The sequence below is a fragment of the Tychonema sp. LEGE 07196 genome, from assembly GCF_963890365.1.
Taxonomy (GTDB): domain Bacteria; phylum Cyanobacteriota; class Cyanobacteriia; order Cyanobacteriales; family Microcoleaceae; genus Microcoleus.
The window spans coordinates 1-95,492 of the sequence record NZ_CAWPRX010000078.1 but is presented as its reverse complement, the minus strand read 5'-3'; the positions used below and the strand labels follow the sequence as shown (position 1 = coordinate 95,492).

The following is a 95,492-nucleotide window of genomic DNA, read 5'->3' as shown; positions in this document are numbered from 1 at the left end:
ACAACTAACAACTAACAACTAACAACTAACAACTAACAACTAACAACTAACAACTAACAACTAACAACTAACAACTAACAACTAACAACTAACAACTAACAACTAACAACTAACAACTAACAACTAACAACTAAGAGGGCCCGCACGCACCATCCACCGCCCTACCAACTAACAACTAAATCCGATCTTCCTCAGAAAAAAGTCCCAATAAAGGGCCGAGAATAGCTCCGAAAACAAAGCCGCCGGCGTGGGCCCAGTAGGCAACTCCCCCGGATTCCATGCCGACACTTGCCGGGGCATTTAAGGAAGCCAAACCGCTGAGTGCTTGCTGTGCAAACCAAAATCCGAGAAAAAAGAAAGCGGGGACTCTGACGGTGGTGATAAAGATTCCTAACGGCAGCAGTGTTAGAACTTTGGCTTGGGGATATTTGAGAATGTAAGCTCCCATCACGCCTGCGATCGCGCCGCTAGCACCCAGGGACGGAATGGCTGATGCTGAGGAAAAAAACCACTGAGTTAGTGATGCTAAAACGCCACAAGTAAGGTAAAATATTATAAATTTGACGTGTCCTAAGCGCTCTTCTACGTTGTTGCCAAAAATCCACAAAAATAACATATTTCCGGCAATGTGGAGAAAGCCTGCGTGCAGGAATTGGGAGCTAATTAGCGTAGTCCATTCGGGAAATGGCGAAACTGGCAGCGCTACCCGACACATATTGCTTAGCTGGCAAGGAACTACCGCCCAAGAGTAGAAAAATTGCGTTAATTGGCGATCGCCCAAGGAGAGTTCGTACAAAAATACTAATACGTTTGCAGCAATCAGCCCGTAGGTAACGTAGGGAGTAATGCTGATGGGGTTTTCGTCGCGTAAGGGAACCACAGCCGTTTTTTCCTCAAGATCAAAAATATTGGCAATACAATAGCGTATTTATCCCTAAGCTGTCTCCTGTCTAGAGGAAGATAGTTGATTTTTTTACCTTGGTGGGTGCGGCGGTATCCCAGCACTACTACAAACGATTAACGTAATTCGCCCATTTCTAATTTTCCCAGTACAATTAAACTTTCTAAGTCTTCCACTGCATCGGGAAGGTAAGTTTTTACTGTCTTTCTTACTAATTCTAAGGCAGTTTCGTCTGCCCCTCCCAACATCCGCGTCAAGTCGCCCATATCTATACCCCGACTCGCTTGCAATTTCATTACTATTAAATAAGGCAATCGGATAATTGGCAAATTATCGGGGGCGATGTTGGGGTTTGCAATCGCTTCTGTAACCCAAGGTTGTTGTGATTCAAGAACATCCAAAATACTACCGTCTGGTAGTTGCCAACTACTGCCACCAATGCTGAGTTCTCCAACTTTTATACTGCCAGTTGCCGCTAATTCTTGATATAGATTTTCGGCATCATCAGTTAATACTAAAATATCTAGATCGTCAGTCATGCGTTCTGGCATATAAAGCCTGGTAGCAATTCCTCCTACAACAACAAATTGAGTTTGTGTGATAATAGCTTTAATGTTAGTCACGGGAGTGTTCCAAGTTCTTTTTTTGAGAAATTCTAAGCTGCTGCCGCTACCGGGACGGCATCGGCGAAGGGCGATTTCAAGGTAAATTTTTCGTCTTTGTTCGGCAAGTTGCATATATTGCATATTCATTTTTACATTTATATTTTATCCTCATATTTCTATGAAAACTCCTACACTTTCTACAGCCATGATACTCACCGCACACAAAGCATAAATTCCCGTTCCTACGGCTACTTGTACTGTGTCTGCATTGAGGATTTTGATCAGCTTCCAGCTATCTCCATTTTTTTGATAAAGCGTCCAGGAACGAATGTTTTTATCGGCGGGATTTTTCCACTGCAAAATATTGCTGTTGCCAACTTTTTGGACTACGGCTGATGCGGGAGGGGCTGGTCGCGTTCCATTTTGCCAAGGCATCACGGGAACGAGTGCGGGTTGCGTGTATGTAGTGGATTTGAAATTATCGTATATTTTTTGGCGATTGTCGCTAAATGCTTTCATGCTGAAGAAAACATTGCCTAAAGCTAAGTTTTGTTTGGAGTTGCGCGTCATCTCAATTTGATTGTTGATTTCGTCTACATTCCACTTCTGACCGTCAAGCTTTCCTAAGTTATTTCCCACATAAATATGTCTGTTTTGCGGGTTATTTTCTAGCCACCATTGCAGCAAAACTGGATAGCTTTGAGCTGTTTGGTCGATGCGCCAATAAAGTTGCGGATTGAGATAATCTACCCAACCTGATACTAACCATTTTTTGGCATCGGCGTAAAGTGTTTCGTAGGCATCTAAACCGCGACTTTGGGGCGGCTGGCCGGGGCGATATATGCCGAAGGGACTGATGCCGAATTTAACATTGGGTTTGGCTGCTCGAATTCCTTCTCCTAGTCTTTTAACTAGCTTGTTAACATTTTCCCGACGCCAATCTCCTAAATTCATTTTTCCGCCTCGGGAAACATAACTATTGTAAATCTTGCTGTCGGGAAATTCTTGGCCGGCAATCGGGTAAGGATAGAAATAATCGTCGAAGTGAACGCCGTCTATATCGTAGCGCTTTACTACGTCTAAAATGACGTTGTAAGTTTTTTCTAGCACTAAATCAATTCCCGGATCCATCCACCAGTCGTCGCCCCACTGATAAACGCATTCGGGATTGGTAACAGAGATGTGGGGGCTGACGTTGGGAGGGGTTTGGGTATAAGAAACTTTGGCGCGGTAGGGATTGAACCAAGCGTGAACTTCTATGTTGCGTTTGTGGCTTTCTGCAACGGCAAATATTAAAGGGTCATAATAAGGTTCTGGTGGTTTTCCTTGAGTTCCTGTCAGCCATGAACTCCAAGGTTCTAATTGTGAGGCGTAAAGGGCGTCGCCTGCGGCTCTAACTTGGAGAATAATTGCATTGAAATTCATTTCTTGTACCCTGTCAAGAATTTTTAACAGTTCGGCTTTTTGCTGTTCTGTTGAGAGTTTGTTGCTGAACGGCCAGTCAATATTCCACACTGATGTTATCCAAACTCCGCGAAATTCTCGCTGGTGGTTGACGTAAACTTGGGGTCGGGGAACTTTGCTGAGAACTATAATATATTGATTGTATATTGCTGGCGCTTTTTTGAGATACACTAATGCTTGATAAACCCAGGCTGAAATGTCGGCTCTGGTGGCGCTTCCGGCGGGATTTAATAAGTTTAAATTTGGATAGTTTACGACTATTTCGGATTGGGTGGCTATGACGATCGCATTTTTGGCATAGTTGGGAATTTCTGTGCTGTCTAGGTAGATGTTTGATAGGATAAGATTGCTTGTTGGTACACTATTTGAGCCAAATACTCCGCTAACTAAGGCAACTAATGCCTCGGCTCTGGTAATCCTGTTTTCGGGTTGGAACAGGTTGTCGGGGTAGCCGGAAATAAACCCTCTTTTATATGCTGTTTGAATGGCGGCGGCGGCCCAGTGAGTGGCGGGAACGTCGATAAAGGGAATGTAGGGCCGTTTGTCGGGTATGGGAAAGGCTTTGCTGACAATGGCGGCAAATTGGGCGCGGGTTAGGTTGCTGTTGGGGCGAAAAGTGCGATCGGGAAATCCGCTAATTACTGACCGTTCTACTAAGCCGTCAATAAATATTTTTGCCCAATTATTTTGAATGTCGGAAAATTGGATGTTGCTAGAAACCATAGTTATTTAATAATCGGGAATTGGGCCCAGCGAAGCGGAGGGATTGGGCATTGTTGACTGTTGACTGTTAACTGTTAACTGTTAACTGTTGACTGTTGACGGCGTTGAGTGATGACAACTGACAACTATCAACTGTCAACTGTCAACTGTCAACTGACTACAATAAACCTGCATTTTCGTAGAAAAGCCGGATGATATTGATGATTTTTTCTCCGTATAATGGGTCAGAATTCCAGCGACCGGCAAGTTCGTTGACGGTGGGGGCGACACCGCGCTTGACAAAGCGAAAACGCACGTTTTCTTTAACTAAAGGTTGGTCGATAGGTTCGATGCTACCGTAAGCTTTTAGGTGCTGAATTTGCGCTCTAATTCCTGTCCTGACATCGGGAAATGAGAGGCCGGAATTTGTGGGGCTAATGACTCCCATGTCGGCAAAGTTAAATTGTTCTGCTTTTACTGCAATGCCAAATTTGAGATAGTTTGTTTCTAAACACATTTGGCCAAAAGCTACGTCGTGGTTAACTCCTTCTGCGGCTGCTTCTTGCACGTAAATTTGAGGTAAATTCGGAAAGTTTGCTGAGGCTTGGCTGTTATTTTTGGCGAGAAATGCTGTCATTTGTTGGGCGGTAGTTAGACCCCGACCCATGATTTTTGCTACGCCTGAGAGGATATCACGGCGCGATCGCAGTAATACTGATGTTGTAGACTGATCCCATGCTACGGAAATATCCCGATCGCGCAAATCGATCGCCCGCACGAAAACTACTCCATTGTACGTTACCCGGCGATCGACTGCCTCTGGTTCGACGTTGAGAAGGTCTAGAACTTCGGAAGGGACAAAGGAATTTCCGTTCACCAAAATGCCTTTATCTTCGTGCGGCCCACCGTTAATTTGGATATTAATTAAGGGATAAACTATAGGTGTCGGCGCGGGCGTTGGTGCGGGTGTCGGCGCGGGCGTTGGTGCTGGTGTCGGTGCGGGCGTTGGTGTTGGCAAGGGTTTCAAATTCGTATTTTTTAACCAAGCTTCGAGCCCGTCAGCGAGTCCGAGGGCGACATCGCGGCGACGAGTTTGAATAATTCGCAAGTCATCGGGGCTGGTCAAAAAACCGAGTTCAATCAGTAGTGAAGGAATGTTGACGCGCCGACAAAATCCGAGGCTACCAACACCAGCTTCAGTATCTGCTTTTGCGCCGCGGCTTGGTATTTCTCGGCACCTGCGTAAATAGCCGTTTAAAATTAAATCCGCATCTGCTTTTCGCTTGGGGTTGCTGCCAATATAAAACGCAGTGGCACCGCGAACTTGGGGATTAGAAAAAGAGTCGCCGTGAATTTCTACCGCTACATCTCCCGCGAGGCTGCGGTTGTTTATCCAAGCGATAGTTTCTAGCAAACTCAGAGTATCGGGCACCGAGAAAGTTTCTATGCCTCGCTGCCGCAATTCGGCTACTAATAAGTCGCGAGTTAGGATCATTTCCTGGGCTTCGGTGGTGCCAAGTGCGATCGCCCCCATATCCCGCAAGCTGCCTTCAAACCCGCCGTGTCCTGCTGAAACAAAGATAGAACCCATTTTATAAAATTCTCCACCTTGCAGTTAATTTAGCGTCTGCTTTTTAGTCTTGGGATTTATTTTACCGCAAAGGCGTATATTTTATTATTGCATAGCAAATTTGTAGTTGCGCTCTAGGTGGGGGTTTTAACCCCTTGGCACAACTACAAATTTATTGATCCGGCGGCTAGTTACATCGTAACAGCGGGGCTAGTCGAAGGTTTTGGCGGCTTAATGTCCTGGGAAACTGCACGGGCGCGGAAGAGTTTAGCAAACGCTTGCTCGCACTTAGACAAATCAGCTTCTATCTCTGTAAAAATGTCAGTTGATACCGGATCTGTAAACTGGGCCCGCAGGTTGTGGATATCGACAACACCAGTTTGCAAATCGCCCAGAATGGTTCGCAACAAAAACGTTTCATCAGTTCCTTGGAGCGAAGTTTTTAATTTAGCGTATTTATCAGCAATTTGGGCGGGAATTGAGGGTTTTTCGCCGAAATCGTTCAGGCGCTTTTCCAGAGCGAGGATGTGGTGCTGTTTGTTTTGAACCATTTCTGCAAGGAACGATCGCAAATCGCTATCTCCGGTTTTTTCCGCATAATTTTGAAACGCTTCGCAAGCATAACGTTCCCCTGCGAGGGCGGTATTCAAACCTTTAGCAATATCGCCTTGTGTGGAGCCTCCCCAAGCATTAGCTAGTTTCCACCATTCTGCACTGCTGTCAGTTTCTTCTGGTAAACCTACTGCTTTTCCGCCGTAACCGAGGCGAGCCAGAATTGCCGTGGCAAATATTGCTAAATCGCCCGGTTGGCGGGAAGTAATCAAGTTGCCATCAACTACTAAAGGTTCGTTGATATAGTTAGCTCCGGCATTAATCATGTCGGTTTTTATTGCTAAAAAACCAGTCGCATTTTTGCCTTTTAGCAAGTCGGCTTCAATCAAAACTTGCGGCCCGTGACAAACAGCAGCAACTATTTTTCCTTGCTCGAAAGCTTCTTTGACAAACCCCACTGTATTGGGATTAGTCCGCATCGTATCGGGAGCCATACCGCCGGGAATTATCACTGCATCGAATTCTTCTGCTACTGATTCAGTGGTAGTTCCGTCAGCTTGCTGCGAAACTTTACCATTTTTACCGGCATACTTTTCGTTAGTACGGGAACCGAGAACAACTACTTCAAATCCTGCTTGTTTTAAGGCGTTGTAAGGCACTAGAAATTCGGAATCTTCTACTCCATTTTCGATAAGGATAGCAACTCGTTTGGTGTTTGTGCCGTTATCTGTTGTCATAATCAACTTTCCTCAGACTATCTTTTCATCTAACAATAAGTCATGTATGATATTGTTAGCGTCTTGCTAAAGTGATAAATTAGTGAGTGTTAAAAAATGTCAGCGTGAGCCTTGAGAGGTATTTTCCAGTAATTGTCTCAATGCACGTAAGAGGCGCCGTTAATGTCGATCGTTGTCCCGGTAGCGTGGGGGGCTAAACCAGAGGCTAAAAAGGCGATAACATTGGCGACATCTTGAGGAGGAGCGATTTTGCCGATCGGGATATCGCGCACAATCTCTGCTTCGCCAAACTCCCGAATAAACTTATCTGCCATTTCCGTACTGACAAATCCCGGTGCAACAGTAAAAGCCAAAATATTCTCAGCCGCAAATCCTCTAGCAATGCTGCGAGTTAAAGCAACAATCGCACCTTTTGAGGCGGCATAGTGGAGGTAATTCGGGTCATCGCCGCGAAAAGCAGCGCGACTTGCTATATTAATAATTGTACCGCCACTGCGAGTTTTGAAATGTAGAATTGCTTCCCGGCACAAATCAGCAACAGCAACTAAATTAACTTGTAAAGTTTGCTGCCAAGCTGACGACCAAATATCGAATTCGTCCTCAATACCCGCCGACTGCATAATCCCAGCATTGTTAACTATAATATCAATATGACCGCGCCATTTTACCGCATCTCGCCACAAACTCGCAGCCGCATTTTCTAGCATCAAATCTGCAGGTAATAAATAACAGCGATCGCCCGCCACACTTGCTGCTACCGATTCCGCCGCTTGGTGACTGCGACAGTAATGCAAAATCACCTCGGCCCCAGCATTAACCAGAGTCCGAACAGTTGCTGCACCAATGCCTTTCGATCCGCCCGTTACTAAAATTACCTTTCCAGTTAAATCAATCATTTCTGCATCTCTATCTTTTCTCTTTCTCTGCGCTCTTAGCGCCCTCTGCGGTTCAAAAAAAATGTTCGCAAACGAAATAAAATTGCTATGATAATTGTACAGGATTGAGTGTTCTATTGAAAATAGATTAAAAAATTTGCCATGAAAGCAGTTGCGTTAGATCGCTACGGTTCCGCCGAGGAATTGCAGTACCGAGAGTTGGAAAAGCCGATCGCCAAATCCAACGAATTGTTAATCAAAGTTCGCGCTAGCAGCGTCAATCCCGTAGACTGGAAAATTAGGCAAGGACACTTGCAACTATTAACAGGATTTAAATTTCCTCGAATTGTCGGTTCAGACATTTCGGGAGTAGTCGTAGAAGTCGGCAGGGAAGTCACCAAATTTCAACCAGGAGATGAAGTTTATACATTTTTAAATCCCCTGAATGGCGGTGCTTGTGCCGAATACGCTGTCCTGCCAGAATCGATAGCAGCAATTAAACCTAAAAACATCACCCATGCAGAAGCTGCCGCAGTACCGATCGCCGGTTTAACTGCTTTGCAAGCGCTGAGAGATTTGGGTGAAATCAAAGCCGGCAAAAAAGTATTAATTAACGGCGCTTCTGGCGGAGTCGGCATTTTTGCAGTGCAAGTTGCCAAAGCACTTAACGCGGAAGTAACGGGAGTTTGCAGCGCTCAAAATACAGAGTTTGTCAAGAATTTGGGAGCAGATTTTGTTCTGGATTATGCAGAAATAGACTTTACTAAACAACCCAAAAAATATGATATAATCTTGGATGCTGTCGGTAAACAAACATTTGCCAACTGCGAAAAACTGCTGCAATCGGATGGAGTTTATATCTCGACTTTACCGAGTTTTGAGAACTTCTTCCCAATGTTGACTAGCTGGTTTCTATCGACTAAAAAAGCTCAATTAATTGTTGCCAAGCCCAAGCCGGACGACTTGGGATTTTTGCGGGAATTAATCGAATCTGAGCAAACCCGGCCAATTGTCGATCGCACTTACAGCTTAGCAGAAGTAGCCGCAGCCCACACTTACAGCCAAACCGGCCGCGCTGTCGGCAAAATTGCGATCGTCATTGACAGTTAAAAAACTATGTTTGACCGACACGACTCAGACATTATATGTATTACGTGGGAATAGTTCAGCAAAAAATGCGCGGTTGGCGTTAAAGTTAAAAGGGAACTCCGGCTTAACTCAATACACTTGGGTTAAGCCGGAATTCCCTGGCCCCCATAAAAAGGGGGGACAAGAGTGCTCTCAAAGTCCCCTTCTTAAGGGAGATTTAGGGAGATATCCGGGAAATAAACAGTGTCAACCCAACCTTATTGGAACTTAAGCTGTAAACTCAATTTTTGCACTCACCTACCTCCAAGACTAATAAACGTAAAGCTTAAATAAAATCACAAATACCTATGACTGTGCCCTCAGACTTGGAGAAATCCGAACAAGATTCCGACAACAACCTCGAACAAGTTATCCCGGAAAATAGCATTGCACCAATCGCCGATGATTCTGTAGATGTTAGTAAATTAGAAGGCGAAAAAGTTATCCCGGAAAATAGCATTGCACCAATCGCCGATGATTCTGTAGATGTTAGTAAATTAGAAGGCGAAGAAATTGGCCCGGAAAATAGTATTGCACGAATCGCCGATGATTCGGTAGATGTTAGTAAATTAGAAGGCGAAGAAATTGGCCCGGAAAATAGCATTGCACCAATCGCCGATGATTCTGTAGATGTTAGTAAATTAGAAGGTGAAGAAATTGGCCCGGAAAATAGCATTGCACCAATCGCCGATGATTCGGTAGATGTTAGTAAATTAGAAGGTGAAGAAATTGGCCCGGAAAATAGCATTGCACCAATCGCCGATGATTCGGTAGATGTTAGTAAATTAGAAGGCGAAGAAGTTAGACCGGAAAATAGCATTGCACCAATCGCCGATGATTCGGTAGATGTTAGTAAATTAGAAGGCGAACAAGTTAGCCCGGAAAATAGCATTGCACCAATCGCCGACAGTTTTATGGGTTCCCGCAACCTAGAAAACGAATATCTCGACGAACTTCCCGACGAAGTTGAGATGTCTTTGTTCGATCATTTAGAAGAATTGCGGCAGCGAATTTTTTACTCGCTAATTGCAGTAGTAATCGCGGTTATTGGTTGCTTTTTAACAGTTAAACCGATCGTACAATTGCTAGAAGTACCCGCCGGGCCGGTCAAGTTTTTGCAACTAGCTCCCGGCGAGTATTTCTTTGTTTCTATCGAAGTAGCGGGATATAGCGGTTTGCTAATTGCAAGTCCGTTTATTTTTTACCAGATAGCGCTGTTTGTACTCCCCGGCTTGACTCGGAAAGAACGTCGGTTGCTAGGGCCCGTGTTTTTGGGTTCGAGTTTCTTATTTTTGGGCGGGTTAGTATTTGCTTATATCGCTCTGATTCCGGCGGCGCTCAACTTTTTTGTTAGCTACGGGGCGGATGTTGTAGAGCAGTTGTGGTCGATCGACAAATACTTTAAATTTGTGCTCTTGTTAATGTTCAGCACCGGCTTAGCTTTTCAAATCCCGATCGTTTTAGTATTGCTGGGCGTTTTGAATATTGTTTCGTCCAAGCAAATGCTATCGGGCTGGCGCTATGTAGTGTTGGGAGCGGCTATTTTGGGAGCGGTGTTAACGCCTTCTACGGATCCTTTAACGCAAAGTCTTTTGGGAGGTGCGGTGCTGGCTTTGTATTTTGGCGGTGTTGGTTTTGTGAAGCTTTTGGGGCGGTGAGGGCTGGAAAGTTTCTGGTTTTTGAGCTGGGGGCGGGTTGTATGGAAAATATTTCTCGCTCATAAATGCGATCGACTCGCCATTAAAAAAATATAGAGATGCGATCGCCCGCGCCTCTATAATTACTAAAAGTTAAAACTCCACACCAAAGTTTTGTCAAAACTTTGTCTACATTCGGAACTGTTCGACTTCAGGTGTGTAGCCGATCGGCAAAATATAATCGAGATTCTCGTGGGGACGAGCAATGATGTGATACGATAGCAACTTTCCGCCATCGACCTTTTTAACTGATTCAATTCCAGCAGCAACGGCTGCTTGCACTTCAGAAATATCTCCTCGAACTATAATTGTCCAGTAGGCGCGGGTTATCTTTTCATAGCGAACTAAAGTAACTCGGGCTGCTTTCACCATTGAGTCTGCAACTTCTACGGCGGCGGGAAATCCTAAGACTTCAACCATTCCAACTGCAACACCCATTACAACTTTCTCCTAAATTTCACAAGATATCTGAGGTTCATTGTATGTGAAAGTGTTGACAGAAAATGGTTCGGATGATTTTGGTCGGCTAGAAACCCCGATCGCGAAAAGGGCCGAGGCTGGCGAGCTCTAGAAGCGATCGCGCTGAAAGATGGTTCGGATTTAACTCGCAGCATCTGTGTTTTGCTTTAACGCCGTGGGATCCGCGAGGGAACTGTACAATATTTCAGAGCGGAGACAGCACTACCCAAAAAATGCTTTGCGACAAAAATAAAAATGAAATGCTCCCTGTAGCTGGATTTGATATGACTGACAACAGTCAACTGACAACAGTCAACTGACAACAGTCAACTGACAACGGACTCAAAACTCGTCAAGCAACCACTCCGAGGCTCTTTCGCCCAAATCGAGGGGAATGCTGACAGCTTTGCCCAAGCGCGGGCGATCGCGAGTAGTCACAATGTATTCTCTCACCTGTGCCGTGCTGCCCCAGCCGTTGAGGTAATTCGCCACCGCGTCCAAATGCTCGAAATAATCAGCCTCCGTCATCGGAAAAGACGCTTGTTCCAAATATTTCCACATCACCTGCACAAAAATCTTGCCCCGCGTCCGCCGCAATCTGATATCGTAAGACTTTCCCCATTTTTCTAGGAGTAGCTGGTGTAAATCCTTGCCCGTCATGGTTGCTCCTGAGTGAATCTCTTAAACAATAAAAGACAAAGTTCAAAAAATGTAATAATACTCTAATAAAGGCTGGAAGGCGCATTATTCAAAGGAATTTTCGCTGCCTGAAGTTGGTGCGAGCAGATGGGCTGCGACTACGCCAGTTGTCTGCACGTACAAATTCCCTAACAAACAAACGTAACTTAAAACCGTAAAGGCAGGTCATGGCTCAATCTTCTGCTGGAAATCCCGATGTCCCCGATATGGGGCGTCGCCAATTTATGAATTTGTTGACGTTCGGTACAGTCACAGGTGTGGCACTGGGCGCACTCTATCCCGTTGTCCAATATTTTGTTCCTCCGTCGAGTGGGGCTGCCGGTGGCGGTGTCACGGCTAAAGACGCCTTGGGTAACGACATCATCGTTAGCGAATATTTGGCTTCCCACCCAGCGGGCGATCGTACCTTGGCCCAAGGTCTCAAAGGCGACCCCACTTATCTGGTGGTGGAAAAAGACGCATCTCTCGCCGATTACGGCATCAATGCAGTCTGCACCCACTTGGGTTGCGTCGTGCCTTGGAATGCTAGTGAAAACAAGTTTATCTGTCCTTGCCACGGTTCTCAATACAACAGTGAGGGCAAAGTGGTGCGCGGCCCCGCGCCTTTGTCTCTGGCCCTAGCCCACGCCACTGTCGCAGATGACAAGATTGCTTTTACCACTTGGAAAGAAACAGATTTCCGCACCGGCGAAGAACCTTGGTGGTCTTAGTTGTTAGTCATTAGTCAGCAGTCAGCAGTTAGTAGTTAGTAGTTAGTGGTTAGTAGTTAGTAGTTAGTAGTTAGTAGTTAGTGCTTAGTTCCAATAGCCAATAACAAGTAACCAATAACCAATAACCGATAACCAATAACAAGTAACCAATAACGAATGACCAATGACTAATGACCGAGGACTAATGACCGAGGACTAATGACCAATCACTAAATTGTCTGAACCTTTGAGATTGAATACTCTAATGCCACAAACTAATTTATCTGCGATATTTCGCCGCAGTGTCGAGACGATCGCCAAAACTGCTTTAATTGCGATCGTCGCCGCCGGATTTTTTCTCACCAGCGACATCGCACTTCCCCAAGCAGCATTTGCTTATCCTTTCTGGGCCCAGGAAACAGCACCCGCTACTCCCCGTGAAGCCACCGGTCGCATTGTTTGCGCTAACTGTCACCTAGGTGCAAAACCGACAGAAGTTGAAGTACCGCAATCTGTTTTGCCTGACACAGTTTTTGAAGCTATTGTCAAAGTTCCCTACGATACTAACGTGCAGCAAGTTGTCGGCGACGGCAGCAAAGGCGGCTTGAACGTAGGCGCAGTTGTGATGTTGCCCGAAGGTTTCAAGATTGCTCCCGCGGACAGAATTCCCGAAGAAATGAAGGAAAAAGTCGGCGATCTTTACTTCCAACCTTACAGCGAAACCCAAGAAAATATTATTTTAGTGGGCCCGCTGCCTGGTGAACAATACAAAGAATTGGTATTCCCAGTTTTGTCGCCAAATCCCGCAACTGACAAGTCCGTTCACTACGGCAAATACCTAATTTATGTCGGCGGCAACCGGGGTCGCGGTCAGGTTTATCCTACTGGCGCTAAGAGCAACAATGCTGTTTATAATGCTTCGGTAGCTGGCAGCATTTCTAAAATCACCACACCTGAAGATGGTGGTTATGAAGTGACAATCCAACCAGCGGGCGGTGCAGCGGTTGTTGAGACAATTCCTGCTGGCCCAGAACTGATTGTTACCGAAGGACAAACAGTGGCAGCCGGCGAACTTTTGACGAACAATCCTAATGTGGGCGGCTTCGGTCAAAAAGATGTGGAAATTGTGCTGCAAAGTGCAGGTCGAGTTAAAGGATTGATGGCTTTTGTGGCTATAACCATGCTGGCTCAAATCATGCTGGTTCTCAAGAAGAAACAGGTCGAAAAAGTTCAAGCTGCTGAAATGAATTTCTAAGCGGGACTTTAATTATTTGGGTAAGGTACTCTAGAGCGCGTCTAAATCATTTGTACAAATATGTAGGGGTACTGTCCCCGTGCCTACCTCCAACGCCAGGAGGGCAACCACGGGGCAAAGACTCCCTACAAGAATTACACAATTGATTTAGATGTGCTTTGTACAAACCCAACTATTAGGTAAGTAGGGCGGGGAATACCCGCCTTATTCTTTGATAAATAATCAGTAAAATAATGTCAATAGATGAGAAAACAGTTGAAGTAGGCCCGCTAAAATGGTTTTATCGGGAAACAAATCCGGTTAACGAAAGTGATAAGCCGCCGGTGCTGCTGCTGCACGGTTTGCCGTCCCAAAGCTTTACCTGGACTGCAATTATGCCGGATTTAGCTGCTGGGGGATTTCGAGCGCTAGCGCCGGATTGGGTGGGCTACGGGCGATCGACCAAACCGGACAAACGCGACTTTGCCTACACTCCAGATGCTTTTGTAACCGCCCTCGCTGGCTTTATTCAAACTCTAGAAATAGACCGATTTTCCCTCGTAGTCCAAGGATTTTTAGCTTCGGCGGGCATTCAATACGCTTTGCAAAATCCCGATAAAATAGAACGTTTAGCGATCGTAAATACACCAGTTTCCGCCGGTATCAAATTGCCTTGGAAAATGCAGCAGTTGGGACTGCCTTTTATTGGCGACATGATGACGCAAGACCCGCTTTTGGTAGACAGAACCCTCGAAGGCGGTTGTCGCAAAATCATATCAGACAGCGATTTAGATGTTTACCGCCGCCCGTTTTTGAAGAGTTCGGATGCGGGGCGATCGCTAATGAATACAGTCCGCAACATTCAATTACCGCAGTCAATGGCAGAAATTGAATCCGGCTTGCAAGGATGGACGCGCCCAACTTTATTTGTGTGGGGTTTGACCGATCCTTGGCTGAGTGTTGAACCCGCTCAAAAATTAGTCAGTTCCATGAAAAATGCCGAGTTAGTCACACTAGAACAAGCGGGGCATTATCCCCAAGAACATTGGTCGGAAAAAGTTGGCGAAGCTCTGATAACTTTTCTGCGACGTCAGGAGGTAAAATAATATTTTGTACCTAACTCTCGGTGCCTAGGGTCGGTGTCCCCGTGTCCGCCGGCAACGAGAAATCACAAATCAAAAATCAAAAATCGATATGACTCGTCCCCGTTCATTTTTTGCCTTGATGATGGCGTTTATGATGGCATTTCTGGTTAGTTGCAGCAGTGTCGAAGCCAAAGTTCCGACGACTTACACAGCAGCCCAGATCCAGCAAATTCAGCGCTATGCTCCTACCCTGACAGAATTCCGATCGCGCATGGATAAACTAGGAAACCTAATTCAAAACAGAAATTGGATTGATACCGTAACTTACATTCACGGGCCTCTAGGCGACTTGCGTAACACCATGAGAGCCGTGTCAGGCACTTTGTTACCCAAATCTCAACAACAAGCTGTTGATTTGACAAAGAGTTTGTTTGCTGATTTGGTAAACATTGACAGCGCTGCTAAAGCGAATGACTATGCGAAAGTTATGGCTAGTTATCAAACAGCGGTGAATCATTTCGAGAATTTCTTGCAGCTAATTCCTCAAGACTAATTACTTTAGTTTTTAGGTGCGCGCTGCACACCGAGATGGTGCGTGCAGTTATGGTAGGGTGTGCGGTGCGCGCCCTACGAAAAAATTATATAAAGTCTCAAATCTAAAGTCTCAAATCTAAAATCTAAAATCTAAAATTGAATGGTTCGCGTTGCAATTATTGGTTGCGGTATTATCGGGGCATCGATCGCCTTTGAACTAAGTAAATTCCCCGAAGTCAAAGTTACCGTGTTCGACAAACAACCGCCGGCACTGGGTTCTACAGGTGCGGCCCTCGGCGTTTTGATGGGAGTTATCAGTCACAAAACTAAGGGCAGAAATTGGCAGTTGAGGGAAAGCAGCCTTCAGCGCTACGAAACTTTAATTCCTGAATTAGAAGCAGTTACGGGGCGAAAAATTCCGTTTAACAAACAGGGAATTTTGATGCTTGGTGGGGAGGGAGAGGATTTAAGTAAATGGGAAAAACTAGCAGCAATTCGCGAATCTCAAGGTTGGAAATTGGAACTTTGGGATGTGCAACAAGTGCGCGATCGCAATCCTCACTTATCTGTCAACAATAACATAATTGCTGGGATTTATTCGCCGCAAGACCGGCAAGTCGATCCGACGGCGCTAACTTTGGCTTTGGTGGATGCTGCTGAACGCAATGGCGTAATTTTTGAGTTTGGAGTGGAAGTTGAAGGGGCCGCGATTGCTGCTAGTGGCGAGTTCGATCGACTAATTATATCCGCTGGCTTAGGTTCTGCGACAGTCACTGCATCCTTAAATCAATTAATTGACATTCGCCCGGTGTTGGGACAAGCGCTGCATTTGCGGTTAAAAAATCCGTTAGGAAACCCAGACTTTCGGCCCGTAATTACTTGCGACGACGTTCACATTGTACCTTTGGCAAATCAAGAATTTTGGATAGGCGCGACGGTGGAATTTCCCGAAAACGGCGGGGAAATTCAGGCGAATGCTGATATGTTGGAAGAAGTGATGGCGAGGGCGATATCACTTTTTCCCGCCTTAGCCGAAGCTGAAATCCTCAGAAAATGGTCGGGATTGCGCCCGCGCCCGGAAAAACGACCGGCCCCAATTATCGAGACGCTTCCGGGTAACAGCCACGTTCTGATCGCCAGCGGCCACTACCGCAACGGTGTTCTGCTGGCCCCTGCAACCGCGCGATCGATCCGAGAAGCAATTTTGCAATAATTAACAAATGTTAATACAATCAATAAAGCCATTCATATTTTACCTCAAAAAATGTCCGACAAACCTTTAGGAAAACCCCGCTCCTTGTGGCGAGTAATTTTGCTTTCTGCAGTCAGTTTGCTGCTATATTACGGCTGGTATAAATGGATTATCCAAGAAGAATTGCGGCGCCATAACGGCACTGGTTGGTCGGGGAATCTTTGCTTGCTGCCCTTTGTTTTAGGAGTAGCGGTTCCCCAAGCTTTGCGAATTTTTGACCCCGACGTTCCCGGATGGTTTGGTTGGTTTTCCTTCGTGGGAATTGCTTGGATTTACATCGTCCAATTCAAACTTTACAACACAGTTAACGAACTTTACCGCCAAGAAGGAATCAAAGAACCCTTAACAGTTTGGTGGATTTTTGTCCCTGGTTTAAATTTAATTGTTGGCTTGCGGCAAATTCACTTTTTGAGCCAGTTTTGGGCGAGAAAACAGGGAATTGAAGTTAAGGATAACTTAGCAGAAAGCATTCCTTTTCTATCAGCTAATGCTTGAGCTAGCAATCCTTGCAGGATGTGTGTATGTGCAGGGGTAGTGCCAAGATTGCACCCCCAGCATCAAGAGGACGATTTCCAAGGGGATAGCTACCCTTGGAGAACGCGATCGCGATCGCCGCGCATGGGGGTTTCCCTTACAAGAATTACACAACTGATGAACGAACTGCTATAGTTCTTTTGCCCTGATTGTGGAATGTTGGGTTTTACCTTTTTTTTGAATTCGCCAACAGTCTTTTGAAATCATCTCCGAGTTTTCTTAATAACTAACCATTATGAATTATGACGAATCCGACTCACCGGCCGGTGTAGCTGACGGCGAGTCTTTAACAGTAGAACAGGCGATCGCAAATTTGCACTCCCAAGACTACAGTCTCCGGTATTACGCTGCTTGGTGGGTTGGCAGATTTCGAGTCAAGGAACCGGCGGCGATTTCAGCTTTGATTGAGGCTTTGCAAGAAGAATCAGAACAAACAAAAATTGGCGACTACTCCCTATTGCGAAATGCGGCGCGGGCGCTGGGTAAATTGGGCGACAAACAAGCCTTACCGGCGCTGATTCGGTGTTTGGAATGCGCGGATTATTACGTGCGGGAAGCGGCGGCTCAAGCTTTAGAAATGCTGGGCGATATCGATTCCATTCCGTCGCTGATGAAACTCTTAGATGGGGGCGTGGCCAGGGCCGTGCGCGTGACTGGTAAATCGCACTTGGTGCAGCCTTACGACTCGGTAATTGAAGCTTTGGGCACGCTGCGAGCGACAGAAGCTATACCGCTAATTGCACCTTTTTTAGAGCATTCTGTGGAGCGGGTGCAGTACGCTGCGGCGCGGGCGATGTATCAGTTGACTGGCGATCGCATTTACGGAGATCGGTTGGTAAGGGCTTTGAATGGGGATAATTTGCAGTTGCGGCGATCGGCTTTGATGGACTTGGGGGCGATCGGCTATTTGCCCTCAGCGCCAGCTATTGCTGAAACTTTAGCAGAAAATAGCATGAAATTGATTGCCCTCAAAGGAGTTTTGGAGCATCACCTAAATCAACAAACCTCTCTATCTTTGTCCGATGAAGCTATCCAAGTTATGAACTTAATGGATAGTCTTTTGTAAATAACGCCGGTAACTATTAACTTAATTGTTAATACCCAATCCGAGCGCTGTTTTCTCAGTAACTTCTAGAGATGCCTCGATTAGCTGCTTGCCAAATTGTTTGACTTGCTCAACTAAAATATCTCCAGCACTTTCGGGGGAACCAGCATTAAAAGGCGGTGCGGGATTGTATTCTAAAAGTAACTGAATCATTTTGGCAGTTTCCTCGCCGCAGAGCTTGCCGGCAAGCACCCCAAAATCGATGCCAGCAGTTACGCCGCCTCCTGTAATCCGATCGCGCTCGACAACAACTCTTTCGGTTCCAACTTCAACAGCATTGCTAGCTGGTCGCGAAATGCCCAATGGCAAGCAGCGCGGTATCCTTGAAGCAGTCCAGCAGCAGCGTTGGCTCTCGCACCGAGATGATAGCGCGACTTTAAGAGGTTTTGAGTGTATCTGCAATATTCCAGGACTTACACATCAAGACCAAAGAAACCGGGTTTTTTACATAATCTGAGGATTACAGCGAAGAATTTTCGCAAAAAACCCGGTTTCTGGCCATCCGTGGATCAGCCCTATATTCTTAAAATCAAAAATCTCCACTCTAAAATTTTGTGTAAACCTGTTGTAAATTATACAAATCAATGGCATTAGAACTAATTCGCGCAGTCGAACAAGCAGATTCTTCCGAAGGCTTGTTAAACGCAGTCAAAGCACTGGCGGCGACTCCTTCCAAAGAAGCAATTCCTACCTTAATTACAGTCCTCGGCTACAACAACCCCGGTGCCGCTGTTGCCGCCGTTGACGGGCTGATTCAACTCGGAGAACCCGCCGTACTCCCGCTTCTAGAACAGCTTGACGGCTACAATTACGGAGCGAGGGCTTGGGCTGTTCGAGCAATGGCTGGAATTGGCGACCCCAGAGGTTTAGAGATTTTGCTCGATGCTGCGGCGAATGACTTTGCTTTGAGCGTGCGGCGGGCGGCGGCTAGGGGTTTGGGTACGATTTGCTGGGAACTTATGCCCGCAGAACAAGTTTTAGATGCTCAAATTCGCGCCGTGAAAACCCTGCTGCAAGCGTCCCGAGACCCGGAATGGGTGGTTCGCTACGCAGCAGCGGGGGCTTTGCAAGCTTTGGCGGTTGCTGCAACTGTTCAACCGGATTGGTTAACGGAAGTTTTGGCCCAACTTGAGGAAATTGCCCAAAGCGATGAAACTTTAGCAGTTAGAGCTCGCGCAGTGCTTGCTAAGGAAAAATTGTCACCGGGCTAGGGTTTGGGCGATCGTCTCTTCCAAGTCCCCTTGACTGAGAGTGGTTAATATAAAGACTTCTTGTACGGTTTTGCCCTGTCTGGCAATGATTTTAAATCCCCCCCGGATGGGTACTGACACTCTTAATGTCATGCGGGGGATGTGTCCTTTAACTTTGTTGATGACACCTGGAGTGACAGTTTGAATGCCTATTTTTAGGGTGAGGCGCTCTAAAATTGGTATCAAACCGGGAAGGTGGGTAGAGTGATTCCAAACTAGGCGGCCTTTAGATTGTGGGTTCATGACTTTTGTACCAAATTCAACATACCCAGTCTAAGTCACCTCTGGCTGGAACCAATTTGAAATTCCCTCAACTTATGTATCAAGAACGTTACAGTGCCTGTCATTGAGAGCAAAGCGACGCCATCTCCAGCCGATATTTTTGATTCCGGGCGCCCAAGCTGAGATTTTCTTGACCGGAATTGTCCTGTACTTTTTGATGTTTTGGGTTGGTAATTTTCGGTTGTTCTAGTTGAGTTGCGATCGCCCGGAACATTTCTGTGGCGCTGCAAGGTTTCTTGAGATAGCCGTCGGCTTTGAGTTCGATCGCTTTTTCTATTTCTGAACCCGTCATAAAAATAAACGGAATACTGGCGGTTGCAGGGTACGATCGCAAAATCGCGAAAACTTCCAAACCGTTGAGTTCCGGCATCATCACATCAGACAAGATTAAATCGGGAATTTGGGCGATCGCTAACTGGATACCGACTTGTCCGTTTTCTGCGCCTACAGCTTCAAAACCGTGCAATTGCAAGAGTTCTATAACGGTTGCTCGGATAAAGTTATTGTCTTCAATTACTAATATTTTTGGCATTTATTTTAGTTGCCTCTCTACTTTATTTGTCTTGATACCTTATAATCTTTGCAGGTAAATTTTGTAAATTCAATAGGGTTATTGCAAAAAACCGCTTTTTTCGGGTAAAGCGCGATCGCAGCTAGGTGCAGTATCTCATCAATTCGCCGCTGGGCTGAGCGCGACAATCCAAAACTTACTCAGCTTTTGCGGTATTTAGATTTAATTTTTCTGGCACCGCTCAAAGCAACGCCCCACTCCTTGTTTCCAGAAACATATTTGTTAAAATTAGACGCGCACCAGCTTATTCACAAATTTCGGGCGATCGGGTAAAATATAACCTGGTGTATAGCGATTTATTCAGGAACAGGATATGTCAGAATTTTTAGACTTTCTCCGACATCAGTTTGCCTACGTTGCCCTTGGCGAATTTAAACCAGGAAAATTCAAAGAAGCCGAAGAACTTTTTGAAAAAGCCGTTGCAACTTATGCCACAGGTTTTAAGGGAGCGTACCTGCTGCAATTGCCCAATACAGACAAAGGTATTGCCATCATTTTTTGGGAAAGTGTAGAAGAGATGGCCGCCAATCAAAGCGAAGCATATCAGGAAATATTGAAGCAGATGACTCCTTTGTTCGCCAAAATTCCCGACACAGATATTTACGAAATAGTTAGTGAAATTAAGCCAAAAAGTGCATGATTAAAAATTAGGCAACCGGCGCGTCATTCCCATTTTCATCGGCATTTTTCGCCCTACTCCGCTGTCAAGTCCAAAATCTGCTAAACTATTAATTTGCTTGATAGTAACCGGATCAATATAGCGGTTATCAAGCATTGTGAGGTATGCCCTATGCCCTAGGCCCTAGGCCGCATAGTACCTCCTATGAAAGCTTGAAAGGCTATATATAGAAATTAGAGTCGATATTATGTAGGAAAACGGGCCGACTGCATCCGGCGGGGAGCTAGGCAAATAAAAAATTATTTGTCTAATACCATTTTTGTACATAAAGATGTGCTATTGATGAAGTCTTAGCCCTCCCGAACTCGCGGGGGCTAATATCTAGCGCTACTTTATGAAATTTGTCTAACATTAATCATTGTAAGTAGTAAGACACAATTAATTACACAAAACTCTGGGCTACAAGCCTTGTCTAGTAAAGAATCAGCAAAAAATCAGTGTGTAATTAATTCTGTCCAATTACTTAGCAAGATTTATTCACATTTGCATTACATTTTTGGAACTGCAATTACTTAAAATCTAAATCGGCCACACCTTCCCATCCTTCCGGCACTTCATATTGTTGATATTGCTGACAGCGTTTTACGTAAAGTAGAGCAGCCCTATCCTCACAATTGATAACTAATATCTCTTCAAATCTTGATTGAGCTAGGGCAAAATCTTGACAACTGTAAGCCCTGATTCCTTCCTCAAAAATTGCCTGAGTCTGAGTCTTTAACTGGTTAGACAATCCGAGTTCTTCATCATAAACTTCATAAACAGCAACCGATTCAGTTTTCCCTTTTACCCTCACTCTATCGAGAAAACGGAACTTAAAATTTTGTAAACCTTCCAGCCGAGATAGAGTATGTTCGCTAATCAAAATTCCCACTCCGTACAGCTTCGTTAAGCCTTCCAAACGAGAGGCCAAATTAACAGCATCAGCAATCACAGTCGTATCCATGCGTTCGGATTCGCCAACGGTTCCCAGCATTAAATTGCCCGTATGCAAGCCAATACCTATAAAAATCGGAACCTCACCTCCAAGTTGCCGCTGTTCGTTGTACAGTGCTACTTGTTTCTGCATCGCAATTGCAGCTTGCACAGCATCATTAGCTGACTCAGGAAACAGCGCCATAATCGCATCGCCAATATATTTATCAATAAAGCCTCGGTACTGCCGAATAACTGGGCTGACTTGAGTGAGATAAGAATTAATAAATTGAAAATTTTCTTGAGGTGTCATCGCTTCTGACAGAGTTGTAAATGAGCGAATGTCAGAAAACATTACCGTCATTTCTTGCTGTACTTGGTCGCCAATTTGAACATCAATAATACTTTCCTTTCCTAAAAATTTGAGAAAATTGCGCGGCACAAAACGCCCATAAGCTGAAGTTATTTTTGCCAGAGAAATATGCGTTCTGATGCGCGAAAGCATTTCTTGTTTTTGAATCGGCTTCGATAAATAATCATTAGCTCCCGATTCAAATCCCTCCACAATATCTGCCACTTGATTTTTCGCAGTCAGCATCACAATCGGAAGTTCATAAGCTGGAAACTGCTCGCGGATTTTTTGACAAACTTCATAACCGTTCATGTGCGGCATCATCAAGTCTAGCAAAATCAAGTCAGGGATCAAACCGCCTTCCATTACGGCCAATGCCTCTTGTCCGTTACTAGCTTCTGTAATGGCGTAATTGTACAGGGAAAGATTATTGATGAGTACCTGACGGTTAATGGGTTCGTCATCAACAATCAAAACTTTGAACTGTTTTTCATGATTTATTGTCAGCGGTAAATCTTCGGCAACTATTGGGATGGCTAACTCGTAAATCTGAGTTTTTTGAAGCTCTGCTGAGGGCTTTGGTTCAGTTTTGACAGTGGAAATAGGCAAAGTAAATGTAAATTGCGAACCTTCCCCTAGTTGAGACTCAACCAGAATTTTACCGCCATGCAATTCAACCAATTTTTTGGTGACAGCTAAACCCAATCCTGTACCGCCATATTCTCTGGTGCTAGCTCCTTCTGCTTGTTCAAAAGATTCAAAAATTCTCTCAAATTGATTTTCTGCAATGCCAATTCCGGTATCAGAAATTGTCACAGCCAACAGAGAGTTTGTAGTTGGTGCTTTTGGGAAATTTACTGCCGGTAGCTGAGGCTCGACAACCACTTTTGCTGACACTGTTACCGTTCCTGACAAAGTGAATTTAATCGCATTACCCACAAGGTTGTGCAAAATCTGTTGCAGGCGCTCTTCATCGGCTAAGGCGGAGGGAAATTCCGCAGGAATCGAGTTGATTAATTGCAATTTTTTAGGCGCAGCTAGGGGTTTACTCATGGTCAAAATTACATTGGTAACTGCTCGTAAGTCTACGGGTTTGAGTTGCAGTTCCAAATTTTTGTGCCTCAATTTAGAAAAGTCAAGAATATCGTTGACTAAATTAGACAAACGCCTACCGCTGGAGACAATTAAAGTGAGGTTAGCTTGAGTTCTTTGGGGAAGTTTTCCGGTTGCTCCGTCAATCAGGGATTCAGCGATGCCAATGATGCCGTTGAGGGGTGTGCGGAGTTCGTGAGATGTGTTGGCAAGGAATTCATTTTTGAGTTGATCGAGGTCTTTTAAGTCTTCATTTTGCTTTGCTAGGGCGGCAAAAGATTCTTGCAGTTGTCTTGCCATGCTGTTGAATGAATTTGCTAGTTGTCCGATTTCAACTATCCTGCTGAGCGGGACGTGCTGCTCTAAGTTTCCCGTGGCAATTTCTGCGGATGCTTGAGAAAGTTTAAGCAGTGGTTTCGCAATCCAGGCAGCGGTGAAAATACCGATAATAATTGCCACAATTAAAGTTACAATACATAGCAGGATCGTAGTTTGGTTATTGGCATCAATTTCTGCTGTAAAGTCTGATTCGGGGACAACTACGATAACTAACCAATCTAAAATACCTAATTCATCTCGAAAAGGGGCAGCTTGCAGAAAATGTTTCTCGCCGTCGAGAATAAATTCCATCTGCTGAGGGGTATTTATTTTATTTAAATTTCCAAATTGCTCGAATAAATATTGAGTAGTTTTTCGCGTTAAATGGTCGCTAATTTTTTCGGCGTGAAGACGCTCGGTTTTACCGCTGGCAGCAACTGTAAAAGGTTTGTTGATTGTGGAGCTAGCAACTAAAAGTCCGCTGCGTTCGACGATGAAAATTTTCCCTGATTTGCCAACAGGGAAACTGTGCAGGAAGTCGCTAATTTGTCCGAGGGAAATATCGGTCAGAAAAACGCCCTGAAGTGTTCCTGTACTGTTGTAGAAGGGGTAGACTGCTGAAAGGTCTAGCCTGTCACCTAAAGCGGAAGTATCTATGGCGCTCCAAGTTGGGCCGCCGACCCGGACAGCAGCTTTATACCAATCGCGAGTTCGAGCATCATAATTGGGTTTTTCTCGAATTAATTTGATGCGATTGCCTTGATTGTCAACTGCATATCTGCGGATGGCGTTACCAGTTGTTTCGTTCGCTATTACTGTGTAGCCTTCTGGTTTATTAGCGCCTACAAATTCTCCTTTTGAATTGGCAAAGGCGATGGTTCCAATATTAGGATTTAGCGATTGGCTTTGCTGCCAAAAATAGCCTTCCATTTGCTTAAAATTGGTGGGATCTAGTAACTTTTGGCGAATTGTATTGATGTGAATTTGCTCAATTAAATGAGGCAGAGCTAAGTAGCTTGTCAGGTGAAGTTGGACGCGGGCTACCACTTCACGCCGCAACTGGCTGGCAACATTGTTGACCGCTTTTTGTCCGTTGCGGAAGGATAGATAGCCCACTAGCCCAACCGCCACAAAAATTTGTATTACGAAGGGAACGACGAGGGTGGCACGGAGGCCGAATTTGCCGGGATTATTACTCATAAGGGGGCGCGATCGACAAATGTGAGGCTAAAGGGGGTATAATCCATTATTATAAAGATTCATTTTTGAAGAGATACAGTTAAGGTTATAGGATTTTGGTGTGAAGAATTGAGAATTAATGATTAAGCTTGTGGTTGAGACTTGACCTAGAGTTGCATTGTTTTTTAGATATGCTATTATTTTGGTAGCGAGTTAGAAGGTAGAGGGAATCATAAATAAAAATTTATGCCTTCTATTTTATACTTACAAAATCTCTAAGATCTGAGCAATTTAATAAAAATTGACAATTTACAACTTAGTAATTGCAAAGTTTAGATTTTTTTGGGCAAATTTAGTATAAGTTATTTTAACAAAATCGGTGCATTGTAGGGGCTTGATGAAGATATGATTTGGTTTTAAACAAGGCTGTGGGGTATTTTAATACTATCTTGACAAATTGTTGCTACGGTTATTAATCGTATATAAATTATCTGTTATATCGTGTTCGGTTGCATCGTCAGGTGATTTAACCGGCGCTAGAACACAGAGTACACAGAGTCCGAGAATATATATCTGAATCATTCCGATGCTACCTGATTTGATATCATATCGTGTTCGATCTACGATCGCAACAAAAAGGGTTCGTAGTGCGGACTCAAGTCCGCACTAGGAAGCGGATAGCATTGGGTGCGCTGCACACCCTAATTTTAGTTTGCTGTGAATGTTTAGGCGATCGCAATTTCAGACGACAAATAAACGTCTTGAATCGCGTGGAACAATTTTACACCTTCTTCAAAGGGACGCTGAAAAGTTTTGCGGCCGGAAATTAAGCCGCAGCCGCCAGCGCGTTTGTTGATTACTGCGGTGCGAATGGCTTCGGCAAAATCGTTTTTTCCCGAAGCACCGCCGGAGTTGATTAAACCCATTCTTCCCGCATAACAGTTGAGCACTTGATAGCGTGTTAGATCGATCGGGTGATCCGTTGTCAAATCGGAATAAACGCGCTTGTCGGTTTTGCCGTAACTGTGGCCGCTGGCTTTAGCAACTGCTGCGTAGCCGTTGTTGCATTCGGGCAATTTTTGCTTGATGATGTCAGCTTGAATTGTCACTCCTAGGTGATTTGCTTGAGCTGTTAAATCCGCTGCTAAGTGATAATCTTTGTCTTGTTTGAAGATATCGTTGCGGAGGTAGCACCACAAAATTGTTGCCATTCCGTACTCGTGAGCTTGGGCAAAAGCTTGACTGACTTCTTGGATTTGTCGCGTCGATTCTGGGGAACCAAAATAAATTGTTGCTCCGACTGCAACTGCTCCTAAATTCCAAGCTTGTTCGACGGAAGCAAACATTATTTGGTCGGCTTGATTGGGATAAGTCAGCAGTTCGTTGTGATTTAGTTTGAGAATGAAAGGAATTTTGTGGGCGTATTTGCGAGATACGCTGCCCAACACTCCTAGGGTGGTGGCGACAGCGTTGCAGCCTGCCGAAATTGCTAGTCTGATGATGTTTTCGCTGTCAAAATAAATGGGATTTGGTGCAAAAGAAGCGGCTGCTGAGTGTTCGATTCCTTGGTCTACTGGTAGGATGGATAAATAGCCGGTATTCGCCAAGCGTCCGCTAGAATAAAGTTGCTGGAGCGATCGCAAGACTTGAGGAGATCGATCGGTTTGAGCGAAAATGCGATCGACCCAATCCGGGCCTGGCAGGTGCAACAAATCTTTAGAAACTTTTGCTTGATGGGTGAGCAAGTCTTCGGCTTCGTCGCCCAGCAAAGATGCGATCGCACTGGGAACTGATACTGTAGCTGTCATGCTGATTGCCCTCTCAATTTCAATTTCAGGCTGATGATTGCAGACATTAGCCTTGTTGATATTGTAGCGAAAAAATCCTATTTTTCATCCCGCCAAAGATCGCCCGAATTTTCAACAAGATTAGCGACAACAGCAACTAGGACGCGCTACCCTAGAATAAGCTGGCAGTTTAGCTTTCCTCGCTGCTGCCTGCGATCGCCTATCGACACACAACTCTGCCATCATAATGTCACACACTTACTTTGATTCTGAAAACGGTCACAAATCCTTCGAGATGCCCGGTGCCAGACCCCACTACAACCCCGATCGCCCCGGACAAGTAGAGCATATTTTCCTCGATTTAGTGCTGGATATTCCCAAACAAAGTTTTCGCGGCACTTGCAGCATCCGCATCAATCCAGTCCGCAGCGGTATTGACAAATTAACCTTAGATGCTGTCAACCTGAACATTAAATCAGTAAAAATCGGCGAAACCGAGCAAAATTTCGACAGCGACGGCGAAGTGCTACAAATTCAACTGCACGAACCAACAAAAGCATACGAACCAATTACAATCGCGATCGAATACTCGGTCGAAAAACCCCAGCGCGGTCTCTATTTTGTCGGGCCGGACAAACACTATCCCGACAAACCAACACAAGTTTGGACTCAAGGCGAAGACGAAGATTCCCGCTTCTGGTTTCCCTGTTTCGACTATCCCGGACAACTCGCAACTTCCGAAATTAGAGTGCAAGTTCCGAAACAACTTTTTGCAATCTCTAACGGCGAATTAATTAGCACAAAAAATGAGGGAGACGATAAGATTTATCACTGGTCGCAAACCCAGATCCACCCAACTTATTTAATGACCTTAGCCGTCGGAGATTTTGCCGAAATTAAAGACGAATGGAACGGCAAACCAGTTAATTATTACGTCGAAAAAGGCCGCGAAGCCGACGGTAAGCGCAGCATGGGCAAAACGCCCCAAATGATTGAGTTTTTCTCTAAAGCATTTGGCTATCCTTACCCTTTTCCTAAATATGCTCAAGTCTGCGTCGATGATTTCATCTTCGGCGGTATGGAAAATACTTCGACAACTTTGCTAACAGATAGATGCTTGCTAGACGAACGCGCTAGCCTCGACAATCGCGGTACAGAAAGCTTAGTTGCTCACGAATTAGCTCACCAATGGTTCGGCGATTTAGTAGTAATTAAACACTGGTCTCATGCTTGGATTAAGGAAGGTATGGCTTCCTATTCTGAGGTGCTGTGGACTGACAAAGAATACGGCAAAGAAGATGCGGCTTATTATATGTTAGGTGAAGCCCGCAATTATTTAGCTGAAGACAGTTTTCGTTACCGCCGCCCGATTGTCACTCACGTTTACCGCGAAGCGATCGAATTGTACGATCGCCATTTGTACGAAAAAGGCGCTTGCGTGTATCACATGATTCACGCCGAGTTAGGCGACGAACTATTTTACAAAGCAATTCACACTTTTGTGCGGGATAACGCTCACAAAACTGTAGAAACGATCGATTTGCTAAGGGCGATCGAAAAGGCGACAGGCCGCAATTTAATGTTTTTGTTCGATCAGTACGTTTATCGCGGCGGTCATCCAGATTACAAAGTTGCTTATTCCTGGGACGGCGACAGCAAATTAGCCAAAGTGACTGTCACACAAACTCAGATCAAAGATAGCAAAAAGGACAACGGTAATAGCAAAGATGTCTTTGACCTAAAAATTCCGATCGGCTTCGGTTATAAGCCAGAAAAAGATGCAGACGAGGGAAGTGCTGCTAATATAAAAACTTTCACGGTTCGAGTGCACGAACGCGAGCAAAGTTTTTATTTCCCCCTAGAAGAGAAGCCCGCTTTTATCAGTTTTGATGTCGGAAATAAATACTTAAAAACCGTTGTTTTAGAGTATGGAGTTGCCGAATTAAAAGCTCAGTTGCAGTTTGACCCTGACCCGGTTTCCCGGATTTATGCAGCCAAAGCTTTGGCGAAAAAGGGAGGACTGGAAGCTGTGAAAGCGCTGTCAGAAGTTCTCAAAAAAGATCGGTTTTGGGGTGTGCGGGCTGAAGTAGCCGGTCAGTTAGTTGAAATTAAACTCGACCAAGCTTTTGAAGGTTTAGCAAGTGGTTTGAAAGATAAAGATGCTAGGGTTCGCCGCGCTGTGGTGAATGCGCTGGGCCAAATCAAGACTCACGAAACTTATAAGGCGCTGAGGTCGATCGTCGAAAAAGGCGACGACAGCTATTATGTAGAAGCGGCCGCAGCTAGTGCTATGGGCTCGATCGCAGGGGCGAATCCCGACGAAAAACCGACGGACGAACAGGTACTCAAAGAGTTAAAATTGGTGCTGAAAGAGCGTCAGGGCTGGAATGAGGTTGTGCGATCGGGTGCTATTGCCGGTTTGGCGCAAATGAAAACTTCTGAAGATGCGCTGAATCTAATTTTGAAATATACAGCCGCCGGTACTCCGCAAGCTTTGCGTTTGGGTGCAATTCGTTCTTTGGGGACAATTTCAACGGGTCAAACTAAGCTTAATTTAGAACGAATTTTGCACCGATTGGCAGAATTATCTAAGGAGACGTTTTTCTTGACTCAAGTATCTGTAGTTGCGGCTTTAGGACAGATGGAAACTCGCAAAGCCATTCGGATTTTGCGTTCTTTAGCTGACCAAACTCCTGACGGCCGCGTCCGCCGCATGGCTGATGAAGCTGTGCAAAGAGTGCAGAAAAATGCTGGTTCCGATGCAGCGGTGAAGCAGTTGCGGGAGGAATTAGACCAAGTGAAGAAGGAGAATCAAGATTTGAGGAGTCGGATGGAAAATCTGGAGGCTAAGGTGAAGAAAGATTAGAGGGAAAACCGCATAGGGGCGCGGATAGAGGCCGATTTGGGCGATCGGCTTTTATCTGCGCGCGAGTATTACAATATTATTTTCTAGCTGGAGTGCATCTACATTTGCTAGTTTTAACAGAGGGAAAGCAAAATATGTCTGTTCTCCAATATCTGCCACACTCTTCCTGGTAGCTAGCAGAGCGGACTTATGCACGGGCGGTCAGAAACTGGGTTTTTTTACGAAAAGACGCGCTGTCTCCCGGATATTCGGTAAAACACGCGGTTTCTTTAGTCCTATGCGTCAGTCCTATATTAATCTAGTTGCAGCAGCTTTTGCACCCACAACTATTGCCAAAATTATGAGTATAACCGCTTTATTGGTAGAGCAATCGGGAGTAATTCCCTACCGCATTCAAGACGGAAAAATTGAAGTCATGCTGATTACTTCTTCCACCGGTAAGCGCTGGGTAATTCCCAAAGGGTTAATTGAACCTGATATGACTCCGCAAGATTCTGCAGCGAAGGAAGCTTGGGAAGAAGCAGGTTTGTTGGGTAAAGTGTTGCCGGATTTGTTGGGAACTTACAAATATCAAAAGTCCGGCCATACTTGTCATGTAGAAGTATTCTTGCTACCAGTGCAAACTATTCTGGAAAATTGGCCGGAAGCTAGCAAGAGAAAGCGGCAGTGGGTAAGTATTCCGAAAGCAATTAAGCGGGTGAATGAACCGGAACTCAAACTGATTCTTGCAGATTTACCGAATCAGTTCTGGTGATTGACATATATTAAGCCTTTCTGAGAAAGATGAGGTACTATGCGGTATAGGGCATCGGGCATCGGGCATCGGGCATACCTCAGCACGCTTGAGAACTGCTATATATTAAATCGGCGTTAAAAACCCCTCGATCAAAGTCGGCGATTGAAAGAGACTTTTGGCGAATTCGCGGGGGTTTTACCTCTCACTTCTGGAGGGCAGAATTTCCGTTCGTTATTGGCAGTTAACTAGGTATGCGATCGATTAGACATTTAGTCCCTCACCACTAAAAATAGTGGTGAGGGAGGGGTAAAACACTTTTGAAATACGCAAGCAGTCTCTTTCTATCGTCCTTTTCAATCGCTCTTAATTATCATCTGAGGATGATTCATGGGAGGATTCATCTGAGGATGATTCATGGGACGATTCTGCAGACGATGATTCATGGGACGATTCTGCGATCGCACTTAGCGGCTGAATGCTTACAATCTTCCCGCCCATGCGAGTAATCCGCTGCATTTCTTGATTCATCCGATTGTACGGCACGGTGATAAATGTACTCGCGCTCGATCGAATCGAATAATCAATATTTTCCGTATCATCGCTTTGGCGCAAGCCCACAACTTCGTACCGAAAACAGCGACCTGCGGAAGCTGTATTGCCACTTTTTCCAGCTACAATTTGACCGAACATAAGCTTCTTGGTAATTGGTAATTCTGACTGTTGACTGTTGACTGTTAGCTGTTAGCTGTTGACTGTTGACTGTTAGCTGCTGACTGTTAGCTGCTGACTGTTAGCTGTTAGCTGTTGACTGTTAGCTGTTGACTGTTAGCTGTTGACTAATAACAACTAACAACTAACAACTAACAACTAACAACTAACAACTAAGAGGGCGGGCACGGGGGCACCGCCCCTACCAACTAACAACTAACAACTGCCAACTGGCAACTGCCAACTGGCAACTGCCAACTGACTAAATTGGAGTAATGCTGGCAATTTTCGCGCCCATGCGTTGAAATTTCTGCATTTGCGAGGACAAATCATCAACAGGTACGATAAACGCTTTGCTGCTGCGGCGCACGCTGGGATAGCCGCCCGTGCGAATTCCCGAAACTTCCACGCGGAAAAGCCGCCCTTCTTTGCCGTAAGCTGCGCCGCCGCCGAAACCGGTGCTGGGAGTTACGTTTCTGGCAGAAGGCCGATATGCCCAACCTTCGTTACCGCCAGAAGGCCCAACTACTGCTGTAGCGCTGTTAGTACCGAGTTCAACTGCTAAGCGAGAGTTATTGCCTTCTAGTTGAGATGTATCGCTGTTTGCGTAGCCGCGATACAGGCGGAACATCCGGGTAAAACCAACGGTTTTTTGCCCGCGCTGCGTGTTAAAGCCGCGGTAGTAGGGGACGATATTTTCGCCGAAGTTTTCTTGATACTCTACTGAATCAATGTAAGAATCGATATCAGCATCGTAGCCTTGTGTTTGGTACAAATCTAAGTGGTAAACTACTTCAGATTCGTCGTAGGGAGCGCGACCGAGCAAGTGTTTGTAGTTTAGTTCGATCGTCCTAGTTTGAAAGCTGCTGTATAAAAACTTGGTTTTGTACAGTTCCGATTTTGCCACTGCGCGCACAAATTCTCGCACTGATAAACTGCCGTCTCGCAGGAGAGATTCAGCACTTTTGAGGCGCTCGGATTTCATCAAATAATCGTTGCCCAGCACCTGACGGTAAACGGCGCGAATTACTATTTCCAGGTCGTCTTTGGTGTAGTTAGGGCGCAATTCTACCTTCGGCACATCGCTCAATGCGGATGTTCCCAGCCTGGATGCTGCTGTCGTAATAGCCACCAGATTTTCTCCTAAATTAATAACAAAAATTCAAAGCTTCGTTGCACTTGAGATTGTTAGGACTAAGCCTAATATGTGTATTGGTAGGATGCACAGTAAGTTGGGCTGGTTTTGCCACAATCAACTGCCGGTTGGCATATATTTTGGATAAACCCATCCCTACAAGTATGATTTGTCCTACCTATTTACTTAGTCCTAAGTTGTTTTTTGACGCTTGCAAAAAAACGTCTTTACAAACTTTAAGCTGTGGTAATACTTACCACTTTGCCGCCACGTTTGTTGATTTGTTGCAAGCGGCTCGAAAGCTGTTCGTAAGGTACGAGATATTCGGTAGTAGTCCGCCGCACTTGGGGCGAAAACTTAGCCGCACCTTGTATTGCGGTGACTCGATAGAGTTTACCGCGATCGCCCCCGGCCGCGCCAGCTAGAGATTGTCCGCTAGAGGCTGTGTATATCGGCGATGCCGTATTTCTGGCGACTTCCCAAGTTAACCGCGCTTGGGTTTGGTTTTGCGAGCGATCGCTATTTGCGTAGCCGCGATACAGTTGAAACATCCGGTTAAAACCGACGGTTTTTTGATTTCTTTGAGTCGCAAAACCGCGATAGTAAGGCACTATACTTTCGCCAAAATTTTCTTGATATTCAACGGAGTCAATATAAGAATTGATTTCAGCTTCGTAGCCTTCGGCATTGTACAAATCAACGTGGAAAGCAATTTCCGACTCGTCGTAGGGAGCGCGGCCCAACAAATGTTTGTAGTTTAGTTCGATCAACCGCGTTTGCGAGTTCGGGTAGAAAAACTTTTTCCGATAAATTTCGGACTGAGCAATTGACCGTACAAAATCTTTAACTGAAATCTGTCCTTGCATCAGCAGAGATTCAGCGCTGGTAACTCGCTCGCTGGACATTAAATACTCGTTGCCGAAAACTTGCCTGTAAGCTGCGCGAATTACTGCTTTCGCATCATCTTGCGTCCAGTGGGGGCGAAGTTCTACCTGTCCCGCTTCTTCAAATGCTTTTATTCCCAATCTTTCGGCTGCACCTAATCCCGCCATCTTTAGCTTCTCCCTTTTTTGGTTTAAAAACTGAAAACTTCTTAAAAAAAAGTATTTGGAAAACTAGGCTAAGATCGCAGATGCCCGGAATCGTAAACAACCGCTAACAATCTAGCTAACAGCAGCTTACAATTCCGGGCATCACGCAAATCTAGCTCAGGGCGTTGATTGCGTAGTCGAGGTAGGAATTAGCTTCCACTGCGGGGTCGCCGCTCAGGCCGTGGTTGCCTTTGATGTACTTGAGAGCTTCAACGTACCAGCTAGGGGACAATTCAAATGTCCGGTTGATTTCGTCGATGCCTGCAATCAGGTACTCATCCATTGGGCCTGTGCCGCCTGCAACTAAGCAGTAGGTCACCATCCGCAGGTAGTAGCCGATGTCGCGAGCGCACTTGGCTTTACCGGTTGGGGTAGAAGCGTAGTTAGGGCCTTGCATTTGTTGGGTGTACGGGAATTTGTTGTACACTGCTTGGGCTGCACCGTCGATCAAGCGCTGAGAGTTGGATGTCAGAGCTTTGGCTGCTTCTAAGCTGGCGGATGCTTGGCGGAAACGACCGAAAGCTGTTTGGATTTCGGTGCTGCTCAAGAAACGACCTTGAGAATCTGCTGCTGTGACTGCTTCAGTCAATGGGGTCTTCATAGTGTTGCTTTCTCCCTAGTGTTTGCGGTTTTTTCTACTAATGCGATTTGTAAAAGCCCGATCGATATATCGAATCGTTGCTTTACAGATTGGGTTGCAATGGCTGGGGTTTAGCCTACTGCGGAAGCGGCGCGATCGAAGTAGCTGCCGACTTCAGACATCAGGGAGTTGCAATCTCCACGAGTTACACCGTTTGGATCGTTAGCGATCGCCAAAGCGGCTTCTTTCATTTTTTGAACGCCAGTTGCTACGGAAGCGCCGGGAGTTCCCAATGCCAAGTAGGTTTCGCGAAGGCCGTTCAAGCAACGGTCATCGAGGACGCTGGCGTCGCCTGCGAAAATCGCGTAGGTGACATAGCGCAAGATGATTTCCATGTCGCGCAAGCAAGCTGCCATGCGGCGGCTGGTGTAAGCGTTGCCGCCGGGAGCGATCAACTGAGGCTGCTCAGCAAACAAAGAGCGAGCTGCATTAGCAACAATGCTGGAAGCGTTGCTGGTGATGCGGTTGACTGTATCCATGCGCTTGTTGCTTTCTGCAACCATTTGGCTCAGGGCATCAAGTTGGCCTGTGGCCAAAAATTCGCCGCGAGCGTCTGCTTGGGAAACCACTTTTGTAAATGCGTCAAACATGAAAGAACTCTCCTACTTGAGTTAATTGAGTTTGGTTGCGGTATAAAACCGTTAAGTTAAATTTGTTCAGGCCGTTAAACCTGGAAGGGTTGAAGGTTGACGCCGGCTACTGTGCCGATCGGCTTCTTCTCTCCTTTTCCGCTACCTGTACTATTGTGACATTACAGCGGACATTTAAGAAACCTTAGAAAATTTTACACCTTTTATGAGATGCGACAAACCTTGTTAATCAGTGTTTTTGTTAACTTGCGTCTGTCGTTTCAACCTTCTTATGACATTTATACAATGCTCTCTGGCATTTGTTTATTACAAATTATTACAGCAGCTTATCCCTCTGAGAAGGTAAATTGATGTTGAGCAACTTCGGGGTAATCTCCCTCCTAAGATAGATGCGAATTTACATACACAGCTACTGAGTTGGTTCAATTGCCCTGGTTTTTACCGTGGGACAGCACAAAATTGTCCCGCATCCCGATCGCCATTGTGCGCTTTGCCCCGAAAAAGCCGATTATTAAGAAAAGTTAAGAAAATTAAAGTTTTGCGAAAACAAGGCGGGGGAATAGGGAAAAAAGCCAAAAAAGTGCCCAATCCAAGATCCACTCACAATTGGGTGGTTGACATACTCCCCGCCATAGAAAGGACGGAGATTCTTGACGGTTCATCGCAACCTGAGCGACTGTTGTCGTCTTAGTGTCGCTCCCCGTCCGTTTCAAGTCTCCCTAGGCCCGATCGCGACTACAAAAATCAAATTTTTTGATTGTTGCAGTTATTTAGATCGCAAGTTTTGGGAAAGCCGTAGAACGACGGGGCTTTAAACCCAATTTTTTGGTAAGGTAGATGAGTGCTATCAGCGTTGACATACTCCCCGCCGTAGAAAGGAGGGGGATTCTTGACGGTTCATCGCAACCTGAGCGACCATTGTCGTCTTACTGTCGCTCCCCGTCCGTTTCAAGTCTCCCCATGCCCGATGGCGACTACAATCAAATTATTTGATTGTTGAAGTTATTAGAGCACAAGTTTTGGGAAAGCCGTCGTAGAACGACGGGGCTTTAAACCCAATTTTTGGGTAAATATACCAACAGATCGAGAGAGCCTGAGATAGACCAGAGATAGAGAAGTGTCTAGCTTCCTGCTTCTTATCTCGAACCAATACCTATGCAGTATCGATCGGCTGTAACTGTCCGGCCGCAACCACCTTTATGCCCCACGCTCGATCGTAATTTATGTCTTCTTTAAATTCTCCCTCTTCTTGGCACACCGTAGCAATTGACAAAACCCTCCAGCAGCTAAGCAGCAACAAAGACGCTGGCTTGAGCAGCCAACAGGTGTCAGAACGCTTGCAGCAATACGGCCCCAACGAACTCGAAGAAACAGGAGGCCGCAGTCCGTGGTCGATTTTTGTCGATCAGTTCACCAACATCATGTTGTTGATGCTGATGGGTGTGGCCGTGGTTTCTGGATTCTTAGACATCAAGTCGGATAATTTTCCCAAAGATGCGATCGCCATTTTTGCGATCGTCATACTCAACGGCATTCTCGGCTATTTCCAAGAACAAAGTGCTGAAAAAGCCCTCGCAGCCCTCAAAAACCTCGCTTCCCCCCTAGTCAGAGTCCTGCGGAACGGCAAAACTTTGGAAATAGCAGCCAAAGAACTCGTACCCGGAGACGTGATGCTGTTAGAGGCTGGGGTAAAAATAGCAGCAGATGGCAGGTTGATCGAAACATCAAATCTGCAAGTCAGAGAATCTGCTTTGACGGGAGAAGCAATGGCAGTTACCAAGCAAGCTGAGCTAGAACTTCCCGAAGATGCTTCCTTGGGCGATCGGCTAAACCTAATTTTTCAGGGCACAGAAGTTGTTCAGGGGCGCGCCAAGGCGATCGTCACCAACACCGGAATGCAGACTGAACTGGGCAAAATTGCCGCCATGCTTCAGTCAGTAGAAAGCGAACCAACTCCCCTGCAACAGCGGATGGGACAGTTGGGAAATGTTCTAGTCTCCGGCGCCCTAGCCTTAGTCGTAGTTGTCGTCATCGGCGGCATGATGACCTTCAACAACGGCGGCATCGGGTTAGATACCAGCAGATTTGAAGATTTGTTAGAAGTTTCTCTCAGCATGGCTGTGGCTGTAGTTCCCGAAGGACTCGCAGCAGTCGTGACAGTTACTTTGGCGCTCGGAACTAGGCGGATGGTGAAGCGAAACGCCCTGATTCGCAAACTTCCTGCTGTAGAAACTTTGGGTTCAGTGACTACCATTTGTTCCGACAAAACAGGTACTCTGACTCAAAATAAAATGGTCGTTCAGCGAGTCTCTACGGGCGACTGTACGATCGGCATCGGAGGATCCGGCTATGCCCCGATCGGAGATTTTACCGATCGCCATACCTCGACCCAAATTAATAATTTAGAAGAATATCCAGAACTCGAATCTTTATTAATTGCCTGTGCCGTTTGCAACGACGCAGTATTGCAGCACGAAGAGCAAGAATGGAAGATTTTGGGCGACCCCACAGAAGGATCTCTGCTGTCTTTAGCGGGAAAAGCAGGCATTTATAAGGAAAAACAGTGTCAATTGCTGCAGCGCACGGCCGAATTTCCTTTTTCTTCCGAACGCAAGCGGATGAGCGTGATTTGCCAAGTACCTGGCCGATCGGGACATTCAGGATTTCCAGCAGAAAACGGACAGCAGCAGAATTATTTGATGTTTACCAAAGGTTCTCCAGAGTTGACTTTGGAGCGCTGTAAAGGCATCATAATCGGCGATCGAGTACAACCTTTAAATCAGGAAATGCGCGATCGCATCCTCGCCGAAAACAACAACATGGCAAGCGATGGTTTGCGAGTCCTCGGATTTGCCTACAAAATTTGGGAAAACCTGCCGCCCCAAGATTCTGACGCAACCAGCGAACAAGAAATGATTTGGCTGGGACTCGTCAGTATGCTAGACGCCCCGCGCCCGGAAGTGCGCGAGGCTGTGGCGAAGTGCCGCGATGCAGGGATTCGGGTGGTGATGATTACAGGAGACCACCAGTTGACAGCAAAGGCAATTGCTAGTGATTTAGGTATTGCACAAAAGGGCGATCGAGTTCTCACCGGTCAAGAATTAGAAAAGCTCAGCCAAGAAGAACTCAAACAGCAAGTCGAACAGGTTAGCGTTTACGCCCGCGTTTCCCCCGAACACAAATTGCGAATAGTCCAAGCTTTGCAAAGTTGGGGCAAATTTGTCGCCATGACAGGCGACGGCGTTAACGACGCACCCGCATTGAAACAAGCCGATATCGGCATCGCAATGGGAATTACCGGCACCGATGTCAGCAAAGAAGCTAGCGATATGGTGCTGCTAGACGACAACTTCGCCACTATTGTCGCCGCCGCTGAAGAAGGGCGAGTTGTTTATACCAACATTCGCCGCTTTATTAAGTACATTTTGGGTAGCAACATCGGCGAAGTTTTGACAATTGCGGCCGCACCATTAATTGGTTTGGGAGGAGTACCGCTGACCCCGCTGCAAATTTTGTGGATGAACTTAGTCACAGACGGCGTTCCCGCTTTAGCTTTGGCCGTGGAACCGGCCGAACCGAACGTGATGAACAAGCCTCCTTTCAGTCCACGAGAAAGTATTTTTGCGCGAGGTTTGGGTTCTTACATAATTCGGATCGGGATTATTTTTGCAATTTTGACGATCGCCATGATGAAATGGGCTTATGACTATACTCACGCTCCCGGACACGGCAATCCAGAGGCTTGGAAAACAATGGTATTTACAACTCTTTGTTTGGCGCAAATGGGTCACGCGATCGCCATTCGCTCTAACACTAGACTAACTATCGAGTTAAATCCCTTCACTAATATCTTTGTTTGGGGAGCTGTAATTGTTACTACTGCTTTGCAATTAATGCTGATTTACGTTCCACCGCTGAGAGAATTTTTCGGGACTCACTATTTATCGCCCTTTGAATTGATGGTTTGCTTCGGTTTCAGCGCCCTAATGTTTGTCTGGATTGAAATGGAAAAACTGTTCGTGCGCTTTTACAACAAAACTCGTAAATAGTGTTATATCAATTCCGGTTGCACCGTCAGGTGATTGTTAACTGTTGACTGTTAACTGTTGACTGTTAACTGTTAACTGTTGACTGTTGACTCGATTTTATTATTCAGAGGCAACCGGAAACGATATTAACCGCTAACGGATGATGGTTGATGTTTCATTGTTCGTTAGACGGCTATAATTTCGCGCTATTCTCAACATCCGCCAGATATCCGGCAGGGGTTAAAAACCGCGGCATCAAAGCAAAAGTCCTCGCTATAATGACTGAAAAAACTATGTTTTACAAATAAAAAGAAAAATAAAGAGTTTTCTGGCAGGGTGATTATCAACAGTCAACAGCTAACAGCTAACAGTCAACAGTCAGTAGGGGCGGTGCCCCCGTGCCCGCCCTCTTAACAGTCAACAGTCAACAGTCAACAGTCAACAGTCAACAGCTAACAGTCAACAGCTAACAGTCAACAGTCAACAGTCAACAGTCAACAGTCAGCAGTCATTATATTATGTATTTGAAAACGCTGCACCTACGGCAGTTTCGGAACTACTTCGATCAAAAGGTAACGTTTGACGCTCCCAAAACCATTTTATTAGGAAATAACGCTCAAGGAAAATCTAACTTGTTAGAAGCTGTAGAGTTGCTTTCCACCTTAAAAAGCCACAGAGTATCGCGCGATCGCGATTTAATCCTCGACTCCAAGCCGATCGCCCAAATTGATGCTACGCTAGAACGTCAAACCGGAGCGATCGACCTATCTTTAACACTCCGCTCGGGAGCGCGCCGCAGCCTGAAGCTCAACGGCGAACCGCTGCGCCGCCATTTAGACTTTTTGAGCGTCTTAAATGTAGTACAATTTTCCTGTTTGGATTTGGATTTAGTGCGCGGCGGGCCCGAAGGAAGGCGCAATTGGATTGATCGGCTAGTCATCCAATTAGAGCCGATTTACGCTCACATTTTGCAGCAGTACAACCAAATTTTGCGCCAGCGCAACGCTCTGTTAAAACGTTCTAAAGCAATCAGACAAGCCGAATTTTCCGAAAATTTTGACAAAAACCGATTTCTGCAACTCGAAAATCCCGAACCGGAAAATATTCAATACTCGCCAATTCCCAACTCCCAATCCCCCATTCCCACTTCAGAATTAGCCTTGTGGGATGCACAGTTGGCGACAGCGGGCGCTCGCGTGATCCGCAGGCGCGATCGAATTTTGGAGCGTTTGATGCCATTAGCTCGCAATTGGCACCGTTCAATTAGCGGTTCAGCAGAAGTTTTAGATGTGAAATACGATGCTAATATTGAAGTAAGCTCGGAATTAATTGGTAAAGACAATCTCGAAGGAGTGCGGCAAGCATTTTTAGATAAAATTCAAAGAAGGGCGATCGCAGAACAGTTTCAAGGAACCACATTAGTCGGCCCCCACCGCGACGACATTATATTTACAATTAACAATACCCCAGCTCGTCAATACGCATCCCAAGGCCAGCAGCGAACTCTCGTATTAGCATTAAAATTAGCCGAATTGCAGCTTATTGAAGAAGTCGTAGGCGAAGCACCTTTACTATTGCTAGACGACGTACTTGCAGAACTCGATTTAAACCGCCAAAATCAACTTTTAGAAACAATTCAAGAACGATTTCAAACTCTAATTACGACGACTCACTTAGGCGCTTTCGACAGTCAGTGGCTGCGACAAACCCAAATTCTCTCCGTTGCTTCTGGACAAATCAATCGATTTTAGATTTGAGATTGATTGACGGATTGATTTCAAATTGGAGATTCATAAATCAATCCCTGTGAGATTGACAAATTTTACTTTTCATGGTATTACTGCAATAAATAATAAAAATTTGACATTATTTGACATTATTAGCTCAATTCGAGATACGATAAAGGTTAAATTTGATTGCCGCTTTCACTTCCTTTTTTCTAACCCTTATGAAGCATTACATTTCCCGTCTGTTAGCCCTCGTATTAGTTGTTGTCATCGGTGTAGCTGGCTGTACCAATGTTCCCGCCACTCTGAGTGGAGACTACAGCAAAGACACATTAGCATTAGTCAGCAGCTTAAGAACAGCGCTCACTTTACCAGAGGGCACACCGGAAAAAGCAGCCGCTCAAGCTGGTGCTCGCACAAGTATCAACGATTTTTCTGCTGCATACCGCCGCGATCCCGCTCTTGCTAAGCTGACATCTTTCACGACAATGCGGACGGCCTTAAACTCTTTAGCAGGACATTATAGTTCCTATCCAAATCGTCCAGTTCCTGAAAAGTTGAAAAATCGTCTAGAGATTGAATTTCAGCAAGTAGAATCTGCTCTCAAGAGAGGGGCTTAATTTCAAAATTTAAGGATAAAAGATCGATTTTAATAATTCATCTTTCATCCTTAACATTTGAGTGTTAACAATTTTTAGTAAAAATATCAACTGTTTTTAGCGCCGACTTTACCCAGGCGTTTTTTTTGCTGGATTTAGCCGTAGGATGCGTCGCGATAGACAACCCATAAATAAGGATCGACAATCTCACAAATTTTTACCTGTGCTTGCAGGGTTGAAGTCAGTCGATTTTTGAGAAATGCTATAAGTAGGGTGCTTGTACCCGTTTTTGGGCGGAGTTAACGAGAAAAAAAGTAGAAAATTTGTAGATGTGCGTCTGGGCGATCGCAAATCCAGCGATCGCCAGCCAATTTAAACTAGAAAACCCGATTCAACTATCCCATGAAAATTGCACCAACTCGCATCGCGAACTTTCAACACCAGCGACGCTTTTTAAGTGCGGTAACTGCTGTTTTAACAACTAGCTTCATCAGCCAACTTGTGTGGCCATTTATCGAAAATAAAGCAGCCTTGGCCGAAACATTAGCCTATTGTCAATTATCCAAAGAAGACGTAAATCAAAAAGAAGACTTGCGCCGCGCCGCCCTGTCAGGAAAATCAGAATCCCAGCAAGCATATTTTGCCGTTTTGAACAAACACGCGCGGGAAATAGCACAATGCCGCCAAAAAACTTGGCCTCAAACCCAAGCAGTTTGGCTGCGTTTGTATCCCTGCGATGTCAGGCCAGGAGAAGTCGATCGAGTATTAGACAATATTGTCAATAAAGGCTACAATGAAGTCTATATCGAAGCATTTTACGACGGTCAAGTGCTGCTTCCAGTAGCAGACAATCCGACTGTTTGGCCTTCGGTTTTGAGAAATCCCGGCTACGAAAAATACGATTTGCTGGAAAAGGCGATCGCCAAAGGCAAACAGCGAGGTTTAAAAGTATACACCTGGTTGTTTACCATGAACTTTGGCTACACCTATTCTCAGCGTCCAGACAGACAGCAAAACCTCGCATTAAACGGCAAAAACCAGACAAGTTTAACAATAATTAAAGACGCAACAATTAACGACGACTTCGGAGAAGTTCCGGGTAATCAAGCCTTTATCGACCCCTACAGTACGCAAGCGAGGCAAGACTATACTTTATTAGTAAATCAAATAGTCAAGCGCCGACCGCAAGGAATGTTATTCGACTACATTCGCTATCTACGGGGCTTCGGGCCTGCTTCAGTTGCTACCAAAGTTCAAGACTTGTGGATTTACGGCCCCGCATCGCAGCAAATGCTTTTACAGCGGGCTAACAATCAGCAAGGGCGAGATTTAATTCAGCGATATTTGACTAAAGGATTTATCAATACTAATGACGTTCAAGCAGTAGTCAAACAATATCCGAATGAGCGAGAACCTCTGTGGCAGGGGCGAATTCCGCAAGCTGTACCAGTAGCAACTCCCGCTTCTCGAAGACAGAATGACGCATCAAAAGTAGCTTCACAAACTCCCGCCACAAAATCGCCAAATACTGCAACTCCTACACCAAAACCGACACCAAAACCGCCGCTTCCCGACACGGGCATTCTACAAAAAGACCTCTGGCAACTGAGCGTTGCTCACGCAGTCCAAGGAATTTTAGATTTTTTTGGGGTGGCAACTCGGCCTGCTCAAAGCCTGGGAATTCCTGTAGGAGCGGTATTTTTTCCTGATGCAAATAAAAAAATAAATCAAGGGGGATATGATTCAAGATTGCAACCTTGGGACAGCTTTCCGGCTTCTGTAGAATTCCATGCGATGTCTTACGGAAATTGCGGGAATGTAAGCTGTATTGTGCCGCAGGTGGAGCGGGTAGTGAGTTTAGCGCCTCCGGGAGCAAAGATTATTCCTGCCATTGCCGGAGATTGGGGAAAATCTGTGAAAAATCGGCCGTCTTTGGAGATTCAAATGCAGGCAATTCGATCGGCAACGCCGCAAATTAATGCGGTGAGTCATTTTTCTTGGGGTTGGCAAGAACCGGAGGATGAAAGGGCACGGCAGACTTGTCGCTTTTAGCGTAATTATTTATAGCGACGGCGCGAATTGCGTCTCTACAAAACGGGATTTTGGCTGGTGGCTAACTGTTGGACAAATTCTTGATGTGCGTCACTGTTTAATCCGGCTTGAAGAGTTGAAATCGCACTTGGCATATCCCCATCTATAAGTGCTGAGACTGCCAGCCACAACCCCGGAAAAACTCGGCTGCGGATAATTTCTTCAGCATCGGGGAGTAGAGAAATATATTCTTCTTCCTGCAAGGAAAACCAATCTATCCGGCGATTCATGACTTGCCAAACCAGATATTCTTTGACTCCATTGCGGCGGTAAACTCGTTTTTTGTCCCGCAGATCGATCGTAGCGGTACTTGCAGAAATTTCGGCAACAAATTCGGGTGCACCTTCAATATAGCCATCATCGCTAAGGCAAGTTTGGCCGCCTCGTTGGGCATCAATTAGCAGTACAGCATCGGGTTGAGGTTCGTTATCCACATCGAGACGCACGGTGGGATTATCGCCCAAACGCACGCCCGGGGTGGCAATTTTGTAAGTCCACAGCCAGCCCATTAAATCGGCATGGGGCTCGGCGTGGGGTTCAAAGCGTAAGGGTGAAGCCATATAAACAATTCCTTCAATCAATTCTGCTTTTTTGAGTGCGGGCATGGCTGTATAGCGCCGCTCGAATTCTGCGCGGCTAAGCAAATCGCCATTTTCCAGAGGGGGAATCGTGATGCGGCTAAGATTTGCCGGAGCAATCATGGCTTTTCTCCTGTGATGATGCGTTGCTATCTTGGATTTTATCTAATTTTAGACAAAGTTGTAAGCTATCGTTATATCGTTAACAGCAAATAGTACAGTTAATGAATACCAAGTTTACTAAAAAATTAGCGATTAAAAGTATTATACTGATTGGAACGATCGCCCTAATTTTACTACTTTCAGAAAACCCACAAACTGGTAATTCCAATTCCCTCGCCCAAATCCCCCCTTTTGACAATTTCCCGCCCAATCTCCTGAAACCGCCAAAACCGCAAATACAGCCTTCTCCCGCCACAACTCCGACTCCGAAACCCGCCGAACAACCTTTGGTATTCGCACCGCCGACTCAATTTCGCAGCCAAATTGTTTATAAAGCAAGTATCAGCAACTCCAAAGTTATCGCCCTGACATTTGACGATGGGCCAAGTGCGGAAACTTTGAAAATATTAGCAGTTTTGCAGAAACATAATGTGGTAGCTACATTTTTTTGTTTGGGTGCAAATTTGCGAGAAAATCCAGAAATTGCGAAGCAAGTCGTAAAAGCCGGAAATGCGATCGGCAATCACACATGGCATCACTTGTATCACAATGTGACTGAGAAAACAGCATCGGATGAAATTGATAATACTGGGGTGCACATTTATCGATCGAGTGGGGCAAAAAGTTTGTTGTTTCGTCCTCCCGGCGGCCGTTTAAATAACGGTTTTGCAGATTATGCCAAAAAGAAAAATTACGTAGTTGTCATGTGGTCGATCGACCCTAAAGACTTTTTGCAACCTCCGGCTGCTGCTATAACCCGCACTGTGCTGTCTCAAGCGACATCGGGGGCGATCGTATTGTTGCACGACGGCGGGGGCGATCGCCAGCAAACAGTCGAGGCCGTGTCGGCAATTATTCCCAAACTCAAACAGCAGGGATACAGTTTTGTCACCATACCGCAATTGCTGCAAATGCAAGCAGCCCAAAAACAGCCAAATGGCGATCGGAAACCCAAGTAAATTTGAGATCATATTCTACTCTGACTTCATACCATTAATTTATGGTACAAAAACTTCAAGAAAGACACATCAACCTCCGCTATTTAATCGACAACTTCGGATTGCAGCGAGTTCGCAAAGCTGATTTTTTCCCAGAATGGCAAGAAAATTTGCCCGAAGTAACTGATTTCGAGAAACAATTGCTCGATCGCGTTCAAGACATATACTTCAACTTGGTAGACTCCCCGCCTGTATTGGAAAATGCAGTCAAACTCACGATAGTCAGCCCTATTTTGTTTATTGCCGGTCTGTTTGAGTCTCCTTTTCAAGTCAAAGCCGAAAAATCGAGATTCATTCAAGAGGAAGACGAAGGCAGAATCATCGAAGGCAGAATAGATATCCTAATCATGAAAGCAAACTTGTGGGTGACAGTAATTGAATCCAAACAACTTTCGTTTTCAACTGACGAAGCACTTGCCCAACTCCTGACATATATGCTGGCAGATCCCAATCCCCAAACTCCTACTTTTGGGATGATTTCTACAGGTGCTAACTTCTCTTTTGTGAAATTAGTCAGAGGGGAAACTCCCCACTATGCCCGATCGGCTGAATTTGTTATTTCCAATCCCGGCAATGAATTGTACCGCGTTTTGCAGATTTTAAAACGCCTGAGTCAACTGCCAGACTAGCAATAAAAGCAATTTTAAGCTTGCTTTTAAAACAGACAATATCTAATATCATGTCCGCCGATAACGACCGCGACCGAACCTTTTTTATGACCGGATATGATATAATATCTTAAATTTATAACTTCTGCGAGTATGGTAAATTACTGGATAGTCGGCGCTGTAGCAATAGCTTCTGTGTTTTGGGCAGAAATTGTCCGAGACTTTTATCACGTCGCGTCTCATTATGTGCCGCCTTTGCAAAAGCTGCACAATTGGCATCACCGCGTTTTCCGCCCGAATTTGACTGCTGTCAGCGAGACAATTTACAAGCAAGCACACTGGCGTCACGATGTGCCAGAAGCTGCGGCGATGATGGTTTTGGGCTTGTTGCTGTGGCTTTTAGCTTATTTTGTGATGCCGGCATATCACTGGGGCGCAGCAGCCGGTTGTATTTATACTTTAGGCTTTTTGTTGAGCGCGATCGCCCGCGCGTGTGGCATTAAAGGTGCAGACGAATTAACCGACATCACCCACCAACCAGGAGAATTCCAGACTACCCCCGGCAACTGGTTCGTTAATAAACCTTATCATTGGCGGCATCACTTCGACAATCAAAATGCTTACTATTGCGGTACTTTCACCTTAATAGATAAACTTATGGGAACAGCACTTTCTCTTAAAGGCAAAACTGTAGCCGTCACCGGTGCATCGGGAACTTTAGGGCGTTTGCTTCTCAAACACCTGCACAAAGCTGGTGCAAAAGTTATCGCCCTATCCTCTGGAAACGAGCAAATTACTTTGAATGTAGGCGGCGAGATTTTGCCTGTAAAAACTGTAATTTGGCACGCTGGCGCAGAGGCAGATTTAGCTCAATTGTTAGAAAAAATCGATATTCTCGTGATCAATCACGGGATTAACGTACAGGGAGAAAGAACCGGAGAGGCGATCGCAAATTCATACGAAATTAACACTTTTTCGGCGTGGCGGCTGATGGAAATCTTTTTCTTAACAGTGCGAACCAATGAAAATATCGCTTGCAAAGAAGTCTGGATCAATACTTCCGAAGCAGAAGTGATTCCCGCTGTCAGCCCGCTGTACGAACTCAGCAAACGCGCCTTGGGAGATTTAGTCACTTTGCGGAGGCTGGACGCGCCCTGCATCGTTCGCAAATTGATTTTAGGGCCGTTTAAAAGCAATCTAAACCCGATCGGCATTATGTCTCCCGACTGGGTAGCGCAGCAAATTGTCAAACAAGCTAAAGCCGATGTCCGCAATATCATTGTCACAATAAATCCTTTAACTTTGATCGTTTTCCCAGTTAAAGAATTTTTTGTTTCTTTGTATTTCCAAATCTTCAGTCGCAAGGCGGTTGCAGAGATCAAAGCAGCCTCGGAAAAATCCAGCGTTGAAGCCAAGATTAATTGAGAAACTAGAAATCCTGAATACCGGGCGGTTGGAAACCGCGGCGACACAGACACTCACGCGCCTCCGCGGGTTAAAGACAGGCAGTTAAAATTACGTTATTTTCTTCAGTCCGCGGAGGCGGACATCGTTTGTATAGCTGCGGTTTCAACCGCCGACTCTCTTTCTGAGAAAGGCTATATCTAATTACTAACCTCGGCCATTTCAATCACGCGGCCGTCATAATCCTTGACCAAAAAATTCAGCGGCTTTTCCCGACGAATTTTATAACTAATGCCGCGAGTTTGTACTCTCATCAATAGCTGATCCAAACAATCGCGATCGAAACAAACATGACGTTCGCGATTTTTTTCCCCTACACTGGCCCCGCTAATAATGTGCAGTTGAGTATTTTTCATCAACTGATACCACAAACCTTCGGGACTCCCCATCGTTTGAGAGCTCGTTCCCCTGCCGACATTCGGCGACAAATACAGGGGGTCGATACCAGTGGTTCCCAAGGTTTGCTCGTAATTGTAGTAGTAATGCAGCGGCACTTCTGCTACGGGCAGGTTTAGCATACCTTCATAAAACTCCCTCGCTTGTCCGAGATCCGATACCATCACCGTGTGTACCTTCGGAGCACTGGTGAGAAACATCCACATCGCCCCCGCATAGGCCGCCAGCAGCATCACCATAATCCCTTGAGTGGAAAACAAGCTGTCGAGGGGCAGGTCTGGCAAAAAAGAGCTCACGTACAAGGGCTGAAGTCCAAAAGCAATAAAACTAACTGTTAGAGTCATGAATTATAAGAGAGGGTAAACAACGAAATTTATCAAGATTGCCGTCGCGATCGCCCGCGAGACTTAAACTATTAGCATTAGCCATCTATAGCAATCCTAAATCATTTGTGAATTTCTTACTCCCTCCCCTTGGCAAGGGGAGGGTTGGGGTGGGGTAAAAAGTTTACGACTCCTGCAAGGATTGCTATATGTTAGCAAAAACTAGCGGTTAGGCCCTACCCGATGAAAGTCTTTGTCTACGGTACTCTCAAACCGGGGGAGTGCAACTACCGGCGCTACTGCGAGGGAAAGGTTGTGGATGCTTGTCCGGCGATCGCCCGCGGTCAACTTTTTGCGCTGCCGGTCGGCTATCCTGCGATGGTGGCCGGAGAAGGCACCGTCTGCGGTTTTCTCCTTTGTTTCGCCAATGCGGCCATTTTAGACGATTTAGACCGCCTAGAAGACTACAATCCGCTGCGAGAACCGACGGAAAACGAATATCAGCGACAGGAAATCGAAATCTGCGATCGACAATTCAAACCTCTAGGCACGGCTTGGGCTTACTGCATGCTACCCGATCGCGTCCGTGCTCTAGGAGGCATCTGGCTGCCCGATGGGACGTGGGAAAATAGGTTTTTCACAAAATAAGGCGTTAATGCCGATGAGCTGAGGAAATTGCCATTGCCGTGGGCGAAGGCGGCTCGAACCTGTAACCGTAACCCCGAATAGTTTTAATAAACTGCGATCCTGTAGCATCAACTTCAATCATTTTCTTGCGAATCTGACCGATATGTACGCTAACAATTTTCTCTTCTTCTGTGCTGTTGCAGTTCCAACCCCAGATTTTTTCGATTAGCTGTTGGCGACTCCAAGATTTACCGGGATGACTTGCCAAAAAATGCAATATCTTAAATTCCAAGGCTGTTAACGTGATAATTTTGTCGTTTAGTGTTGCTTCTCGGCGCACTGAATCGATCGCGAATTGATCGAATACCATACGAGATGGAGTAACACACCTCATCCGTGTCAACACAACTTGGATCCGCATTGCTAATTCAGCCAGACCAAATGGTTTGCAGATATAATCATCAGCACCGGCGGACAGGGCTTGAATTTTATCAGCTTCGTCTGTGCGGCTGCTTAGCATGACCACAAAAACATTAGTACGGCGCTGCATTTCCTGGCCAAGATGATAGCCCGTAGTATCCGGCAAATTCCAATCTAGAACTACTAGCATTGGCTTGAATTCCTCAAACAATGCTAAAGCAGTCTCGCCATCTGCTGCCGAATCTACTTGATATTTCTGATTTAAAAAACGATGAACTAGATTGCGAATGGGTGGGTCATCATCCACAACGAGAATCTTGAGAGCAGTATTAGTAGTCATCACCCAAAAAAATATTTTTCTTATTACTTGAAAGTTGACAAGTACAGATTTAGTCAAGCATACATCCCGCCCATATCGAAAAAATACGTCAAAAGCGCGATCGCGCTTAATTGCCAAACTTGCCAAGAATCTTAAGATTTATCTGCGCTGCATCTGTCTCGATCTGCGGTTTCCCTATCAATCACAAAATTAGGCAATTAGCCAATCAAAACCCAGAGATTGTCAAAGGATAAATCCACCTTAAAAAACCGCGAAAAACAGCAAAAAGCCCCCGTTTTTTAGGGAGCTTAATAACTTTCATTATTGCTCAACAAATCAATCCTACTGAACCTTTGGCAATGACTTGTGAGGGCTTCCTACATCAACTTTCGGAATATCCATCACCGGCGCATTCACCCCAAGCATCAAATCGTTGGGATTAACAATCTCCATTACCGGCTCGTTCAAAGCCACAATCAAACCGTCAGATTCAGCAGGAAGGGGCGATTTCGCAAACTGGGGAGCAAACAATTGGCGGCCGCCAGCGACACCAGACACCGCCGCAATTAACAAAGCTGCGATCGCACCTCCACCCAAAACCCAATTTCGTTTCGTCTTGCGTTCAACCCGCTGCAAAACCTTCGCCGCCAAATCCTGTGCTGATTGTTCCGCAGCCGGCACCGGCATTGAGCTAAAACTTCGCTGCATACTCAAAAGTCGCGAGTACAAACGCTTCGTCGCGGGGTCATTTGTCAGCAATTCTTCAACTTCTCGGCGTTCTGTCGCCGTCACTTCGCCGTCAAGGTAGGCACTCAGCAATTCAAAGCGATCGCGCATCATAGTAGTTACATTGCCCTGGGAATAATTGTTGTTAGATGGAGTTTCACCGAGTGAATCCCCCATCGGTTGCTGATTCTGATTTTTTGCTGATTCAAAGTTATGATTCATATTTCACACCACTGGATAAAATTGGGAGAAGTACGCGATCTTAAAATGATTTACTCTTTATTTACATTATCAAATAGAAGCTTTGACGTTACAATAAACTTCATCAAATCTTCTTCACCTCGCCCAAAAACCGATACAATCTCCTGACTTTTGTTATGCAGATATCCTAACTTTAGACTTTTGTGCTCTCTCCTTTGATTCACCCACCGGCAAGTAAATCTCAAATCTGAAACTTGTAGGACGAAATCTCAAATCTCAAACTTGTACGCTCGCGAAGCCGAAGTATGTACAATCTCAAATTGACTGAATTTTACTAATGACCGTCGAGATATTTTTGCAATTGCAATTGCAATCTTTGGCGAGCTCTAGCAATTCTCGACTTGACCGTTCCCAAAGAAACTCCGGTTATTTCCGCTATTTCCTCATAGGCTAAACCTTCAATTTCTCTCAAAACAATTGTCGTGCGGAAAACTTCCGGCAAATCGGCGATCGCCGATCGCAACTCGTCATAAAATTCTCTAGTCGTCAAATCATCATCAGGCCCCGGACTGTCCGCCGGAATTTCCCAATCAATCTCCCCATCTTCCAGAGCCCTGGGTACGTCCAGGGACAGAGGAGTTCGCACGCGCTTGCGCTTTCGCAACTCATCGTAAAACAAATTAGTGGCGATGCGACTCAGCCAGCCCCGAAATTTAACAGGCTCTTGCAAGCGGTTAATATTGCGGTAGACCCGAATCCACACTTCCTGAGCCAAGTCGGCTCGGTCTTGCCAATCGGGGGCCAAGTGATAGAGAACCCTGTCTACGTGGGACTGATACCGCTTCAACAGTTCTGAAAAAGCTGTGCTCTCAGGTCGGCTTCCTTCCTGACATCGCAACACCAAGTCATAATTAGAGAGTTTTTCGGCTGGCAATTGCACTCTTTGAACGGTCGCCACAACCGCAGACCAGGACACGGAAATAAAGTCGCTCATGGGTGGAATTGGCTCATCGAACATTCCACATTTGTTGACGCTGGCCGATCGTCGCAAGTTCCCAAACAGGAGAAGAGATGGAGACTGGGGCATGGGAAACGATCCCGAAAAGCCTTGATAACAAACAACCAATAACCAATGACTAATGACTAATGACCGACAACTTCGCACGCTCCAATACTAACCCAACTGCTAGAACCGTCGGCCCAATGTTCCTTTTTCCAAATCGGTACGTTGTGTTTGAGCGTATCTATGGCGTATTGACAAGCTGCAAAGGCCGAGTCCCGGTGGGGACAGCCCACAGCCACCAGTACGCTGATTTCCCCCACCTGCAAGTGTCCGACGCGGTGGTGAATGACGACCCGATTGACATCGGCCCACTGACGGCGGATTTCCGTAGCGATTTGCTGGAATACTCGCACGGCCATTGGTTCGTAGGCTTGATATTCTAGGGAAACTACAGCTTGACCGTCAGTTTGGTTGCGGACTGTACCGCTCATCATTACCACCGCTCCGTTGGCGGGGTCATCTGCCAAAGTGTATATTTCTTCTACAGATAACGGCGCTATAGTAATGGCGAAGCTGTCTGATTCATGGCATTGAGGTATTGTGCCGATCGCAAGTGCAGAAATAGAGTTCATTGCCAAAGAGGTGATGCTGGAGAACTCGATCGATCTTGACACAAATCCAGTCGCGATCGATTTATCTTGCATCATGTCACGCATACATAAAAATCAATTTTTAGCAATATAGTTGTGAAGCCTAGCTATCTATCTTCGGGAATCTGCCCGAATAGTTGTAGCAGTGCGATCGGCAAAAATATAACTCACCAGAATCAAATTCCGACAGTGGTCAAGAGCGAGAAGTCTGTTTGCGCGAGATCGAATAGCTGTCTATCGCCAAGGGCAAATCAATCAGCAAGCACAGCAAAATAAGTCGTATTATGCCAGAGTCGCGGCAGGGAATTTCACAACCCAAGCGATGACTGCGTTCCCTTTTTGATGACACAGTTAACTTTCATTCGGCGCTCATACCGAGCCACCCCGTCCAAATTTTTAGGAAAAAATGTAAACTTTATTTATTTTTTGTTCCCGAAAGCTGGTTAAATGACATGATGTACTTGTGCAGATTTCAGGCCAAGCAAGCGAATACTCGGCAAAGCAAGACTGTAACGCCCTTTTGTACCTTTTTTTACCCACAAATTAATGGTTTGGGCTGTTAATCTAACGTTTTGACCTGAGTCTGCATCAACAACTGTTAACAATAATCATGAGGAAACTATGGAAGCACTAGCATTGAATCATTCTTTTGTTGCTTATGAATCTCCAGAGTCCGAACTCCAACTGGAACTGAAAGTTCCTACTTCTGCATTGGTAGGCGTTGCAGGTATGGCAGTAGCCTTATCTGTTATGGGAGTCGCTGGCGAAGCGCAGGCCGGTTGCTACAAACAACGCTGCGGCGGCGGTCATGGCTATAACCGCTACGGCGAAGTTGCCACCAACGGCGGTCGCCTAAATATCCGCCACCGCCCCAATGGCTGCGCTCGTGTCATCGGCAAGCTATACAATGGAGATAACGTGGCATTGACAGGTCGTTACAGACACGGCTGGGCCCAACTCCAAGGCGGCGGCTGGATTTCTACTGCCTGGATCAACTAATTCTTAACTAGATAAATTTACATTTTCTAGAAAGAGTTTTAATCGTTACCCGGGCTGACCGGGTAACGATTATATTTTAAAGAGGCGATCGCTCCTGAGAATCACTAACAGCCCACAAGCTAAACTTTACCGCCGCCGATCAGATACAGTAAAGCCATCCGCACCGCGACGCCACTGGTAACTTGCTGAGAAATCAGACTAAATTGGGGATCGTCCATCAAATCCGAGCTAATTTCCACGCCGCGGTTAACCGGGCCTGGGTGCAAAACCTTCACATCCGGCTTGCAGAGTTTGAGCCGATCGCGCGTCACCCCATACAAAGAATGATACTCTCGTAAACTCGGCAGCAAATGCTGGCTCATCCGTTCCTTTTGCAGCCGCAAAGTCATCACAAAATCAGCATCAGCCAAAGCAGGTTCAAGCTGCCAGTGCAAAAATAACTTACCTGGACGAACATCGCCGCACTCAGCAAACAACAGCGGCAGCAAAGTCGGCGGCCCGGCCAAATGAACCTGTGCCCCAGAAGCCGTAAGACTCCAAATATTCGACCTCGCCACCCGCGAATGCAAGATATCCCCCACCACAGCAATTTTTTTGCCCGCTAAAAGTTCCAGCCGCGGGCCTTCGCTATCTAACAGAGAACAGATAGTAAATAAATCTAGCAAACCTTGGGACGGATGTTCGTGCTGGCCGTCTCCGGCATTGAGAACGCTGACTCTCGAACCCAACCGATCCATTTCCGAAGCAATTGTGCTCGGAACTCCAGCTTGTTCGTGGCGGACTACCATCAAATCCGTTCCCATCGCCAGATAAGTCTTAGCTGTATCCAGAATAGTCTCTCCCTTCGTCAGAGAAGAACTACCAGGGGTAAAATTCAGCGTATCCGCCGACAGCCGCTTCGCCGCCAATTCAAAACTGTTGCGAGTCCGGGTGGAGGGTTCAAAAAACAAATTCGCGACCACTTGACCCTGCAGGGCCGGCACTTTCTTCGTGCGGCGGCCGAGCACCTCGCGAAAACTGGCCGCAGTTTGCAGCACCGTGTCGTATTCGTCGGAGGTAAAATCAGCTAGAGTGAGAATGTGTCGCCTTGTCCAAGTCATGCAATTTTAGATTTTAGATTTTAGATTTTAGATTTAGTGCATTAGGACTATGGGTTGGGAACTTGCTGGCACGCCTGCGTCGGGCGGCCTAGAATGTTCTACCGACAGTCGCGCGGATTCCGATCAACATTATCTAACCATTTTTGACCACCTTTGCCGTGATTAGAGCTATAATTAGTTTATGCAGTTGAGTCCCAACTCTGGCAGCTTTCACTAGCGCCGAAGTTGAAACGAATGCTTGACTCGCCCGAAAGCGGAAATTAGACTGTAGCAGCGAAAGAGTAATTTCAGTCGATCGCCAACTCAGCCTTGTCAAAAATAAGCCGAACGCAGCCTTTGCAGCATATGCTATGATATGTGGAAACAATCGAGGCGGCAAACTTCCCACGGCCGCTCGACAGCATATAGCGTGACATTTTAAAGATGATTAATTCTTTGAAGTCAATCTTGACTCTTCAGTCTTGCTTATAGGGCCTTGTCAAAACGAACTGTGTTAAGATACAAGTTGAATATGTAGCTTCCCGACTAAAATCTACACGTATCTTGGCTAGACTGTTCTTGGCGAAACTGCGATAAAGAGTGTGCGCTGGGAAGTGGTAATTACACAAGATTTAAACAATTCAAGAGGTATTATGAGCCAGAAGGTGATTCAGCCGATGGTTAAGTTCCAGCGTCAGGTGCATTCTCTCGTCACGTCTGACATTATCAAGCCGACAGACAGTATTTGGAAAATAGCTTTGCTTTATGGGGACGAATGGCCTTACTGGAAACAGCAACTCCTAGAGTTTGATTTTTCTATGCAAGATCCCGTTAGCGAGTTGATCGCTGTAGAAGCTTGGGACGAGGAATAACAGCCCAGACTGAGGGCTTTGGTATCTGGGAGAAATTAACAGGCGATCGGGTAAATTTATCAATAAATTTGCCGCTTCTAACTTCTTCCCTCTTTCCTCTTCCTTCTTCCTTCTTCCTTCTTCCTTCTTCCTTCTTCCTTCTTCCTTCTTCCTTCTTCCGACGGACTTACATCCGTTACATCCGTTACATCCCGTACATTGCTCGTTGCCGAACTTCCTTCTTCCTTCTCTTAAAGGCAAGCTGCTAAAGCTCTAGCTAATTGTTTAGCGGTTTGAAAACGATCGCCCGGTTTAGTTGCTGTGGTTCGCAAAATGGTCTCGCGCAACGAACGTGCGATCGTCGGAATATTTTCCAGCTTAAACCCGTAACCTTGAGTGATTTTGCCATAAAACTTTTGAGGGCTTTCGCCCGTCAGCAAAAAAATTAAAGTAGGCCCGATCGCATATAAATCAGACTGAGGGAGAGGTTGTCCCCGGTCTTGTTCCGGTGCGGTGTAGCCTTCAACGCCGATGCGAGTGCCCGGTGGAGTGCCGATTTCTTTAACCGCACCAAAATCCAGCACTGTAATGCCATTGTCGCGGTGGCGCACCAGCAAATTAGCAGGTTTAATATCCCGGTGGACAATCGGGGGTTTTTGAGAATGAATGTAATCCAAAATTTCACAGGTTTGGATCATCCACTCGATCGCCTGTTTGGGAGCAACAGGGCCGCGGTTGTAGATGCGTTTTTCTAAATCCTCGCCGTGAAGCATTTCCATTACTAAATATTTTTTCCCCCCTTCGACAAAAAAGTCAAAAAACTGAGGAATTCCCGGATGGTGGAGGGCCTTGAGAGTTTTAGCTTCGCGTTCAAACAGTTCTTGAGCTTTACCTATTTGAGCCATATCAGCATTCATTTCTTTGAGGACTACCAAAGAAGCTGCGGGAGAACTTCCGGGTTTTTGAACTTTGGCTTTCTCTCGATCCCAAGCTAAAGTCGTTGTCCCCATACCGCCTTGGCCCAAGGTTCGCAGCACTTGGTAGTGACGGATAGTGCGATCGACTTTAATCGGTTCGCCGCAGTGGATGCAGAATAAATTCCCCGGCGGGTTTCCCGCGTGGGTACACCTAGGGGTGGCAGTATGGGCGGTAGGGATCGCCTCAATTTTGCCGCCGAGTTCAATCGTGACAGCTTGGAAATGCAGAGTTGGGCCGCCCCGCGCCAACTGGATCAGCACACCGTCGGAGATCCAACCCTGAGACATGAGAATACCGTTAACAAAAGTGCCATTTGTTCCCGAATTGACTAAGTACCACTGACTGTCGGTGCCGCTTTTAACTCTTTGCAATTCCAAGTGTTCGCGCGACACAAGAGCATTGGGGATCACAACGTGATTTTCAGGAGAACGGCCGATGCGGACAATGGACTCGCTCTCGAAACTCCACTGTTGCAGGGGGGTCTGTTTTTCTGGATCTAAAAGAGTCAGCAGCATTTTCGATTCATAGGATTAATTCTGCCCGGTAAGATTTAGATAAGGTGGACAAGACTGACATCAAGGACACATTTGAAACTTATTTTATTTCCTGCTTCTTTTTCGGGAGTCGGTTGCTTCCAGTCTACAGGCACGAATTCAGAACGGCCTATCCTTGCTAACCGATAATAATGCAAATGAGAGATCGAATAATCGCTGCGTTTTCCCGATCGAGCAAAAGATTGTCAGACTCACAATCAAAAACTCGTTTTTTTAGCAGCATTGGTTGCCGATGACCGGAAGCACAACAAGTTTTTGATCGTAGATAGATTAAGCATTCACTTAATTAAATCGCAATTCAGGTAAGAGGACAGAAAGTCAAGCCTTGCCGGGAAAAGGCCGTTCCTGTTCCAGATAGCCCAACAATTACAGTTTTAACCTAGCGGACAAGGGCGCTGCTTTGGAACAGTGGACAGCATCCAAAATCTAAAAGCGAAATGCGCCTACCTGGGCGCGAATGATAATTGCCGTGAGGTTGTCGTGACCGTTGCATTTGTTGCCTAATTCAATCAACTCGGCAACTCCGCGATCCAGATTAGTCTGGGGATTCAACAGAGGTTCGAGAGTGCTTGGCCAATTAGTTTCGAGCAAATCATTATCTGTCAGGCCGTCGGAGGCCAAAATCAATAAAGTATCTTCGCACAAGTCTAAAAACTGCACGTCAGGCTTGAGAAAATTACCGTCTCGCGGGCCGAGGGCTTGAGTTAGTTGATAGGCGTCGGGACGGGAATAGGCAGTTTCCGGGTCAATCCCGCGCTTAATTTCGCGCTGTCCGACTTCGTGGTCTGAGGTAATTTTTTCTAGGGGCTGGCCTTTTCTGAGTCGGTAGAGGCGGCTGTCACCGACGTGGGCCACGGCGAATTTGGTGTCTTGAACTAAGACTGCGACTAAAGTTGTACCCATGCGGGCGCTGCCGGAGCGTTTGTCGTTTTGATTGATTTCAAAGATGGCTTTGTTGGCGAGGATCACTCCTTCGCGGATGGTGTCGGCCTGGGGGAGTTGATTTTCCCAACAGTTTTGAAAGAAGTCTCTGAGGGTTTCAGCGGCTAGTTGACTTGCTACTTCTCCGCTGTCGTGTCCGCCCATCCCGTCGCAGAGAATGTAAAGCCCTTTGGTTTGAAAGATGCGACCGAAGCAGGTTTCGAGTTTGTCTATCTGAGTCCAGATGCTGAAGAAGTCTTCGTTGTGGTCGCGGGTGCGGCCGACATCGGTGAGGCCTGAGTCTTCTAAGCTGTACATCTGGACTGGCATGGGCTGCGTTAAGACTTCGCCAGCGTCGGAGGGCGAGTTGTCGGGGATGCTATTTTGGAAACGGGTGGGGGTTAGGGTTAAGGTTGCTGCTGGTGGGGTTTGGAGTTCGAGGGGAACGGTTTCTAGGCGCGATCGCAATTCTTCGATGGTATCAATCTCGCCTCGGTACATTTGTTGCAGCAGTTCCAGCAATGCGCCAAACTGAGTGCGAGCGGACTGGTTAAATATCGTCTCCCACAATTGCCCCAAATCTATTAGTTGCAGGTTTGAGCCGGCGGGTTCGGGATAGAGGTATTGCATCCGCAAAGAGGCAAAGGAAAAGGAAGTGTCGGGGTTGACCCGCAAATTTGTCAGTTCCAGCAAGCTTTGCCGACAGCGCCAAGGTTCTAGGGCTGCCCACAGTTCTGTCATTTCGTGCAGCCAGTACACAATTTGCTGGATGGATGTTTCCGGCTGACTCCACCGTTCTACCAGCAGCGGCCATTGGGAGCAGTTTTCTAGCAGCAGCACTGCCTGTTTGTTGTCTGACCAGCTATCGTGAATGACTGGCAGGTTGTGAGAAAATTGCCAGCGGAGTGCTAGATAAGGTTCGGCTATGCCTTGGCAAAGCTCTGCTAAGGCCGAATTGGTCGAATTGTCTCCGTCTTGGATTGCTTTGTAGGGTGAAGTTCGTTTGGCGACGCTGGCAGAGTTGGCTGCTAACATTGCTTTGAGCGGTGACATTTGCAGCGGCTGAGTGTCTAATACTTTTACTGCTACTGTGTCTGAGGGTTTTCTCGCCGGCAGGGTTTCTAGGAGTTGGTAACGCTGTTGGCTGTCTAGATAATCTCCTGCAGGCTGGGAAGAAATTAAATATTCGGAATTGGGGACGGGGATTTCTGGGGGTTGGGGAGATGCGACCTCTGGGTTCTCTGTTTTTTGTGGGGTAGGAGCTGGCTGTGGTGCGGTGATGAAATTGCTTTCAGATAAGGTTATTTCGCGCTCTGGTGCTGTTGTAGAGCTTTTTTGGTCTGTTTGCAAGGATGCTGGGACGATCGCCTCCACGATATTTTTTGGGTCAATATTTTCTGGGCTGCTGAATTCGGCGGCATCGGGCTGCGGAGAATTTGGTGTGGTGCCTGTTGCTGCGTCGGCGGTAATTTCTGTTTTAATCGGGTTGGCGATCGGTTCGGGAGAGTTTTGGGCTGATGCGGTTTCTAGAAGGTTGTCGGTTTTTTGGGCAAATTCGGCTGGGGGTATGGTTGACTGGTCTGGCGGGACTGCTAGAAATTTCGACGGACTGCAGATAATTGCCCGCCACACTTGACCTGTTGCGGTGCCGCAATTTTGACATAATGCGGCGCTAACAGCGACTTGGGCTCCGCATTCATGGCAAGGTTTGTAAATTAGGGAATTTCCGCATTGTTGACAAAACTTGTTTAGATTGGGATTTTCAAATTGGCAGCGGGGACAGAGGATCATAGGGCTTTTAAATTGGAGATGTGCGATCGACTCAAAGCGGTGGGGAAGTTTTTGGTTTTGGGCTGTGAGTTATCACTTTTGAGTTTGTGGGCGTGACTCGCAAGGGATAACTCCCATTGTCCTATGCCTTATTTTATCGGCATCAATTGAGAACTAAGATATTTCTTAGAACTGAGTTGTTGTACCGGCGTCAGGAATCGGTCTGTCAAGCGATCTCCACAACAAAGTTTTTCGCTTCACAACCTTTGGAACCCCGCGCCACCAGCGCAAGCGTGAACTCATAGCTGAAAAAAGCCCAAAAGCCCTTGTTTAACAAGGGTTGCAAAGATTAGGTTAAAAGAAATTTTCTGTAGAATCTTCTTGGACAACGGTCTCGCGCGCGATCGACACAATGGTGGAAAGGGGTACTTCACAAAAATATTTCCTGCGGAATTGTTCTTCGGAGACTGCTGCTAGGAATTGCGCTACAAAACCGACTGCTGGCGGAAAATTGGGCTCGTCGAATTGGGTTGAGGGACTAGAAAATAAGGCTTTGGAGATTTTCTCTCCCTTTTCTGCGGTTTCCGGTTGTCTGGTGATGTGAAAAGCTCGATCGCGATAATTGACTTGGAAACCGAGATTTTTTAGGGTTGTGAACCCCCATCGCAGGGGTGTGTCGCCGATGCCTAGTTTTTGGGTTAGTTGGTGTCTGGTGACTGGTTTGTTGGTGCGGCTGAGGTATTTGGCGATGCCGATAAGCTGTTGGCAGATTTGCTGTGGGGGCAATGGTGGGGGTAAACTGTAGGCGATCGCCAGTTTTTGCTTAGTCTGCTGCGCTTTCCGAAACCAGATCCGCAGTTCGTCCCAGCTTGCTGGACATTCTTTGAGGATAATTGAGTTTTCGCGATCGGCTATTTCCAAATAGTCGGGATTTTCTGCCAGCATTTGAGATCCTAAGTTTCTGCTAGCTGCTAACAACTCTTCATCGTTATTTCTATTCCGCCAGTCTACAATCCAATCTATTTTTGTCTGGGGATTAACTTGTTTCTCATCCCTGGATTCTTGCACAGAAATCAACCGCACTTCATAGTCCGACGTGTAAGTATTGAAATCAAGTTCGACAGTTGCATGGCACCGCCCTTGAGGAACTTCGTCTCGGTAGTGTCCCCACCAAATGCCGGGAAATCCTCTATCGCTAGATTCATCCCAAACTTCAAAAGAAGTTTTGATATACTTTACTTGGTTTCCTTTTAAATCTTGAATATTCTTATTTTTGATATTCTGAAACCAGCAGTTTTCAACCAGCAATTTTGGTGCTGGGTTGCCCATACCGCAGGGTTCGAGCAATTTGAGTTCTTGAAATAACTCTTTCCCTAACTCGGCTACAGTAATTTTTAAATCTGCTTGAACGGGGGCTGCTGTTAAACTATCTGTGCTGTATTGTTGTCGGAGTTGTTGATTTACGGCATCGGTAAATATGGGGATATTTTCAACGGGGAGACTCAATCCGGCGGCGAAGGGATGACCGCCGAATCTGTCCAATAAATGCGCTTGGTCTTTGACTAATTGGTAAAGGTCGATTTGATTGGCGGAACGCGCCGAACCCCTGGCGATTGGGGCTTTGGGATTTTGGCTTTTGGATGGGGAAACTGTTGCCAAATCCGGGTTTAAAGAATCAATTACTTGTGTTTCCGCAAGACTGGGGTTAATTTTTTCGCTTCCTTCTGTGCAGAATAAAATTACGGGTCGGCCGTATTCTTGGGCGATTTGTCCTGCGACTAATCCTAATACTCCTACGGGCCATTGGGGGTCGCTGAGGACAATAACGCTAGTAGTTGAAAGGTCGAGTTTGGCGAGTTTTTCGGCTGCATCTTTGGCAACATCTTTTTGTAAAGATTTGCGTCGGGTGTTGGCAATTTCGGTTAAATTTGCTAGTTCTTCGCAGCGTTTTTTGTCGCGGCTGGTGAGGAGTTCTACGCAGAATTTGGCGTCGCCTTGAATGCGGCTGACGGCGTTGATTCTAGGGCCGATACCGAAGGAAATGTCGGTTGGGCGATCGCCCGTTCTTTTGCACAAATCGAGCAATTTTGCAACTCCCGGACGGGTGGGATTTTTGATTTGTTTTTGCAGTTGTTCTATGCCGATTTGTGCTAAATAGCGGCTGTCTCCTGTAAGTTGGACTAAATCGGCAATTAAGCCGATCGCCACTAACTCCAATAAATCTGTGAGCGGGCGCTGCGGAATATCCGGCAATGTGTGATATAATGCTTCGATTAATTTGTAAGCTACCGCAACGCCAGACAGGTTAAACAGTTGGTGGTTGGGGGGAAAGTAGCGGGGATTGATGATTGCTGTCGCTGGCGGGCGATCGTCCGGTAATGTATGATGATCCGTGATAATTGTATCGATATTTAAGCTAGTAGCATATTCGATTTCAGCAATATTTGTACTGCCGGTATCGCAGGTAATAATTAAGCTAATTCCAGATTCATGTAATTTATCTATGCCGGGGATATTGAGTCCGTGAGATTCAGTTAAGCGGTTGGGAATGTAATAAGTTAGTTGGTCATTTTGAGCAAAAAACTCTCCCAGTCCGTCCCAAAGTACCGAGGTTGAAGTTATGCCGTCGGCATCGAAATCTCCCCAGATTGCGACTTTCTCGCTGTTGTTTATTGCTTGCTGAATTCGTGCGATCGCCCAGTTCATTTCTAGTCCGAATTCAAACGGACTTGCTGGTTGATAAAGTTTGGGATTGAGAAAACCTGGGATTTGTTCGGGGTTGTCAATTCCTCTGTGCCAGAGAAGTGCGGCGGCATAGTTTCCGGGGAGTCCTGGCGCGTGTTTTTTGACAGCTTGGATTAGCCAAGCTGGGGGTTGGGCTATGGGTTGATTTTGCCAATTTTGAGCTAGTTCGGCCATTAGATTTTAGATTTTAGATTTTAGCTTTTAGAGTTATTTTTTTATTAGATAAATTAACCATAATTCTGTAGGGGCGGGTTCACCAACAATCTTTAATTCACATCCACAATATCTATCAACCCGCCCCTCGCTTGCGCGCGAATACCTCAGAAACCCGGTTTCTTGCTAACTTTCTCGTTTCTCGCCGTCAAAATTCGTAGAAACCGGGTTTCTAGCATCCCAATGCGTCTAGGATTGAAACTGTCCGAAGATTTTGCATAGTAAAAGGTTTAATTAAATAGATATTTCCTCGATTATAGCAAGATTTGGCAGCCAATTTGCGGGAGTTTCTGCCGGAAGGTTTAGTGAGGAAATTTGGGTGTCTTGGGTGCGGTTGCATCTAGTGGCGAATTGACAGGAATCGCACAGATTGGCACTAATTTCTACTTGCGGGAAGAATTCGCCGCCTTCGGTATAGCGCTGTCGCCAGTCAATTAGCTGCTGCAATATTTGGGTTAAATCTTGTTTTGTGCGATCGTGTTCTGTTTGATTGTAAGAAAATGTGAGTTTTTGCGGCGGTTCTTTTCCTTGGAATTGGACGAACCAGTATGTCATAGAAACTTGTTCGGGGGAATAATCGCTGGTTTCGACTAAGACGTATAAATAGAGGCGAGTTTGCCAACTTTCGGCTATCCATTTAGATTTTTGAGGGCGGGGATAGGTTTTCCAGTCGAGGATTTGGGCTGTGTTGGGTTCGGCGATTAATAAGTCGTAGATAACTGTAAATAGGTAGTCTTGAAAAATTAAGATGCGCGGATGTTCGGCTTGGCGGAAAATGCGATCGCTATTTTCTGACTTTGCGAAAAGTTCGGGGGCGGCGTTGATAAATGCTGCTACACAGCGCCCCAGTTCGGGGTCTTGTTGGATGATGGATTCAATGGGAAGTCCGAGTTCTCGCTGCTGCATCAAGAGGTGAAAATGGCTACCCCATGTGAGTTTTTCTTTGTGTTCTGGGGATGTGGTGGTGGCGAGGAGTTCTAGGTAGCTGTATTGAAATTTGCGGGGGCATTCTTCGAGGATTTTAAGTTGGGTTTGGGAGAGTCGGAGCATTTTTTTGTGTGATATTAAGAATTTTTTGTAAGGTTTTGTTGTGCAAATTATAAAATTTATGGCTACCCAGCCTGGACGGCTTGGAGAAACGTCTCAAAAATTAATTTCAATGGCTATCAAAACTGAGATACTCCCACCCACCATACCAAATATTGTTGTATTTTTTTGAAATGGTACAATATTTGCATTTATTTAAACTGCCTACAAGTACCCAATTTGTTGAGCAAACCACATCGCCGCCGTCCCATTTCCTTCATTCAAAAGTTTCAAAGTCTCCGACAGCAAAGCAATCGGCAATCCCTCAAGCGCCACCGAAAAATAGCATTCCTGATACTTTCCATTCTCCTGCAAGCGAAATGCTAATACTCTCACACCATTAATATCTACTACCCAATATTCAGGAATTCCCAAAGCAGCATACAAGCGCTTTTTTTCATCTAAATCGCTCGTCAAAGTAGTATCGGAAATCTCTGCGACTAAATCTGGAACTCGTGAATTATTGAGGTTAATGCGTCGCGGTTCTCCTTTTTGGGATTGGTGGAAGTCTCCGCCAATGTATAAAACTTTATCGGGTGCACCTGAACCCACTTTAGGTTTTTCAATGACACAACCGCTAAGAGAATCAAAATTTTGTCCTGCTTTGGTGGTAAACCACACAAAAAATATGATTGTAAAAAGATCGTTAAATCTGGCGTGTTGAGGCCCTTCGTTACCCATGTTTATCCAAATATATTCTTCGTGAAAAAATATTTTTGCTTGCTCAAATTTGGGATTTTCGCAAGCTGCTACATAATCTTCCCACGTCGCGGGTTGCCATTGGGGAATTTCACCCACTTGAGATACCATGAATTTTGCAGTTGTAGAAGTCATGATTCCAAACCAAATTGAGGATAACTTTGTCCTAAATGAAGTTGATATTTATCTGCTGGGAACCCAGACACCCGGTTTTTGCTAAAAAGACACGTTACAAACCGCAAAAACCGCAAAAAAGCCGATTTCTTTATCATTTTAGATCGATCGCAACTTTCAAGCAAAAGATCGATCGCACTAAATCAAACATCACAAAACTACTCTTTTGTCAATACAAAAACACTTCCTTCATTGCCGCGCCCGATCCGCAAATCGCCATCCAAATAAGTAATATCCAGCCATCCCTGCTGTTCGCGAGTATCCAGCTTGAAATCTACAGCAGCGAACTTTTTACCAGACTCAATCTGATTGATATATTTTGCCGGAGATTCATAGCCAATCAACCTGCTTAAACCCAAAATCGACCGCTCAAATTTTACCTGCACTCGCCGTTCCGAGGTGGCCTCAAATCTCGCAGCTACGCTGACAATTCCTTCTAAATAAGGCAATCCGTAAACTTCGGCAATGTTATAAATCTTTGATTCTTTGACGCGGATAGATTGATAAATTTGACCTAATTTTAACAGCGGAAAACTGTCAATATTCAACAGGGCGCGACTGCTGGTGTACAACAACCGCCAATCACCTTCTAAAAGCTCTGCGGCTTCGACGGGGCGAGATGTGGGGTTGTAATCTTCCAATTGGGCGATCGCACTTAAAATCGCCTGTTTGTCGTTTGGAGTCGCCAGCAAACCGCGATTTTTACCAGCAATTATCTCTAATAGTCCAGATTTTTTAAGCATAGTTTTTTAAGAGTCAGTAGTCATTAGTCAGTAGTCAGTAGTCATTAGTCAGTAGTCAGTAGTCATTAGTCATTAGTCAGTAGTCATTAGCATTTTTTAGGGGCGGATTTAGCTAAGGATATATGATACAAATGACTGAAAAAATGGCACAAACCGCCCTCTTCTTCTCTGTACGTAGTGCGAACCCTAGATTTATTTTAATCTTCAGTCTAGCCGCGAAAATCCTTTGACAAGGAGTGGTTTAAACCGCCGAATCTTATTCGATTTAGCATGAACCATTACCGATTCCCAATGACTAGCACGCCAAATTTTACGAGATAGAGTAGCGTCCGATACAGGTGTGCTAATTCTTGCTCGTTTTTGGCATAAAGCCTGAGAATTTCGCCTGCGCTGACAGTACCTTTTTGCTCGATCGCCTTTAACATCTCCATCTGAATCTTAACAGAGATTCTTCGGTCTTGACCGAAACTGCTAAACCAAATAGCCTGCAACTCTTTCAGAAGTTCTGGTGTGGCGATCGCACCCAGACTCAGCATCATATCATTGGTTAAAGTTCTCGTCGCATAATGGCCCAACACCCGAAACGGATCGTCGCTTAGCGGATAAGGCGGTTTCCCTGGTTTTAAAGGTGCCGATTCCGGTGCCAAAACCCGAATTTCTGCTAATTCCCGCCACAACTGTTCGTAAGCAGCAATTACTACTTTCCAATCATAAATTTCCCTCGCCCTTTGTCGGGCATTTTCGCCCATCCGCTTTCTCAATTCTGCGCTGTCAATTAACAGACACAAAGCACGGGTACAAGCATCAATATCAACTGCTGTGGCTAGGGAAGTGTGACCCATGTAAGTCGGCCAATTCAAACTACCGTCAAGATAATTTAGGGCTAAATCTAAACAAGCTTCTGGCGGCGGGATGAGTGTGGGAATGCGGAAGCCATCGATTTCGTGGCGTACTGATTCTTTGTATCCGTTCCAATCAGAAACTATGGCCGGCAGTCCGTTAGCCATTGCTTCGATTGGCGTCAGTCCGAAGGTTTCTTGAATGTTGTCGGAAAGCGAAATAAAAATGTCGGCCGCCGACCAAATATTAATTCTAATTTCCGGCTTTCTGCCGTCTAAAAAAATAGCATTTACGGAGGGACAAAATATTTGCGCGCTATTTTTAAAGTCGGGTTCTTCTCTCAAATCTTCGATCCAACCGGCTTGAATTAGGTGGATTTTAGCTTTGGTCTGCTGTGCTGCCCGTTCTAAGGCGATGTACATTGGTACGGGATGGGCTTTTGCCGAAAAAGTTAATCTACCGACAAACAACACAACAATATCGCCGGGAGAAATGCCGAGTTCTTGTCGCTGTTGGCGGCGGCTGTTAACTGCTTCCACACCCTGCGGAAACGCGCTGCAATCGACTCCTAGGGGAATAATTGGCAATTTGATCAAAATTTCCGGTTGACCGCCGTTGCGCTGCGCTAAATATTCTGACCACTGCGTCAGAACTCCTTCTACTGCTGTTTTCACGGCCCCAGAGGTGCAGATCAGCGCGTCCCAAGGCTGTATCGGTGCGGCGATCGAATCGCCGATCGCCTCCATGACGTATTTTGTACCGATTGTGTGGGTAACGCCGCAAATGCTGTAGGCCCGCTGATCGACAAATCTGCGCGCCCAAGCCAGGTCTGCCAGGGCCGGGTCGGGTCGGTAAATTGTCCCCGGTTGAGATAGCAAATCCGACCGCTGTGTGGGAATCCAGCGGACTTTCCGAGGTGTTTCCAGCCAAGGTTCGATGCGGGCACAAAATTCCTCAAAAGTGGTTTGGCTATCTGCACAACAGTAGAGAGAGTCAGCGGTGCCGTGTTGGACTAAGCTTTTGAGAAATCCTTCTCCGGCTGCATGACGCCCCAGAAGTCTCTTTCCTGTGGTGTCGTAACCCTCTTTGTTGTATAAAACGGCTGCGGTGGTATCCATCCTGAGATTTATTGCTTGAGAGTTGACTGAACAATGTAGAGGCTATTTGCCATCAGGCTTCACGCGAAAACTAGGAGAGTGTTGTGAATCGGCCGCTTGCCAGAGAGCCCTGCGTCCTGGATCTGTTAAAGGGCGATCGTCTCAGATTACAATACTTACGGCTAAAAAAGGATTGGCAAGAGCGGATTTTAGTGTTATTCTGGGGCCCATGCTCGGGACAAGTTCCTTTTCGGTCTGCCATCCTATCGAGATCCGGAAGCAAACAGTCTCTGTGGTATAATGCCCTAGCGCTGCTAAATGCCGGATGTGCAAGCGATTGATCGAAAGAGCAGTCACTCGGCAAAATATTACCTCTACTCGATCGCGTCTTTCCGTTTAGAAACCGAGAATCATGTATAACCCATCTCTGCGCCAAATCCCTCGCCACTTGCCTGCGGACGTAATTCCATTAAAGCAGGAATCATCTCTTTTAGACTGGTTGGAATCTCAGAATCGCCTGTTAGCAAGGGATGTCCAAGAACCCAACTATCTCAACGAAGAAGAATTTCCCGAACTGATGGCAGTTGACGACAATCCTTACGATGATTTAGAAGAAGAAGCTGAAGATGATGCGGGTGCAGGCGACGAATAACGGATAACAGGGTGAAAGCATCAACCGGAAACAGGGAATAAAAACTAAGAGATTTTGCAATCTCCGGTATCCCACCCTATTCCTCAATTGTCAATTGCTTATTCTCAAATGGTGTGTGTGCAGGAGTGATATGGATAACTTTGTCGATGAAAGAATCCCTTTTAGTATACCTTTCAAACTTACAGGTCGGAATTTATTGCTCGTGCTGGGTTTTGGACTTGGCATTGTAGCGATCGGTTTAGATGTAGCAGCGGGCAGATTTTTGAATTTGCCTCGATCGCTATTTTTACCCCTAGTGGTTTGTGCTTTCGTTGCATCGGGATTGGGCTATCTAATAGTTCCCGTACTCCAAAAACTGAAAGCAGGACAAATAATTCGCGAAGACGGCCCCCAAGCCCACTTGAAAAAAGCCGGAACTCCAACAATGGGCGGAGTTTTTTTTGTACCGGCGGGAGTCGCAGTCGCTTTACTCTGGTCTAATTTTAACTCAGACGTTGTGGCAGTATCTGCTTTAACTTTAGCTTACGGTTTCATCGGCTGGCTGGATGACTGGCAAATTCTGCGCCACAAGTCGAATAAAGGTATTTCACCTCGGATGAAATTAGCTTTGCAAATAGGTTTTGCAGCTTTATTTTGTCTGTGGTTAATGTTGCACAATCCAGCAATTTCTACGAACATTGCTTTGCCTTTCGGTTGGGTATTGCCTTTGGGTTTGCTGTTTTGGCCGCTGGCGGGTTTTGTGTTAGTGGCTGAAAGCAATGCTACTAATCTTACCGACGGCGTTGATGGGTTGATGGGAGGTTTAGGGGCGATCGCACTTTTGGGATTAGGCGCATCTGTAGCCTCAACTTCGCCAGAATTAATGATATTTTGCGCCTGCATCAGCGGCAGTTGTCTCGGTTTCTTAACTCACAATCGCAATCCAGCCAAAGTGTTTATGGGCGATACAGGGGCCTTAGCTTTGGGCGGTGCGTTGGGTGCGGTAGCTTTATTAACAAACAGCCTTTGGATATTATTAATTATCAGCGGGATTTTCTTTGTAGAAACGCTGTCGGTAATTGCTCAAGTAGGTTATTACAAAGCTACAAAAGGCCCGGATGGCATCGGCAAGCGCCTGTTAAAAATGGCTCCGCTGCACCATCATTTAGAACTGTGCGGCTGGCTGGAAACTCAGGTTGTTGGGATCTTTTATTTAACTAACGGGGTGTTAGTGTTAATGATTCTGATGTTGGCTGGTAACAGTTGAAAGCGGATTATTAATAAAGATTACAGCATATGTAGCTGATGTTTTCTGCCATGTTAAAAAACAAATAAGATGCCCGTTCCACAAGAACTCAATGCAGTTGTGGAACGGGCATCTTGCCAGTTTTAGATTTAAAAAAACTTCAAAAAAGGTGAAATAAAACTGGTTCGTAGTAAGGACTTTATTCCTGATTGATTCAACAACCATCAGAGAGGATGAATGAAAAGTGCGGAGTTTTTACCCCTTGTTTCGGTTGTGGTACCTGTTTATAACGGTGAGAGGGATTTGCCGGATTTAATCGAGTGTTTGCGATCGCAAACTTATCCGCCACACAGTGTAGAATATCTCATAGTAGACAACAAAAGTCGCGATCGCACTTCAAGTATTCTCCAAACAGCTACAAACTTGAACCCCCCCTCAGTCCCCCCCTTGGTAAGGGGGGGAGGCAATTTGGATAGAATAACCATTCGCCATTTCACCGAAAATCGCATTCAAAGTTCCTACGCCGCCCGCAATCAAGGGATTCGCGCCTCCACAGGCGAAATCATTGCATTTACCGATGCAGACTGTCGCCCCGAAACTCAATGGCTGGAAAATTTAGTTAAACCGTTTGTTGACTTAGAAGTAGGAATTAGCGCGGGGGAAATTCTCGCCCTCCCCGGTAATAGTCTCTTAGAAAAACACGCAGCCCGCGACAATACTTTATCTCAAAAACATACTCTCGCTCACCCTTTTTGTGCCTACGGTCAAACGGCTAACTTAGCTGTACGCAGGCAGATTTTAGCAGGAATCGGTTTGTTTCGCCCTTACCTTACGAGTGGTGGCGATGCGGATTTGTGCTGGCGGATTTTGCGACAAACATCCTATAAAATGTATTTTGCCGAAAGTGCGATCGTCCGACACCGCCACCGTTCTACAATAAAACAGTTGCAAAGTCAATGGTATCGGTACGGCGAATCTAATAAATATTTGCACGAACTCCACGGTGTCGATTTGATGCGTGACTTTACCACAGGCGAATATTTGTATCGGCTGGCTAGGTGGCTGTTAAAGGAGTTGCCGGTTGCTGCGGCTAAAAGTGATCTCGCCCGCCTCGATCTGGTAGATTTGTTACATACGCCGATCGGTCTTTTGAATGTTAGGGCAAGGGCGATCGGACAGCGCCAAGCCAAACTTCCGTTAGCAGCTTGGGAAATTGACCAGCTTTAATCACTAAAAAAAATACCGACGGTTAACACCGATTCTCTACTTCTCTACAGGCAAAACCCGCTATACAAGCGGGTTGGAGACTTTTGGCCGGCCCTCTTATTTTTGCATCGTATAAGTATAATTTATCTCCCGATAAGTACCATTAATCAGCAAATATGAAAATTTCCGGCAATCCTTAATATAAAATTAATAAGTCTATTCTGAAGCGCCGGCTTCAAAACGACAAGAAATTCGCAGTCACCCCCAAAATTTCTTTACTGGCGATCGAGATTATTCTCAGATTATTAATTTTTTGTAACATTTACAGGTAGTGCCAATGGCTCAAATCTTACTCCAGACCGTTTGGTTTATACCTTGCTACCCACTCATCGGCGCATTTCTGTCGATACTGTGGTTTCCTGGACTAACCCGCCGCACGGGACCTAGACCCTCCGGTTACATAAACGCCATTTTAACCTTCTTCGCTTTCGCCCACGGCGTCATAGCCCTAACCGCAGCCTGGAACCAACCGGCACAACAGCAGTTGATTCCCTGGCTGAATGTAGCAGGTTTAGACCTCACCATTCCCGTAGAAATCTCTGTTGTCACCGTCGGGGCTACAGTTTTGATTACCGGACTAAACTTTGTGGCGCAGGTTTATGCCTTCGGCTACATGGAAATGGACTGGGGCTGGGCGAGGTTCTTCTCCCTGATGGGGCTGTTTGAAGCTGGGATGTGCGGCTTAGTTTTGTCCAACTCTCTGTTCTTCAGCTACATGATTTTGGAAGTCCTGACTCTGGGAACTTACCTGCTAATCGGGCTGTGGTTCAATCAGTCTTTGGTGGTGACAGGAGCCCGCGACGCTTTCTTGACCAAGCGGGTGGGAGACTTATTCCTATTGATGGGAGTAGTTGCAATTCTGCCGCTGGCTGGAACTTGGAATTTTGATGAATTGGCAGTTTGGGCCAAGACGGCAAACATCGACCCCACCGTCGCCACGCTGTTGAGTTTAGCTTTGATTGCCGGCCCGATGGGCAAATGCGCTCAGTTTCCCTTGCACCTGTGGCTGGATGAGGCGATGGAAGGCCCGCTACCGGCAACGATTTTGCGGAACACGGTAGTTGTGGAAACCGGCGCTTGGATTTTGATTAAATTGCAGCCGGTCATCGCTTTGTCGCCCGTGGGACTGAAGACAACTATTATTGTAGGTGCTGCAACGGCTGTGGGTGCTTCCTTAATTGCGATCGCCCAAATCGACATCAAGCGCACGCTATCTTATATAGTTAGCTCTTACATGGGCTTAGTATTTATCGCCGTCGGTACCGGACAAACCCAAACAGCTTTGACATTGATATTTGCTTATTCCTTGGCAATGGGTTTGCTGGTGATGAGCATTGGTTCAGTAGTTTGGAACAGCATCACTCAGGATGTCCGAGCTCTCGGCGGTTTGTGGCCCAAGCGTCCCATATCGGGAATATCGTTTCTGGTCGGCGCTGCTGGAGTAATTGGACTGCCGCCCTTCGGCTGCTTCTGGGCTTTATCGGAACTAGCAGGCGGGTTTTGGAATACCCACCCTTCACTGTTAGGAGTCCTGCTGTTTGTCAACGGTGTAACTGCTTTTGGCTTAGTGCGCGTTTTCGGTTTGGTTTTTGGTGGTAAACCAAAGCAAATGACCGAACGTTCCCCCGAAGTTTCCTGGCCTTTTATCTTGCCGATGACCGTGTTAATGGGATTTACCTTGCACGTTCCGCACTTGCTCGCCGCGTGGCAACTTTTGCCTTTGGCAACTTTGAATTATACTGCGGCCGGACTGTTAGTTTTGTCAAGCGTGATCGGCATCGGTGCAGGGGCATTTATTTATCTCAACGAAAAGTGGGAAAAACCGGTGCGAATTGGTTCTCAAGCCGTACAAGACTTCTTTGCCTACGACTTTTACACCGCCAAACTTTACCGCGTCACAGTGGTATTTGCCGTCGGTCTGGTATCCCAAATCATATCCTGGGTCGATCGCAATATTGTTGACGGATTCGTAAATTTAATAGGTTTTGCCACAGTTTTAGGCGGTCAAAGTCTCAAATACAACGTCAACGGTCAAACTCAATTTTACGCCCTGACCATTTTGTTCGGAGTTGCACTTTTGGGACTGCTAGTAAGCTGGCCTTTGTTGGCTCGTCTCTCGCTGATTGTTGGCGGGTAAAGAGATATAACATTTAAAATTTTAGGTGACATTTATCACCTAAAATCTTAAATAAATGAATTCTCGAATAAAGATTTCAAATACTTAAAATTTTAGGTAACATTTATCACCTAAAGTCTTAAATAAATGAATTCTTGAATAAAGATTTCAACCCGATCCAACAATCCCAAGTACATGAAAGACAATAACCGACCAGTCAATCTTTCCCGACGTAATTCACTCAAATTTGTAGCAGGAGCAATAGGTACAGGAATACTCGCAGCACGACTAGGTGCTGATGTGGCTGCACCGGCACCAGCCATTGCTCAAAATGACATGAGTCCCGATGCAGCTTTAAAACAGCTAATGGACGGGAACAAGCGATTTGTTGACAGAAAACGTACAAATCCCCACCAAGACTTATCCAGGCTCACCGAAGTAGCCAAAGGTCAAAAACCCTTTGCTGCTATTCTCGGCTGTGCAGATTCCCGCTTTCCTTCCGAGATTATCTTCGATCAGGGATTTGGAGATTTATTCGTCTGTCGCGTGGCCGGAAATGTGGTTACTCCAGAAGAACTTGGCAGCCTGGAATTTGGCACGCTGTTGTTGGGAGCAAAAGTGCTGATGGTAGTCGGGCATGAAAACTGCGGTGCGGTAGGTGCAACCCTCAAAGGCGCTGCAGTTCCCGGCCAAATTGGCAGTTTAGTTGATTCAATTAAGCCGGCTGTAGAAAGCTCGAAAAACCAACCGGGCGATCATCTAGAAAATGCGGTAAAAGCTAATGTTTTGCTGCAAGCTCAAAGGTTGAAAGCGTCTCCTATTATATCTAAGTTAATTGAGGAGAACAAGCTGAAAATTGTTGGTGGATACTACGATTTAGACACGGGTGCTATCAGTATTGTTACTGATTCCTGATGCGATTTGGGATTAATAGTTTGGGGTCGAATTAACATTTAAGATCTCAAATTATTAATCATAAAAGCGTAGGAAATAGATTGTTTACTCTTCACTGTTCATAAATTATGCTTAGTGCCTTGCTATGGTTGCCCGCGTTGGGCGCTGCGGTGGTGGGTTTTTTACCAGGAAATATCAATGCAATGCGACTGCGCTCAATAGCCTCCGCCTTCGCTGTTGCTATTTTCCTGTTGAATATCTTGCTGCTGACTCAATTTGACACGACAAATTCAGGACTGCAATTTCAAGAATATTTGCCTTGGATTCCCCAATTAGGTTTGAGTTACAACTTAGGGGTTGACGGCTTATCTGTGCCGCTAATTGTTTTAACCGGATTGTTGACGCTATTAGTGATTTACGGCACCGACGAAGGAATAGCTCGTCCACAGCTTTACTACGCGATGATTTTGCTGATCAATGCGGGTGTCGTTGGGGCATTGATGTCTCAAAATTTGCTGTTGTTCGTACTTTTTTACGAGCTAGAATTAATTCCTTTTTACCTCTTAATTGCGATTTGGGGTGGCAAGCAGCGGGAATACGCGGCGATGAAGTTTCTGATTTATACGGCTGTTTCGGGACTTTTAGTTTTAGCTGGATTTTTGGGTGTAGCTTGGCTGAGTGGCTCTTTAAACTTCGATTACAGCGCGATTACTACTCAAGACTTGTCCTTTAAAACTCAATTAATCCTGCTAACTATTGTGCTGATTGGGTTGGGAATTAAAATTCCTTTAGTGCCCCTGCATACATGGCTGCCGGATGCCTACGTCGAAGCTTCGCCAGCAACAGCAATTTTGTTGGGAGGTGTTTTGGCGAAATTGGGAACTTACGGCTTAATCCGGTTTGGTTTGCAGTTGTTTCCCGAAACTTGGTCGATTGTCGCTCCCGGTTTAGCGATAATCGGGACAGTCAGCGTGATGTACGGTGCTTTGAGCGCGATCGCCCAAAAAGATATCAAGCGCATGGTAGCCTATAGTTCGATCGGACACATGGGCTACATTCTCGTTGCCTGCGCCGCCGGAACAAAACTTGCCTTAATCGGTGCAGTTGGGCAAATGGTAAGCCACGGCTTGATTTTAGCTTTGCTGTTTTACCTCGTAGGCATCATCGAAACCAAAGCCGGCACGCGGGATTTGGACGTGCTCAACGGCTTGATGAACCCGCTGCGAGGTTTGCCCACAGCAAGTTCGCTGTTAGTTTTGGGAGGCATGGCAAGCGCCGGCATTCCCGGTTTAGTCGGTTTTATCGCCGAATTTTTAGTATTCCAAGGCAGTTTTTCAGCATTTCCAATTCCGACTTTACTGTGCATTTTAGCCTCCGGGTTAACAGCAGTTTACTTTGTAATTCTGCTCAACCGCACCTGTTTTGGAAAGTTGGACAACGCCACGGCTTACTACCCTGCGGTTAAGTTTTCCGAAAATATGCCCGCCCTAGTTTTAGCCGGGATAATTTTCTTCTTGGGAGTGCAACCGGTGTGGCTGCTGAAGTGGAGCGAGTCTACTACAAATGCGATGGCAGTAACTCTGTCAACGGGTAGATATTCTCAAGTAGCTGTCAGCTATCAGCCGGAAAAATAGAGCGTGAGAAAGTGGAGGATGGAAAAAGTACGAGTCTTTTATGATTCTGCTTTCTTCTTCTTTCTGCTTTCTTCTTCTTCCCGATCCCAGCAGATTATAAATGTGTTAAAGTAGGAGAGAGCAGTCAACGGCGGCATCTTCATAAATAGACGTGAGAGTTTTAGCTAACTGACAAAATAGCACTAATTGCCAGGAAATAAGAACTCATGAAACGGAAAAAACTTTTTAGTTTGCTCGCAGTGACAACCATTCTTTCATCTGGAGCAGCAACTTCTGCCTTTGCACAATCCCTAACTCGAATCAGCGATTTGCAACCGTCGAGAACACCAATTACCATCTCTGGAAAAGTAGTCGGTTTTGGAGACGCTGATGACAATGAATGGATTATCGACGACGGTAGCGGTCGAATTAGAATCGATGCCGGCCCCCGCCGGTGGCGCGATATTAATGTATCAAAAGGTGAAACAATCAGAGTTGTTGGCGAGATGGACGACGATGAATTTAATGCTTTTTCTATTACTCGCTCGAACGGCTCATTAATTAACATCCGCTCTCCCCAAGGTCGTGAGCCTTGGGATGACAAAAACGACGATTAACTGCAAAATTTTGCGCTATCTGTCTGCAGAGCCTGGGATTGCGAACAAGAAGATTGCCTCCGAAATTATTGGAGGCATAAAAACATTCAAACCTTAGTTTTTTACCCTTCCTCGTGACTTTAACGAAAAATATTCGTAAAGGAACCAAATTTCTGAATGCCTGTGCGTAAGCCCTAGGCCAAATTCTGAATATTTCTAAATAGTGAAATTCATTCAAATCAAGGAACAAACAATGGTACAAACTCCTACTAAACCAGCAACTAAATTGCCTCCTTCCAAGCACGAATTTGCAGATGTAATCCACAGGCTGGAAGCCGGCGGCGCAATGATTCCCGATACGCCGGAAAATCTGATGCAAATTATCGCGATTTGGAAAGCCTACGCGGTGCCGATGGACTTCTACTGGCGGGATTTGCTTTACATCGCCGAACGGGTATTTTTACACCCGCTTCCCTTCTTTAAATACTTCTTACCCCAGGAGTATTTAGACTTGCAAAATCACTATGCAGGTGACGATGCAGATTTGCGGATTTGGCGGGGGACTGGTAGCGCCCATCCAGAACTTTTGGAGTTCATGGAAAAAGGGGAAATTGGTAAACAGCCACGACTTTTTCACCATTTGTGGCACGATCGCATTAACATGGAATTTGCCGAAGAAGTTATGAGGTCGATGCTTTGGCACCGGGGGATGTACGTTCCCGTCAATCAGTTTGACCCTTATCTCGACACCGACGAATACAAAGCTAATGCCGATCGGGCTATTAAAGCTTACTTCAAAAAAGACCCGTTCATGCTGGCGCTGCACAAAGCATTCCCCGAAATGTTTTTAGAACAGTGCCGCCAGATGTCTTATTACAGCAATCTCGGCTTGTTTTGGGAAGTAATGGCCCCGGTGTTTTTTGAAGTTTCCGACTTGTACGACGAAGGCAAAGTTACCACAGTCCCGCAGGCGATGGATTTCATCACAAATGGCATATTTGCGATCGCCGGTCGTCCGATTTACCACCACGTTGTCATCGACGGAGAAACCTACGAAATAATCCCGAAATCTAAAGGTTTCACTTGGCTGTACGAAGCAGCGCTACCTTATGTAGAAGCTATATTTTACCGCACTTCGCCGTTCCGGGGAACCAAATCGTACAACGCGCAAGCCAAGGAAGTTCCCGACGATCAAAAAGACTTCCACTACGGAGTTTTGTATGCAGATAAATTCCCAGTAGGTACTGCCGGAATTCCGCCGACTTTGCTAGCACAAGATATGCTGCACTTCCTGCCGCCTTATTTGATGGATTTCTACAAACAGCGGTGTCGCGGCGAGGATGATATTCTCAATCAAATTGGCGTAACGTTCCAGCGATCGATGTACTGCGTTACTTCGGGGGTGATTCAAGCTTTGCGGGTTGCCCTACTGTATCCTTTGGACGATCCAAATCCGAAGCATTTGAAGGCGAATCGGGCGTTTTTCGAGTCTCAGATCGATCGCTTCTGCCGCCCGGAATACGGCATGAAATACGCAGCGAAGTTGAAGAACATTCAGACTTCTGATTACAAGTAAAAGATGTTGGCGGGCGGGCTAGAATCCCACCACACAACAGAACTCATTGTTTGTGGAACAGGCATCTTGCCTGTTCTCGACAATGGTGCAAAATATAAATTGCAACTGACATGGAAAAAAGAGAGTTGTTTAATCGATTTCAAAAAAGGTATGATATTAAATAAATTAGCATCATAAATATACATCTTTCTCTTCTCCTCCTCTGCGCTCTCTGCGCTCTCTGCGGTAAAAAAAATCCAATCTAAAAAAGAATCATGAATAGCCAAGACGTAGCGAAATATATCAAAGCAACCGATTAAATAAATTAGCATCATAAATATACATCTCTCTCTTCTCCTCCTCTGCGCTCTCTGCGCTCTCTGCGGTAAAAAAAATCCAATCTAAAAAAGAATCATGAATAGCCAAGACGTAGCGAAATATATCGAAGCAACCGACGGAATTTCCAAACCTTGGCTGTTAGTGCAACTGCGGCTGAAAAAATTGCAAGAAAGGCGATCGGAAATTTCTGCTGAAGAATATGTGACAGAACTTGCCGATATCCAGCAGGATTTAATGAATCTAGGGGAATGGTGGGTAGGAATAGAGGATGAAGTGTTTTAAGAGTTAAATCGCGATCGGTAAAATCAGCAATTCATCAATAGTCTAATTCCATCGTATAGTTGTCTCAGTTTAATAGACAAAGAGAACAGGCGATTCACGAATAAGGATAGCTGTGATTCACAAACTTTTCGGCTTTGGATTATACTCAGGCGATTTGAAGAATGCTAGGTTTCGGGATGGGTTCACCTTCTTTCTGCCAAGCTTCTAGATACATTTCGAGCACTTCTTCTCCATGTCGGATGGCTGCTTCGCGGGTTTTGCCGTGGGTACAGGGCATGATAACGCGATCGGCAAATTCTGGAATCGTCACTAGGAAAAGTTGATCTTCGTCAGACAATTGGACGCTCATACTGTATCGATTCATGAATCTTTTTGCTTTAATTCGTCGAGTTCTGCTAACAATATTGCCAATTGTTTCTCTCTCATAGCGTGGCACATCATCTCCGTCTTTGCCTGGAATTGTTGAGGTTTTGCAAATCAAAGGATACTGCTATCTCTCATGGCTACTTTTTCCGCGTTTTGCCAAATAAAGCCTTCGCGGGTAATCTGAGCTTTTAACTCGCGAATTTTTCTAGGCATGGTGATTGTCCATTTTCTACCTCCATTGTATCCATTAGCCATTTATTTGAATTGTGCCTGTGCCCATTCTCACAGTTGCTCGTGCGATCGCACTTTAAAATTTTTCCATTAAATCTTTTTCTTGGGCGTAAACATCTCGTAACTGTTGCAGCGCGGCCCCTGAAATCACCGATTTAACATTAGCTACCAAGAGCCCCCACTCCAGCAATCTGTCAACTGAAACAGCTTTTTTAAACTTGTGCGTGTAGAATTTAGTCCAAAATGCCGGTGCTAGCTTGCTTTTCCAGCGTTTGTACCATCTGCCAAAATCTTGAAGGGCGATCGGCTTTACTTCTAGAATTGGGGGAAAATCGGCGTAGCTGACAAACCGGCTGATGCTTTTACCGTGCACGTAAACCATGTAGCGGCAGCATTCGATGCGGTAAATGTCGTCTACTGCGATATCGAACAGCAGTGCGACTGTTTCTTCGGTGACGAATCGCGCCAGCGGATGCAGGATGGGAGATTTATGAATTATCTTTGATTCTGCGATCGTCGATGATTTTCTCGAAGTATCTGATATCATAGTAAGTGCCTATTCTGATTGTAGATAAATCTATTGATGGTAGGTCAGACAGCTAGTAACTGTCTATTTAAGTTTTCAAAACGATCGCCTTTTAGTTTTCCAGGCCAGAGGGCGATCGCTTTTTCAGATAAAATTATTGTAAGGTGTCATGACACCCATTGTCAAGCATGGGTTTAGTTAGAATTAAAGTCAGAGAACTAGCCGCCGAGAAAGGTTGGACATTCAAAGAAGTTTCAGAACGTTCTGGGGTGGTGTACAACACTGTCAAGCACTATGCCCGCTGTCCCGGGCTGACAACGGTTGACTTTACCTTACTGCTGAAATTAGCTCGAACTTTTGATGTGATGATTGAGGATTTGGTTGAGGTTTTGGAGGAATAGCCGATCGCTTTTTCAGATACATAATATTAAACGACAGCATATTGTCATTTGTCAAGTAAGTATGAGTAAAGGCTTAGTTAGGTTGCGGATTCGGGAGTTTGCAGAGCAGAATGGATGGACGCTTAAGGAAGTTTCCGATCGATCGGGCATTGGTTACAGCACCATCAGAAACTATGCCCAATGTCAAGGCATGACAACCGTTAATTTCGCCTACTTACATAGGTTGGCTCGCATTTTCGATATTATGATTGAGGATTTGGTAGAGATTTTGGAGGAATAGCCGATCGACCTTGAGCATCCTCGGTCAAAATAATCTATATTTATAAAATAACTACGCAATTGCATCAACTCTCAAGCATGGGTTTAGTCAGGCTAAAAATTCGGGAACTAGCGGCGGAGAAGGGCTGGACGCTTAAGGAAGTATCCGATCGCTCTGGGGTAATTTATAGCACCGTCAGAAGCTATGCTCGTCGTCCTGAAATGGCAATGGTAGACTTTACTTGCCTGCGGAGGTTAGCTCGAACTTTTGATGTGATGATTGAGGATTTGGTTGAGGTTTTGGAAGAATAGCCGATCGACCTTGAGCATTCGAGATTGGGGCGATCGCTTTTTTGTGTTTTTTACACTATAGCATGATTAACTGTAGTTAGTCAAACATTATTGTACTTAATCGGATCGACGATGGTAACATCAAGGAAAGTTATTAATAGTTGATTATTCTTCGTGGCTAAAACTAATACGGCGATCGCGGTCAGTTCCGCGATCAAGGAAGTCATTCAAAAACAAGCCCTAGCGACCAGACTAACCCAGAAGGAAGTCGTGTACTTGGGAATGCTGGCAATTGATGCACTCGACAAGGAAAGCCGCCAAGAGTTGGCCGATAAGGTGCATCAGATGCAGGTCAATGGAGAGATTTGAAGCTGAGGAAAACCAGGTCAACAGTTTAATCTTTACAGCTAAAATGGATTCAACTTTATCCAAGGTCGATCGGCTTTGGATGTCACATCAATAATCTCGGCTTCAGAAGATTGCTTGCGTATCACCTCAATTTTCTTTCTTTTGCTTTCAACGTAGAGTTGCATAGTCAATTGGGGGATCGAGTAAATCCACCATAGCAAAAAGGGGGATATCGACTTCTTGCTTCTTCACTCGGCAATCCGTTCCGGTGCAGCGCGGTTGTTGGGATGCTGGGGCTACCTCGGTGCTTTACGCCAACCATTGGCTATCGCCTCTGACTCTGTGCAAAACCATCTCTCACCGCTAGCTGGATCGATAACTGTTGATTTGTAATCTTCCATGCCTGGAATGTGATAAACCTTATTGCCTGTATCGATCGAGATGTTGCCTTTGATAGTACATCCTGGTTTTGCGATCGATGTAATTGGAGAGAGAGAACGACAGCGACTCAACTGCATTGTAAAAAGCACAATGACAGCCAGAATCCCAATACCCACAACTGTTTTGAGTACACCGCGTTTCTGTGGTATCTGCTTTTTTGGCTGATGTCGAGGTGCAACACCTTGAATTGATGCTCTAGTAGCACGTACTTTCCCGTCTGTTTCAGCAACTCGCTCGTACAAAATCGTATCTCCGACTTTTGGGCGGCGACTTGCTTCCTTCAGCGCACTGATATGCAAGAAAACTTCTTTACTGCCATCATCCGGTTTAATGAAGCCAAACCCCCGATCGTCTTTCCATGTTGTCACTTGCCCTTTATTCAGAACAGGTTTCATAAAATCGCACTTTTATTCCTACTTAACAGACTCAGCCAACCGCTTCGCATTCTCCCGCCGATGAACATTAATCGGACTGTTGCGAATATCAGCTTCAACCATCGCAATTAGTTCATCTAAACTGAGAGTCAGAGCGTCAAGCCGTAGACAGACACCTCGCAGATTTCTCACAGTCTTTTCGATTATTTCTGGTTCAGGGAGTTTCGGTTTTTCACTCATGGCAGGTTAAAATCTCTTTTCGCTTCCCGGATAGTGGCCTCGACGGCATCGGCGTCAGCTTGTGCTTGCTCAATCGTTTGAGCTAGTAAATTTAGCATAGCAGAAGAAACTGTTGGCTGTGATTCAGAAATCCGCAGCAGCAATGTGTAAAAGCGAGAGTAAGGGTTTCTTAACCTTTCAGTAGCATTTTGAAGCTGCTCCAACACAGTAGCAGTCGCTTCTATCTCCCCATATTGCTGAAATATTGCAAATTCTGCTGATGAAGCATCATCAATTCCTGCCAAAAGCCTCGCCTGCAAATTCAAGATAGTAGCAATTGTTTCTTGCGCTAACTTCGCCATAAAAAATATTGTTCATTCTCAACACTTCACCAACATATCAAACAAAATCTCTGCCAGAAATATCGACCAAGCAACTGGCTTGTCTTTCCACCAATTTGTTAGACCGTGCTCAATAGCCTGTTTAAAAACTTTAGGCGTGACTGACACTGCCTATATCTGGCTTATAGGATATAGCCCTGGTTGCTTAGGGATTTCTCCAAGCCCTAATTCAAGCTCAAGCCACTCCCAATCGGGGATGCTTTGAAGGACGCGATCGATATCAGTCTGATTGTCACTTACGCAGTTAATTACTATTGGATGGAAGTCATCCCAATGTCCATTCTGAACAGTTCCTTCGTACAAAGCGATAGTAGCCAACCTCATACCAACTGGTGGGATTCCCATCTTAGTTCGTTTAAGTGGCTGAGGCAAAACTTTAATTACCTGATGTGGGGTTTCACCTGTCCTGAGATCGGTAAAAACTGCAACAAGAGTTGGGTTTGAGTTAATAACAATTCCAGGATTAACACATCCATATAGGCATCGCTCGCGGATATGTATAGCTAAAAATCTAGCCTTGTGCAGGATTGGAGATATAACCTTCCAGAAAGCCGAATTAATCGGCAGAAAAAGTGTAATCAAAATGAATGGCAAAATCGGTATGCGTTCATGTAAAAGAGCGGATATGCCACTCCACAAAGCCCAATTGACTAACAGAGCGCATCCAATTGTTACGGTTAATGAAGAAATAAGACAAACTGGTTCTTGAGGAAATGAGCGAATCCAACATAGATAATTTACATTAAGCCCTCCCGGATTTGAGGCTTGTGTATTGTTATCCAATGTGAAGGTGCGGTTGGGATTAGCTGTCATTGTTATATTAGGGGTATTAAATTAGAATTTTTACTCACGGTAACACAAACAACAAGGTAGATCCCTACAGCCATGTCGCTACCGAAAATCTTTACTCTACTCATTTGGCAGAGGCTGTAAATCCATTCAATTTTAACTGACGCCTATCAAAAAATCCCCCGCCAGAAGGCAGGGGATTTCATTTAATTACCTAGAAACCAGAGTTCAGAGTTACCCGAATTTCCCGGCTGTCGAGGCAATTACAAAGGCCGCGTAAGTGAGGACGTTGCCCACAGTAAAGTGAACTAAGCCAACCAAACGACCTTGGACGATCGACAAAGCAACAGGCTTGTCTTTCCAGCGAACCAAGTTAGCCAGAGGAGTGCGCTCGTGAGCCCAAACCAAAGTCTCGATCAACTCTTGCCAGTAACCTCTCCAAGAGATCAGGAACATGAAACCAGTTGCCCAAACGAGGTGTCCGAATAAGAACATCCAAGCCCAGACTGACAAGTTGTTAGTACCATACGGGTTGTAACCGTTGATCAACTGAGAAGAATACAGCCAGAGGTAATCGCGGAACCAGCCCATCAGGTAGGTAGAAGACTCATTGAACTGAGCCACATTACCTTGCCAGATGCCCAGGTGCTTCCAGTGCCAGTAGAACGTTACCCAAGCTAGGGTGTTCAGCATCCAGAAGACAGACAGGTACATCGCGTCCCAAGCAGAGACATCGCAGGTACCGCCACGGCCGGGGCCGTCGCAAGGGAAAGCATAACCGAAGTCTTTTTTGTCCGGCATCAGCTTAGAACCGCGTGCATCCAGAGCGCCCTTGACCAAAATCAAGGTGGTGGTGTGCAAGCCAAGTGCGATCGCGTGGTGAACCAAGAAATCGCCAGGTCCGATCGCCAAGAACAGAGAGTTAGTGCTGCTGTTAATTCCGTCCAACCAGCCTGGGAGCCACACGTTAGCGTAGTTCGGCCAAGCGGTAGAAGCAATACTGTCAGGGTTAGACAACAGTACGTCCATGCCGTACAGAGCCTTTCCGTGAGCAGCTTGAATGAACTGTGCGAACACTGGTTCAATCAAGATTTGTTTTTCGGGAGTTCCGAAAGCGACTACAACGTCGTTGTGAACGTACAGGCCGAGAGTGTGGAAGCCCAAGAACAGCGACACCCAGCTCAAGTGAGAGATAATCGCTTCTTTGTGCTGCAACACGCGATCGAGCACGTTGCCTTTATTTGCTTCAGGATCGTAGTCCCGCACCAAGAAGATAGCTCCGTGGGCGAAAGCGCCGACCATGATGAAACCAGCAATGTACTGGTGGTGGGTGTACAACGCAGCCATTGTCGTGTGATCCTGCGCCATGAAAGCGTAGGGAGGCATCGCGTACATATGCTGTGCTACCAGGGAGGTGATCACGCCTAAAGCAGCGAGGTGCCAACCCAATTGGAAGTGCAGCGAGTTGTTGTAGGTCTCGTAAATGCCTTGGTGAGGCATATTGAACGGGCCTTCAACTTTTTTGCCAAAGAAATCTTTGGCGTCACACATTTCTTTGATGCTGTGACCGATACCGAAGTTAGTCCGGTACATATGACCGGCAACGATAAACAGAACTGCGATCGCCAAGTGGTGATGAGCAATATCTGTCAACCACAGAGATTCTGTCTGAGGATGGAAGCCACCCAAGAAAGTCAGAATTGCTGTTCCTGCACCTTCGGCAGTACCGAAGACATGGCTCGCTGCATCTGGGTTTTCGGCGTATACGCCCCAGTTACCCGTGAAGAACGGAGCCAAACCTGCTGGGTGAGGCGGAGTTGACAAGAAGTTGTCCCAACCTACGTGCTGTCCGCGAGATTCGGGGATAGCAACGTGAACCATGTGACCCGTCCAAGCCAAAGAGCTGACACCGAACAAACCAGCCAAGTGGTGGTTGAGGCGAGATTCAGCATTCTTGAACCAAGACAAGCTCGGGCGGTACTTGGGCTGAAGGTGCAACCAACCTGCGAACAGCATGACAGAAGCCAGCAGTAGCAAGAAGATAGCTCCTTGATACAGGTCGCCGTTAGTCCGAACCCCTTGGGTGTACCACCAGTGGTATACGCCGGAGTAAGAGATGTCAACAGGGTTAGAAGCGCCAGCTTGAGTGAAAGCTTCTACTGCTGGAGCACCGAATTGAGGGTCCCAAATCGCGTGAGCGATCGGGCGGACATTTAGGGGGTCTTTAATCCACTGTTCAAAGTTACCTTGCCATGCTACGTGGAACAGGCTGCCCGAAGTCCACAAGAAAATGATTGCTAGGTGGCCGAAGTGAGAAGCAAAAATCTTTTGGTAAAGATTTTCTTCGGTCATGCCATCGTGGCTTTCAAAATCGTGCGCTGTGGCAATCCCGTACCAGATCCGCCGTGTGGTCGGGTCTTGGGCAAGGTCTTGGCTAAATTTTGGAAATTTCGTTGCCATAAGCCTTGATTAATCCTGAATCCTGAACGTTGAAGAGGTTCGGTTCCGAGGTTTGGATTCTGGGTTTGAGATTGCTCCCAAATCCTGAATCCAAAACCTAAAGGTAGTTTACCCTACCGAGATGATTCGCGCTAGGAAGAATGCCCAAGTAGTGACAATTCCTCCCAGGAGGTAGTGAGCTACACCCACTGCCCGACCCTGAATAATGCTCAGAGCGCGAGGCTGAATCGACGGAGACACTTTGAGTTTGTTATGAGCCCAAACAATGGACTCAATCAGTTCTTGCCAGTAGCCGCGGCCGCTGAACAGGAACATCAAGCTGAAAGCGAATACGAAGTGTCCGGCTAGGAACATCAGACCGTAGGCCGACAGTGCCGAACCGTAGGACTGAATTACCTGAGAAGCTTGCGCCCACAGGAAGTCCCGCAGCCAGCCGTTAATCGTGATCGCACTTTGTGCGAAGTTGCCGCCGGTGATGTGAGAAATTGTGCCGTCTGGCGATACTGTTCCCCACACGTCCGACTGCATTTTCCAGCTAAAGTGGAAAATCACGATCGAGATGCAGTTGTACATCCAGAACAAGCCGAGGAAAACGTGATCCCAACCGGATACTTGGCAGGTGCCGCCACGGCCGGGGCCGTCGCAAGGGAACCGGAAGCCCAAGTTACCTTTGTCAGGAACCAAGCGTGAACTGCGTGCAAATAACACGCCCTTCAAAAGAATCAGGACTGTAACGTGAATTGTGAAAGCGTGGATGTGGTGGATTAAGAAGTCCGCCGTACCCAATTCGATCGGCATCATCGCTATTTTGCCACCGACTACTACTGCACCGCCGCCAAAAGCGTGGCTGACGATTTCCGTAGCATTAGGCGCTGTTGTTCCCGGAGCCAAAGCGTGGATGTTTTGCACCCACTGGGCAAATATCGGACGCAACTGAATCCCGGTATCCGAGAACAAATCTTGAGGACGACCGAAAGCCCGCATTGTATCGTTGTGAACGTACAAACCGAAGCTGTGGAAGCCTAAGAATATGCAAACCCAGTTGAGGTGAGAGATAATTGCATCTCTATGGCGGATTACGCGATCGAGCAAGTTATTAACGTGCTGAGTCGGATTGTAATCTCGCACCATGAAAATTGCTGCGTGAGCCGCTGCTCCAACAATCAGGAATCCGCCAATCCACATGTGGTGGGTGAACAGGGATAGCTGAGTCGGGTAGTCGGTTGCGATGTACGGATACGGAGGCATCGCGTACATGTGGTGAGCCACGATGATGCTCAAAGAGCCCATCCAGGCCAAGTTCCACGACAGTTGGCAGTGCCAAGACTGTGTGAAAATTTCGTACATTCCCTTGTGGCCTTCGCCAGTGAAGGGGCCTTTGTGAGCTTCCAGAACTTCTTTGAAGCTGTGGCCAATGCCCCAGTTCGTGCGATAGAAGTGTCCAGCGACGATGAACAGCACTGCCAAAGCTAAGTGATGGTGCGCTGTATCTGTCAGCCACAAACCGCCTGTAGTAGGGTTCAGACCGCCTTTGAAGGTCAGGAAGTCTGCGTATGCGCCCCAGTTGAGGGTGAAGAAGGGGGTTAAACCTTTTGCGAAACTCGGGTAGATGTCAGCCATCAAGCCCGGTGTCAAAATCCACTCATGCGGCAGGGGGATATCAGCAACTGTTTTAATCAGCTTGCCGCCCACTGTCAGGGGTGCGCCTGCATCTATCGCGTCCATGCAAGCATTTATCGGCAGAGCAACGTGAATTTGTTGTCCTGCAAAGCCCAAGCATCCGCAGCCTAGCAAACCTGCCAAGTGGTGGTTCATCATCGATTCTACGTTCTGAAACCATTCCAGCTTCGGAGCGCGGACGTGATAGTGGAACCAACCGGCAAATAGCATCAAAGCTGCCATTACCAAAGCGCCGATCGCAGTGCAATATAGCTGGTATGAGTTAGTGATGCCATTAGCGCGCCACAGTTGAAACAGACCAGAGGTGATCTGAATTCCGTGAAAGCCGCCGCCTACATCTGCATTTAAAATTTCTTGACCAAAAATCGGCCAAACCACTTGAGCGCTGGGCTTAATGGCTGTTGGATCTGTCAGCCAAGCTTCGTAGTTGGAGAATTTAGCGCCGTGGAAATATGCGCCGCTTAACCATACGAAAATTACTGCCAAGTGGCCGAAGTGAGCGCTAAAGATTTTGCGCGAAACGTCTTCTAAATCACTTGTATGACTGTCGAAGTCGTGAGCGTTAGCGTGGAGGTTCCAAATCCAAGTGGTGGTTTTTGGCCCCTTAGCTAGAGTGCGATCGAAATGTCCCGGTTTAGACCACTTCTCGAAAGAAGTTGGAACGGGATCTTTATCGACTACTACCCTAACTTTTACCTCTCGCTCTGGAGGACTAATGGTCATGAAGACTCTCCTCTCGGTAAGACAAGGAACGAGAACTGAATACTGTATCTGACATTTCCCACGCTTAATTAGGCGGGGTATTCTCGGTTGATCGATACTGCTTGCAATTCACTCTTTGCAGAGTTAGATGCAGGCGTACCGTTTCCCCAAGCGTTTTGCTTCTCTAAAGAAGCCAGTTCCCCAGTGTCCCTAACAATATATCTGGGTACTGCCAACTCTTCTCGTTATCTGAAGCAACCGATCGCATCCTTAGTATCAGGTTTGATGCGGCTGCTCCTTTTGAGGGAGTTTTATGAATTATAAGCTTGCTACAGGACTATTCATCGCTTGTTAACAATACTTAAAAAATCTTCTATTCTTGATGCTATCAGCCCTTTATTTTTCATATAGCCTCGCAAAAGTCAAGGGGTATTGGAATTAAATTTACAAAACTCAAAGATAAGGTAATTGAGGAATACTCAGTTTATAGAGAGATTTTTGGGAAAACGGCTGCGAGATTTATTCGCGAGCTCGGATTAGTCCCCCGCAGACGCTCAACCCAAGGAAGAGAGCTCTCAGGAATTCTCGATCGGCAATTCCCCAATACAACATTCAGTTTTGGGCTATAGTTCCCTATGAGAAGGCTTCTAGGAGTATGGTTGCGTGATTGGCATCAATTGGCACAGAACGGTTGCGGGCAGGCTGGTGGCATTGTTCGCAGCAGCAGTATTAATTTTCGGTTTAGCAAGTTGTGGGGCGCGCGAGTCCGAATTGCCCGCATCAGGGAACAAGAGCGGCTCAGCTACCGCCCCAGCAAACAAAATTTCAGAGGTTTCTCCCCCAGAAGCCATTCAACAACTGCGTCAGGCGCTAGAAATATATCAGCCTCAAATTAGTATTTTGAATCCCAAACCTGACGAAGTGCTTCAGGATATAAATGTGTCCGTTCAGTTCCAAGTAAAGAACTTACCCCTTTTCAAAGACGCAAACTTGGGTTTGGGGCCCCACCTGCAAGTTTTATTAGACAACCAACCTTATGCAGCAGTTTACGACATCAACCAGCCTTTAACACTCTCAGACTTAGAACCCGGAACCCATACCCTGCGGGTGTTCGCGGCTCGTCCTTGGGAAGAAAGCTTTAAAAACGAAGGTGCTTACGCCCAAACCACCTTCCACATTTTTACCAAAACACAGAACAATAATCCCGATCGAACATTGCCCCTATTAACGTACAACAGCCCCCAAGGCAGCTACGGGGCAGAACCCATCATGCTCGACTTTTACCTGACAAATGCTCCCCTGCACCAAGTGGCGCAACAAAATTCCCAAGATGAAATACTCGATTGGAAAATTCGAGCCACAGTTAACGGCCAAAGCTTTGCGATCGACCAATGGCAACCTATATATCTTAAAGGATTCAAGCCAGGGAAAAACTGGGTACAGCTAGAATTGATCGACGAGGCGGGAAATAGCGTCAAAAACGCCTTTAACAACACAGCCAAACTGGTAAATTACCAACCCCAGGGGCAAGACACCCTTTCCAAATTAGTGCGGGGTTCCCTAACGGTAGCAGATGCTCGCGGCATAGTCGATCGCACCTACCAAGCCCCCACACCAACCCCAACCCCAGAACCAACACCCCCACCAGCAGTAGAAAAAATACCAGCAGCCGAACCCGAAGCAGCAGTTCCAGAAACCCCAGTAACCCAACCTAACTTAGATAGAACAATTGCTCCCGAAGTTGCACCCGTTCAAATAACAGAACCCGCACCCACAGCCACCCCGCAACTCCAAGCACCGAAAATTGTGGAACCAGTTCAAGAAATAGAACCACAACCCACAACAACACCAGAATTAGAATCACCGAAAATTGTGGAACCAGTTCAAGAAATAGAACCACAACCCACAGCAACCCCACAACTACAAACCCCCAAACTTGTAGAACCAATTAAAACAATAGAACCGATACCAACAGCATCCCCAACACAAAAACAGGAAGATGGAGGATACTACAATCGGTTCCGCAACTTTTTGCATCAAGTTACCGAACCCGATACCTTTTCAAATTCTCCAACTCTGCCAGAAATAACCGAAAAAGCTCCAATACCAAAAATAGTCGCTCCTGCAGTACCAGAAACATCTCCCAATCTGATAGCGCCAGCGCCCCCAGTTGGCGCTCCCGAAAACCCCCAATCAGCCCCAGAACAAACAGTTGTTGAACCAGAAAACCCGCCCAAATCCTAACAAAAAGTCAAATTTCAAACCTAAATATTTCTGAATTAATCAGCGTTCATCCACGTAAATCCGCCTCAATCTGCGGTCAAAAACACAAACCAGAAAAATCAAAAATGACTTATCTCGAAACTGCGGCCCAATTCTATAGCGACGTAGCCGAAACCCCCCAAATCGGACTTTGCTGCGTCCAAAGCAGCCCCTTGCAACTGCCAGGATTAAACATCCCCCAACAAATGCAAGAAATGAACTACGGCTGCGGCACAACAGTTCACGCCGCCGAACTTGTCGGTAATCCCATCGTGCTTTATGTCGGAGTCGGCGGCGGCTTAGAAGCACTGCAATTTGCTTATTTTTCTCGACAAAAAGGAGCAGTGATTGCCGTTGACCCGGTTGCAACAATGCGAGACGCGGCTGCACGCAACTTGCAAAAGGCAGCCCAAGAAAATGATTGGTTTGATGCGAGTTTTGTAGAAATTCGCGAAGGCGATGCTTTTGCGTTGCCGGTGCCGGATGCCTCTGTCGATGTTGTTGCACAAAATTGCTTGTTTAATATCTTTGAACCGGCGGATTTAGCTAAGGCATTAAAAGAGACCTATCGAGTGTTGAAGCCAGGGGGTAGGTTGTTAATGAGCGATCCGATCGCAACTCGCCCCATTCCGCAACATTTGAAGGAAGACCAACGCTTGCGGGCTTTGTGTTTGTCGGGGGCTCTGACCTATGCAGAATACGTTCAACACCTTGTAGGTGTGGGCTTTGGGCAAGTGGAAGTCCGGGCGCGCCGTCCTTACCGGTTGCTCGACAAACACAATTACAAATTAGATGCGGATTTGCTGTTAGAAAGCCTCGATACAGTGTCTTTTAAAGTGGATATTCCCCCGGATGGCGCTTGTATTTTCACTGGCAAGACGGCGATTTACGCGGGGTCTGATGAGATATTTGATGACGGTGCGGGTCACGTTTTGCAGCGGGGAGTTCCGGCGGCGGTGTGCGATAAAACTGCTGGAAAGTTGGGGGGATTGATGCCGGATAAGGTGTTGATTACTGATTCGACTTGGCATTATAACGGTGGCGGTTGCTGTTAGAAAAAAGGGCTAAACCGCAGCTACACAAAGTTTCATCCGCCTGCGCGGACCGAGCGCGCCCATTGAAAAAAGTCTTGTTACATACAAGAGTGTTGGGTTTTGTTGCTCAATCTAATCTACTATTGCTGTTCTTCTGAACCAGTGCAGCGGGTTTTGTCTGTGTGCCCGTAAAATCTGCAATTTACAATCACCCGGTATCTTTGCCAATCGTCGGGTATACAGCGGTTTTCAACCTCTTTGAAGAACTTGGTTGACGATATCCACCTAATACTATAGTATTCGATAATGACACACAAGATTATTGACTTATTTTCTGGTGCGGGTGGCTTGACGGCAGGATTCCACCAGGCAGGTTTTGAATCTTTATGTGCGATCGACCTTGATGCAAAAGCCCTAAAGACCTATAAGCACAATTACCCAAACACCAAAATTATTCATCAGGATATACGCGAGCTCAATCCTTTGGATTTGCGATTATGTTTGGGTTTGCAGAGAGAGGAACTAACAGCGTTGATAGGTGGTCCCCCATGCCAAGGATTTTCAAGAAATATTCCTGCTGACTATCGCTACCTCAGCGACTCTCGCAATCAGTTATATCGGACATTTTTAGAATTCGTACAGGAATTTAGACCTCTTTACGTTGTTATGGAGAACGTACCTGAAATCTTGAAAGCTTATGGTGGTGTAGTTAAGAATGAAATTACACAGCAACTTGAGTCGCAAGGTTATAAAGTCACTTATGGATCGCTAAACTCCGCGCATTATGGAGTGCCGCAGACCAGATCGAGGGCTTTTTTCCTGGCTAGTTTAGATAAACCACTTCAATTCCCTGAACCTACACACGCTGGCGAGATTAGAAGCGATTACAGAGCTACGAAATCTTGTTACCAACTCAGTCTCCTAAAATCAAATATTTCTTCAGTCGTCACAGTTAGAGATGCGATTGGAGATTTGCCGTCATTGAACGCAGGAGAGGAATATAATGCTGAAGTTTATCCTTTTCGATCCCAAACTGCGTACCAAGCAATGATACGTAATGGAAGTACGAAACTTTTCAATCACGTTGCTCGTGCTTTGAGTCCCATTCAAATGTCAAGAGTGCGTCTTCTTAGTGAAGGGCAAGATGCTAGAGACTTGCCACCTGAATTAGCTCCTAAAAAGCACTATAGCGGTGCCTATGGAAGACTTTACTGGGATAAACCAGCAAGAACTATCACCAGATGGGTTTTCCATCCAGGATCGGGCAGGTTTTTTCATCCAACCCAAAATCGGACAATTACGATTCGTGAAGCTGCAAGATTGCACTCTTACCCAGATAACTTTCACTTTTTGGGAACATACACTGATATGGCTTCTCAAATCGGAGAATCAGTACCCCCACTTTTAGGTAAAGCAATAGCTGCATCTATTCTCCAAGTTCACTGTCAAAAGACTGTGTGCTGAGTTGATCTTGCAAAGTTGAGAGAATAGTGTGCACATATCGATCGAGTGTAATACGAGTTCGCTTAACCCTGATGTGAACTGCCTCTGGAGGAATGGTTCTAGCTCTGAAAAGTTGCTTTTGATTTTTGTACCAAACTAACTCTAGCTTACCTGCAATATTGCCTTGTAGCCCTGCTCCCGATCTTCCAGTAACTCTATCAACTGTCCAAGCCCAAGAAAAAGCATTTGGGTCAAGTGGATCAAGAGGGAATTCACAGTAAATATATTCATATCCTCTAATGGTTTTCAGCAGTATGCCTTCATAGCTATTGGTAATGCTCTGTGCTGCCTGACTCGATCTAATTTTCTCGTTCCAATGCTGAACAATAGCTGCTCCCAGTTCAGCAGGTGAGGATTGTTCGGTCAAACCAGGAAAACCAAGTTTGGCAGCCTTTTTGATAACATCTGCTCTCTGAATTACAAACAAAAATGTATTTACAACCGCAAGACTATTCAATTGAAGAGACTTGAGTGACCAACCAGTTGCCGTCGTGGAGTCAACAGCATCATAGAGAAGTTTGCTGCGTCCTAATGCTGGATCTGATAAAGGGATATCCTTGACATAATGAAAAATTGCTTCCCAAGTATAATCCTCTATCGAGCCGATAACTGGAGATGCAATGGTAGCAATAATCGCTTGCCTCAATCTTTCAATCTCGTTTTCCGTCAGCATTCAAGAGTTCCTCTACAGCTTGTAAAAATTCACCCATTGTTATGTCCAGAGCATTTGTAATGTGACTGAGAACTCTAACAGACGGACTTTTTAGCCCTCGCTCGAGCTGGCTGATATAGGTTCTGTGCAAACCTGTGACTTCTGCCAGATATTCTTGTGACCAACGTTTCTCTATGCGACGACGTTGTATTTCTAGTCCTAAAATTTGGTCTAGTTTGCTAGGCTGCATAAAAAAGATAGTAAAACTTTGAATACAAAAGTTCTACAGACTAAAGTATTCAAGGGTGTAATACGATCACCCCATCCCCCTCCCCTGGTGGCACGGGCATATCGCCTGTGCCCTCAAGCGGTTCCCGGACTCAACCTCGCTTTTCCCCCATCCGGTGAAACTTCCCGCTAAATTAAAGAAGGTAAAAAATTATTCAGACCCTACCAGGAGATGCCATGCCTCGCGTCAGAGCACCAGAATTCCCCGTAAAGTACCCGTGGCTTAACACCGAGAAACCTTTATCCATTGAATCCTTAAAAGGGCGTGTCGTCCTCCTCGACTTCTGGACGTACTGCTGCATCAACTGCTTGCACGTCCTCCCAGACTTAAAATACCTCGAACAAAAATATAAAGATTCCCTCACAGTTATCGGCGTGCACTCGGCTAAATTTGAAAACGAAAAAGAAGTAGAAAATATCCGCCAAGCTATTCTCCGCTACGATATTGAACATCCGGTAATTGTAGACAGCGGCATGAAAGTTTGGCAAAGCTACGCTGTTCGCTCTTGGCCGACTTTAATGGTGATAGATCCGGAAAGTTATGTCGTCGGCTTTGTTTCCGGCGAGGGCAATAGAGAAGCACTTGACCAGCTAGTTGGCAAGTTAATTGCTGAATATAAGGATAAAAATGCGATCGCCTTTAAAGAACTTCGTTTTAGCTTAGAAAAACAGCGCAAACCTCTGTCAACCCCGCTGGCTTTTCCCGGTAAAGTGCTGGCATTTGCCATTACTTCAATGGAAGCAAAACAGCTTCACCAAAATGAAGCGCTTTTGGGCGAAATGACTGAGGACAATCAATCTGTAGATGAAACTGTATTGCCGGGGCCTGCGAACTCAGTTCAACAAAGCTTGGTTGGTTCTTGCTTGTTTGTTGCAGATTCTGGACACAATCGAATTGTTGTTAGCTCTACTGAAGGTGAAGTGCTGCACGTCATCGGTACGGGGAAACCGGGTTTAACTGATGGCAAGTTTGAAGAAGCTGAGTTTTCTGCCCCTCAAGGTATGGCTTTTGATGCAGAAAGTCAAATTCTCTATGTTGCTGATACGGAAAATCACGCTCTCAGAAAGATTGATTTTACAACTGAGCGGGTGGAAACTGTTGCTGGTACTGGCGAACAAAGTCACGAAATTGCACCCCGCAGCGGCAAGGGTTTAGAAACGAAATTGAATTCGCCTTGGGATTTAGAAAGGGTTGGCGATCGACTTTTTATCGCTATGGCGGGCTCGCATCAAATTTGGGAAATGCAGTTAGACACTGGTACGATCGCCACTTATGCAGGTACGGGCCGGGAATCTTGTGTTGACGGAAATCTGGCAGAATCTGCTTTTTCTCAGCCCAGCGGCTTGGCTACGGATCGATCGGAGTTGTTTGTTGCTGACAGCGAAATTAGTTCGATTCGCGCCCTCGGTGTAGATGAAGATCCGAAGGTGCGTACTGTCTGCGGTAGCGGTGAACTGTTTGGTTTTGGAGATAAAGATGGCCGCGGTGAAGATGTGAGATTGCAGCACTGTTTGGGTGTTGAATACAGTCAAAATTATCTGTGGGTTGCTGATACTTACAATCACAAAATTAAGCGGATCGACCACCGCAGCGGTACTTGCATAACGATGATTGGAGATGGTACTGCAGGTTTGGCTGACGGTACTGGTCTCAAGGCTCGGTTTTCTGAACCTTCAGGCTTGAGCGCGATCGGGTCTCATTTGTTTGTTGCTGATACAAACAATCACGTTATTCGGCGAGTTGAGTTGGATACGCTGGAAGTCACAACTTTAGATTTAGGGGGTTTGTGCGCGCCGGATGTTTGTCTTCCTGATTGAGCCGATCGACTTTGGGAGCATCTGTGCGGAGAGTCAATCCGACGAAAATGGCAGCGATCGCACTTGGATTTTTCACAGCGAATACTCCTGCAAAACCGAGTGCGATCGCCAGTATTCAATAATCGCTAAAATCTAAAATTCTGAATTGCTCAGCAACCTCACTATTTTTTCGGCATCGTTCAATTCCCCGACAATTCGTCGCACCGGTTTTGGCCAAATTTTAATCAAAGTAGGGGTTGCTGAAATCTGATCTGCCTCAGCTTGTTCGGGATGTTTTAAAACATCAATTACTTTTAAAGTGTAGGGAAGATTGAGGGATTGTTCTAACAATTGATGTAATGTTTCGAGGGTGCGTTCGGTGCTCTGGTTGATGCCGGAAACAAACAGCCGCAAAACGTATCCTAGAGTTGGTGGCGGTGGAGTGATGGCTGCGGGTTGGGGAAGCGCCACCTGCAGAGATTGTCCAAAGCGCGAGGGAGGTACGATCGGGAAACTGCCAAAGTCCGATCGACTGATGGTGAGGGGATACTGTACAACTAAGTCGTGATTTTCCCAGAGTTCGGGGAATTGTTTGTAATAAGTGGCGATCGCCATCGGTTCGCACATTTCGTCGCTGCGGGCCTCCCAAACCAAGTCCCCAGTGCCAAAAATGGCGTTCAGCAGCGTTTGATGTCGCAGCACCGGCGGGTAGGCCTCGGCGACAACCCGCAACTCTCGATCGCTCCGATCGCCCCAACAGTCAACGGTGGCCGTGTAGCAAGGTATCAAAAAATGTGGCGGTTCCGACAAACCGAGTATTTCCTGTAAAGCTACGCACAACTGCAAGTGCCACTGATTTTGCTTGCGGGGGTCTATGCAATAGATTAAGTCTCCCCCCGGTGTAAACAGCGCAATGCCTTTGAAAAATTCCGGCAAACTCGGGCGATCGACTTTCATTGAAGTACACACATAAAAGTTAACTTTTAACAGTTAACAGTTAACTGTTAAAAGTTAACACTCGAATTTTAGACTCGACCTCGGAGCATCTGAGCCATTTCGTTCGGGGCCGGCGAGTTTTCTACACAAAGCTCTTCAGTAATCCGGCCTTCTTGATAAAGACCGTAGAGCGACTTATTCATCGTCGTCATGCCTTCATAAGTGTCTTTGATCATGATTTGATTAATTTCCTCATTCTGCCCCTTCAGAATGTATTCCTTAACCACGTCGGTATTGATCAGAACGTCGTGGAAAGCTGCCCGCTTGCCATCTGTGGTTTTGCACAGCAGTTGAGCAATAATCGCCACTAGGGATTCGGAAATTGACACCCGTATGGCCTCTTGTTCTTCCGCCGCGAACATATCCAGAATCCGGTTCAGGGTTTTAATCGCACTGTTGGTGTGCAGGGTTCCTGCAACTAAGTGACCGGTTTGAGAGGCTTTGAGGGCGATTTCCACCGTCTCTCTGTCCCGAATTTCTCCGACTAGCAGCATATCCGGGTCTTGTCGCAGAGCGCCTTTGAGAGCATTCATAAACTTGAGGGTGTGCCGGCCGACTTCGCGGTGCTTGATCAAGGATTTTTTGCTTTCGTGTACAAATTCTACCGGGTCTTCGATCGTAATGATGTTGTAGGCTTTATTCTTGTTGATGTAGTCGATCATGGCGGCCAAGGTGGTAGACTTGCCCGAACCTGTCGGGCCCGTCACCAAAATCAGTCCTTTGTGGTAGCCGCATATTTTCTTAAAGACATCTGGCAGCTTCAATTCCTCCATTGTCATGATTTTGGCAGGAATTAGCCGGAGCACCATCGCCGGGCCTGCCAAGGAGTCCATGCAACTGATCCGGATGCGGACAAAGCCGAAGTCGAAAGCGCCGTCAAAGTCTAGGGTTTTTTGGAAAATTTCTATTTCTTCATCGCTCATGCACTCGCGCAGCCAGCCAAAAAACGTATCTAAATCTGTCTGTGGATAGCCGATGTCGGCAATTTCGCCCCTGGTACGGAAGCGAGGGAATTCGTTTACTCCGAGGTGAAGGTCGGATACTCCTTCTTCTTTGGCTCGGATTACTAGCTCTTTCAAACTCGGAGATCCGCCGCTGCTAGAGTTGGGGTTTTTAGGTGTGGCTGAAGATTGAGGCGCTGGTGCGGGCGCTGGTGCTGGTGCGGCTGCTGGTGCGGCTGCTGGCGGTGCTGGTGGGGGGGGCATTCCTGCTGCTCTGGGAATGCCTGGGGCTGGAGGGCGGGGCAGCCCTGGAGG

Annotated in this window: 88 protein-coding genes and 1 pseudogene; 42 read left to right on the top strand and 47 right to left on the bottom strand. The window is 46.1% G+C overall.

Translation table 11 applies throughout. From position 1 onward, the window contains the following. Positions 1 to 175: 175 nt before the first annotated feature. The 6 genes from AACV78_RS10125 to AACV78_RS10100 form a co-directional block, all read right to left on the bottom strand. Complete coding sequence (locus tag AACV78_RS10125) at positions 176 to 880, bottom strand: rhomboid family intramembrane serine protease (protein ID WP_194009307.1); 705 nt, start codon at positions 878 to 880, stop codon at positions 176 to 178. A gap of 137 nt (positions 881 to 1,017) precedes the next feature. Beyond that, positions 1,018 to 1,653, bottom strand: coding sequence for a nucleotidyltransferase (locus tag AACV78_RS10120; RefSeq protein WP_228052078.1), 636 nt, complete (start codon positions 1,651 to 1,653; stop codon positions 1,018 to 1,020). A 21-nt stretch (positions 1,654 to 1,674) separates the two neighbouring features. Next, positions 1,675 to 3,693 carry a glycoside hydrolase family 10-like protein gene (locus AACV78_RS10115; protein WP_194009308.1) on the bottom strand — a complete coding sequence of 673 codons (2,019 nt, stop codon included), beginning with the start codon at positions 3,691 to 3,693 and terminating at the stop codon, positions 1,675 to 1,677. 157 nt (positions 3,694 to 3,850) lie between these two features. After that, positions 3,851 to 5,263, bottom strand: coding sequence for a hormogonium tapered terminus morphoprotein TftA (gene tftA, locus AACV78_RS10110; RefSeq protein WP_194009309.1), 1,413 nt, complete (start codon positions 5,261 to 5,263; stop codon positions 3,851 to 3,853). A gap of 170 nt (positions 5,264 to 5,433) precedes the next feature. Further along, complete coding sequence (locus tag AACV78_RS10105; RefSeq protein WP_194009310.1) at positions 5,434 to 6,531, bottom strand: DJ-1/PfpI/YhbO family deglycase/protease; 1,098 nt, start codon at positions 6,529 to 6,531, stop codon at positions 5,434 to 5,436. A 137-nt stretch (positions 6,532 to 6,668) separates the two neighbouring features. Then, on the bottom strand, positions 6,669 to 7,427 hold the full coding sequence (locus AACV78_RS10100) for an SDR family NAD(P)-dependent oxidoreductase (RefSeq protein ID WP_194009311.1): 759 nt from the start codon (positions 7,425 to 7,427) through the stop codon (positions 6,669 to 6,671). 141 nt (positions 7,428 to 7,568) lie between these two features. Here AACV78_RS10100 and AACV78_RS10095 point away from each other — a divergent pair, with 141 nt between their 5' ends. Further along, positions 7,569 to 8,516 (top strand): NAD(P)-dependent alcohol dehydrogenase, encoded by a 948-nt coding sequence (locus AACV78_RS10095; RefSeq protein ID WP_194009312.1) that lies wholly within the window; start codon positions 7,569 to 7,571, stop codon positions 8,514 to 8,516. A 932-nt stretch (positions 8,517 to 9,448) separates the two neighbouring features. Further along, on the top strand, positions 9,449 to 10,192 hold the full coding sequence (gene tatC / locus AACV78_RS10090) for a twin-arginine translocase subunit TatC (protein ID WP_228042157.1): 744 nt from the start codon (positions 9,449 to 9,451) through the stop codon (positions 10,190 to 10,192). A gap of 168 nt (positions 10,193 to 10,360) precedes the next feature. On the opposite strand, the gene AACV78_RS10085 is transcribed toward tatC, so the two are convergent. Further along, positions 10,361 to 10,669: a carbon dioxide-concentrating mechanism protein CcmK gene (locus AACV78_RS10085; RefSeq protein ID WP_106149684.1), complete on the bottom strand. Its 309-nt coding sequence runs from the start codon at positions 10,667 to 10,669 to the stop codon at positions 10,361 to 10,363. Between the two features lie 363 nt (positions 10,670 to 11,032). Next, positions 11,033 to 11,350, bottom strand: a complete 318-nt coding sequence (locus AACV78_RS10080) for a DUF3067 family protein (RefSeq protein WP_194009313.1) — start codon at positions 11,348 to 11,350, stop codon at positions 11,033 to 11,035. A 206-nt stretch (positions 11,351 to 11,556) separates the two neighbouring features. Here AACV78_RS10080 and petC point away from each other — a divergent pair, with 206 nt between their 5' ends. The 8 genes and pseudogenes from petC to AACV78_RS10040 all read left to right on the top strand — a co-directional run bounded on the left by petC (position 11,557) and on the right by AACV78_RS10040 (position 17,783). Then, on the top strand, positions 11,557 to 12,099 hold the full coding sequence (gene petC, locus AACV78_RS10075; RefSeq protein WP_194009314.1) for a cytochrome b6-f complex iron-sulfur subunit: 543 nt from the start codon (positions 11,557 to 11,559) through the stop codon (positions 12,097 to 12,099). 244 nt (positions 12,100 to 12,343) lie between these two features. Further along, entirely contained in the window at positions 12,344 to 13,333 is a 990-nt protein-coding gene (gene petA, locus AACV78_RS10070; RefSeq protein WP_194009315.1) for a cytochrome f, read from the top strand. Positions 13,334 to 13,566: 233 nt separating this feature from the next. Next, positions 13,567 to 14,418, top strand: coding sequence for an alpha/beta fold hydrolase (locus AACV78_RS10065; protein ID WP_194009316.1), 852 nt, complete (start codon positions 13,567 to 13,569; stop codon positions 14,416 to 14,418). A gap of 58 nt (positions 14,419 to 14,476) precedes the next feature. Continuing rightward, positions 14,477 to 14,950 (top strand): annotated as a pseudogene (gene psbQ, locus AACV78_RS10060) (photosystem II protein PsbQ); the annotation flags it as partial. A gap of 141 nt (positions 14,951 to 15,091) precedes the next feature. After that, positions 15,092 to 16,144 (top strand): NAD(P)/FAD-dependent oxidoreductase, encoded by a 1,053-nt coding sequence (locus AACV78_RS10055; protein ID WP_194009318.1) that lies wholly within the window; start codon positions 15,092 to 15,094, stop codon positions 16,142 to 16,144. Between the two features lie 51 nt (positions 16,145 to 16,195). Continuing rightward, complete coding sequence (locus AACV78_RS10050) at positions 16,196 to 16,678, top strand: hypothetical protein (protein WP_194009319.1); 483 nt, start codon at positions 16,196 to 16,198, stop codon at positions 16,676 to 16,678. A gap of 39 nt (positions 16,679 to 16,717) precedes the next feature. Further along, on the top strand, positions 16,718 to 16,852 hold the full coding sequence (locus AACV78_RS10045) for a hypothetical protein (RefSeq protein ID WP_255512935.1): 135 nt from the start codon (positions 16,718 to 16,720) through the stop codon (positions 16,850 to 16,852). Positions 16,853 to 16,952: 100 nt separating this feature from the next. Continuing rightward, positions 16,953 to 17,783, top strand: a complete 831-nt coding sequence (locus tag AACV78_RS10040) for a C-phycocyanin alpha-cysteine-84 phycocyanobilin lyase subunit CpcE (RefSeq protein ID WP_194009320.1) — start codon at positions 16,953 to 16,955, stop codon at positions 17,781 to 17,783. 21 nt (positions 17,784 to 17,804) lie between these two features. Here AACV78_RS10040 and AACV78_RS10035 read toward each other — a convergent pair whose 3' ends face one another. Next, a complete protein-coding gene (locus AACV78_RS10035) occupies positions 17,805 to 18,125 on the bottom strand; it encodes a type 1 glutamine amidotransferase family protein (RefSeq protein ID WP_228052079.1) in 321 nt (106 codons plus the stop codon). Positions 18,126 to 18,406: 281 nt separating this feature from the next. On the opposite strand from AACV78_RS10035, the gene AACV78_RS10030 reads away from it, so the two are divergent. After that, the gene (locus AACV78_RS10030; RefSeq protein WP_194009321.1) at positions 18,407 to 19,033 is read left to right on the top strand and encodes a C-phycocyanin alpha-cysteine-84 phycocyanobilin lyase subunit CpcF; all 627 of its coding nucleotides are present in this window, start codon (positions 18,407 to 18,409) and stop codon (positions 19,031 to 19,033) included. Here the strand turns inward: AACV78_RS10030 and AACV78_RS10025 are convergent. Both AACV78_RS10025 and AACV78_RS10020 read right to left on the bottom strand, forming a co-directional pair. Continuing rightward, positions 19,022 to 19,315 (bottom strand): DUF2103 domain-containing protein, encoded by a 294-nt coding sequence (locus tag AACV78_RS10025; protein WP_194009322.1) that lies wholly within the window; start codon positions 19,313 to 19,315, stop codon positions 19,022 to 19,024. The genes AACV78_RS10030 and AACV78_RS10025 overlap by 12 nt on opposite strands. A 100-nt stretch (positions 19,316 to 19,415) precedes the next feature. Next, the gene (locus tag AACV78_RS10020) at positions 19,416 to 19,886 is read right to left on the bottom strand and encodes a response regulator (protein WP_194009323.1); all 471 of its coding nucleotides are present in this window, start codon (positions 19,884 to 19,886) and stop codon (positions 19,416 to 19,418) included. Positions 19,887 to 20,238: 352 nt separating this feature from the next. Here AACV78_RS10020 and AACV78_RS10015 point away from each other — a divergent pair, with 352 nt between their 5' ends. Continuing rightward, entirely contained in the window at positions 20,239 to 20,565 is a 327-nt protein-coding gene (locus AACV78_RS10015; protein WP_194009324.1) for an antibiotic biosynthesis monooxygenase, read from the top strand. A gap of 547 nt (positions 20,566 to 21,112) precedes the next feature. Here AACV78_RS10015 and AACV78_RS10010 read toward each other — a convergent pair. Next, the gene (locus tag AACV78_RS10010; RefSeq protein WP_194009325.1) at positions 21,113 to 24,478 is read right to left on the bottom strand and encodes a response regulator; all 3,366 of its coding nucleotides are present in this window, start codon (positions 24,476 to 24,478) and stop codon (positions 21,113 to 21,115) included. Between the two features lie 704 nt (positions 24,479 to 25,182). Continuing rightward, the gene (locus tag AACV78_RS10005; protein ID WP_194009326.1) at positions 25,183 to 26,265 is read right to left on the bottom strand and encodes a class I fructose-bisphosphate aldolase; all 1,083 of its coding nucleotides are present in this window, start codon (positions 26,263 to 26,265) and stop codon (positions 25,183 to 25,185) included. A gap of 226 nt (positions 26,266 to 26,491) precedes the next feature. On the opposite strand from AACV78_RS10005, the gene AACV78_RS10000 reads away from it, so the two are divergent. Beyond that, a complete protein-coding gene (locus AACV78_RS10000; protein ID WP_194009327.1) occupies positions 26,492 to 29,110 on the top strand; it encodes a M1 family metallopeptidase in 2,619 nt (872 codons plus the stop codon). A gap of 277 nt (positions 29,111 to 29,387) precedes the next feature. Further along, positions 29,388 to 29,864: an NUDIX hydrolase gene (locus AACV78_RS09995; protein WP_228042151.1), complete on the top strand. Its 477-nt coding sequence runs from the start codon at positions 29,388 to 29,390 to the stop codon at positions 29,862 to 29,864. A gap of 345 nt (positions 29,865 to 30,209) precedes the next feature. Here the strand turns inward: AACV78_RS09995 and AACV78_RS09990 are convergent, their stop codons facing one another. The 5 genes from AACV78_RS09990 to AACV78_RS09970 form a co-directional block, all read right to left on the bottom strand. Continuing rightward, entirely contained in the window at positions 30,210 to 30,536 is a 327-nt protein-coding gene (locus AACV78_RS09990; RefSeq protein ID WP_194009328.1) for a rod-capping linker protein CpcD, read from the bottom strand. 280 nt (positions 30,537 to 30,816) lie between these two features. Continuing rightward, entirely contained in the window at positions 30,817 to 31,686 is an 870-nt protein-coding gene (locus tag AACV78_RS09985; RefSeq protein WP_194009329.1) for a phycobilisome rod-core linker polypeptide, read from the bottom strand. 239 nt (positions 31,687 to 31,925) lie between these two features. After that, positions 31,926 to 32,741, bottom strand: a complete 816-nt coding sequence (locus AACV78_RS09980) for a phycobilisome linker polypeptide (RefSeq protein ID WP_194009330.1) — start codon at positions 32,739 to 32,741, stop codon at positions 31,926 to 31,928. 151 nt (positions 32,742 to 32,892) lie between these two features. After that, complete coding sequence (gene cpcA, locus AACV78_RS09975; RefSeq protein WP_194009331.1) at positions 32,893 to 33,381, bottom strand: C-phycocyanin subunit alpha; 489 nt, start codon at positions 33,379 to 33,381, stop codon at positions 32,893 to 32,895. Between the two features lie 110 nt (positions 33,382 to 33,491). Then, on the bottom strand, positions 33,492 to 34,010 hold the full coding sequence (locus AACV78_RS09970; protein ID WP_193972088.1) for a C-phycocyanin subunit beta: 519 nt from the start codon (positions 34,008 to 34,010) through the stop codon (positions 33,492 to 33,494). Positions 34,011 to 35,233: 1,223 nt separating this feature from the next. Here AACV78_RS09970 and AACV78_RS09965 point away from each other — a divergent pair. From AACV78_RS09965 to AACV78_RS09950, 4 genes are all read left to right on the top strand, one after another. Beyond that, positions 35,234 to 38,059, top strand: coding sequence for a cation-translocating P-type ATPase (locus AACV78_RS09965; protein WP_194074284.1), 2,826 nt, complete (start codon positions 35,234 to 35,236; stop codon positions 38,057 to 38,059). A 497-nt stretch (positions 38,060 to 38,556) separates the two neighbouring features. Further along, positions 38,557 to 39,789 (top strand): DNA replication/repair protein RecF, encoded by a 1,233-nt coding sequence (locus tag AACV78_RS09960; protein WP_194009333.1) that lies wholly within the window; start codon positions 38,557 to 38,559, stop codon positions 39,787 to 39,789. Positions 39,790 to 39,986: 197 nt separating this feature from the next. Next, complete coding sequence (gene psb27 / locus AACV78_RS09955) at positions 39,987 to 40,385, top strand: photosystem II protein Psb27 (protein ID WP_194009334.1); 399 nt, start codon at positions 39,987 to 39,989, stop codon at positions 40,383 to 40,385. 381 nt (positions 40,386 to 40,766) lie between these two features. Continuing rightward, positions 40,767 to 42,416: a glycoside hydrolase family protein gene (locus AACV78_RS09950; protein WP_194009335.1), complete on the top strand. Its 1,650-nt coding sequence runs from the start codon at positions 40,767 to 40,769 to the stop codon at positions 42,414 to 42,416. 35 nt (positions 42,417 to 42,451) lie between these two features. On the opposite strand, the gene AACV78_RS09945 is transcribed toward AACV78_RS09950, so the two are convergent. Continuing rightward, positions 42,452 to 43,156, bottom strand: coding sequence for a Uma2 family endonuclease (locus AACV78_RS09945; protein ID WP_194009336.1), 705 nt, complete (start codon positions 43,154 to 43,156; stop codon positions 42,452 to 42,454). A 101-nt stretch (positions 43,157 to 43,257) separates the two neighbouring features. Between AACV78_RS09945 and AACV78_RS09940 the strand changes: the two genes are divergently transcribed. The 3 genes from AACV78_RS09940 to AACV78_RS09930 all read left to right on the top strand — a co-directional run bounded on the left by AACV78_RS09940 (position 43,258) and on the right by AACV78_RS09930 (position 46,226). Further along, positions 43,258 to 44,154 carry a polysaccharide deacetylase family protein gene (locus AACV78_RS09940; protein WP_194009337.1) on the top strand — a complete coding sequence of 299 codons (897 nt, stop codon included), beginning with the start codon at positions 43,258 to 43,260 and terminating at the stop codon, positions 44,152 to 44,154. A 41-nt stretch (positions 44,155 to 44,195) separates the two neighbouring features. Continuing rightward, the gene (locus AACV78_RS09935) at positions 44,196 to 44,822 is read left to right on the top strand and encodes a restriction endonuclease subunit R (RefSeq protein WP_194009338.1); all 627 of its coding nucleotides are present in this window, start codon (positions 44,196 to 44,198) and stop codon (positions 44,820 to 44,822) included. Positions 44,823 to 44,954: 132 nt separating this feature from the next. Further along, positions 44,955 to 46,226 carry a bifunctional sterol desaturase/short chain dehydrogenase gene (locus AACV78_RS09930; RefSeq protein WP_194009339.1) on the top strand — a complete coding sequence of 424 codons (1,272 nt, stop codon included), beginning with the start codon at positions 44,955 to 44,957 and terminating at the stop codon, positions 46,224 to 46,226. Between the two features lie 179 nt (positions 46,227 to 46,405). On the opposite strand, the gene AACV78_RS09925 is transcribed toward AACV78_RS09930, so the two are convergent. Continuing rightward, complete coding sequence (locus tag AACV78_RS09925) at positions 46,406 to 47,005, bottom strand: VOC family protein (RefSeq protein WP_194009340.1); 600 nt, start codon at positions 47,003 to 47,005, stop codon at positions 46,406 to 46,408. A gap of 222 nt (positions 47,006 to 47,227) precedes the next feature. Between AACV78_RS09925 and AACV78_RS09920 the strand changes: the two genes are divergently transcribed. Then, positions 47,228 to 47,632, top strand: a complete 405-nt coding sequence (locus AACV78_RS09920) for a gamma-glutamylcyclotransferase family protein (protein WP_194012627.1) — start codon at positions 47,228 to 47,230, stop codon at positions 47,630 to 47,632. Between the two features lie 4 nt (positions 47,633 to 47,636). On the opposite strand, the gene AACV78_RS09915 is transcribed toward AACV78_RS09920, so the two are convergent. From AACV78_RS09915 to AACV78_RS09900, 4 genes are all read right to left on the bottom strand, one after another. Beyond that, complete coding sequence (locus AACV78_RS09915) at positions 47,637 to 48,371, bottom strand: response regulator transcription factor (RefSeq protein ID WP_194012626.1); 735 nt, start codon at positions 48,369 to 48,371, stop codon at positions 47,637 to 47,639. Between the two features lie 321 nt (positions 48,372 to 48,692). After that, the gene (locus AACV78_RS09910; protein ID WP_194012625.1) at positions 48,693 to 49,298 is read right to left on the bottom strand and encodes an anti-sigma factor family protein; all 606 of its coding nucleotides are present in this window, start codon (positions 49,296 to 49,298) and stop codon (positions 48,693 to 48,695) included. Between the two features lie 313 nt (positions 49,299 to 49,611). Then, complete coding sequence (locus AACV78_RS09905; RefSeq protein ID WP_194012629.1) at positions 49,612 to 50,271, bottom strand: sigma-70 family RNA polymerase sigma factor; 660 nt, start codon at positions 50,269 to 50,271, stop codon at positions 49,612 to 49,614. A 149-nt stretch (positions 50,272 to 50,420) separates the two neighbouring features. Next, entirely contained in the window at positions 50,421 to 50,912 is a 492-nt protein-coding gene (locus AACV78_RS09900; RefSeq protein ID WP_194012628.1) for a molybdenum cofactor biosynthesis protein MoaE, read from the bottom strand. A 639-nt stretch (positions 50,913 to 51,551) separates the two neighbouring features. Between AACV78_RS09900 and AACV78_RS09895 the strand changes: the two genes are divergently transcribed. After that, the gene (locus AACV78_RS09895; RefSeq protein WP_194012624.1) at positions 51,552 to 51,929 is read left to right on the top strand and encodes an SH3 domain-containing protein; all 378 of its coding nucleotides are present in this window, start codon (positions 51,552 to 51,554) and stop codon (positions 51,927 to 51,929) included. 119 nt (positions 51,930 to 52,048) lie between these two features. Here AACV78_RS09895 and AACV78_RS09890 read toward each other — a convergent pair whose 3' ends face one another. Next, positions 52,049 to 53,029: an aspartate carbamoyltransferase catalytic subunit gene (locus tag AACV78_RS09890; protein ID WP_194012623.1), complete on the bottom strand. Its 981-nt coding sequence runs from the start codon at positions 53,027 to 53,029 to the stop codon at positions 52,049 to 52,051. A gap of 632 nt (positions 53,030 to 53,661) precedes the next feature. Here AACV78_RS09890 and AACV78_RS09885 point away from each other — a divergent pair. Next, positions 53,662 to 53,880, top strand: coding sequence for a DUF4327 family protein (locus AACV78_RS09885; RefSeq protein WP_193973492.1), 219 nt, complete (start codon positions 53,662 to 53,664; stop codon positions 53,878 to 53,880). Here the strand turns inward: AACV78_RS09885 and AACV78_RS09880 are convergent. From AACV78_RS09880 to AACV78_RS09845, 8 genes are all read right to left on the bottom strand, one after another. Continuing rightward, positions 53,809 to 54,120, bottom strand: coding sequence for a hypothetical protein (locus AACV78_RS09880; protein ID WP_194012630.1), 312 nt, complete (start codon positions 54,118 to 54,120; stop codon positions 53,809 to 53,811). The genes AACV78_RS09885 and AACV78_RS09880 overlap by 72 nt on opposite strands. Beyond that, positions 54,111 to 55,352, bottom strand: coding sequence for a protein kinase domain-containing protein (locus AACV78_RS09875; RefSeq protein WP_194012622.1), 1,242 nt, complete (start codon positions 55,350 to 55,352; stop codon positions 54,111 to 54,113). The genes AACV78_RS09880 and AACV78_RS09875 overlap by 10 nt, the downstream gene beginning before the upstream one ends. Before the next feature lie 465 nt (positions 55,353 to 55,817). Then, a complete protein-coding gene (locus tag AACV78_RS09870) occupies positions 55,818 to 58,103 on the bottom strand; it encodes a serine/threonine phosphatase (RefSeq protein ID WP_194074283.1) in 2,286 nt (761 codons plus the stop codon). 333 nt (positions 58,104 to 58,436) lie between these two features. Continuing rightward, the gene (locus AACV78_RS09865; RefSeq protein ID WP_194010302.1) at positions 58,437 to 61,001 is read right to left on the bottom strand and encodes a single-stranded-DNA-specific exonuclease RecJ; all 2,565 of its coding nucleotides are present in this window, start codon (positions 60,999 to 61,001) and stop codon (positions 58,437 to 58,439) included. Positions 61,002 to 61,274: 273 nt separating this feature from the next. Next, positions 61,275 to 62,090 (bottom strand): PD-(D/E)XK nuclease family protein, encoded by an 816-nt coding sequence (locus AACV78_RS09860; RefSeq protein WP_194010303.1) that lies wholly within the window; start codon positions 62,088 to 62,090, stop codon positions 61,275 to 61,277. Between the two features lie 201 nt (positions 62,091 to 62,291). Further along, positions 62,292 to 62,960: a Uma2 family endonuclease gene (locus tag AACV78_RS09855; RefSeq protein WP_194010304.1), complete on the bottom strand. Its 669-nt coding sequence runs from the start codon at positions 62,958 to 62,960 to the stop codon at positions 62,292 to 62,294. A gap of 197 nt (positions 62,961 to 63,157) precedes the next feature. Continuing rightward, a complete protein-coding gene (locus AACV78_RS09850; protein WP_194010305.1) occupies positions 63,158 to 63,742 on the bottom strand; it encodes a PAP/fibrillin family protein in 585 nt (194 codons plus the stop codon). Positions 63,743 to 64,020: 278 nt separating this feature from the next. Continuing rightward, positions 64,021 to 65,700 carry a glycosyltransferase family 4 protein gene (locus tag AACV78_RS09845; protein WP_194010306.1) on the bottom strand — a complete coding sequence of 560 codons (1,680 nt, stop codon included), beginning with the start codon at positions 65,698 to 65,700 and terminating at the stop codon, positions 64,021 to 64,023. Positions 65,701 to 66,091: 391 nt separating this feature from the next. Here AACV78_RS09845 and AACV78_RS09840 point away from each other — a divergent pair, with 391 nt between their 5' ends. The 9 genes from AACV78_RS09840 to AACV78_RS09800 all read left to right on the top strand — a co-directional run bounded on the left by AACV78_RS09840 (position 66,092) and on the right by AACV78_RS09800 (position 76,217). Beyond that, positions 66,092 to 66,331, top strand: coding sequence for a DUF3134 domain-containing protein (locus AACV78_RS09840; protein WP_194010307.1), 240 nt, complete (start codon positions 66,092 to 66,094; stop codon positions 66,329 to 66,331). 130 nt (positions 66,332 to 66,461) lie between these two features. Beyond that, entirely contained in the window at positions 66,462 to 67,577 is a 1,116-nt protein-coding gene (gene mraY / locus AACV78_RS09835) for a phospho-N-acetylmuramoyl-pentapeptide-transferase (protein WP_194010308.1), read from the top strand. 216 nt (positions 67,578 to 67,793) lie between these two features. Beyond that, a complete protein-coding gene (locus AACV78_RS09830) occupies positions 67,794 to 68,783 on the top strand; it encodes a glycosyltransferase family 2 protein (protein ID WP_194074282.1) in 990 nt (329 codons plus the stop codon). Positions 68,784 to 69,099: 316 nt separating this feature from the next. After that, complete coding sequence (locus AACV78_RS09825; protein WP_194010309.1) at positions 69,100 to 70,959, top strand: NAD(P)H-quinone oxidoreductase subunit F; 1,860 nt, start codon at positions 69,100 to 69,102, stop codon at positions 70,957 to 70,959. Positions 70,960 to 71,133: 174 nt separating this feature from the next. After that, positions 71,134 to 71,853 carry a carbonic anhydrase gene (locus AACV78_RS09820; protein WP_194010310.1) on the top strand — a complete coding sequence of 240 codons (720 nt, stop codon included), beginning with the start codon at positions 71,134 to 71,136 and terminating at the stop codon, positions 71,851 to 71,853. A 107-nt stretch (positions 71,854 to 71,960) separates the two neighbouring features. Next, positions 71,961 to 73,466, top strand: a complete 1,506-nt coding sequence (locus AACV78_RS09815) for an NADH-quinone oxidoreductase subunit M (RefSeq protein WP_194010311.1) — start codon at positions 71,961 to 71,963, stop codon at positions 73,464 to 73,466. 206 nt (positions 73,467 to 73,672) lie between these two features. Beyond that, positions 73,673 to 74,062 carry a NirD/YgiW/YdeI family stress tolerance protein gene (locus AACV78_RS09810; protein ID WP_194010312.1) on the top strand — a complete coding sequence of 130 codons (390 nt, stop codon included), beginning with the start codon at positions 73,673 to 73,675 and terminating at the stop codon, positions 74,060 to 74,062. 232 nt (positions 74,063 to 74,294) lie between these two features. Next, positions 74,295 to 75,617, top strand: a complete 1,323-nt coding sequence (locus tag AACV78_RS09805; protein WP_194010313.1) for a CO2 hydration protein — start codon at positions 74,295 to 74,297, stop codon at positions 75,615 to 75,617. Positions 75,618 to 76,010: 393 nt separating this feature from the next. Beyond that, entirely contained in the window at positions 76,011 to 76,217 is a 207-nt protein-coding gene (locus AACV78_RS09800) for a hypothetical protein (protein WP_194010314.1), read from the top strand. Between the two features lie 145 nt (positions 76,218 to 76,362). Here AACV78_RS09800 and AACV78_RS09795 read toward each other — a convergent pair whose 3' ends face one another. The 3 genes from AACV78_RS09795 to AACV78_RS09785 all read right to left on the bottom strand — a co-directional run bounded on the left by AACV78_RS09795 (position 76,363) and on the right by AACV78_RS09785 (position 77,361). Next, positions 76,363 to 76,581 carry a type II toxin-antitoxin system HicB family antitoxin gene (locus AACV78_RS09795; protein WP_194010315.1) on the bottom strand — a complete coding sequence of 73 codons (219 nt, stop codon included), beginning with the start codon at positions 76,579 to 76,581 and terminating at the stop codon, positions 76,363 to 76,365. Positions 76,582 to 76,694: 113 nt separating this feature from the next. Further along, entirely contained in the window at positions 76,695 to 76,838 is a 144-nt protein-coding gene (locus tag AACV78_RS09790) for a hypothetical protein (RefSeq protein ID WP_228042149.1), read from the bottom strand. Between the two features lie 52 nt (positions 76,839 to 76,890). Then, on the bottom strand, positions 76,891 to 77,361 hold the full coding sequence (locus AACV78_RS09785) for a hypothetical protein (protein WP_194010316.1): 471 nt from the start codon (positions 77,359 to 77,361) through the stop codon (positions 76,891 to 76,893). A gap of 167 nt (positions 77,362 to 77,528) precedes the next feature. On the opposite strand from AACV78_RS09785, the gene AACV78_RS09780 reads away from it, so the two are divergent. The 4 genes from AACV78_RS09780 to AACV78_RS09765 all read left to right on the top strand — a co-directional run bounded on the left by AACV78_RS09780 (position 77,529) and on the right by AACV78_RS09765 (position 78,659). After that, the gene (locus AACV78_RS09780) at positions 77,529 to 77,741 is read left to right on the top strand and encodes a helix-turn-helix domain-containing protein (RefSeq protein WP_006631306.1); all 213 of its coding nucleotides are present in this window, start codon (positions 77,529 to 77,531) and stop codon (positions 77,739 to 77,741) included. Positions 77,742 to 77,802: 61 nt separating this feature from the next. Beyond that, positions 77,803 to 78,021: a helix-turn-helix domain-containing protein gene (locus AACV78_RS09775; protein WP_194010317.1), complete on the top strand. Its 219-nt coding sequence runs from the start codon at positions 77,803 to 77,805 to the stop codon at positions 78,019 to 78,021. Positions 78,022 to 78,098: 77 nt separating this feature from the next. Next, a complete protein-coding gene (locus AACV78_RS09770; protein WP_193974409.1) occupies positions 78,099 to 78,311 on the top strand; it encodes a helix-turn-helix domain-containing protein in 213 nt (70 codons plus the stop codon). Positions 78,312 to 78,464: 153 nt separating this feature from the next. Beyond that, complete coding sequence (locus AACV78_RS09765; protein ID WP_194010318.1) at positions 78,465 to 78,659, top strand: hypothetical protein; 195 nt, start codon at positions 78,465 to 78,467, stop codon at positions 78,657 to 78,659. 38 nt (positions 78,660 to 78,697) lie between these two features. On the opposite strand, the gene AACV78_RS09760 is transcribed toward AACV78_RS09765, so the two are convergent. The 7 genes from AACV78_RS09760 to psaA all read right to left on the bottom strand — a co-directional run bounded on the left by AACV78_RS09760 (position 78,698) and on the right by psaA (position 85,725). Then, on the bottom strand, positions 78,698 to 78,823 hold the full coding sequence (locus AACV78_RS09760) for a DUF6939 family protein (protein WP_255512961.1): 126 nt from the start codon (positions 78,821 to 78,823) through the stop codon (positions 78,698 to 78,700). A 111-nt stretch (positions 78,824 to 78,934) separates the two neighbouring features. Beyond that, positions 78,935 to 79,474 (bottom strand): cold shock domain-containing protein, encoded by a 540-nt coding sequence (locus AACV78_RS09755; protein ID WP_194010319.1) that lies wholly within the window; start codon positions 79,472 to 79,474, stop codon positions 78,935 to 78,937. A gap of 18 nt (positions 79,475 to 79,492) precedes the next feature. Continuing rightward, the gene (locus AACV78_RS09750; RefSeq protein WP_194010320.1) at positions 79,493 to 79,693 is read right to left on the bottom strand and encodes a hypothetical protein; all 201 of its coding nucleotides are present in this window, start codon (positions 79,691 to 79,693) and stop codon (positions 79,493 to 79,495) included. Beyond that, the gene (locus tag AACV78_RS09745; RefSeq protein ID WP_172192086.1) at positions 79,690 to 80,034 is read right to left on the bottom strand and encodes a hypothetical protein; all 345 of its coding nucleotides are present in this window, start codon (positions 80,032 to 80,034) and stop codon (positions 79,690 to 79,692) included. The genes AACV78_RS09750 and AACV78_RS09745 overlap by 4 nt, the downstream gene beginning before the upstream one ends. A gap of 150 nt (positions 80,035 to 80,184) precedes the next feature. Next, positions 80,185 to 80,886, bottom strand: a complete 702-nt coding sequence (locus AACV78_RS09740) for a DUF3239 domain-containing protein (protein ID WP_194010321.1) — start codon at positions 80,884 to 80,886, stop codon at positions 80,185 to 80,187. A gap of 210 nt (positions 80,887 to 81,096) precedes the next feature. After that, positions 81,097 to 83,322 carry a photosystem I core protein PsaB gene (gene psaB, locus AACV78_RS09735; protein WP_194010322.1) on the bottom strand — a complete coding sequence of 742 codons (2,226 nt, stop codon included), beginning with the start codon at positions 83,320 to 83,322 and terminating at the stop codon, positions 81,097 to 81,099. Between the two features lie 108 nt (positions 83,323 to 83,430). After that, positions 83,431 to 85,725: a photosystem I core protein PsaA gene (psaA, locus tag AACV78_RS09730; protein ID WP_194010323.1), complete on the bottom strand. Its 2,295-nt coding sequence runs from the start codon at positions 85,723 to 85,725 to the stop codon at positions 83,431 to 83,433. Positions 85,726 to 86,367: 642 nt separating this feature from the next. Between psaA and AACV78_RS09725 the strand changes: the two genes are divergently transcribed. The 3 genes from AACV78_RS09725 (at position 86,368) to AACV78_RS09715 (ending at position 90,464) form a co-directional block, all read left to right on the top strand. Further along, positions 86,368 to 87,948 carry a hypothetical protein gene (locus AACV78_RS09725; RefSeq protein WP_194010324.1) on the top strand — a complete coding sequence of 527 codons (1,581 nt, stop codon included), beginning with the start codon at positions 86,368 to 86,370 and terminating at the stop codon, positions 87,946 to 87,948. Positions 87,949 to 88,052: 104 nt separating this feature from the next. Next, positions 88,053 to 89,021 (top strand): arsenosugar biosynthesis arsenite methyltransferase ArsM, encoded by a 969-nt coding sequence (gene arsM, locus AACV78_RS09720; RefSeq protein ID WP_194010325.1) that lies wholly within the window; start codon positions 88,053 to 88,055, stop codon positions 89,019 to 89,021. A 285-nt stretch (positions 89,022 to 89,306) separates the two neighbouring features. Further along, the gene (locus AACV78_RS09715) at positions 89,307 to 90,464 is read left to right on the top strand and encodes a DNA cytosine methyltransferase (RefSeq protein WP_194010326.1); all 1,158 of its coding nucleotides are present in this window, start codon (positions 89,307 to 89,309) and stop codon (positions 90,462 to 90,464) included. Here the strand turns inward: AACV78_RS09715 and AACV78_RS09710 are convergent. Further along, on the bottom strand, positions 90,427 to 91,176 hold the full coding sequence (locus tag AACV78_RS09710) for a hypothetical protein (RefSeq protein ID WP_194010327.1): 750 nt from the start codon (positions 91,174 to 91,176) through the stop codon (positions 90,427 to 90,429). The two genes, AACV78_RS09715 and AACV78_RS09710, sit on opposite strands and share 38 nt — an antisense overlap. Further along, positions 91,154 to 91,405 carry a helix-turn-helix domain-containing protein gene (locus tag AACV78_RS09705; protein ID WP_193976543.1) on the bottom strand — a complete coding sequence of 84 codons (252 nt, stop codon included), beginning with the start codon at positions 91,403 to 91,405 and terminating at the stop codon, positions 91,154 to 91,156. Before AACV78_RS09705 ends, AACV78_RS09710 begins: the two co-directional genes overlap by 23 nt. Positions 91,406 to 91,620: 215 nt before the next feature. Between AACV78_RS09705 and AACV78_RS09700 the strand changes: the two genes are divergently transcribed. Next, positions 91,621 to 93,261 carry a thioredoxin-like domain-containing protein gene (locus AACV78_RS09700; RefSeq protein WP_194010328.1) on the top strand — a complete coding sequence of 547 codons (1,641 nt, stop codon included), beginning with the start codon at positions 91,621 to 91,623 and terminating at the stop codon, positions 93,259 to 93,261. Continuing rightward, entirely contained in the window at positions 93,242 to 93,397 is a 156-nt protein-coding gene (locus AACV78_RS09695; RefSeq protein WP_194010329.1) for a hypothetical protein, read from the top strand. Before AACV78_RS09700 ends, AACV78_RS09695 begins: the two co-directional genes overlap by 20 nt. On the opposite strand, the gene AACV78_RS09690 is transcribed toward AACV78_RS09695, so the two are convergent. Beyond that, positions 93,394 to 94,197 carry a circadian clock KaiB family protein gene (locus tag AACV78_RS09690; protein ID WP_194010330.1) on the bottom strand — a complete coding sequence of 268 codons (804 nt, stop codon included), beginning with the start codon at positions 94,195 to 94,197 and terminating at the stop codon, positions 93,394 to 93,396. The two genes, AACV78_RS09695 and AACV78_RS09690, sit on opposite strands and share 4 nt — an antisense overlap. A 68-nt stretch (positions 94,198 to 94,265) precedes the next feature. Then, positions 94,266 to 95,492, bottom strand: a 1,227-nt coding sequence (locus tag AACV78_RS09685) for a type IV pilus twitching motility protein PilT (RefSeq protein WP_228042148.1), incomplete at its 5' end; no start/stop codon positions are given.

Bases quoted from the DNA above. Each gene is read 5' to 3' on its own strand.
- AACV78_RS10120 (WP_228052078.1), bottom strand. From the start codon at position 1,653: ATGAATATGCAATATATGCAACTTGCCGAACAAAGACGAAAAATTTAC.
- AACV78_RS10115 (WP_194009308.1), bottom strand. From the start codon at position 3,693: ATGGTTTCTAGCAACATCCAATTTTCCGACATTCAAAATAATTGGGCA.
- tftA (WP_194009309.1), bottom strand. From the start codon at position 5,263: ATGGGTTCTATCTTTGTTTCAGCAGGACACGGCGGGTTTGAAGGCAGC.
- AACV78_RS10105 (WP_194009310.1), bottom strand. From the start codon at position 6,531: ATGACAACAGATAACGGCACAAACACCAAACGAGTTGCTATCCTTATC.
- AACV78_RS10100 (WP_194009311.1), bottom strand. From the start codon at position 7,427: ATGATTGATTTAACTGGAAAGGTAATTTTAGTAACGGGCGGATCGAAA.
- AACV78_RS10095 (WP_194009312.1), top strand. From the start codon at position 7,569: ATGAAAGCAGTTGCGTTAGATCGCTACGGTTCCGCCGAGGAATTGCAG.
- tatC (WP_228042157.1), top strand. From the start codon at position 9,449: ATGGGTTCCCGCAACCTAGAAAACGAATATCTCGACGAACTTCCCGAC.
- AACV78_RS10085 (WP_106149684.1), bottom strand. From the start codon at position 10,669: ATGGGTGTTGCAGTTGGAATGGTTGAAGTCTTAGGATTTCCCGCCGCC.
- AACV78_RS10080 (WP_194009313.1), bottom strand. From the start codon at position 11,350: ATGACGGGCAAGGATTTACACCAGCTACTCCTAGAAAAATGGGGAAAG.
- petC (WP_194009314.1), top strand. From the start codon at position 11,557: ATGGCTCAATCTTCTGCTGGAAATCCCGATGTCCCCGATATGGGGCGT.
- petA (WP_194009315.1), top strand. From the start codon at position 12,344: ATGCCACAAACTAATTTATCTGCGATATTTCGCCGCAGTGTCGAGACG.
- AACV78_RS10065 (WP_194009316.1), top strand. From the start codon at position 13,567: ATGTCAATAGATGAGAAAACAGTTGAAGTAGGCCCGCTAAAATGGTTT.
- AACV78_RS10055 (WP_194009318.1), top strand. From the start codon at position 15,092: ATGGTTCGCGTTGCAATTATTGGTTGCGGTATTATCGGGGCATCGATC.
- AACV78_RS10050 (WP_194009319.1), top strand. From the start codon at position 16,196: ATGTCCGACAAACCTTTAGGAAAACCCCGCTCCTTGTGGCGAGTAATT.
- AACV78_RS10040 (WP_194009320.1), top strand. From the start codon at position 16,953: ATGAATTATGACGAATCCGACTCACCGGCCGGTGTAGCTGACGGCGAG.
- AACV78_RS10030 (WP_194009321.1), top strand. From the start codon at position 18,407: ATGGCATTAGAACTAATTCGCGCAGTCGAACAAGCAGATTCTTCCGAA.
- AACV78_RS10025 (WP_194009322.1), bottom strand. From the start codon at position 19,315: ATGAACCCACAATCTAAAGGCCGCCTAGTTTGGAATCACTCTACCCAC.
- AACV78_RS10020 (WP_194009323.1), bottom strand. From the start codon at position 19,886: ATGCCAAAAATATTAGTAATTGAAGACAATAACTTTATCCGAGCAACC.
- AACV78_RS10015 (WP_194009324.1), top strand. From the start codon at position 20,239: ATGTCAGAATTTTTAGACTTTCTCCGACATCAGTTTGCCTACGTTGCC.
- AACV78_RS10010 (WP_194009325.1), bottom strand. From the start codon at position 24,478: ATGAGTAATAATCCCGGCAAATTCGGCCTCCGTGCCACCCTCGTCGTT.
- AACV78_RS10005 (WP_194009326.1), bottom strand. From the start codon at position 26,265: ATGACAGCTACAGTATCAGTTCCCAGTGCGATCGCATCTTTGCTGGGC.
- AACV78_RS10000 (WP_194009327.1), top strand. From the start codon at position 26,492: ATGTCACACACTTACTTTGATTCTGAAAACGGTCACAAATCCTTCGAG.
- AACV78_RS09995 (WP_228042151.1), top strand. From the start codon at position 29,388: ATGCGTCAGTCCTATATTAATCTAGTTGCAGCAGCTTTTGCACCCACA.
- AACV78_RS09990 (WP_194009328.1), bottom strand. From the start codon at position 30,536: ATGTTCGGTCAAATTGTAGCTGGAAAAAGTGGCAATACAGCTTCCGCA.
- AACV78_RS09980 (WP_194009330.1), bottom strand. From the start codon at position 32,741: ATGGCGGGATTAGGTGCAGCCGAAAGATTGGGAATAAAAGCATTTGAA.
- cpcA (WP_194009331.1), bottom strand. From the start codon at position 33,381: ATGAAGACCCCATTGACTGAAGCAGTCACAGCAGCAGATTCTCAAGGT.
- AACV78_RS09970 (WP_193972088.1), bottom strand. From the start codon at position 34,010: ATGTTTGACGCATTTACAAAAGTGGTTTCCCAAGCAGACGCTCGCGGC.
- AACV78_RS09965 (WP_194074284.1), top strand. From the start codon at position 35,234: ATGTCTTCTTTAAATTCTCCCTCTTCTTGGCACACCGTAGCAATTGAC.
- AACV78_RS09960 (WP_194009333.1), top strand. From the start codon at position 38,557: ATGTATTTGAAAACGCTGCACCTACGGCAGTTTCGGAACTACTTCGAT.
- psb27 (WP_194009334.1), top strand. From the start codon at position 39,987: ATGAAGCATTACATTTCCCGTCTGTTAGCCCTCGTATTAGTTGTTGTC.
- AACV78_RS09950 (WP_194009335.1), top strand. From the start codon at position 40,767: ATGAAAATTGCACCAACTCGCATCGCGAACTTTCAACACCAGCGACGC.
- AACV78_RS09945 (WP_194009336.1), bottom strand. From the start codon at position 43,156: ATGATTGCTCCGGCAAATCTTAGCCGCATCACGATTCCCCCTCTGGAA.
- AACV78_RS09940 (WP_194009337.1), top strand. From the start codon at position 43,258: ATGAATACCAAGTTTACTAAAAAATTAGCGATTAAAAGTATTATACTG.
- AACV78_RS09935 (WP_194009338.1), top strand. From the start codon at position 44,196: ATGGTACAAAAACTTCAAGAAAGACACATCAACCTCCGCTATTTAATC.
- AACV78_RS09930 (WP_194009339.1), top strand. From the start codon at position 44,955: ATGGTAAATTACTGGATAGTCGGCGCTGTAGCAATAGCTTCTGTGTTT.
- AACV78_RS09925 (WP_194009340.1), bottom strand. From the start codon at position 47,005: ATGACTCTAACAGTTAGTTTTATTGCTTTTGGACTTCAGCCCTTGTAC.
- AACV78_RS09920 (WP_194012627.1), top strand. From the start codon at position 47,228: ATGAAAGTCTTTGTCTACGGTACTCTCAAACCGGGGGAGTGCAACTAC.
- AACV78_RS09915 (WP_194012626.1), bottom strand. From the start codon at position 48,371: ATGACTACTAATACTGCTCTCAAGATTCTCGTTGTGGATGATGACCCA.
- AACV78_RS09910 (WP_194012625.1), bottom strand. From the start codon at position 49,298: ATGAATCATAACTTTGAATCAGCAAAAAATCAGAATCAGCAACCGATG.
- AACV78_RS09905 (WP_194012629.1), bottom strand. From the start codon at position 50,271: ATGAGCGACTTTATTTCCGTGTCCTGGTCTGCGGTTGTGGCGACCGTT.
- AACV78_RS09900 (WP_194012628.1), bottom strand. From the start codon at position 50,912: ATGAACTCTATTTCTGCACTTGCGATCGGCACAATACCTCAATGCCAT.
- AACV78_RS09895 (WP_194012624.1), top strand. From the start codon at position 51,552: ATGGAAGCACTAGCATTGAATCATTCTTTTGTTGCTTATGAATCTCCA.
- AACV78_RS09890 (WP_194012623.1), bottom strand. From the start codon at position 53,029: ATGACTTGGACAAGGCGACACATTCTCACTCTAGCTGATTTTACCTCC.
- AACV78_RS09885 (WP_193973492.1), top strand. From the start codon at position 53,662: ATGAGCCAGAAGGTGATTCAGCCGATGGTTAAGTTCCAGCGTCAGGTG.
- AACV78_RS09875 (WP_194012622.1), bottom strand. From the start codon at position 55,352: ATGCTGCTGACTCTTTTAGATCCAGAAAAACAGACCCCCCTGCAACAG.
- AACV78_RS09870 (WP_194074283.1), bottom strand. From the start codon at position 58,103: ATGATCCTCTGTCCCCGCTGCCAATTTGAAAATCCCAATCTAAACAAG.
- AACV78_RS09865 (WP_194010302.1), bottom strand. From the start codon at position 61,001: ATGGCCGAACTAGCTCAAAATTGGCAAAATCAACCCATAGCCCAACCC.
- AACV78_RS09860 (WP_194010303.1), bottom strand. From the start codon at position 62,090: ATGCTCCGACTCTCCCAAACCCAACTTAAAATCCTCGAAGAATGCCCC.
- AACV78_RS09855 (WP_194010304.1), bottom strand. From the start codon at position 62,960: ATGACTTCTACAACTGCAAAATTCATGGTATCTCAAGTGGGTGAAATT.
- AACV78_RS09850 (WP_194010305.1), bottom strand. From the start codon at position 63,742: ATGCTTAAAAAATCTGGACTATTAGAGATAATTGCTGGTAAAAATCGC.
- AACV78_RS09845 (WP_194010306.1), bottom strand. From the start codon at position 65,700: ATGGATACCACCGCAGCCGTTTTATACAACAAAGAGGGTTACGACACC.
- AACV78_RS09840 (WP_194010307.1), top strand. From the start codon at position 66,092: ATGTATAACCCATCTCTGCGCCAAATCCCTCGCCACTTGCCTGCGGAC.
- mraY (WP_194010308.1), top strand. From the start codon at position 66,462: ATGGATAACTTTGTCGATGAAAGAATCCCTTTTAGTATACCTTTCAAA.
- AACV78_RS09830 (WP_194074282.1), top strand. From the start codon at position 67,794: ATGAAAAGTGCGGAGTTTTTACCCCTTGTTTCGGTTGTGGTACCTGTT.
- AACV78_RS09825 (WP_194010309.1), top strand. From the start codon at position 69,100: ATGGCTCAAATCTTACTCCAGACCGTTTGGTTTATACCTTGCTACCCA.
- AACV78_RS09820 (WP_194010310.1), top strand. From the start codon at position 71,134: ATGAAAGACAATAACCGACCAGTCAATCTTTCCCGACGTAATTCACTC.
- AACV78_RS09815 (WP_194010311.1), top strand. From the start codon at position 71,961: ATGCTTAGTGCCTTGCTATGGTTGCCCGCGTTGGGCGCTGCGGTGGTG.
- AACV78_RS09810 (WP_194010312.1), top strand. From the start codon at position 73,673: ATGAAACGGAAAAAACTTTTTAGTTTGCTCGCAGTGACAACCATTCTT.
- AACV78_RS09805 (WP_194010313.1), top strand. From the start codon at position 74,295: ATGGTACAAACTCCTACTAAACCAGCAACTAAATTGCCTCCTTCCAAG.
- AACV78_RS09800 (WP_194010314.1), top strand. From the start codon at position 76,011: ATGAATAGCCAAGACGTAGCGAAATATATCGAAGCAACCGACGGAATT.
- AACV78_RS09795 (WP_194010315.1), bottom strand. From the start codon at position 76,581: ATGAATCGATACAGTATGAGCGTCCAATTGTCTGACGAAGATCAACTT.
- AACV78_RS09790 (WP_228042149.1), bottom strand. From the start codon at position 76,838: ATGGCTAATGGATACAATGGAGGTAGAAAATGGACAATCACCATGCCT.
- AACV78_RS09785 (WP_194010316.1), bottom strand. From the start codon at position 77,361: ATGATATCAGATACTTCGAGAAAATCATCGACGATCGCAGAATCAAAG.
- AACV78_RS09780 (WP_006631306.1), top strand. From the start codon at position 77,529: ATGGGTTTAGTTAGAATTAAAGTCAGAGAACTAGCCGCCGAGAAAGGT.
- AACV78_RS09775 (WP_194010317.1), top strand. From the start codon at position 77,803: ATGAGTAAAGGCTTAGTTAGGTTGCGGATTCGGGAGTTTGCAGAGCAG.
- AACV78_RS09770 (WP_193974409.1), top strand. From the start codon at position 78,099: ATGGGTTTAGTCAGGCTAAAAATTCGGGAACTAGCGGCGGAGAAGGGC.
- AACV78_RS09760 (WP_255512961.1), bottom strand. From the start codon at position 78,823: ATGCAACTCTACGTTGAAAGCAAAAGAAAGAAAATTGAGGTGATACGC.
- AACV78_RS09755 (WP_194010319.1), bottom strand. From the start codon at position 79,474: ATGAAACCTGTTCTGAATAAAGGGCAAGTGACAACATGGAAAGACGAT.
- AACV78_RS09750 (WP_194010320.1), bottom strand. From the start codon at position 79,693: ATGAGTGAAAAACCGAAACTCCCTGAACCAGAAATAATCGAAAAGACT.
- AACV78_RS09745 (WP_172192086.1), bottom strand. From the start codon at position 80,034: ATGGCGAAGTTAGCGCAAGAAACAATTGCTACTATCTTGAATTTGCAG.
- AACV78_RS09740 (WP_194010321.1), bottom strand. From the start codon at position 80,886: ATGACAGCTAATCCCAACCGCACCTTCACATTGGATAACAATACACAA.
- psaB (WP_194010322.1), bottom strand. From the start codon at position 83,322: ATGGCAACGAAATTTCCAAAATTTAGCCAAGACCTTGCCCAAGACCCG.
- psaA (WP_194010323.1), bottom strand. From the start codon at position 85,725: ATGACCATTAGTCCTCCAGAGCGAGAGGTAAAAGTTAGGGTAGTAGTC.
- arsM (WP_194010325.1), top strand. From the start codon at position 88,053: ATGACTTATCTCGAAACTGCGGCCCAATTCTATAGCGACGTAGCCGAA.
- AACV78_RS09715 (WP_194010326.1), top strand. From the start codon at position 89,307: ATGACACACAAGATTATTGACTTATTTTCTGGTGCGGGTGGCTTGACG.
- AACV78_RS09710 (WP_194010327.1), bottom strand. From the start codon at position 91,176: ATGCTGACGGAAAACGAGATTGAAAGATTGAGGCAAGCGATTATTGCT.
- AACV78_RS09705 (WP_193976543.1), bottom strand. From the start codon at position 91,405: ATGCAGCCTAGCAAACTAGACCAAATTTTAGGACTAGAAATACAACGT.
- AACV78_RS09700 (WP_194010328.1), top strand. From the start codon at position 91,621: ATGCCTCGCGTCAGAGCACCAGAATTCCCCGTAAAGTACCCGTGGCTT.
- AACV78_RS09695 (WP_194010329.1), top strand. From the start codon at position 93,242: ATGTTTGTCTTCCTGATTGAGCCGATCGACTTTGGGAGCATCTGTGCG.
- AACV78_RS09690 (WP_194010330.1), bottom strand. From the start codon at position 94,197: ATGAAAGTCGATCGCCCGAGTTTGCCGGAATTTTTCAAAGGCATTGCG.